This window comes from Pseudomonas sp. NPDC089408 (genome assembly GCF_044749445.1).
Classification (GTDB): domain Bacteria; phylum Pseudomonadota; class Gammaproteobacteria; order Pseudomonadales; family Pseudomonadaceae; genus Aquipseudomonas.
On record NZ_JBIVHY010000001.1, the window covers coordinates 392,083 to 505,649 of the forward strand.

Annotated in this window: 94 protein-coding genes, 1 other RNA gene and 4 pseudogenes (2 of these 99 only partly in view); 37 read left to right on the forward strand and 62 right to left on the reverse strand. The window is 63.3% G+C overall.

Annotation, left to right across the window (positions count from 1 at the left end):
* The 17 genes from ACIP02_RS01725 to ACIP02_RS01805 all read right to left on the reverse strand — a co-directional run.
* Nucleotides 1-79, reverse strand: partial view of a MotA/TolQ/ExbB proton channel family protein gene (locus ACIP02_RS01725; RefSeq protein ID WP_400612616.1) — the start only. It extends 641 nt beyond the left edge of the window; only the first 79 of its 720 coding nucleotides appear in the window; its start codon is at nucleotides 77-79; the stop codon falls past the left edge of the window.
* 30 nt (nucleotides 80-109) lie between these two features.
* On the reverse strand, nucleotides 110-907 hold the full coding sequence (locus tag ACIP02_RS01730) for an energy transducer TonB (RefSeq protein WP_400612618.1): 798 nt from the start codon (nucleotides 905-907) through the stop codon (nucleotides 110-112).
* Between the two features lie 398 nt (nucleotides 908-1,305).
* Nucleotides 1,306-2,295 carry a sulfate/molybdate ABC transporter ATP-binding protein gene (locus ACIP02_RS01735; RefSeq protein WP_019098644.1) on the reverse strand — a complete coding sequence of 330 codons (990 nt, stop codon included), beginning with the start codon at nucleotides 2,293-2,295 and terminating at the stop codon, nucleotides 1,306-1,308.
* 3 nt (nucleotides 2,296-2,298) lie between these two features.
* Entirely contained in the window at nucleotides 2,299-3,171 is an 873-nt protein-coding gene (gene cysW, locus ACIP02_RS01740; protein ID WP_400612621.1) for a sulfate ABC transporter permease subunit CysW, read from the reverse strand.
* Nucleotides 3,172-3,182: 11 nt separating this feature from the next.
* Nucleotides 3,183-4,001, reverse strand: a complete 819-nt coding sequence (gene cysT / locus ACIP02_RS01745) for a sulfate ABC transporter permease subunit CysT (RefSeq protein ID WP_400612624.1) — start codon at nucleotides 3,999-4,001, stop codon at nucleotides 3,183-3,185.
* A 185-nt stretch (nucleotides 4,002-4,186) separates the two neighbouring features.
* Nucleotides 4,187-5,194, reverse strand: a complete 1,008-nt coding sequence (locus tag ACIP02_RS01750) for a sulfate ABC transporter substrate-binding protein (RefSeq protein ID WP_400612626.1) — start codon at nucleotides 5,192-5,194, stop codon at nucleotides 4,187-4,189.
* 50 nt (nucleotides 5,195-5,244) lie between these two features.
* The gene (gene oscA, locus ACIP02_RS01755; protein ID WP_003248957.1) at nucleotides 5,245-5,427 is read right to left on the reverse strand and encodes a sulfur starvation response protein OscA; all 183 of its coding nucleotides are present in this window, start codon (nucleotides 5,425-5,427) and stop codon (nucleotides 5,245-5,247) included.
* 239 nt (nucleotides 5,428-5,666) lie between these two features.
* Nucleotides 5,667-8,720, reverse strand: coding sequence for an efflux RND transporter permease subunit (locus tag ACIP02_RS01760; RefSeq protein WP_400612630.1), 3,054 nt, complete (start codon nucleotides 8,718-8,720; stop codon nucleotides 5,667-5,669).
* Complete coding sequence (locus ACIP02_RS01765) at nucleotides 8,717-9,784, reverse strand: efflux RND transporter periplasmic adaptor subunit (protein ID WP_400612632.1); 1,068 nt, start codon at nucleotides 9,782-9,784, stop codon at nucleotides 8,717-8,719. Before ACIP02_RS01765 ends, ACIP02_RS01760 begins: the two co-directional genes overlap by 4 nt.
* On the reverse strand, nucleotides 9,781-10,869 hold the full coding sequence (locus tag ACIP02_RS01770; RefSeq protein ID WP_400612634.1) for an efflux RND transporter periplasmic adaptor subunit: 1,089 nt from the start codon (nucleotides 10,867-10,869) through the stop codon (nucleotides 9,781-9,783). The genes ACIP02_RS01765 and ACIP02_RS01770 overlap by 4 nt, the downstream gene beginning before the upstream one ends.
* Nucleotides 10,870-11,578: 709 nt before the next feature.
* The gene (locus ACIP02_RS01775) at nucleotides 11,579-12,472 is read right to left on the reverse strand and encodes an ABC transporter permease subunit (RefSeq protein WP_400612636.1); all 894 of its coding nucleotides are present in this window, start codon (nucleotides 12,470-12,472) and stop codon (nucleotides 11,579-11,581) included.
* Entirely contained in the window at nucleotides 12,469-13,389 is a 921-nt protein-coding gene (locus ACIP02_RS01780) for an ABC transporter permease subunit (protein ID WP_201201200.1), read from the reverse strand. The genes ACIP02_RS01775 and ACIP02_RS01780 overlap by 4 nt, the downstream gene beginning before the upstream one ends.
* Entirely contained in the window at nucleotides 13,386-14,528 is a 1,143-nt protein-coding gene (gene potA, locus ACIP02_RS01785) for a polyamine ABC transporter ATP-binding protein (RefSeq protein WP_400612638.1), read from the reverse strand. The genes ACIP02_RS01780 and potA overlap by 4 nt, the downstream gene beginning before the upstream one ends.
* Before the next feature lie 72 nt (nucleotides 14,529-14,600).
* Nucleotides 14,601-15,695 carry a polyamine ABC transporter substrate-binding protein gene (locus ACIP02_RS01790; protein ID WP_400612640.1) on the reverse strand — a complete coding sequence of 365 codons (1,095 nt, stop codon included), beginning with the start codon at nucleotides 15,693-15,695 and terminating at the stop codon, nucleotides 14,601-14,603.
* A 157-nt stretch (nucleotides 15,696-15,852) separates the two neighbouring features.
* On the reverse strand, nucleotides 15,853-16,950 hold the full coding sequence (locus ACIP02_RS01795) for a polyamine ABC transporter substrate-binding protein (protein WP_400612642.1): 1,098 nt from the start codon (nucleotides 16,948-16,950) through the stop codon (nucleotides 15,853-15,855).
* 168 nt (nucleotides 16,951-17,118) lie between these two features.
* Entirely contained in the window at nucleotides 17,119-18,480 is a 1,362-nt protein-coding gene (locus tag ACIP02_RS01800; protein ID WP_400612645.1) for an aspartate aminotransferase family protein, read from the reverse strand.
* A 48-nt stretch (nucleotides 18,481-18,528) separates the two neighbouring features.
* On the reverse strand, nucleotides 18,529-19,887 hold the full coding sequence (locus ACIP02_RS01805) for a glutamine synthetase family protein (RefSeq protein ID WP_201201186.1): 1,359 nt from the start codon (nucleotides 19,885-19,887) through the stop codon (nucleotides 18,529-18,531).
* 573 nt (nucleotides 19,888-20,460) lie between these two features.
* Between ACIP02_RS01805 and ACIP02_RS01810 the strand changes: the two genes are divergently transcribed.
* The gene (locus ACIP02_RS01810) at nucleotides 20,461-21,837 is read left to right on the forward strand and encodes a glutamine synthetase family protein (protein ID WP_400612647.1); all 1,377 of its coding nucleotides are present in this window, start codon (nucleotides 20,461-20,463) and stop codon (nucleotides 21,835-21,837) included.
* Nucleotides 21,838-22,035: 198 nt separating this feature from the next.
* Here ACIP02_RS01810 and argA read toward each other — a convergent pair whose 3' ends face one another.
* Both argA and argE read right to left on the reverse strand, forming a co-directional pair.
* Nucleotides 22,036-23,334, reverse strand: coding sequence for an amino-acid N-acetyltransferase (argA, locus tag ACIP02_RS01815; RefSeq protein ID WP_391130569.1), 1,299 nt, complete (start codon nucleotides 23,332-23,334; stop codon nucleotides 22,036-22,038).
* Between the two features lie 124 nt (nucleotides 23,335-23,458).
* On the reverse strand, nucleotides 23,459-24,601 hold the full coding sequence (gene argE / locus ACIP02_RS01820) for an acetylornithine deacetylase (protein ID WP_400612650.1): 1,143 nt from the start codon (nucleotides 24,599-24,601) through the stop codon (nucleotides 23,459-23,461).
* A 238-nt stretch (nucleotides 24,602-24,839) separates the two neighbouring features.
* Between argE and ACIP02_RS01825 the strand changes: the two genes are divergently transcribed.
* Nucleotides 24,840-26,207, forward strand: a complete 1,368-nt coding sequence (locus tag ACIP02_RS01825) for a CYTH domain-containing protein (RefSeq protein WP_400612652.1) — start codon at nucleotides 24,840-24,842, stop codon at nucleotides 26,205-26,207.
* 172 nt (nucleotides 26,208-26,379) lie between these two features.
* Here the strand turns inward: ACIP02_RS01825 and ACIP02_RS01830 are convergent, their stop codons facing one another.
* Entirely contained in the window at nucleotides 26,380-26,850 is a 471-nt protein-coding gene (locus ACIP02_RS01830) for an Lrp/AsnC family transcriptional regulator (protein WP_400612654.1), read from the reverse strand.
* Nucleotides 26,851-26,977: 127 nt separating this feature from the next.
* Between ACIP02_RS01830 and ACIP02_RS01835 the strand changes: the two genes are divergently transcribed.
* The 3 genes from ACIP02_RS01835 (at nucleotide 26,978) to ACIP02_RS01845 (ending at nucleotide 29,576) form a co-directional block, all read left to right on the forward strand.
* Nucleotides 26,978-27,283, forward strand: a complete 306-nt coding sequence (locus tag ACIP02_RS01835) for a hypothetical protein (RefSeq protein ID WP_400612657.1) — start codon at nucleotides 26,978-26,980, stop codon at nucleotides 27,281-27,283.
* Between the two features lie 217 nt (nucleotides 27,284-27,500).
* Nucleotides 27,501-29,174, forward strand: a complete 1,674-nt coding sequence (locus ACIP02_RS01840) for a GspE/PulE family protein (RefSeq protein ID WP_400612659.1) — start codon at nucleotides 27,501-27,503, stop codon at nucleotides 29,172-29,174.
* Nucleotides 29,175-29,261: 87 nt separating this feature from the next.
* Nucleotides 29,262-29,576, forward strand: coding sequence for a DUF2388 domain-containing protein (locus tag ACIP02_RS01845; protein ID WP_400612661.1), 315 nt, complete (start codon nucleotides 29,262-29,264; stop codon nucleotides 29,574-29,576).
* A gap of 114 nt (nucleotides 29,577-29,690) precedes the next feature.
* On the opposite strand, the gene gcvP is transcribed toward ACIP02_RS01845, so the two are convergent.
* From gcvP to ACIP02_RS01895, 10 genes are all read right to left on the reverse strand, one after another.
* A complete protein-coding gene (gene gcvP, locus ACIP02_RS01850; RefSeq protein WP_400612664.1) occupies nucleotides 29,691-32,564 on the reverse strand; it encodes an aminomethyl-transferring glycine dehydrogenase in 2,874 nt (957 codons plus the stop codon).
* A gap of 216 nt (nucleotides 32,565-32,780) precedes the next feature.
* The gene (gene gcvH / locus ACIP02_RS01855) at nucleotides 32,781-33,164 is read right to left on the reverse strand and encodes a glycine cleavage system protein GcvH (RefSeq protein WP_400612666.1); all 384 of its coding nucleotides are present in this window, start codon (nucleotides 33,162-33,164) and stop codon (nucleotides 32,781-32,783) included.
* Between the two features lie 51 nt (nucleotides 33,165-33,215).
* Nucleotides 33,216-34,298 (reverse strand): glycine cleavage system aminomethyltransferase GcvT, encoded by a 1,083-nt coding sequence (gcvT, locus tag ACIP02_RS01860; protein ID WP_400612668.1) that lies wholly within the window; start codon nucleotides 34,296-34,298, stop codon nucleotides 33,216-33,218.
* A gap of 124 nt (nucleotides 34,299-34,422) precedes the next feature.
* Nucleotides 34,423-36,045, reverse strand: a complete 1,623-nt coding sequence (locus tag ACIP02_RS01865; protein WP_400612671.1) for an ABC transporter permease — start codon at nucleotides 36,043-36,045, stop codon at nucleotides 34,423-34,425.
* A gap of 162 nt (nucleotides 36,046-36,207) precedes the next feature.
* Complete coding sequence (locus ACIP02_RS01870; protein WP_400612674.1) at nucleotides 36,208-37,209, reverse strand: extracellular solute-binding protein; 1,002 nt, start codon at nucleotides 37,207-37,209, stop codon at nucleotides 36,208-36,210.
* A 220-nt stretch (nucleotides 37,210-37,429) separates the two neighbouring features.
* Complete coding sequence (locus ACIP02_RS01875) at nucleotides 37,430-38,647, reverse strand: 2-octaprenyl-3-methyl-6-methoxy-1,4-benzoquinol hydroxylase (protein WP_400612677.1); 1,218 nt, start codon at nucleotides 38,645-38,647, stop codon at nucleotides 37,430-37,432.
* Between the two features lie 9 nt (nucleotides 38,648-38,656).
* Nucleotides 38,657-39,139: a DUF4442 domain-containing protein gene (locus ACIP02_RS01880; RefSeq protein ID WP_201201164.1), complete on the reverse strand. Its 483-nt coding sequence runs from the start codon at nucleotides 39,137-39,139 to the stop codon at nucleotides 38,657-38,659.
* Nucleotides 39,136-40,335, reverse strand: a complete 1,200-nt coding sequence (gene ubiH / locus ACIP02_RS01885) for a 2-octaprenyl-6-methoxyphenyl hydroxylase (RefSeq protein ID WP_400612680.1) — start codon at nucleotides 40,333-40,335, stop codon at nucleotides 39,136-39,138. The genes ACIP02_RS01880 and ubiH overlap by 4 nt, the downstream gene beginning before the upstream one ends.
* Nucleotides 40,332-41,666 (reverse strand): Xaa-Pro aminopeptidase, encoded by a 1,335-nt coding sequence (gene pepP / locus ACIP02_RS01890; protein ID WP_400612682.1) that lies wholly within the window; start codon nucleotides 41,664-41,666, stop codon nucleotides 40,332-40,334. The genes ubiH and pepP overlap by 4 nt, the downstream gene beginning before the upstream one ends.
* Before the next feature lie 21 nt (nucleotides 41,667-41,687).
* A complete protein-coding gene (locus tag ACIP02_RS01895) occupies nucleotides 41,688-42,242 on the reverse strand; it encodes a YecA family protein (protein WP_400612684.1) in 555 nt (184 codons plus the stop codon).
* Nucleotides 42,243-42,423: 181 nt separating this feature from the next.
* Here ACIP02_RS01895 and ACIP02_RS01900 point away from each other — a divergent pair, with 181 nt between their 5' ends.
* The 4 genes from ACIP02_RS01900 to ACIP02_RS01915 all read left to right on the forward strand — a co-directional run bounded on the left by ACIP02_RS01900 (nucleotide 42,424) and on the right by ACIP02_RS01915 (nucleotide 43,812).
* Nucleotides 42,424-42,606 carry a TIGR02449 family protein gene (locus ACIP02_RS01900; RefSeq protein ID WP_201201241.1) on the forward strand — a complete coding sequence of 61 codons (183 nt, stop codon included), beginning with the start codon at nucleotides 42,424-42,426 and terminating at the stop codon, nucleotides 42,604-42,606.
* Complete coding sequence (locus ACIP02_RS01905; RefSeq protein WP_201201159.1) at nucleotides 42,603-42,923, forward strand: cell division protein ZapA; 321 nt, start codon at nucleotides 42,603-42,605, stop codon at nucleotides 42,921-42,923. Before ACIP02_RS01900 ends, ACIP02_RS01905 begins: the two co-directional genes overlap by 4 nt.
* 17 nt (nucleotides 42,924-42,940) lie before the next feature.
* Nucleotides 42,941-43,120: non-coding RNA, 6S RNA (gene ssrS, locus ACIP02_RS01910), on the forward strand.
* 83 nt (nucleotides 43,121-43,203) lie between these two features.
* A complete protein-coding gene (locus tag ACIP02_RS01915) occupies nucleotides 43,204-43,812 on the forward strand; it encodes a 5-formyltetrahydrofolate cyclo-ligase (protein ID WP_400612687.1) in 609 nt (202 codons plus the stop codon).
* 19 nt (nucleotides 43,813-43,831) lie between these two features.
* On the opposite strand, the gene ACIP02_RS01920 is transcribed toward ACIP02_RS01915, so the two are convergent.
* Nucleotides 43,832-43,984, reverse strand: a complete 153-nt coding sequence (locus ACIP02_RS01920; RefSeq protein ID WP_400612690.1) for a hypothetical protein — start codon at nucleotides 43,982-43,984, stop codon at nucleotides 43,832-43,834.
* Nucleotides 43,985-44,163: 179 nt separating this feature from the next.
* On the opposite strand from ACIP02_RS01920, the gene ACIP02_RS01925 reads away from it, so the two are divergent.
* From ACIP02_RS01925 to ACIP02_RS01940, 4 genes are all read left to right on the forward strand, one after another.
* Complete coding sequence (locus ACIP02_RS01925) at nucleotides 44,164-44,613, forward strand: EVE domain-containing protein (protein ID WP_400612692.1); 450 nt, start codon at nucleotides 44,164-44,166, stop codon at nucleotides 44,611-44,613.
* 773 nt (nucleotides 44,614-45,386) lie between these two features.
* Entirely contained in the window at nucleotides 45,387-46,346 is a 960-nt protein-coding gene (locus ACIP02_RS01930) for an HlyD family secretion protein (RefSeq protein WP_400612694.1), read from the forward strand.
* Complete coding sequence (rbbA, locus tag ACIP02_RS01935; protein ID WP_400612696.1) at nucleotides 46,343-49,063, forward strand: ribosome-associated ATPase/putative transporter RbbA; 2,721 nt, start codon at nucleotides 46,343-46,345, stop codon at nucleotides 49,061-49,063. Before ACIP02_RS01930 ends, rbbA begins: the two co-directional genes overlap by 4 nt.
* Before the next feature lies 1 nt (nucleotide 49,064).
* Nucleotides 49,065-50,177 carry an ABC transporter permease gene (locus ACIP02_RS01940; RefSeq protein ID WP_400612698.1) on the forward strand — a complete coding sequence of 371 codons (1,113 nt, stop codon included), beginning with the start codon at nucleotides 49,065-49,067 and terminating at the stop codon, nucleotides 50,175-50,177.
* 60 nt (nucleotides 50,178-50,237) lie between these two features.
* On the opposite strand, the gene ACIP02_RS01945 is transcribed toward ACIP02_RS01940, so the two are convergent.
* Nucleotides 50,238-50,642 (reverse strand): flagellar basal body-associated protein FliL, encoded by a 405-nt coding sequence (locus ACIP02_RS01945; protein ID WP_016712618.1) that lies wholly within the window; start codon nucleotides 50,640-50,642, stop codon nucleotides 50,238-50,240.
* Between the two features lie 169 nt (nucleotides 50,643-50,811).
* On the opposite strand from ACIP02_RS01945, the gene ACIP02_RS01950 reads away from it, so the two are divergent.
* Nucleotides 50,812-51,789 carry an NADPH:quinone oxidoreductase family protein gene (locus tag ACIP02_RS01950; protein WP_400612701.1) on the forward strand — a complete coding sequence of 326 codons (978 nt, stop codon included), beginning with the start codon at nucleotides 50,812-50,814 and terminating at the stop codon, nucleotides 51,787-51,789.
* Between the two features lie 133 nt (nucleotides 51,790-51,922).
* On the opposite strand, the gene ACIP02_RS01955 is transcribed toward ACIP02_RS01950, so the two are convergent.
* The 5 genes from ACIP02_RS01955 to trxA all read right to left on the reverse strand — a co-directional run bounded on the left by ACIP02_RS01955 (nucleotide 51,923) and on the right by trxA (nucleotide 57,405).
* The gene (locus ACIP02_RS01955; protein WP_400612703.1) at nucleotides 51,923-52,573 is read right to left on the reverse strand and encodes a gamma-glutamylcyclotransferase; all 651 of its coding nucleotides are present in this window, start codon (nucleotides 52,571-52,573) and stop codon (nucleotides 51,923-51,925) included.
* Nucleotides 52,574-52,853: 280 nt separating this feature from the next.
* Nucleotides 52,854-53,822, reverse strand: coding sequence for a CDP-6-deoxy-delta-3,4-glucoseen reductase (locus ACIP02_RS01960; protein ID WP_400612705.1), 969 nt, complete (start codon nucleotides 53,820-53,822; stop codon nucleotides 52,854-52,856).
* Nucleotides 53,822-55,288: a 4-hydroxy-3-polyprenylbenzoate decarboxylase gene (gene ubiD / locus ACIP02_RS01965; protein ID WP_016489755.1), complete on the reverse strand. Its 1,467-nt coding sequence runs from the start codon at nucleotides 55,286-55,288 to the stop codon at nucleotides 53,822-53,824. Before ubiD ends, ACIP02_RS01960 begins: the two co-directional genes overlap by 1 nt.
* A 202-nt stretch (nucleotides 55,289-55,490) precedes the next feature.
* Nucleotides 55,491-56,750: a transcription termination factor Rho gene (rho, locus tag ACIP02_RS01970; protein ID WP_003253661.1), complete on the reverse strand. Its 1,260-nt coding sequence runs from the start codon at nucleotides 56,748-56,750 to the stop codon at nucleotides 55,491-55,493.
* Nucleotides 56,751-57,075: 325 nt separating this feature from the next.
* Entirely contained in the window at nucleotides 57,076-57,405 is a 330-nt protein-coding gene (gene trxA, locus ACIP02_RS01975) for a thioredoxin TrxA (protein ID WP_201201135.1), read from the reverse strand.
* Nucleotides 57,406-57,649: 244 nt separating this feature from the next.
* On the opposite strand from trxA, the gene ppx reads away from it, so the two are divergent.
* The gene (ppx, locus tag ACIP02_RS01980; protein WP_400612708.1) at nucleotides 57,650-59,152 is read left to right on the forward strand and encodes an exopolyphosphatase; all 1,503 of its coding nucleotides are present in this window, start codon (nucleotides 57,650-57,652) and stop codon (nucleotides 59,150-59,152) included.
* Here the strand turns inward: ppx and ppk1 are convergent.
* The gene (gene ppk1, locus ACIP02_RS01985; RefSeq protein WP_400612711.1) at nucleotides 59,139-61,388 is read right to left on the reverse strand and encodes a polyphosphate kinase 1; all 2,250 of its coding nucleotides are present in this window, start codon (nucleotides 61,386-61,388) and stop codon (nucleotides 59,139-59,141) included. The two genes, ppx and ppk1, sit on opposite strands and share 14 nt — an antisense overlap.
* Nucleotides 61,389-61,600: 212 nt before the next feature.
* On the opposite strand from ppk1, the gene ACIP02_RS01990 reads away from it, so the two are divergent.
* A complete protein-coding gene (locus ACIP02_RS01990; RefSeq protein ID WP_400612713.1) occupies nucleotides 61,601-62,245 on the forward strand; it encodes a DedA family protein in 645 nt (214 codons plus the stop codon).
* Nucleotides 62,246-62,492: 247 nt separating this feature from the next.
* The gene (elbB, locus tag ACIP02_RS01995) at nucleotides 62,493-63,152 is read left to right on the forward strand and encodes an isoprenoid biosynthesis glyoxalase ElbB (protein ID WP_400612715.1); all 660 of its coding nucleotides are present in this window, start codon (nucleotides 62,493-62,495) and stop codon (nucleotides 63,150-63,152) included.
* Nucleotides 63,153-63,295: 143 nt separating this feature from the next.
* Here the strand turns inward: elbB and ACIP02_RS02000 are convergent.
* The 3 genes and pseudogenes from ACIP02_RS02000 to ACIP02_RS02010 form a co-directional block, all read right to left on the reverse strand.
* Nucleotides 63,296-63,385 (reverse strand): annotated as a pseudogene (locus tag ACIP02_RS02000) (YaiI/YqxD family protein); the annotation flags it as partial.
* Between the two features lie 43 nt (nucleotides 63,386-63,428).
* Nucleotides 63,429-64,313 (reverse strand): RHS repeat-associated core domain-containing protein, encoded by an 885-nt coding sequence (locus ACIP02_RS02005; protein ID WP_400612717.1) that lies wholly within the window; start codon nucleotides 64,311-64,313, stop codon nucleotides 63,429-63,431.
* 107 nt (nucleotides 64,314-64,420) lie between these two features.
* Nucleotides 64,421-64,873, reverse strand: a complete 453-nt coding sequence (locus ACIP02_RS02010; protein WP_400612720.1) for a YaiI/YqxD family protein — start codon at nucleotides 64,871-64,873, stop codon at nucleotides 64,421-64,423.
* Nucleotides 64,874-65,043: 170 nt separating this feature from the next.
* On the opposite strand from ACIP02_RS02010, the gene ACIP02_RS02015 reads away from it, so the two are divergent.
* Entirely contained in the window at nucleotides 65,044-67,899 is a 2,856-nt protein-coding gene (locus tag ACIP02_RS02015) for a class I adenylate cyclase (protein ID WP_400612722.1), read from the forward strand.
* Nucleotides 67,900-68,028: 129 nt separating this feature from the next.
* On the opposite strand, the gene rnk is transcribed toward ACIP02_RS02015, so the two are convergent.
* From rnk to cyaY, 3 genes are all read right to left on the reverse strand, one after another.
* On the reverse strand, nucleotides 68,029-68,439 hold the full coding sequence (gene rnk / locus ACIP02_RS02020) for a nucleoside diphosphate kinase regulator (RefSeq protein ID WP_400612724.1): 411 nt from the start codon (nucleotides 68,437-68,439) through the stop codon (nucleotides 68,029-68,031).
* A 146-nt stretch (nucleotides 68,440-68,585) separates the two neighbouring features.
* Complete coding sequence (locus ACIP02_RS02025; protein ID WP_400612727.1) at nucleotides 68,586-68,810, reverse strand: DUF1289 domain-containing protein; 225 nt, start codon at nucleotides 68,808-68,810, stop codon at nucleotides 68,586-68,588.
* 1 nt (nucleotide 68,811) lies between these two features.
* Nucleotides 68,812-69,144: an iron donor protein CyaY gene (gene cyaY / locus ACIP02_RS02030; RefSeq protein ID WP_201207500.1), complete on the reverse strand. Its 333-nt coding sequence runs from the start codon at nucleotides 69,142-69,144 to the stop codon at nucleotides 68,812-68,814.
* A 251-nt stretch (nucleotides 69,145-69,395) separates the two neighbouring features.
* On the opposite strand from cyaY, the gene ACIP02_RS02035 reads away from it, so the two are divergent.
* Genes ACIP02_RS02035 through ACIP02_RS02060 form a run of 6 tightly spaced genes read left to right on the forward strand, consistent with a single transcriptional unit; the run spans nucleotide 69,396 to nucleotide 74,007 of the window.
* Nucleotides 69,396-69,608, forward strand: a complete 213-nt coding sequence (locus tag ACIP02_RS02035; RefSeq protein ID WP_201207499.1) for a lipoprotein — start codon at nucleotides 69,396-69,398, stop codon at nucleotides 69,606-69,608.
* A gap of 10 nt (nucleotides 69,609-69,618) precedes the next feature.
* Nucleotides 69,619-70,866, forward strand: a complete 1,248-nt coding sequence (gene lysA / locus ACIP02_RS02040) for a diaminopimelate decarboxylase (protein ID WP_400612730.1) — start codon at nucleotides 69,619-69,621, stop codon at nucleotides 70,864-70,866.
* A 4-nt stretch (nucleotides 70,867-70,870) separates the two neighbouring features.
* Nucleotides 70,871-71,701, forward strand: a complete 831-nt coding sequence (dapF, locus tag ACIP02_RS02045) for a diaminopimelate epimerase (RefSeq protein WP_400612733.1) — start codon at nucleotides 70,871-70,873, stop codon at nucleotides 71,699-71,701.
* A 13-nt stretch (nucleotides 71,702-71,714) separates the two neighbouring features.
* The gene (locus tag ACIP02_RS02050) at nucleotides 71,715-72,416 is read left to right on the forward strand and encodes a DUF484 family protein (RefSeq protein ID WP_400612736.1); all 702 of its coding nucleotides are present in this window, start codon (nucleotides 71,715-71,717) and stop codon (nucleotides 72,414-72,416) included.
* Nucleotides 72,416-73,315 (forward strand): tyrosine recombinase XerC, encoded by a 900-nt coding sequence (gene xerC / locus ACIP02_RS02055; RefSeq protein WP_400612738.1) that lies wholly within the window; start codon nucleotides 72,416-72,418, stop codon nucleotides 73,313-73,315. Before ACIP02_RS02050 ends, xerC begins: the two co-directional genes overlap by 1 nt.
* Entirely contained in the window at nucleotides 73,312-74,007 is a 696-nt protein-coding gene (locus ACIP02_RS02060; RefSeq protein WP_400612740.1) for an HAD family hydrolase, read from the forward strand. The genes xerC and ACIP02_RS02060 overlap by 4 nt, the downstream gene beginning before the upstream one ends.
* A gap of 323 nt (nucleotides 74,008-74,330) precedes the next feature.
* Here ACIP02_RS02060 and sutA read toward each other — a convergent pair whose 3' ends face one another.
* The 3 genes from sutA to glnK all read right to left on the reverse strand — a co-directional run bounded on the left by sutA (nucleotide 74,331) and on the right by glnK (nucleotide 76,808).
* Nucleotides 74,331-74,660 carry a transcriptional regulator SutA gene (sutA, locus tag ACIP02_RS02065; protein ID WP_400612742.1) on the reverse strand — a complete coding sequence of 110 codons (330 nt, stop codon included), beginning with the start codon at nucleotides 74,658-74,660 and terminating at the stop codon, nucleotides 74,331-74,333.
* 428 nt (nucleotides 74,661-75,088) lie between these two features.
* Nucleotides 75,089-76,423: an ammonium transporter gene (locus tag ACIP02_RS02070; protein WP_400612744.1), complete on the reverse strand. Its 1,335-nt coding sequence runs from the start codon at nucleotides 76,421-76,423 to the stop codon at nucleotides 75,089-75,091.
* Nucleotides 76,424-76,469: 46 nt separating this feature from the next.
* Nucleotides 76,470-76,808, reverse strand: coding sequence for a P-II family nitrogen regulator (glnK, locus tag ACIP02_RS02075; RefSeq protein ID WP_002555808.1), 339 nt, complete (start codon nucleotides 76,806-76,808; stop codon nucleotides 76,470-76,472).
* A 373-nt stretch (nucleotides 76,809-77,181) separates the two neighbouring features.
* Here glnK and ACIP02_RS02080 point away from each other — a divergent pair, with 373 nt between their 5' ends.
* Nucleotides 77,182-77,448, forward strand: a complete 267-nt coding sequence (locus tag ACIP02_RS02080; RefSeq protein ID WP_400612746.1) for an accessory factor UbiK family protein — start codon at nucleotides 77,182-77,184, stop codon at nucleotides 77,446-77,448.
* Nucleotides 77,449-77,473: 25 nt separating this feature from the next.
* Here ACIP02_RS02080 and ACIP02_RS02085 read toward each other — a convergent pair whose 3' ends face one another.
* Entirely contained in the window at nucleotides 77,474-79,486 is a 2,013-nt protein-coding gene (locus tag ACIP02_RS02085; RefSeq protein ID WP_400612748.1) for a DUF4034 domain-containing protein, read from the reverse strand.
* A 255-nt stretch (nucleotides 79,487-79,741) separates the two neighbouring features.
* Between ACIP02_RS02085 and ACIP02_RS02090 the strand changes: the two genes are divergently transcribed.
* Nucleotides 79,742-81,232: a YifB family Mg chelatase-like AAA ATPase gene (locus ACIP02_RS02090; protein WP_400612750.1), complete on the forward strand. Its 1,491-nt coding sequence runs from the start codon at nucleotides 79,742-79,744 to the stop codon at nucleotides 81,230-81,232.
* Nucleotides 81,233-81,362: 130 nt separating this feature from the next.
* Here the strand turns inward: ACIP02_RS02090 and ACIP02_RS02095 are convergent.
* The 3 genes and pseudogenes from ACIP02_RS02095 to ACIP02_RS02105 all read right to left on the reverse strand — a co-directional run.
* Nucleotides 81,363-81,776, reverse strand: a pseudogene (locus tag ACIP02_RS02095) (DoxX family protein); the annotation flags it as partial.
* Nucleotides 81,777-81,937: 161 nt separating this feature from the next.
* Nucleotides 81,938-82,306, reverse strand: coding sequence for a response regulator transcription factor (locus ACIP02_RS02100; RefSeq protein ID WP_400612753.1), 369 nt, complete (start codon nucleotides 82,304-82,306; stop codon nucleotides 81,938-81,940).
* A complete protein-coding gene (locus tag ACIP02_RS02105; protein ID WP_400612756.1) occupies nucleotides 82,303-83,295 on the reverse strand; it encodes a response regulator in 993 nt (330 codons plus the stop codon). Before ACIP02_RS02105 ends, ACIP02_RS02100 begins: the two co-directional genes overlap by 4 nt.
* Before the next feature lie 240 nt (nucleotides 83,296-83,535).
* Here ACIP02_RS02105 and ACIP02_RS02110 point away from each other — a divergent pair, with 240 nt between their 5' ends.
* A complete protein-coding gene (locus ACIP02_RS02110; protein WP_400612758.1) occupies nucleotides 83,536-88,584 on the forward strand; it encodes an AAA family ATPase in 5,049 nt (1,682 codons plus the stop codon).
* Between the two features lie 131 nt (nucleotides 88,585-88,715).
* On the opposite strand, the gene ycaC (ACIP02_RS02115) is transcribed toward ACIP02_RS02110, so the two are convergent.
* Both ycaC (ACIP02_RS02115) and ACIP02_RS02120 read right to left on the reverse strand, forming a co-directional pair.
* A complete protein-coding gene (gene ycaC / locus ACIP02_RS02115; protein ID WP_060498171.1) occupies nucleotides 88,716-89,342 on the reverse strand; it encodes an isochorismate family cysteine hydrolase YcaC in 627 nt (208 codons plus the stop codon).
* A 73-nt stretch (nucleotides 89,343-89,415) separates the two neighbouring features.
* Nucleotides 89,416-89,778, reverse strand: a complete 363-nt coding sequence (locus tag ACIP02_RS02120) for a helix-turn-helix domain-containing protein (RefSeq protein ID WP_400612762.1) — start codon at nucleotides 89,776-89,778, stop codon at nucleotides 89,416-89,418.
* Nucleotides 89,779-89,958: 180 nt separating this feature from the next.
* Between ACIP02_RS02120 and ACIP02_RS02125 the strand changes: the two genes are divergently transcribed.
* From ACIP02_RS02125 to ACIP02_RS02140, 4 genes are all read left to right on the forward strand, one after another.
* Nucleotides 89,959-90,933 carry a GlxA family transcriptional regulator gene (locus tag ACIP02_RS02125; protein WP_400612765.1) on the forward strand — a complete coding sequence of 325 codons (975 nt, stop codon included), beginning with the start codon at nucleotides 89,959-89,961 and terminating at the stop codon, nucleotides 90,931-90,933.
* Between the two features lie 197 nt (nucleotides 90,934-91,130).
* Nucleotides 91,131-92,918 (forward strand): monovalent cation:proton antiporter-2 (CPA2) family protein, encoded by a 1,788-nt coding sequence (locus tag ACIP02_RS02130; RefSeq protein WP_400612767.1) that lies wholly within the window; start codon nucleotides 91,131-91,133, stop codon nucleotides 92,916-92,918.
* 690 nt (nucleotides 92,919-93,608) lie between these two features.
* Nucleotides 93,609-93,902, forward strand: a complete 294-nt coding sequence (locus tag ACIP02_RS02135) for a hypothetical protein (RefSeq protein WP_400612770.1) — start codon at nucleotides 93,609-93,611, stop codon at nucleotides 93,900-93,902.
* Nucleotides 93,903-94,073: 171 nt separating this feature from the next.
* Nucleotides 94,074-94,652 (forward strand): PBECR2 nuclease fold domain-containing protein, encoded by a 579-nt coding sequence (locus ACIP02_RS02140; RefSeq protein ID WP_400612772.1) that lies wholly within the window; start codon nucleotides 94,074-94,076, stop codon nucleotides 94,650-94,652.
* 195 nt (nucleotides 94,653-94,847) lie between these two features.
* Here the strand turns inward: ACIP02_RS02140 and ycaC (ACIP02_RS02145) are convergent, their stop codons facing one another.
* Nucleotides 94,848-95,477, reverse strand: coding sequence for an isochorismate family cysteine hydrolase YcaC (gene ycaC / locus ACIP02_RS02145; RefSeq protein WP_400612774.1), 630 nt, complete (start codon nucleotides 95,475-95,477; stop codon nucleotides 94,848-94,850).
* 279 nt (nucleotides 95,478-95,756) lie between these two features.
* Here ycaC (ACIP02_RS02145) and ACIP02_RS02150 point away from each other — a divergent pair, with 279 nt between their 5' ends.
* The 3 genes from ACIP02_RS02150 (at nucleotide 95,757) to ACIP02_RS02160 (ending at nucleotide 99,737) form a co-directional block, all read left to right on the forward strand.
* Nucleotides 95,757-96,668 carry a LysR substrate-binding domain-containing protein gene (locus tag ACIP02_RS02150; protein WP_400612776.1) on the forward strand — a complete coding sequence of 304 codons (912 nt, stop codon included), beginning with the start codon at nucleotides 95,757-95,759 and terminating at the stop codon, nucleotides 96,666-96,668.
* Nucleotides 96,669-96,874: 206 nt separating this feature from the next.
* Nucleotides 96,875-98,137: an OprD family porin gene (locus tag ACIP02_RS02155; protein ID WP_400612778.1), complete on the forward strand. Its 1,263-nt coding sequence runs from the start codon at nucleotides 96,875-96,877 to the stop codon at nucleotides 98,135-98,137.
* 1 nt (nucleotide 98,138) lies between these two features.
* Nucleotides 98,139-99,737, forward strand: coding sequence for an MFS transporter (locus ACIP02_RS02160; protein ID WP_400612780.1), 1,599 nt, complete (start codon nucleotides 98,139-98,141; stop codon nucleotides 99,735-99,737).
* 148 nt (nucleotides 99,738-99,885) lie between these two features.
* Here the strand turns inward: ACIP02_RS02160 and ACIP02_RS02165 are convergent, their stop codons facing one another.
* The 4 genes and pseudogenes from ACIP02_RS02165 to ycaC (ACIP02_RS02180) form a co-directional block, all read right to left on the reverse strand.
* Nucleotides 99,886-101,727, reverse strand: coding sequence for an amidohydrolase (locus tag ACIP02_RS02165; RefSeq protein ID WP_400613251.1), 1,842 nt, complete (start codon nucleotides 101,725-101,727; stop codon nucleotides 99,886-99,888).
* A gap of 377 nt (nucleotides 101,728-102,104) precedes the next feature.
* Nucleotides 102,105-102,914, reverse strand: a pseudogene (locus tag ACIP02_RS02170) (alpha/beta fold hydrolase); the annotation flags it as partial.
* A gap of 39 nt (nucleotides 102,915-102,953) precedes the next feature.
* Nucleotides 102,954-103,520, reverse strand: a complete 567-nt coding sequence (locus ACIP02_RS02175) for an antibiotic biosynthesis monooxygenase (RefSeq protein ID WP_400612782.1) — start codon at nucleotides 103,518-103,520, stop codon at nucleotides 102,954-102,956.
* Between the two features lie 118 nt (nucleotides 103,521-103,638).
* Nucleotides 103,639-104,268 carry an isochorismate family cysteine hydrolase YcaC gene (gene ycaC, locus ACIP02_RS02180; RefSeq protein ID WP_110678615.1) on the reverse strand — a complete coding sequence of 210 codons (630 nt, stop codon included), beginning with the start codon at nucleotides 104,266-104,268 and terminating at the stop codon, nucleotides 103,639-103,641.
* 321 nt (nucleotides 104,269-104,589) lie between these two features.
* Between ycaC (ACIP02_RS02180) and ACIP02_RS02185 the strand changes: the two genes are divergently transcribed.
* Entirely contained in the window at nucleotides 104,590-106,017 is a 1,428-nt protein-coding gene (locus ACIP02_RS02185) for a mechanosensitive ion channel domain-containing protein (protein ID WP_400612785.1), read from the forward strand.
* 88 nt (nucleotides 106,018-106,105) lie between these two features.
* Here the strand turns inward: ACIP02_RS02185 and ACIP02_RS02190 are convergent, their stop codons facing one another.
* Complete coding sequence (locus ACIP02_RS02190; RefSeq protein ID WP_400612787.1) at nucleotides 106,106-107,392, reverse strand: NAD(P)/FAD-dependent oxidoreductase; 1,287 nt, start codon at nucleotides 107,390-107,392, stop codon at nucleotides 106,106-106,108.
* 158 nt (nucleotides 107,393-107,550) lie between these two features.
* Nucleotides 107,551-109,041, reverse strand: coding sequence for an aldehyde dehydrogenase family protein (locus tag ACIP02_RS02195; RefSeq protein ID WP_400612789.1), 1,491 nt, complete (start codon nucleotides 109,039-109,041; stop codon nucleotides 107,551-107,553).
* Nucleotides 109,042-109,177: 136 nt separating this feature from the next.
* Between ACIP02_RS02195 and ACIP02_RS02200 the strand changes: the two genes are divergently transcribed.
* A complete protein-coding gene (locus ACIP02_RS02200) occupies nucleotides 109,178-110,068 on the forward strand; it encodes a LysR family transcriptional regulator (RefSeq protein WP_400612791.1) in 891 nt (296 codons plus the stop codon).
* A gap of 203 nt (nucleotides 110,069-110,271) precedes the next feature.
* The gene (locus ACIP02_RS02205; RefSeq protein WP_400612793.1) at nucleotides 110,272-111,666 is read left to right on the forward strand and encodes a VOC family protein; all 1,395 of its coding nucleotides are present in this window, start codon (nucleotides 110,272-110,274) and stop codon (nucleotides 111,664-111,666) included.
* 40 nt (nucleotides 111,667-111,706) lie between these two features.
* On the opposite strand, the gene ACIP02_RS02210 is transcribed toward ACIP02_RS02205, so the two are convergent.
* Nucleotides 111,707-112,567, reverse strand: coding sequence for a methyl-accepting chemotaxis protein (locus ACIP02_RS02210; protein WP_400613253.1), 861 nt, complete (start codon nucleotides 112,565-112,567; stop codon nucleotides 111,707-111,709).
* Nucleotides 112,562-113,567, reverse strand: a pseudogene (locus ACIP02_RS02215) (Cache 3/Cache 2 fusion domain-containing protein); its annotated part runs 38 nt beyond the window's last position; the annotation flags it as partial. The pseudogene ACIP02_RS02215 and the gene ACIP02_RS02210, both read right to left, overlap by 6 nt.

Genomic DNA, 113,567 nt, shown 5'->3' on the forward strand with positions numbered 1-113,567 from the left:
AAGTGACGACAGAGAAACCAACCAGCAGCCAGATGACTGCGCTTTCAACGGATTCGAGGGGGGATGCCAGCAGGCTCATGATGATGTCTTCCTGTGTTCTGCGAAAAAGTTAGCGAAGCTTGAAATCGATCGGCACGCTGACCCAGCCGGTCTGGGCCACGTCGCCCTGCTTGGCTGGCACGAAGCTCCAGCGCTTGACCGCGGCCAGCGCGGCGGCATCCAGAGCATCACGGCCACTGCTCTTCTGGACCTGGATCTGCCCGGGCTTGCCGCTGGGCAGCACCTCCACGCGCAGCAACACGGTGCCTTCCCAACCGCGACGCTGGGCCATCTGCGGATATTCCGGCGCCGGGTTCTTCAGGTACGCGGCGTTGGCCGAGGCCGGGGTGATCGGGGCCGGCGCAGGGGGTGCTGGCGCAGGCGGTGCCGGGGCGGCCACCGGCGCTGGTGGCGGCGCTTCGACTGGCTTGGGCTGCGGTTTCGGCGCTTGCTTGACCACCGGCTTGGGCACGGGCTTGGGCTTGGGTTTGGGCTTGGCGGCCAGCTCATCGACCACCGGCGGCGGTGGCGGCTCGACCACGGGCGGTGCGGGGGCTGGCGGTGGTGGCTCAACCACGGGCGGTGCCGGCGCAGCAAACTCGATGGTCATGGGTGGCACCTGTGGCGGTACCACCGGCAATGCGGGGGTGGGTGCGTGGCTGACCCAGTACGCGGCAGCGCCATGCAGGGCCAGCACCAGCAGGCCCAGCACCAGCTTGTCGCGGCGCTTGAGCCCGCTGACCGGCGTGCGTTGCAGGCGCAGCTGGCCCAACGGCAGGCGAAGCGTGCGTCCAAGCTCGACCAGGTCACCCGGTGCCGGGCGCCATGGCTGGTCGTAGGCCCTGACGGCCGACTGGACATTACCCATTGATCAAACTCCTGGGGTCTCGATTCAGGTGTGTGGCTGAATCATCGGGGCCAGAGGCTTATCTCTTAAAGTAATGTTTGAAATTATAGTTATAACTTAAATGAATATAGGTTTTTGGCGATTCGCTCAAAGCCATGGATTTCGCGGCCTGTAGCTGGGCCGGTTCAGGGCGATGCCTTGCGAGCATGCAAAATATTCGTGCAAGGCATAGATTGCCGCGAGGGCTGCGCCCTCGATCGCGACGCAAGGCCGCTCCTACATGAACCGCGCACTCCCAGGCATACGCGATCCCCTGTAGGAGCGGCCTCGTGTCGCGATGGGCTGCACAGCAGCCCCGGCAATCTTCCAGGCATAAAAAAGCCCAGGACCAACCCGGGCTTTTCTTCATCAAAGGCGAATCAGATATCCGCCACCTTCTGCCAAACCTTCGGCCGGAAGAACAACGTTTCCCCCCGCGCCAACCCGGTCAGGCTGTCATGGTCCTTGACCACCTCGGCCTCGATCAGCTCGCTCTGCCCTTCCACCTTCAAGGTCACCCGCGTAGTCGCACCCAACGGCCGGATATCCCGCACCTCGGCCGCATGGTGACCTTCGGTCTCATGCCGCGACAGCGACACCTCATGCGGGCGGAACAGCACATGGTGCCCTTCGCTCAAGGCCAGGCGGTTGGAGTCGCCAAGGAAGTGGTAGACAAAATCGTTGGCCGGCTGCTCGTACACCTCGCCCGGCGAGCCGATCTGCTCGATCACACCCTTGTTCATCACCACGATGCGGTCGGCCACTTCCATGGCTTCTTCCTGGTCGTGGGTAACGAATACCGACGTCAGGTTGATGTCCTCGTGCAACCGCGCCAGCCAGCGGCGCAGCTCCTTACGCACCTTGGCATCCAGGGCGCCGAACGGCTCGTCCAGCAGCAGTACCTTGGGTTCCACCGCCAATGCACGGGCCAGGGCGATACGCTGGCGCTGGCCGCCAGACAGTTGCTCGGGGTAGCGGTCGGACAGCCAGTCCAGTTGCACCATGTTCAGTAGTTCATGCACCTTTTCGGCAATCTTGCTCTCGCTCGGGCGCTCGCCCTTGGGCTTCATGCGCAGGCCGAAGGCAACGTTGTCGAACACGCTCATATGGCGGAACAGCGCGTAGTGCTGGAACACGAAACCGACGTTGCGGTCGCGCACGTCATGGCCGGACACATCCTCGCCATGGAATACGATATTGCCCTGGTCCGGGGTTTCCAGGCCGGCAATGATGCGCAGCAGGGTCGTCTTGCCACAGCCGGACGGGCCGAGCAGGGCCACCAGCTCGCCGCTGTTGATGTCCAGGTTGATGTTGTCCAGGGCCTGGAAGCTGTTGAAGCGCTTGCTGACGTTACGAACTTCGATCGACATGAATCATTCCTCCGCGGCGCTGTGGCGCAGGCGGTTAATACGGTTCTCGCTCCACTGCTTGAGCAGCAGGATGAAGAGCGCCAGGATCAGCAACAGGCTGGCCACGCTGAAGGCCGCGACGTGGTTGTACTCGTTGTAGAGGATCTCCACGTGCAGCGGCAAGGTGTTGGTCACGCCACGGATGTGGCCGGACACCACCGACACCGCGCCAAACTCGCCCATGGCCCGCGCGGTACACAGCACCACGCCGTAGATCAGGCCCCACTTGATGTTCGGCAGGGTCACGTGCCAGAACATCTGCCAGCCGTTGGCGCCGAGCAGGCGTGCGGCCTCCTCCTCTTGCGTGCCCTGCTCCTGCATCAGCGGGATCAGCTCACGGGCCACGAACGGCACGGTGACGAAGATGGTCGCCAGGACAATGCCCGGCAGGGCGAAGACAATCTGGATGTCGTGGTCCTGCAGCCACGGCCCGAACAAGCCTTGCGCGCCAAACATCAGCACGTAGACCAGGCCGGCGATCACCGGCGACACCGAGAACGGCAAGTCGATCAGGGTGACCAGGATGCTCTTGCCACGGAAGGTGTACTTGCTCACGCACCACGCGGCGCTGACGCCGAACACCAGGTTCAGCGGCACCGAAATGACCACGGCGAACAAAGTCAGCTTCAGCGCCGACAGTGCATCGGGCTCGAAGATCGCCTCGAAGAAGGTACCAAAACCGTTCTTCAGCGCCTGCGACACCACGATCACCAGCGGCAGCAGCAGGAACAGCGCGAACACCAGCCAGCCAAGGCCGATCAGTATGCGCCGCGAAGTCGCACTGCCACGGCGGGCAGCGTTGGCGGCGGCGCTTGCACTCAGGGATGAACTGGACATGCCGGCCTCCTTCAAGGGGTTTCGATGCGGCGCTGCAGCAGGTTGATCAGCAGCAGCAGGATGAAGGAAACCACCAGCATCAGCACGCCGATGGCGGTCGCGCCGGTGTAGTCGTACTGGTCGAGCTTGACCATGATCAGCAGCGGCAGGATCTCGGTCTTCATCGGCATGTTGCCGGCGATGAAGATGACTGACCCATACTCGCCCACGCCACGGGCGAAGGCCAGGGCAAAACCGGTCAGCCAGGCCGGCAGCAGGGCCGGCGCCAGGATGTGGCGGAACACCTGCAAAGGTTTTGCACCCAGGCAGGCGGCGGCCTCTTCCACTTCACGCGGGATATCGGCCAGCACCGGCTGCACCGTCCGTACCACGAACGGCAGGGTGACGAAGGTCAGCGCCAGGGTGATGCCCAGCGGGGTATAGGCGATCTTGAAGCCCAGGTCGGTGGCGAACTGGCCGACCCAGCCCTGGGGCGCGTACAGCGCAGTCAGGGCAATACCGGCAACGGCAGTAGGCAGGGCGAACGGCAGGTCGATCATCGCGTCGATGATCTTGCGCCCAGGGAAGGTGTAGCGCACCAGCACCCAGGCCAGCAGGGTACCGATCACACCGTTGATGATGGCGGCAAACAGGGCGGTGCCGAAACTCAGCTTGAGCGCGGCGAGCACCCGCGGCGCGCTGATGATGTTCCAGAACTGCTCGAAGGTCAGCTGCGAGGCATGGATGAACATGGCCGCCAGCGGTATCAGCACGATCAGGCTGAGGTACACCAAGGTGTAGCCCAGCGTCAGCCCGAAGCCGGGTATGACGGGGGAAATGCGACGTGACATAAATATCCCTGGTTGAACGCACTTGGCCCGGGAACGATCCCGGGCCGGTGCAGGCTTCTGAATCTTGGGGCTGCTTTGCAGCCCATCGCGACGCAAGGCCGCTCCTACAAGTAGATCGCGTATCCCCTGTAGGAGCGGCCTTGTGTCGCGATGGGCCGCAAGGCGGCCCCGCTTTTCCGTGGCCCTTACTGTGCCTGATAGATCTGGTCGAACACACCGCCATCATTGAAGAATTTCGGTTGCGCAGTCTTCCAGCCACCAAAGTCTTTGTCGATAGTCACCAGCTCGAGTTTCGGGAACTGCTTGCCGAATTCGGCAGCCACTTTCTCGTCACGCGGGCGGTAGAAGTTCTCGGCGGCAATCTTCTGCCCGGCCGGGCTGTACAGGTGCTTGAGGTATTCGGTGGCAAGCTCGGTATTGCCTTTCTTCTCGGCGTTCTTGTCCACCACCGCCACCGGCGGCTCGGCGAGGATCGACAGCGACGGCACGACGATGTCGAACTTGTCGGCACCACCGTCTTCCTTCAGCGCCAGGAAGGCTTCGTTTTCCCAGGCCAGCAACACGTCGCCCTGGCCGTTGTTGACGAAGGTGATGGTCGAGCCACGGGCGCCGGTATCCAGCACCGGTACGTGCTTGAACAGCTCCTGCACGTAGGCCTTGGCCTTGTCTTCGCTACCACCGGTCTTCAGGCCGTAGGCCCAGGCGGCAAGGAAGTTCCAGCGCGCACCGCCGGAGGTTTTCGGGTTAGGGGTAATGACCGAGACGTCCTTCTTGATCAGGTCGCCCCAGTCCTTGATGCCTTTCGGGTTGCCCTTGCGTACCAGGAATACGATGGTCGAGGTGTACGGGGTGCTGGCGTCCGGCAGGCGGGTCTGCCAGTTGTCCGGCAGGGTCTTGCCGAGCTTGGCGACTTCGTCGATATCGCCGGCCAGGGCCAGGGTCACCACGTCGGCGCGCAGGCCGTCGATCACCGCCCGGGCTTGCTTGCCCGAGCCGCCGTGGGATTGCTGGATCTTCACCTTGTCGCCCGGGTGGGCCTGCTGCCAGTGCTTGATGAACTCGGCGTTGTACTGCTGATACAGCTCACGGGTCGGGTCGTAGGACACGTTCAGCAGTTCGTAGTCCTTGGCGATGGCGGAACCGGCAAAAACAGCACTGGCCAGGGCGGCAAGCGCATAACGGCGAATGGACATGGTGAAGCTCCCGATTGGCATTTTTCTAGTTTTGGATGTTGTGGCGCAGATCAGCCAGGCTTGTTGCCCGGCTGTTGCAGGCGGAACTTCTCCTTGCGCTCGATCTGCACGACCTGAGCGTTGTGCACAGTGATCTCCACCGCACCGAAACGCAGGTCGCGCAGGGCGCTCTGGATTTCCCGCAGAATGGTGGCTTCGTCCTGACCGTCGATGCTACGCAGAGATGCACTCATGCTCGTTCTCCTTGGAGTGAGATGCCGGGCAGGGATTTGAAGGGGATGTGTTGCCTGGCTTGAGGGCAATAGTAGTGAGGTGGGGTTATTCTTAAAAATACTGTTTAAGAATGTTTATATAACCATTTTAAAAATGGCGACACGGCCCGTTGTAGGAGCGGGTTTACCCGCGAATGCGATGGTGGACCTACCACCGCATTCGCGGGTAAACCCGCTCCTACAACGGGCCGTATTAGCCTTCAGGACTGTTTCTGAGGCTCGCGGATTTTGTACCAGGCCACATACAACGCTGGCAGGAACAGCAGCGTCAGCAGGGTGGCCACAATGATCCCGCCAATCATGGCGTAGGCCATCGGCCCCCAGAACACTTCGCGGGCAATCGGGATCATGCCCAGGCTGGCGGCTGCTGCCGTCAGCAGGATCGGCCGTCGGCGGTGGTTGGTAGCCTCTACCACCGCATCCCAAGGTGACAAACCCTGGGCTTCGAACTCGTCGATCTGGGTCACCAGGATCACCGAGTTACGAATGATGATGCCAGCCAGCGCGAGGATGCCAAGGATCGCCACGAAGCCCATCGGCGTACCCGTCGGTACCAGCGCCAACACCACGCCGATCAGCCCCAGCGGCGCCACGCTGACCACCAGGAACAGCTTCTGCACGCTGTGCAGCTGGATCATCAGGAAGGTCGCCATCAAGAACAGCATCAAAGGGATGACTGCCGCAATCGGGCCTTGGGCTTTGCTGCTTTCTTCCACCGTACCACCGGTCGCGACCTCGTAGCCCACCGGCAACTTACTGGCGAACTGGTCGATGTCAGGCTTGAGCTGGGCAACCAGGTCGGTAGGCTGGATCTCGCCGTTGACCGAGGCCTTGATGGTGATGGTCGGTTTGCGGTCGCGGCGCCACACCAGCGGCTGCTCCAGTTCATAGCGCACGGTGGCGAACGAGAGCAGCGGGATGGAGGTGCCGTTAGGGGTAAGGATCTGCAGGTTCTGCAAAGTGTCGGGCGAGCCGCGCTCGCTGTCCTCGGCGCGGGCGACCACATCCACCAGGTAGATATTGTCGTTCACCTCGGTAATCGGCACGCCGCTGACGATGCTGTTCATCACATTCGCCACGTCCTCGGAGGACAAGCCCAACTGCCGCGCCTTGTCCTGGGCGATCTCGATGCGCAGGACCTTGCCGGGCTCATTCCAGTCGTAGATCATTTCACCGATATTCGGGTTCTTGTCGAGCAAGGTGGCCAGTTCGATCGCATGCTTGCGCACCTGGTCGATATCCTTGCCGCTGACCCGGTATTGAATCGGTCGGCCTACCGGGGGGCCCATTTCCAGCGACTGGACGTTGGTGCCGATGCCGACGAAGTCTTCTTCAAGGCGCTTCTGCAGGCGAGCCATCAATTCACCACGCTCTTCCAGCCCCTTGCTCACGATCACGAACTGGGCGTAATAAGGGTTCTGTAGCTGCTGGTCGAGTGGCAGGTAGAAGCGGATCGCACCCTGCCCGATGTACGTGCTCCAGCTAACGATTTCGGGGTCGTCCTTGAACGTCGCTTCAAAACGGTCCACCACCTTTCGCGTTTCTTCGATGGAAGCGTTCTGCGGCAGGTTCAGGTCCACCAGGATTTCTGGCCGGTCGGACGATGGGAAAAACTGGTTCTGCACGAAACGCATGCAGAACACCGAGAGCACGAACAGCACGATGGTGCCGACGATGGTCAGCCAACGATGCCGCATGCACCACAGCAGCCCGCTTTCAAAGCCCCGGCCTACCCGGCCTGGCTCCTGTTCATGCGCCTTCATCTTCTTGCTGTCGAGAATATGCACGCCCAGCACCGGGGCGAAGAATACCGCGACCACCCAGGACACCAGCAGCGCGACCGCAATAACCGCAAACAGGGTGAAGGTGTATTCGCCTGCCGAACTGGCGTTCAGGCCGATCGGCACAAAGCCGGCCACAGTGACCAAGGTGCCGGTCAACATCGGAAACGCCGTGGAGGTATAGGCAAATGTGGCCGCTTGTTCTTTGCTTTCGCCCATCTCAAGGCGCGTGACCATGACCTCGACGGTGATCATGGCATCGTCCACCAGCAGCCCCAACGCGATGATCAGTGCGCCGAGGGAAATCCGCTGCATGGTGATGCCGCTGTATTCCATGAACACGAAGACCATGGCCAGCACCAGCGGAATCGAACAGGCCACCACCAGGCCGGCACGCACGCCCAGGCTGACAAAACTCACCGCCAGTACGATGATCACCGCCTCGAACAGCGCACTGGTGAAGCCGCCCACCGCCTTCTTCACCACCACTGCCTGGTCGGAGACGGTATGCACACCCACCCCGACCGGCAGCTCGTTGGTAACCTGGTCCATCTTTTCTTTGAGCGCTGCGCCAAACACCTGGATGTTGCCGCCGGCCTTCATGCCGATGGCCAGGCCGATAGCGGTCTGGCCGTTGTAGCGAAACATGGGTGCGGGCGGGTCGACATAACCCCGCTCGATATCGGCGATGTCGGCCAGGCGGAAGAACCGGTCGTTGATCCGCAGATTGACGCCCTGCAAGTCTTTCTCCGACGCGAACTGCCCGGTTGTACGCACCGAAATGCGTTCTGGCCCGGCCTCTATCACGCCCGCCGGGGTAACGGCGTTCTGCGCTTGCAGCGCCTGCATCACCTGGCGCTGGTCGATGCCCAGGGCGGCGAGCTTGCGTGTGGAAAAGTTCAGATAGAGCACTTCATCCTGCGTGCCAATCATCTCGATCTTGCCGATGTTGGGCACGTCCCGTACCTCGGCACGGGCCTGTTCGACATAGTCACGCAGCTGGCGCATGGTCAGGCCATCGGCGGTAAACGCATAGATCGAGCCGTATACGTCACCAAATTCGTCGTTGAACCCCGGCCCTTGAATGCCTGACGGAAATTCACCGCGGATGTCCTGGATCTTCTTGCGCACCTGGTACCAGATATCCGGGATGTCCTTGGCCTTGGTGGTGTCGCGCAGGTAGACGTATACCGTGGACTCCCCGGGGCGGGTGTAGCTCTTGGTGTAGTCGAGGGAGTCGAGTTCCTCGAGCTTCTTCTCGATGCGGTCGGTGACCTGGTACAGGGTCTCGTCCTGAGTCGCGCCGGGCCAGCGGGTCTGGATGACCATGGTCTTGATGGTGAACGACGGATCTTCTTCTCGGCCAAGGTTGAAGTACGAGAAAATCCCCATCAGCAAGCCTACGAACATCAGGTACCAGACGAACGATTGATGCTTGAGTGCCCATTCGGACAGGTTGAAGCTTCCTTTCATTGCGCATCCTCGTCGAAGATGACCTTCTGGCCAGGCTTGAGGCTGTTGACGCCGGCGGTGACCACACGCTCGCCGGGCTGCACGCCTGCGGTCAGCACGATGCTGTCGGCAGAGCGCTCGATCAAGGTCACGTCACGGGTGGCCACGGTTTGCTGCTGGGTGTCGATCACCCAGACTTGGGTCTTGCCATCGCGCTCGAGCAAGGCGCTGCGCGGCAGCTCACTGCGTGGCGTGACCTGCGAGCTCAGGGTCACACTGATCGCGGTTCCCAGGTGGAAGGCAGCCGGCGTGCTGGCCAAGGTCAGGCGGGCGCGCCGGGTACGCGTGGTGGCATCGGCTTGAGGCTCCAACTCGCGCAGGCTGGCGGTGGTGTTGATAGTGGGGTCGAGTTGCGAAGCGACGGTGAAGGTCAGGCCTTTATCCAACTGCTCGGCCAGGCCGATGGGCAGGTCGATGACCGCCTCCTTCACATCCGGACGCGCCAGGGTCACGACCGCCTGGCCGGCGGTGACAGTTTGCCCGGCTTCGGCCTGCCAGGCGGTGATTACCGCCGCGTGATCGCTGCGCAGCGTGCTGTAGTCGAGCTGGTCACGCGCCTGGCTGACCGACGAGCGCGCCTGCTCCAGGGCGGCGCTGGTGGTTTTCAGGTTGGTCTGGGCAATGTCCAGCTGGGCCTGGGCACCTACGCCGCGGTCGTACAGCTGTTGCTGACGGCGGGCGTCGGCCTGGGCATTGATCCACTGCGCCTGGACCCGTGCCAGGTCGCCCTCGGCGGCGCGCAGCTGGTTCTGCTGGTCGGTCGGGTCCAGCGTGGCCAGGGTGTCACCCGGCTTGACCTGGGCACCAACGTCCAGCCAGCGCCGGGCGATGCGCCCGGAAACCCGAAAACCCAGGGTGCTTTCGAAGCGCGCCTGGACAGTGCCAGCGAAGCGCCCCAGCTGTGACTGTACCTGCGGTTCCACCTTGACCGAGAGCACCGGCCGCACCGGTGGCGGGGCTTCTTCATCACTACTGCAGCCGGCCAATAGCACGCCGGCCGACACCATCAGCAGCAGGCGTTTCATAGCTCACCCCCTTTGGCCTTGGCATCGATCTTCTGCACCTGCATGCCGGGGTGCAGTAGCTGGCCGCCGTTGACCACCACGGTCTCACCACTCTTCAGGCCGCTGGCAACCACGATCTTGCCGGTCAGGTAACGGCTGACCTCGACCTTGCGCAGTTCCACCTTGTCGCCCTCGCCTACTACCCACACGGCGGGTTCATGCAGGGCCTTGGTCAACGCCGACCATGGCAGCTCGACGCTGGGCCGGCCCTGGGCGTTGGTGGTGGCGGTGACAGGTGCGCCCAGCTGCATGCCCGCTGGCACGTCCTTGAGGCCTACCTTGACCTGCACCGTGCCGCTTTGCGCCGACACGGTGGGGGTGATTTCACGCACGAAGCCACGGGCCTGGACCTTGGGATCGTCCAGCAGGCTGACGATGACGCCAGCATCGCTGGGCGGTGCAACCAACAGCGATTCGTAGACATTGAACACGGCATCACGGTCGCCATCGGTGGCCAGGCTGAAGATGGGCATGGTCGCCTGCACCACTTGGCCGACTTCGGCCTGGCGCTCGGTAATGACCCCCGCCGCCTCGGAAACCAATGCCGTGTAGCTGAGCTGTTCGTTGGCATTGGCCAGCTGCGCCTGGGCGGCCTTGAGTGCGCTCTGGTTGCTGCGCAATGCGGCTTCGGCGGCGTCGTATTCGCTCTGGCTGGTGTAGCCCTTGGGCAGCAGTTTCTGCTGACGCACGAAGGCGGCGCTGGTCTGGGTAACCCGCGCCTGCGCAGCGAAGACTTCGGCCTTGGCCGAGTCGACGTTGTTTTGCAGGTCTTTCGGGTCCAGGCGCGCCAGCACCTGGTTGGCCTTGACGTGGTCGCCGACATCGACGCTGCGCGAAATGATCTTGCCGCCGACGCGGAACGACAGGTCGGTCTGCACCCGCGCCTGCACGTCGCCGGTCAGGGTGACCCTGGCTGCGAAATCGGTGGATGCCACCTGCTGCACGCCTACGCGGGGCAGGGTTTCGGTGGTTTCTTCCTTGCTACAGCCTGACAAAAGAGGCACCAGCCCCAGGCAAATGACCAACAGTGGACGCATCAACGACATGCAGGCTCCTTGCTTGCGCGCAAATGATTCGTGGGATGCGACTGTTAGCGTAGATCAGGGTTCGATAAACATCACTGACGGGGGACAGTTCGGCATTTTCGGCGCGTGCGCGGGCCCTTTCGTGGGTGAACCCATCTGGTCGGTTAACGCGTTCAACTGTAGGAGCGGCCTTGTGTCGCGAAAGGGCTGCGAAGCAGCCCTGGCAATTTGTGCATCTGCGCTGAAACTCTGGGGCCCCTTCGCGGCCCTTTCGCGACACAAGGCCGCTCCTACAAAAAACGTGATCGCGTCATGGCTGCCAAGTGTTCGGCAGCACATTTGCAGCGCCTGCAGATGTTCGTCGAAGTATTTTTGGCGTCTGTGAGATCGAGCGCCGCCCGCGCGGCGCTTCGCGGCTAAAGCCGCTCCTACGTTTGTTTCGGGCCAGTATCGCCTGTGCTAGACGCGCGCGACCGCCTTGTTTGTACGACGCGATATCGAGGCATGCGCCAAGGCGTTCGCGCACAAATCCCACAGGAATAACTGGCCCGAAACAAACGTAGGAGCGGCCTTAGCCGCGAAGCGCCGCGCGGGCGGCGCTCGATCTCACAGGCGCTAAAGATGTTGTGGCAAGCACATATCAGCCCACACACAATCGCAAGACAAGCCCATTGGGCCTTGATGACCAGGCACCCCACAGGACCGAAGGCCCCGCAAGGTGCCAATAAGATCAGGCCGACGCAGCCACCTGCGCCGGGCGCTTGACCTGTGGCTGCGAGGCATTCGCCGCAGCCCCCTCTTCGATCGCCTGCTGAATCGCCTTGCGGCGAAGCTCTTCGGCACGGCGGCTGAAGAACCAGACGAAGAAGGTCACCAGCGACACCGACAGCAGGATCAAACTGGCCACGGCGTTGATCTCCGGTTTCACACCCAACCGTACCGCCGAGAACACTTCCATCGGCAAGGTGGTCGAGCCCGGGCCGGAGACGAAGCTGGCCAGTACCAGGTCATCCAGCGACAGGGCAAACGACATCATGCCGCCCGCCGCCAGCGATGGCGCGATCATCGGGATGGTGATCAGGAAGAACACCTTCCACGGCTTGGCACCCAGGTCCATCGCCGCTTCCTCGACCGACAGGTCCAGTTCACGCAGGCGGGCCGACACCACCACCGCCACATACGCAGCACAGAAGGTGGTGTGGGCGATCCAGATGGTGACGATGCCGCGTTCCTGCGGCCAGCCGATCATCTGCGCCATGGCCACGAACAGCAGCAACAGCGACAGACCGGTGATCACCTCGGGCATTACCAGCGGCGCGGTGACCAGGCCACCGAACAGCGTGCGGCCCTTGAAGCGGGTGACCCGGGTCAGCACGAAGGCCGCCAGGGTACCCAGCGCCACCGCTGCCACCGCCGTGTAACAGGCGATTTCCAGCGAGCGCATCACCGAACCCATCAGCTGGGTGTTGTCGAGCAGGCCGACGTACCATTTGATCGACCAGCCGCCCCACACCGTCACCAGCTTCGAGGCGTTGAACGAGTAGATCACCAGGATCAGCATCGGCAGGTAGATGAACAGCAAGCCGAGCACCAGCATCAGCTTGGAGAAACTGAAGCGTTTCATGCGCGGCCCTCCATCTCTTTGGCCTGGCTGCGGTTGAACAGCAGGATCGGCACGATCAGGATCGCCAGCATCACTACCGCCAGCGCAGATGCCACCGGCCAGTCACGGTTGTTGAAGAACTCTTGCCACAGCACTTTACCGATCATCAGGGTTTCCGGGCCGCCGAGCAGTTCCGGGATCACGAACTCGCCCACCACCGGGATGAACACCAGCATGCAGCCGGCGATGATGCCGTTTTTCGACAGCGGCACGGTAATCTTCCAGAAGCTGTTGAAGGTGCTCGAACCCAGGTCAGAAGCAGCCTCCAGCAACGCCGGGTCATGCTTCACCAGGTTGGCGAACAGCGGCAGGATCATAAACGGCAGGTACGAATAGACCACGCCGATGTACACCGCCAGGTTAGTGTTGAGGATCTGCAGCGGCTGGTCGATCAGCCCGGTCCACATCAGGAAACCATTGAGCAGGCCGTTATTGCTGAGGATGCCCATCCAGGCATAGACGCGGATCAGGATCGCGGTCCAGGTCGGCATCATGATCAACAGCAGCAGGACCGTCTGGGTTTCCTTCTTGGCGTTGGCGATGGCGTAGGCCATCGGGAAGCCGATCAGCAGGCACAGCAGGGTGCTGAAGAAGGCCATCTTCAACGAACCCAGGTAGGCCGAGAGGTACAACTCATCCTCGGTCAGCAGGCCGTAGTTGGCCAGGTTGAGTACCAGCTGGATCTTGTCTTCGACGTAGCTGTAGATCTCGGTATACGGCGGGATCGCCACGTCGGCTTCGGCAAAGCTGATCTTCAGCACGATGAAGAACGGCAGCATGAAGAACAGGAACAGCCAGATGAACGGCACGCCGATCACCACGTGCCGCCCCTGCGGGGTCAGGCGCTGGAAGGCTCGCTTGAGCTTGCGCAGTTTCATGACCGCAGTACCACGCCGCTGTCGTCTTCCCACCACACGTACACTTCATCGCCCCAGGTCGGACGGGTGCCCTGGCGTTCGGCGTTGGCCACGAACGACTGTACGATCTTGCCGCTCGGCAGCTCGACGTAGAACACCGAGTGGCCGCCCAGGTAGGCGATGTCGTGGACCTTGCCGCGCGACCAGTTGTGCTCGAAGTCCGGCTGCTGGGTGGTCACCAGCATCTTCTCGGGGCGCAGCGCGTAGGTGATGTGCTTGTCCTCGACCGAGGTAGAAACCCCGTGGCCGACGTAGATCTTGCGCTCCAGTTCAGGCGAGGCGATCAGTGCGTGGCCCTCGGCGTCATCGATGACCTCGGCGTCGAACAAATTGACGTTACCGATGAACTCGCACACCAGCCGGCTGGTAGGCGTCTCGTAGATATCCACCGGCGAACCGATCTGGGCGATCCAGCCCAGGTGCATGATGGCGATGCGCTGGGCCATGGTCATGGCCTCTTCCTGGTCGTGGGTCACCATCACGCAGGTCACACCCACGCGCTCGATGATCTCGACCAGTTCCAGCTGCATCTGCGAACGCAGTTTCTTGTCCAGCGCGCCCATCGGCTCGTCGAGCAGCAGCAGCTTGGGGCGCTTGGCCAACGAGCGGGCCAGGGCCACACGCTGACGCTGGCCACCGGACAGCTGGTGCGGCTTGCGCTTGGCGTACTGGGTCATGTGCACCAGCTTGAGCATTTCGGCCACGCGGGCGTCGATCTCGGCCTTGGGCATCTTGTCCTGCTGCAGGCCGAAGGCGATGTTCTGCGCCACGGTCATGTGCGGGAACAGCGCGTAGGACTGGAACATCATGTTGATCGGCCGCTCGTAGGGCGGCATGTCGGTGATGTCGACGCCATCGAGGAAGATCCGCCCTTCGGTCGGGCGCTCGAAGCCGGCCAGCATGCGCAGCAAGGTGGACTTGCCGGAGCCGGAACCACCCAGCAGGGCGAAAATTTCGCCCTTGCGGATTTCCAGGGACACATCGTCCACGGCTATGGTTTCGTCGAATTTTTTCGTGACCCGGTCGATCTTGACCAGCACCTGCTTGGGTTGCTGGCCACCCTCGAGGGCTTTTTTATAGGCGCCGGAGGCAACTGCCATGAGTGAAACTCCCAACAAGATTTTTGTGCCCGCGCGGCCTGGTCTGCAGGTGCCGCAGCGGGTCTGGATTTTTTACTTGCCCGACTTGACCTTGGTCCAGCTGCGGGTCATCAGCCGTTGCACCTTGGGTGGCAACTCTGAGTTCACGAACATCTTGTCCAGCACTTCCTGCGGTGGGTAAACCGCGGCGTCAGTCCTCACGGCCTGGTCCATCAGGTCGCCAGCCTTGGGGTTCGGGTTGGCGTAACCGACGTAATCACTGACCTGGGCGATAACCTCAGGTTTCAGCAAATAGTTGATGAAGGCATGCGCCTCTTTGACGTTCTTGGCGTCCTTGGGAATCGCCAGCACGTCGAACCAGAGGTTGCCGCCTTCCTTGGGAATGGCGTAGGCCAGGTTCACGCCCTTCTTCGCTTCTTCAGCGCGGGCCTTGGCCTGGAACACATCACCCGAGAAACCTGCCGCGACGCAGATGTCGCCGTTGGCCAGGTCGGTGATGTACTTGGACGAATGGAAATAGGTCACGTAAGGGCGCACGGCCAGCAGCTTCTGCTCGGCCTTGGCGTAATCCTTGGGGTTGGTGCTGTTGGGGTCGAGGCCCATGTAGTTGAGCACCGCCGGGAGCATTTCGTCCGCCGAGTCGAGGAAGGCCACACCACACGTGGAGAGCTTCTTCATGTTCTCGGGTTCGAACAGCACGGCCCACGAGTCGATGGTGTCCACGCCCAGCGCGGCTTTCACCTTGTCGACGTTGTAACCGATGCCGTTGGTGCCCCACAGGTAAGGCACCGCGTACTGGTTACCGGGGTCGTTCTTTTCCAGGCGCTTCATCAACGCCGGGTCGAGGTTGGAATAGTTGGGCAGCAGGTTCTTGTCGAGCTTCTGGAACGCGCCCGCCTTGATCTGCTTGCCGAGAAAATGGTTGGACGGCACTACCACGTCATAGCCGGTGTTACCGGCCAGCAGCTTGCCTTCCAGGGTTTCGTTGGAGTCGAACACGTCCTGCACGGGTTTGATGCCGGTGGCTTTCTCGAAGTCCGCGAGCGTGGTCGGGCCGATGTAATCGGACCAGTTATAGAAGTGCACCGTTGGCGCCGCTTGGACGCTGCATGCCAGCGTCAGGCCCGCGCCAGCCAGCAAGGCCTTGCGGAATACAGAAATAGACAAGTGGGTGGTCCTCACAATCAGTGCCTGGGTCGCGACAATGCTGCCGCACACGCAAAACCGGCGCGCAACTTACCTTCGCAGCTTCGATGCCGCAATCATCAATTGCCTTTCACTGGCTCTGGGCCGGAAATCCCGGCCCAGAGGTGCCGCATCGGGGTTATTTGCCCGACTTGATCTTGGTCCAGCTGCGGGTGATCACACGCTGTACCGAAGCATCAGGCGCAGCGATCGCGTACAGCTGCTTCTTCACGTCGGCAGGCGGGTAGATGCTCGGGTCGCTGGTGATGTCTTTGTCGACCAACGGGGTCGCGGCCTCGTTACCGTTCGGGAAGCGTACGGCGTTGGTGATTTCAGCCATGATTTCCGGCTGCATGAGGAAGTTCATGAACTGGTAGGCAGCGTCTTTATGCTCGGCATCCTTAGGGATGGCGACCATGTCGTAGAAGGTACCGGCACCCTCTTTCGGAATGACATAGTCCACTTTGACCTTGTCGCCGGCTTCGTGGGCACGAGCCTTGGACTGCTCCAGGTCACCCGAGTAACCGACGGCCACGCAGATGTTGCCGTTGGCCATGTCGCCGATGTACTTGGACGAGTGGAAGTAGGTGATCGAAGGGCGAATCTTGAGGAACAGGTCCTCGGCGGCCTTCAGGTCTTCTTTCTTGGTGCTGTTGCTTGGCAGGCCCAGGTAGTGCAGCGCAGCCGGCAGCATTTCGGTCGGGGCATCCAGGAAGCTCACGCCGCAGCTCTTGAGCTTGGCGATGTTCTCAGGCTTGAACACGGCGTCCCACGAGTCAATGTGGTCCACGCCCAGCGCGGCCTTGACCTTCTCCGGGTTGTAGCCGATGCCGATCGAGCCCCACATGTACGGGAAGGCGTGCTTGTTGCCGTTGTCGCTGGCATCGCCGACGGCCTTGAGCAGGTCCGGGTCGAGGTTTTTCCAGTTCGGCAGCTTGGAGCGGTCCAGTTCTTCGTACACGCCAGCCTTGATCTGCTTGGCCAGGAAGTTGTTGGACGGCACGACGATGTCGTAACCCGATTTGCCGGCCAGCAGCTTGGCTTCGAGGGTTTCGTTGCTGTCGAAGACGTCGTACTTGACCTTGATACCGGTCTGCTTCTCGAACTTGGCGATGGTGTCCGGAGCGATGTAGTCCGACCAGTTGTAGACGTTCAACACTTTGTCTTCAGCCTGAACAGCGGAGGCCATGGCACCCATCAGGGCGGCGGCCAGCAACGTCTTGCCCATTTTATTCATGCGTAATGCTCCAGAATTTTTATTTAGCAACTGTCCAGCAGCCAGGACCCACGGTGCAGAGCGCGCGGCGACTGAATCAGTCGCTAGTCTGGCAAGTTACAAGGCCCTGTATCAAGGAAAGCAGGGCCTTGTAACGACTTAATGTCACATCGCTAGCCTAGCAGGTGCTCAGTTGATCGCCTCAAGGGTCAAATCGAGGCATTTGCGCGCCTTTTCCACCAGCTCGTCGATCTCCGCATGGCTGATCACCAACGGCGGCGCGATGATCATGGTGTCCCCTACCGCGCGCATGATCAGGCCGTTTTCAAAGCAGAAGTTACGGCAGATCATGCCCACGCCTTTGCCTTCGTAACGGCTGCGGGAGGCCTTGTCCTTGACCAGCTCGATCGCGCCGAGCAGGCCCAGGCCGCGTACCTCGCCCACCAGCGGGTGGTCCTGCAGCTCACGCAAACGCTTTTGCAAATACGGTGCCGCTTCGGTGCGCGCCTTCTCGACAATTTTCTCGTCGCGAAGGATGCGCAGGTTTTCCAGGCCCACGGCGGCCGCCACCGGGTGCCCGGAGTAGGTGAAGCCGTGGTTGAAGTCGCCGCCTTCGCTGATCACCTTGGCCACGGTGTCACGCACGATCACACCGCCCATGGGGATGTAACCGGAGGTCAGGCCCTTGGCGATGGTCATCAGGTCAGGCTTGAGGCCGTAGTAGTCGGCACCGAACCACTCGCCGGTACGGCCGAAACCGCAGATCACTTCGTCGGCGACGAACAGGATGTCGTACTTGGCGAGGATCTCCTTCACCTTCGGCCAGTAGGTCTCCGGCGGGATGATCACGCCGCCGGCGCCCTGGATCGGCTCGGCGATGAAGGCGGCGACGTTGTCTTCGCCGACTTCGAGGATTTTCTTTTCCAACTGCTCGGCCGCCCAGACACCGAATTCATCCGGGGTCATGTCGCCGCCTTCGCCGAACCAGTACGGCTGCGGGATATGCACGATGCCCGGGATCGGCAGGCCGCCCTGCTCGTGCATGCCGCTCATGCCGCCCAGGCTGGCGCCGGCGACGGTGGAGCCGTGGTAGCCGTTGATACGGCCGATGATGGTCTGCTTCTGTGGTTTGCCTTTCAGCGCCCAGTAGTGGCGGACCATGCGCAGCACGGTGTCGTTGCCTTCAGAGCCGGAGCCGGTGAAGAACACATGGGTCATGCCTTCCGGCGCCACGTCGGTGATCGCCTTGGCCAGTTCCAGTGCAGGTGGGTGGGCGGTCTGGAAGAACAGGTTGTAGTACGGCAGCTCGCGCATCTGCTTCTCGGCCGCCTGCACCAGTTCCTCGCGGCCATAGCCGACCGCCACGCACCACAGGCCAGCCATGCCATCGAGAATCTTGTGCCCCTCGCTATCCCACAAATGCACACCCTGGGCCTTGGTGATGATGCGCGGCCCCTTCTCCTTCAGTTGCTTGTAGTCACTGAAAGGTGCGAGGTGATGCTCCCCGCTCAGGGTTTGCCATTCACGGGTTTGCGGGTTGTTGACGCTCATGTGCTTCTCCGTTTTTCGACCGCCGCGCTCCTGCGGCACCAGGGTTTATCAGACAGCGAACAGCAGGAACTCACGCTCCCAGGAACTGATGACGCGTTTGAAGTTTTCGTGCTCGGCGCGCTTGGTGGCGACATATCCGGTAATGAATTTTTTGCCCAGGTACTGCACCAGCGCACGGCTGTTTTCCATGCGTTCCAGGGCGTCCTCGATGGTCAGAGGCAGGCGCAGGTTGCGCCGTTCGTAACCACGCCCCTGCACCGGTGCACTGGCCTCGATGCCTTCTACCATGCCGATGTAGCCACACAGCAGGCTGGCGGCAATGGCCAGGTACGGGTTGGCGTCGGCACCCGGCAGGCGGTTCTCCACCCGGCGGCTTTGCGGGCCGGCATCGGGTACGCGCAGGCCGACGGTGCGGTTTTCTTCGCCCCACTCCACGTTCACCGGCGCCGAGGTATCCGGCAGGAAGCGGCGGAACGAGTTGACGTTGGGGGCAAACAGCGGCAGCGCCTCGGGGATGAACTTCTGCAGGCCACCGATGTGGTGCAGGAACAGCTCGCTCATGCTGCCGTCGGCATTGCTGAAGATGTTCTTGCCGGTGGCCACGTCGACCACGCTCTGGTGCAGGTGCATGGCACTGCCCGGCTCGCCGGTCATCGGCTTGGCCATGAAGGTGGCGGCTACGTTGTGCTTGAGCGCTGCTTCACGCATGGTGCGTTTGAACACCAGGATCTGGTCGGCCAGGTGCAGGGCATCACCGTGACGGAAGTTGATTTCCATCTGCGCCGTGCCGTCTTCATGGATCAGCGTGTCGAGGTCCAGCTGCTGCAGTTCGCACCAGTCATAGACATCTTCGAACAGCGGGTCGAATTCGTTGGCCGCTTCGATCGAGAACGACTGGCGGCCGGTTTCCGGGCGGCCGGAGCGGCCTACTGGCGGCTGCAGCGGGAAGTCCGGGTCTTCGCTGCGCTTGGTCAGGTAGAACTCCATCTCGGGCGCGACGATCGGCTGCCAACCCTTGTCGGCGTATAGCTGCAGCACTTTCTTCAGCACGTTGCGCGGCGACAGTTCGACCGGGTTGCCCTTCTTGTCATAGGTGTCGTGAATCACCTGGGCGGTCGGCTCGATGGCCCACGGCACCAGGAACACGGCGTTCTCGTCGGGGCGGCAGATCATGTCGATGTCTGCCGGGTCGAGCAGTTCGTAATAGATGTCGTCGTCGACGTAGTCGCCGGTCACGGTCTGCAGCAGCACGCTCTCGGGCAGGCGCATGCCTTTTTCGGCAATGAACTTGTTGGTGGGCGAAATCTTGCCGCGCGTGATGCCGGTCAGGTCGCTGATCATGCATTCGACTTCGGTGATCTTGTGCTCTTTCAACCAATCGGTGAGCTGGTCGAGGTTGTTACTCATAAATACCTCAGGAGGTAAGGTGGTCCGCGACTTGATTCTGGATGGAGTAGATTGCTAAAGCAAAAACCCACGCGCAGGCGGACACTGGATACACTGGAAACAAGCGTGTCCGTATGAGTTGGTAGGGCAGGAAGACGAAATCAAGGGCGGTATGCCGCTACGAGGACGGGTCCGGGAACGCCAAACGTCAATTATTGCGGCCAGGGCGGCCATGCCATTGACGAAGCTTGCAAAAACGACGGAGGTACCCGATGGCGCTGCGCAGGCAGTGCTTTCAGGTCGCGGCAAGCGGACCATGTGACCCTCGTATTATTGTGTTCTGGGTTGAGACCGAGCTTAGCCTTGTTCATTTTTTTACACAACACCCGCGTAAAAAATAAAACACGGCAAGCTTGAGATAGCCCTTTACGCGGTAAATAGCGGATAATGGCACGCCCCGATATGCAGCAAATCTGCCGTAGATGTGCCATTTCAGGGCATCATGGGGTTGGCTTGACATCAGTATGGCTTTTCGATTGACTGGTCCTGCAAGCCCCCCTTGATTGATATTTTTAACAACAAAGGTGTTGCATCATGTCGGTACCCCCGCGTGCCGTTCAGCTTAACGAAGCGAACGCGTTCCTTAAGGAACATCCTGAGGTTCTCTACGTTGACCTTCTGATTGCAGATATGAATGGTGTGGTGCGTGGCAAGCGCATTGAGCGCACCAGCCTCCACAAGGTTTACGAGAAAGGCATCAACCTGCCGGCCTCCCTCTTCGCCCTGGACATCAACGGTTCTACCGTCGAAAGCACCGGGCTGGGTCTGGACATCGGCGATGCTGACCGCATCTGCTATCCAATCCCCGACACGCTCTGTAACGAGCCGTGGCAAAAACGCCCTACCGCCCAGCTGCTGATGACCATGCACGAGCTGGAAGGCGAGCCGTTCTTCGCTGACCCGCGTGAAGTGCTGCGCCAGGTGGTGAGCAAGTTCACCGATATGGGCCTGACCATCTGCGCCGCGTTCGAGCTTGAGTTCTACCTGATTGACCAGGAGAACGTGAATGGCCGTCCGCAGCCACCACGCTCGCCTATTTCGGGCAAGCGCCCGCAGTCGACCCAGGTATACCTGATCGACGACCTCGACGAATATGCCGACTGCCTGCAGGACATCCTCGAAGGCGCGAAGGAACAAGGCATCCCGGCCGACGCCATCGTCAAGGAAAGCGCCCCGGCGCAGTTCGAAGTCAACCTGCACCACGTGCCCGACCCGCTCAAGGCCTGCGACTACGCGGTACTGCTCAAGCGGTTGATCAAGAACATCGCCTACGACCATGAAATGGACACCACCTTCATGGCCAAGCCCTACCCGGGCCAGGCAGGCAACGGCCTGCATGTACACATTTCCGTGCTGGACAAAGATGGCAACAACATCTTCACCAGCGAGGATCCCGAGCAGAACGCCGCGCTACGTCACGCTGTCGGCGGTGTGCTCGAGACCCTGCCCGCGTCCATGGCGTTCCTCTGCCCGAACGTCAACTCGTACCGCCGCTTTGGCGCGCAGTTCTACGTACCGAATGCGCCAAGCTGGGGCCTGGACAACCGTACCGTGGCTCTGCGCGTGCCGACCGGCTCGGCCGATGCCGTGCGCATCGAACACCGCGTAGCCGGTGCCGACGCCAACCCGTACCTGATGATGGCTGCCGTGCTGGCTGGCGTGCACCATGGCCTGACCAACAAGATCGAACCAGGTGCGCCGATCGAAGGCAACTCGTACGAGCAACTGGAGCAGAGCCTGCCGAACAACCTGCGCGATGCCCTGCGCGAGCTGGACGACAGCGAAATCCTGAACAAGTACATCGATCCGAAGTACATCGACATCTTTGTCGCGTGCAAGGAGAGCGAGCTGGAGGAGTTCGAGCATTCAATCTCCGACCTCGAGTACAACTGGTACCTGCATACCGTGTAAACAAAAACGCCGCCCCTAAGGGCGGCGTTTTTCATTGGTTTCCAGGCAACTCGGTCTCCTGTAGGAGCGGCCTTGTGTCGCGATGGGGTGCGAAGCGCCCCCAGGATTTGTGCATCAAGCTGATGGTGCCGGGGCCGCTTTGCGGCCCGATCACGACACAAGGCCGCTCCTACAGAGGCCGCGCAACAAGCTGGTCCCTTACAGAGACTTCTCGAAAATCTTCGAATTACGCTGGTAGTTGTACAGCGAAGCCCGCGCCGCCGGCAGCCGCTCAACACCACTCGGCGCAAAACCACGCTCACGGAACCAGTGTGCAGTTCGCGTAGTAAGCACAAACAAGGTGTTCAGCCCCATCTGCCGCGCCCGGCTCTCGATGCGCTCCAGCAGCTCATCGCCACGCCCGCCATGGCGGTATTCCGGGTTCACCGCCAGGCACGCCAGCTCGCCGGCCTCGGAATCGGCAATCGGGTACAGCGCCGCACAGGCGATTATCATGCCTTCACGCTCGACCACGCTGAACTGCTCGATTTCCCGCTCCAGCACCTCGCGCGAACGACGCACCAGGATGCCTTGCTCTTCCAGCGGGCTGATCAGCTCCAGCAAGCCACCGACGTCCTCGATGGTCGCCTCGCGCACCACCTCGAACTGCTCTTGCGAGACCAGCGTACCGCCACCACCCCGGGTGAACAGCTCGGTCAGCAGCGCGCCGTCTTCGGCATAACTGACGATATGGCTGCGCGCCACACCGCCTTTGCAGGCCTCGGCGGCGGCATCCAGCAGTTCGCCCTGGTAATCGCTGCCCAGGCGCTGCAGGTGCGGGGCCACCTGCTGTGGGCGCAGTTCGCGCACCAGTTTGCCGTCGGCGTCCAGCAGGCCCGGCTCGGCGCCGAACAGCAGCAGCTTGTCGGCCCCCAATTCGATGGCGGCGCGGGTAGCGACGTCTTCGCAGGCCAGGTTGAAAATTTCCCCGGTGGGCGAATAGCCCAACGGCGACAGCAACACGATCGAGCGCTCATCGAGCAGGCGGCTGATGCCCTTGCGGTCGACCCGGCGCACTTCGCCGGTGTGGTGGTAGTCCACCCCTTCGAGCACGCCGATCGGCCGTGCGGTGACCAGGTTGCCAGACGCCACGCGCAGCCGCGAGCCCTGCATCGGCGAAGCGGCGATGTCCATCGACAGGCGCGCCTCGATGGCCAGGCGCAGGGCGCCGACAGCGTCGATCACGCAGTCCAGGGTGGCCGCATCGGTGATGCGCAGGCCATGGTGGTAGTGCGGGGTCAGGCCGCGATCGGCCAAGCGGCTTTCGATTTGCGGGCGCGAGCCATGCACCAGCACCAGGCGCACGCCCAGGCTGTGCAACAGCACCAGGTCGTGAACGATATTGCCGAAATTAGGGTGTTCTACGCCATCGCCAGGGAGCATGACCACGAAGGTGCAGTCGCGATGGGCATTGATGTACGGGGAGGCATGACGCAGCCAGTTGACGTAGTCGGGCATGACAGGGCCTGTGGATAAGTGGACGGAGAACGGCGATTCACGGGGCGTTCAGGATCATCGTCGGAACAGGCTTACGGTCACGCGCGGTCTCCTCTAGGCAGGAACGAATCAACTGGGTTGACGTTTAGTGCAGGCAATAGTGCCGGATCAGGTCACGCAATAGACGCACGGTAGGCTCGATTCGTGACATTTCAAGGTATTCGCCAGGCTGGTGGGCGCAGGCGATGTCGCCAGGGCCCAGCACGATGGTCTGGCAGCCCAGCTGCTGAAGATAAGGCGCTTCGGTGCCGAACGCCACCGCTTCGGCGCGATGGCCGGTCAGGCGTTCTGCCACCAGCACCAGCTCGGCGTCGGCGGCCTGCTCAAACGGCGGTACCTCGGGGAACAGCGGCGCGTAGTCGATGCGCACTTCATGGCGCTCGGCCACCGGCACCAGCTTTTCACGAATGGCCGCGCGCAGTTGCTCCACATCCATGCCCGGCAGCGGCCGCAGGTCGAACTCCAGGGCGCACTGGCCACAGATACGGTTGGGGTTGTCGCCACCGTGAATGCAGCCAAAGTTCATGGTTGGCGTCGGCACGGTGAATTGCGGGTTGCTGTAGGTTTGCTGCCATTGCTGGCGCAGGCCCATCAGCTCGCCCATCACCGCGTGCATGGCCTCCATGGCGCTGCGGCCCAGGTTTGGGTCCGACGAATGGCCGCTGCGCCCGAGGATATCGATGCGGTCCATGAGGATGCCCTTGTGCATGCGGATCGGCCGCAGCCCGGTCGGCTCGCCGATCACCGCCGCACGGCCCAGCGGCTGGCCGGCCTCGGCCAGGGCGCGGGCGCCGGACATGGAGCTTTCTTCGTCACAGGTGGCGAGGATCAACAGCGGCTGCTTGAAGTCGTGCTCCAGCAGCGGGATAACCGCTTCGATGACCAGGGCGAAGAACCCTTTCATGTCGCAGCTGCCCAGGCCGACCCAGCGGCCATCGGCCTCGGTCAGTTTTAGCGGGTCGCTGTGCCACAGCTGTTCGTCGTAGGGTACGGTGTCGCTATGCCCGGCCAGCACCAGGCCGCCAGGGCCGGTGCCACGGCTGGCCAGCAGGTTGAACTTGCCGGGCGTAACCTGCTGGATATCGCACTTGAAACCCACATCGCCCAGCCAGCCGGCGAGCAGGTCGATGACCTGCCGGTTGGACTGGTCCAGCGCAGGCTGGGTGCAACTGACCGAAGGCGCGGCGATCAAGGCGGCAAACTGGTCTTTCAGCGTCGGCAACGGCATGCGCGTACTCCTCGGAAGCGTTGCCCATCATAGCAATGCTGTCCCTTCTTGCGGCAAGCGATGCCGAGGGCCGCTTTGCGGCCCAATCGCGACACAAGGCCGCTCCTACATGAGAACGCGATCCCTTGTAGGAGCGGCCTTGTGTCGCGAAAGGGGTGCGAAGCGCCCCCAAATCCAACAGTCCATTACTGACTGCTGTAGACTCTCCGCCAACCACGCCCCCTCCTTCGAGTCTGTGATGCACAAAGAAACCGAACTCAAGCTCCGCGCCAGCCGCGAGACCCTTGCCGCCCTGCGCGAGCACCCTCTGCTGAAAAAGCGCAACAAGTCCGGCTGGCAGACCCGCGAACTGACCAACCAGTACTTCGACACCCCCGAGCGTGAACTGTCCGCCGCGCGTGTCGCCCTGCGCCTACGCCGCGATGGCGATGTGGTCATCCAGACCCTCAAGTGCCGCGGCCAGAGTGTGGCGGGCCTGTCCGAGCGCAACGAGTACGAGTGGAGCCTGGACAAGGCCAAGCTCGACCTGAAAAAGCTCGACGCCACCTGCTGGCCCGAGCAACTGGCCGAGCTGGACAAAAAGACCATCAAGCCACTGTTCACCACCGACTTCACCCGTGAATTCGCTGAAATCGCCTGGGGCCGCGGCAAGAGCAAGGTCGTGATCGAGGCCGCGCTGGACCAGGGCTTTGTGGTTGCCGGCAAGCGCAAGGAAGAAATCTGCGAGCTGGAGCTGGAGCTGCGCGAAGGTGAGCCGCAGGCACTGCTGGAGCTGGCCGCCGAGCTGGCCGCCAGCCTGCCGCTGATGCCCTGCGACATCAGCAAGGCCGAGCGTGGCTACCGCCTGCTGGAGCCGGACAGCTACGAGCTGGGCCTGCCAGGCACCGAGCTGGACGCCGAGATGGCTGTGGACGATGCCTATGCCGCATTGGCCTGGCAACTGCTGGGCAGCAGCCAGCGTCTGGCCGAGCAATACCGCCACAACGGCCACTGGCGCCTGCTGCAGGACTGGGTCGAGTGCCTGAGCGAGCTGCGTGCCATCACCGCCAGCCTGGGCCAGGCCGCGCCGCGGGCAACCACCCGCGACCTGCGCAACAGCCTTGATGCCCTGCTGGAAGACTGGCGCCCGCTGGTGCAAGCCGGCAACGATGACGAAGACATCCGCCGCGCCGCGCCGGAGCAGTTCGCCGAAGAACTGGAAGACGTGCGCTGGGGCCAGTTCTCGCTGGAAACCTCGCGCTGGCTGCATGCCCGCGCCTGGACCGCAGAACGCAAAGGCCGTGGCGAGCGCCAGGGCAAGGCGCAGTTGGCCAGCTGGATGGCCCATTTGCTGGGCGAAGAAGGCCGCGCGCTGAAGCTGCCGCTGTACACCCAGCGCCCGGAAGACCTGGCCGAACAGCTGCCGCGTATCGAGCAACTGCTGGCCTGGCTGCACCATGCCCGCCAAGTGCTGGAAGCGCCGCAGATGGACCGCCTGTATGGCGACCTGAAGAAGCTGCATGAGCTGGCTGAGCTGCCCATCAGTGATGAAGTGCTGGAAGCGCGGATCGAACAGGCTCGGGCAGTGGATCAGAGCCGCGGCTGGAAGCACCTGCTCAAGGCTTGAGTCTTTCTGAAAGCTGACGCGGCCCCCTGTAGGAGCGGCCTTGCGTCGCGAAAGGGCCGCAAAGCGGCCCCAGCAATATCTGCTTGATGCACAAATCTGGGGGGCGCTTCGCCCCCTTTCGCGACACAAGGCCGCTCCTACAGGGGACCGCGTCAGCGGGTCCGAAGCGGCCTCACCGCGAAAGTGGCAGGCTAGTGGTGGACTTGATCTCCGACAGCGCCACAATCGAGTTCACTTCCTGAATCCCAGGCACGTTCGACAGTTTTTCGAAGAAGAACCGCTCATAAGCCTCGATATCCGAGGTGACGATGCGCAGCAAAAAGTCCACCGCCCCCATCAGCACATAACACTCCAGCACCTCCGGAAACCCGCGGATCGCCTCGGTGAACTCGGTAAAGTTGGAGCGCCCATGGGCGTTCAGTTTCACCTCGGCGAAAATCTGCGTATTCAGGCCGACCTTCTTGCGGTCGAGCAAGGTCACCTGCCCGCGAATCACCCCCTCCTCCTTCAAGCGCTGTATACGCCGCCAGCACGGCGATTGCGACAGCCCGACACGCTCGGCAATCTGTGCGCTGGACAGTGAAGCGTCCTCTTGCAGCAGTTCGAGAATGCGCCGATCGCAGGTGTCCAACTCGCTATGCATTATTAATTCTCCATGACTCTATATTTTGAATTGATCAAGTCGCTGCTTCAGCAAATCGATCAAATCATAGCGAAAAAATACCCCCGTCAACGTGCAAGAATTTCTCCCACATTTTGCGGAGACCAGCATGAACGCACAGCCCCGTACCGACGCCTGGGCCGCCCACAACGCCCACAGCACCGTGCACTATCGCCTGCAGGCCGAGGCCGAGCCCGACAGCCTGTGCCGGGTACTCAACCTGTTTGCCCTGCAGTTTTTGACCCCGCACAGCGTGCAGGTCAGCCAGCAGAATGACTGGCTGGATATCGAGGTGGGTATCGGCGGCTTGAGCTGGCACCGGGCCGAGGTGATTGCGCAGAAACTGCGTAACCTGGTGTGTGTGGGTGAGGTGAGCCTGAGCAATATGCAGCGGGTGGAGTTGGCGGTGGTCTGAGGCATTCCCTGGCCTGTACCGGCCACTTCGCGGGTAAACCCGCTCCTACAGGGATCACACACGCCGTGAGTGCTGTGCAGTACCTTTGTAGGAGCGGGTTCACCCGCGAAAGGGCCGGCACAGGCCCTGCAAAATCCAGAAACCCTTCACCGCCAACAACCTCTCCCCGCCCGTCTAGCCTTGATCAGCACTCCCCCCTCAGGCACGGACGCCCCTCATGCACACCCCCGACAACCCGGCACTCGACCTCAAGCGCGTGCTCCAGGCCCTGCTCGCCGACCAGCACCTGCACGCCAACGACACCCCAAAAATACTCGCCCACGCCGCCACCCACCCCACCTGCCACCCGCTGGAACAGATCGCCGCCTGCAGCCTGGAAAGCCGCCAGCACCCCGGACAGCCCCTGGACCTCGACCACCTCTGCCACTGGCTGGCCAGCAAGGTCGGCCAGCCGTACCTGCGCATCGACCCCCTGCAACTCGACCTGCCGCAGGTCAGCGGCCTGATTTCCCCGGCCTTCGCCCAGCGCCACGGCATCCTCATCGTCGCCGCCGACGCCACCAGCGTTACCGTCGCCAGCGCCCAGCCCTACCGGGATGACTGGCAGGCCGACCTGGCCCGCAGCCTGGGCCGGCCGATCCACCGCGTCCTGGCCAACCCGGCGCAGATCCGCCAGTCAGGCCAGTCGTTCCAGCGCCTGGCCCAGTCAGTGAAGGGCGCGCAATATCAGCAATCGGCAAGTCTGGGTGAGCTTGAGCAGTTGCTTGAGCTAGGCAAGCGCCAGGCCGAAGCCAGCGCTGACGATGCGCACATCGTGCACATCGTCGATTGGCTGCTGCAATACGCGATCGAACAACGCGCCAGCGACATTCACCTGGAGCCCCGTCGCGATCAAGGCCAGCTGCGCTACCGCATCGACGGCCTGCTGCACAGCGTTTACAGCTTCCCCGCCGGGGTGACCCTGGCGCTGGTCAGCCGTCTGAAGCACCTGGGGCGCATGGATGTCGCGGAAAAGCGTCGGCCGCAGGACGGCCGGCTGCAAAGCCGTCTGCCAGGTGGGCGTGAGGTCGAGCTGCGGCTGTCGACCCTGCCAACCCCGTTTGGCGAAAAGCTGGTGCTGCGCCTGTTCGACCCGCAGCAGCTGCAACAAAGCTTCGACCGCCTCGGCCTGCAAGGCCAGCAACTGGCCCAGTGGCAAGGCCTGCTGCGTCAGCGCCAGGGCATCATCCTGGTAACCGGCCCCACGGGCTCCGGCAAAACCAGCACGCTGTACGCCAGCCTCAAGCTGCTGGCCACGCCGCAGGTCAACCTGTGCACCATCGAAGACCCGATCGAGCGCCTGGAACCGGCCTTCAACCAACTGCAGGTACAGCCAGCGCTGGACCTGGGCTTTGCCGACGGCGTGCGAGCCATGCTGCGCCAGGACCCGGACATCATCATGGTCGGCGAAATCCGCGACCGCGAAACCGCCCTGGTGGCGGTGCAGGCAGCACTGACCGGGCATCTGGTGCTGTCCACCCTGCACACCAACGACGCCTGCGCGGCGATCACCCGCCTGCAAGAGCTGGGTGTGGCCGACTACCTGATCAAGGCGACGCTGGTGGGCGTGATGGCCCAGCGGCTGGTACGCACCCTGTGCACGGACTGCCAGGTGGCTGCATCAGCCCACTGTCGCACCTGCCGGGGCACTGGCTTTCATGGGCGCACAGGTTTGTTCGAACTGCTCGAGCCCAGCGACAACCTGCGCGCACTGATCAGCCCGAACGCCGACCTGACCCAATTGCGGCGCCAGGCACTGGCCGATGGCCTGGTGGACCTGCGCCGTTGTGGTGAGGCTAAAGTGGCCAGCGGGCAAACCCGTGCGGAAGAAGTGCTGCGCGTCTGCAGCTGACGAAAAGCCCCCTGTATTCAGGAACTTGCCTCATTTGAAAAGATCCAACGGCGCATCTTCAACCCTCACCCTTCGAGGTGTTTCAACATGCGTCTCAAAACCGCCATCGCTGCCGCTGCCCTGCTTTCGCTGCCTGTGGGCTCGGCCATGGCCGATACCTTCTGGCGTAACGTAATGACCTCCGGTGCTACCACAGCGTCGAGCTACCTGACCTCGCACGATCACAAGCTGGTGATGGCTGCGCAGGATGATGCTGGCAGCTTCGTGGCCAGCGAAGGCGCGATCCGCGGGCCGTTCCTGGAAGCGGCCATGCACCAGGCCCGGGCGGAGAACCCGGGGCTGCAGGCTTCGGACATGGAGCTGGCCAATGCCATTCTGGCCAAGAATGCGGTAGCCGATTAAATCCATGGGGGTGCTTTGCACCCCTATCGCGACACAAGGCCGCTCCTACAGGGGATCGCGTACCCTTGTAGGAGCGGCCTTGTGTCGCGATAGGGCCGCAAAGCGGCCCCGATTTCAGCGATAAGCTTCCATTGGCACACAAGCACAGAACAGGTTGCGGTCCCCATACACGTTGTCGACCCGGTTCACCGCCGGCCAGTACTTGTGCTGGCGCACATGCGCACTGGGCGCCACCGCCTGCTCCAGGCTATACGGCCTGTCCCACACCCCCAGCACATCGGCCAAGGTATGCGGCGCATGCTTGAGCGGGTTGTTCTCCGCCGGCCAGTTTCCCTCCTGCACCTGGGCAATCTCCGCACGAATCGCCAGCATCGCCTCGACAAAACGGTCCAGCTCGGCCTTCGACTCGCTCTCGGTCGGCTCCACCATCAGCGTGCCCGGCACCGGGAACGACATGGTCGGTGCATGGAAGCCATAGTCCATCAAACGCTTGGCCACATCTTCCTCGCTGATGCCGGTCAGCGCCTTCAGTGGCCGCAGGTCGAGGATGCACTCGTGCGCCACGCGCTGGTTACGCCCGCGGTAGAGCACCGGGAAAGCCCCGCCCAGCTGGCTGGCCAGGTAATTGGCCGAGAGGATCGCCACTTCACTTGCATCGGCCAGCTGCGGGCCCATCATGGCAATGTACATCCAGCTGATCGGCAAGATACTCGCGCTACCCCAGGGCGCGGCACTGACCGCACTGTTGTTCGGGTCCAGGCCGGGCACCGGCACCACCGGGTGGCTGGCGACGAACGGCTTGAGGTGCGCGCGGATGCCGATTGGCCCCATGCCGGGGCCGCCGCCGCCGTGGGGGATGCAGAAAGTCTTGTGCAGGTTCATGTGCGAAACGTCGGCGCCGATGTCGGCCGGTCGCGCCAGGCCCACCTGGGCATTAAGGTTGGCGCCATCCATGTACACCTGGCCGCCGTGCTGGTGCACCACTTCGCAGATTTCACGAATGCCCTCTTCGTATACGCCATGGGTCGAGGGGTAAGTGATCATCAGGCACGACAGGCGTTCTCCGGCCGCGCCGGCCTTGGCCTTGAGGTCGGCCAGGTCGACGTTGCCGTCGTTGTCGCAATCGACAATCACCACCTCCATGCCGGCCATCTGCGCCGACGCCGGGTTGGTGCCGTGGGCCGACGAGGGGATCAGGCACAACGTGCGCTGCGGTTGGTGGCGGCTGCGGTGGTAACGGGTAATCGCCATCAGGCCGGCGTATTCACCTTGGGCGCCGGAGTTGGGCTGCATGCAGATGGCATCGAAGCCGGTGATCGCGCACAGCCAGCTTTCCAGCTCGTCGATCATCGCCTTGTAGCCGGTGGCCTGCCCCGCCGGGGCAAACGGGTGCAACTGGGCGAAACCAGGCCAGGTGATCGGGATCATCTCGCTGGTTGCATTGAGCTTCATGGTGCATGAGCCCAGCGGGATCATTGACTGGTTCAGCGCCAGGTCCTTGTTCTCCAGCTGCTTGAGGTAGCGCAGCATCTCGGTTTCGCTGTGGTGCAGGTTGAACACCGGGTGGGCGAGGATCGGCGTACGCCGCACCAGGCTGGCGGGGATGCCTTCGGGCAGGGCCAGTTGATCAAGCGCAGCGATCTCCAGGCCGTGATCCACCCCCAGGAAGATATCCAGCAAGCGCAGCACCGTGTGCTCGTTGCAGGTTTCGTCCAGGCTCACGCCAAGGTGCCCGCGGCCGAGGATGCGCAGGTTGATCTGCGCGGCTTCGGCGCTTTCGATAATGGCCGCCTGGGCACCGCCGACATCCAGGGTAAGGGTGTCGAAGAAATGCTGATTGAGGCGTTTGATGCCCTTGGCCTCAAGCCCGGCAGCCAGGATGAAGGTCAGCCGGTGCACGTGCTGGGCGATGCGCTGCAGGCCCTCAGGGCCATGGTAGACGGCGTAGAAGCCAGCAATGTTGGCCAGCAGCACCTGCGCCGTGCAGATGTTGGAGTTGGCCTTCTCGCGGCGAATGTGCTGCTCGCGGGTTTGCAGGGCCATGCGCAACGCGGTGTTGCCACGGGCATCGCGTGATACGCCGATGATGCGCCCGGGCATGGCCCGCTTGTAGTCATCACGGCAGGCGAAGTAGGCGGCGTGTGGGCCGCCGTAGCCCATCGGCACGCCAAAACGCTGGGTCGAACCCAGCACCACATCCGCGCCCAGTTCCCCGGGCGGTGCGAGCACCACCAGGCTGAGCAGGTCGGCGGCCACGCAGGCCATGGCCTGCTGGCTGTGCAGCTGGTCGATCAGCGGGCGCAGATCGCGCACCTCGCCATGGGTATCGGGGTATTGCAGCAAAGCGCCGAATACCGCGTGTTTGCCAAGGTTATCCACAGCGTCGATGATCAGCTCGAAGCCGAAGCCCTCGGCGCGGGTCTTGAGTACCGACAAGGTCTGCGGGTGGCAGTGCTGGTCGGCAAAGAACGCATTGCTCTTGCTGCGCGCCACCCGTTTGGCCAGAGCCATGGCCTCAGCGGCGGCGGTGGCTTCATCGAGCAGCGAGGCATTGGCCAGCGCCAGCCCGGTAAGGTCGATGACCATCTGCTGGAAGTTCAGCAGCGCCTCCAGCCGGCCTTGGGCGATTTCAGGCTGGTAGGGCGTGTAGGCGGTGTACCAGCCAGGGTTTTCCAGCACGTTGCGCAGGATGACCGTGGGGGTGAGAGTGCCGTGGTAGCCCATGCCGATCAGGCTGGTCCAGACCTGGTTCTGCCCGGCGTAACCGGCCAGTTTGGCCAGGGCGGCCTGCTCGTCCAGGGCTGGTGGCAGGTCAAGGGCGCGATTGAGGCGGATGTCTGGCGGTACGGTCTGCTCGATCAGCTCAGTGCGGCTGGCAACGCCCAGCGCCTTGAGCATGGCCTGCTGCTCGCTGGCATCCGGGCCGAGGTGGCGACGCAGGAAAGGGTTGAGCTCTTGCAGTTGATGCAGGGACGGCGACTGGGACATGACGACGCTCTCTTCCTGGAACAGCTCTCATGGAGACTTACAAGTCTAGGAAGGGATTGCCGATTGTGCGGGGAAACTTGTTTGCACCTGGCGAAAGCCGGGGGCGCTTTGCGCCCCTATCGCGACACAAGGCCGCTCCTACAGGAGTATGCGATCTCCTGTAGGAGCGGCCTTGTGTCGCGATAGGGCTGCGAAGCAGCCCCAGGGATCTTTCAATTATTCGCCGATCGCGGCCTTGTAGGCAGCGGCATCCAGCAGCTTGTACAGCTCGGCCGGGTTGCTTGGCTTCAGCTTGAAGATCCACGATTCGTAAGGTTCTTCGTTAAGCAGCTCCGGGTTGTCAGCCAGCTCTTCGTTCACAGCGATCACTTCGCCACCCACCGGGGCGTAGATGTCCGAAGCGGCCTTGACCGACTCGACCACACCCGCAGCGTCGCCAGCGGCGAACACCTTGCCGACTTCGGCCAGCTCGACGAACACCACGTCACCCAGGGCTTGCTGGGCGTGGTCGCTGATGCCCACAGTCACCGTGCCATCGGCTTCCAGGCGCGCCCACTCGTGGCTTTCGGCAAAACGCAGTTCGGCGGGGATAGTGCTCATGTAATGAATTCCTCGATTGGCTCAGCGGTACGCCCGCCGGTTATAAATGGTTCAGATCAGGATCTTGCCGTGGCGCACGAAGGTCGGTTTGACCACCCGCACCGGGTACCACTTGCCGCGAATCTCCACCTCGGCCCGGTCACCGGTGGCCATGGGTACGCGCGCCAAGGCAATGGACTTGCTCAGCGTAGGAGAGAAACTACCACTGGTGATCTCCCCTTCGCCAATCCCGGCTACACGTACCACCTGGTGGGCGCGCAGCACACCGCGCTCTTCCAGCACCAGGCCGACCAGTTTTTCCTGCACACCGTGCTCGATTTCCGCCAGCAGGCCAGCGCGGCCGATAAAGTCGCGCTCGGCCGGCTCCCAGGCGATGCTCCATCCCAGGTTGGAGGTAAGTGGGGTGTGGGCTTCGTCGATGTCCTGGCCGTACAGGTTCATGCCGGCTTCAAGGCGCAAGGTATCGCGGGCGCCAAGGCCGCTGGGGGCGATGCCGGCGCCGACCAGGTCGTTGAAGAAGGCCACGGCCTGATCACCCGGGAAGATGATCTCCAGCCCGTCCTCACCGGTATAACCGGTGCGGGCAATGAACCAGTCGCCTTCGGCAACCCCTTCGAACGGGCGCAGTTCGCGGATAAGCGCGGCACGTGCAGGGCTGAGCAGGGCTGCGACTTTCTCGCGGGCATGCGGGCCCTGGATGGCAAGGATGGCCAGGTCCGGGCGGACCTGGAAGTCTACGGCGAAGCCGTCGCGCTGCAGTTGCAGCCAGTCGAGCACCTTTGCCCGGGTGGCGGCGTTGGTGACCAGCCGGTAGCCACCCTCGGTGCGATAGACGATCAGGTCGTCGATCACCCCGCCCTGCTCGTGCAGCAGCGGGCTGTAGAGTGCTTTGCCGGTGTCGTCGAGGCGGGCCACGTCGTTGGCCAGCAGGCGTTGTAGCCAAGCGGTGGCATCCGTGCCGTGGACATCGACAACGGTCATGTGGGAAACATCGAAGACGCCGCAGTCGCTGCGCACCTGATGGTGCTCCTCGACCTGCGAGCCATAATGCAGAGGCATGTCCCAGCCACCAAAATCGACCGTCTTGGCGCCTAGCGCCAGGTGCAGGTCATACAAAAGCGTACGCTGTCCCATGGGTTTCTCCTTCCGGGCGTGGCGAAGCGGCGGCGGTCGATGACGTGGGTCGTCAGCTCTTGTTGTTTAACACCCGCCGCGCGAATGCCGCGCATTGTAGCCGCAAGGTCGCAAGCTGGCATCCTTAGTAGCTGTGACCGGGTCGACGTGCCGAACGGCGGATCAGGCCGATGACCGGCAACAGGCCCACCAGTACCAGGGTCAATGCCGGCAGCGAGGCACGCGCCCACTCGCCTTCGCTGGTCATCTCGAACACGCGCACGGCAAGGGTGTCCCAGCCGAACGGGCGCATCAGCAAGGTGGCCGGCATTTCCTTGAGTACGTCAACGAACACCAGCAAAGCAGCACTCAGGGCACCGGGCACCAGCAACGGCAGATACACCTTGAAAAACAATCGCGCGCCACCGACGCCCAGGCTGCGCGAAGCCTCCGGCAAAGACGGGCGAATGCGTTCCAGGCTGCTCTCCAGTGGCCCGTAAGCCACCGCGATGAAGCGCACCAGGTAGGCCAGCAGCAACGCCGACAAGCTGCCTAGCAGCAACGGTTTGCCGGCCCCGCCCAGCCAACTGGACAACGGGATGACCAGGTTGTTGTCGAGGTAACTGAAGGCCAGCATGATCGACACCGCCAGCACCGAACCGGGCAAGGCATAGCCCAGGTTGGCCAGGCCGACGCCAGCGCGAATGCCACCGGTCGGCGCCTGGCGCCGGGCAAACGCCAGCAGCAGCGCCACGCACACCGTGACCAGCGCGGCCATGCCGCCCAGGTACAGGGTGTGCAGCACCAGGCCGACGTAGCGCTCGTCCAGGTCATGTCGGCCGCGCTGCCAGAACCACGCCAGCAGCTGAAGCAGCGGGATGACGAAAGCGCAGGCGAACACCAGCAGGCACCAGCCACTGGCCAGCAACGCCTTGACCCCACGCAGGTGGTACAGCGCCTGCGCGCGTGGCCGCTCGTTGCCGCTGCGGCTGGCCCCACGGGCGCGACGCTCGCCGTACAGCACCAGCATGACCGCCAGCAGCAGCAGGCTGGCCAGCTGGGCCGCGCTGGACAGGCTGAAGAAGCCGTACCAGGTCTTGTAGATGGCGGTGGTAAAGGTGTCGAAGTTGAATACCGCCACCGCACCGAAGTCGGCCAGGGTTTCCATCAGCGCCAGGGCAATACCCGCGCCGATCGCCGGCCGCGCCATGGGCAGGGCCACGCGCCAGAAAGCCTGCAAAGGCGACAGGCCCAGTACCCGCGCGGCTTCCATCAGGCCCTTGCCCTGAGCCAGAAACGCCGTGCGTGCCAGCAGGTAGACGTAGGGGTAGAACACCAGCACCAGCACAATGATCACCCCGCCGGTGGAGCGTACGCGCGGCAGGCGCATCGGCCCGAACGCCTCGCGCAGCGCGCTTTGCACCGGGCCGGCGAAGTCCAGCAGGCCGACGAAGACGAATGCCAGCACGTAGGCCGGGATGGCGAACGGCAGCATCAGCGCCCAGTCCAGCCAGCGCCGCCCGGGGAACTCGCAGAGGCTGGTAAGCCAGGCCAGGCTGACACCCAGCAGGGTGACACCGATGCCCACGCCGACCACCAGGGCCAGGGTATTGCCGAGCAGGCGGGTCATCTGGGTTTCCAGCAGGTGCGACCAGATCTGCAGGTCGATGGTTTGCCACGACAGCAGCAGGACGCTCAGGGGCAGGAGGACCAGGGCGGCGATCAGGGCGACCGGGAGGTACCAGCGGCGTTGGGGGGTGTGGGGCAAGTTGGATGTCTCTGTGGCTGATTTGCGACCGCTTTGCGGTCGTTCGCGGGTGAACCCGCTCCTACAGGGACCGCGCAACATTCAAACCTTGTGCGGTCGCTGTAGGAGCGGGTTTACCCGCGAAAGGGCCCTTGCAGGCCCAAAGAGGATAAAGCCTGGCGCTTAGTTGTAGCCAGCCCGATCCATCAAGCGAATGGCTTCAGCCTGGCGCTTGCCGGCAATTTCCACCGGAATGCTGTCAGCCTTGAAGCTGCCCCACGCGGCCACTTCTTCCGATGGCTTGACCTTCGGGTTGGCCGGGAATTCCTGGTTGATGTCGGCAAACAGCTTCTGTGCTTCTTCGCCGGTCATCCACTCCACCAGCTTTTTCGCCGCTTCCGGGTGCGGTGCATGTTTGGTCAGGCCAATGCCTGACAAGTTAACGTGCACGCCACGGTCACCCTGGTTGGGCCAGAAGATCTTCACCGGCAGGTTCGGGTTCTGCTTGTGCAGGCGGCCGTAGTAGTAGGTGTTGACCACGCCCACATCGCACTGCCCAGCCTCGATGGCCTGGATCACCGCGTTGTCGTCGGAGAACACGTCGGTGGACAGGTTGTTGACCCAGCCTTTGACGATCTGCTCGGTCTTGGCTTCGCCGTGGGTTTCGATCAGGGTGGCGGTCAGCGACTGGTTGTACACCTTCTTTGCCGTGCGCAGGCACAGGCGGCCTTCCCATTGTTTGTCGGCCAGGGCTTCGTAGGTGCTCAGCTCTGCCGGCTTGACCCTGTCGGTTGCGTAGATGATGGTGCGCGCGCGCAGGCTGAGGCCAGTCCAGTCATGGGACGAGGCGCGGTACTGCGGCGGGATGTTCTGGTCGATGATGTCGGACTTGATCGGCTGCAGGATGCCCATCTGCTCGGCCTGCCACAGGTTGCCGGCATCGACGGTCAGCAGCAGGTCGGCCACGCCGTTATCGCCCTCGGCCTTGATGCGCTGCATCAGCGGGGCTTCCTTGTCGGTGATGAACTTGACCTTGACCCCGGTCTTGGCGGTATAGGCGTCGAACACCGGCTTGATCAGCTCGTCGATGCGCGAGGAGTAAACCACCACTTCTTCCGCCGCCTGGGCGGTGCCGCCGAACAAAGTCAGGGCCAAGGCGGCCAGTAGGGGCTTGCGTGGCAACATGGAAAGCACTCCTCGGAACGTTTGAGAGGTGCAAATGGTAGTGAATCCCATTTTCTGGCTCACCCTTTGAGCCGTTACCGGATGTTGCAGGAGGGGGCCGCCTTGCGGCCCATCGCGACGCAAGGCCGCTCCTACAGGGACCGAGTGAGCTCTGGCCTTGTGATATCCCTGTAGGAGCGGCCTTGTGTCGCGATAGGGCCGCAAGGCGGCCCCAACAATCTCAAGCCTTGGCCAGATCCGGCAGATCGCCACTCAAACCCAACGCCTGCCGCACAAACAGCGCCTTAGCCTCCGGCATCTGCTCCACCAGCTTCAACCCGCTGTTACGCAACCAGCGCAACGGCAGCGGGTTGGCCTGGAACAACCGCTCAAACCCTTCCATGGCCGCCATCAGTGCCAAGTTGTGCGGCATGCGCCGCCGCTCGTAACGGCTCAGCACTTTCACATCCGCCAGCCGCTCACCACGCTCACAGGCATTGACCAGCACCTCGGCCAGCACTGCGGCATCGAGGAAGCCCAGGTTCACCCCCTGCCCGGCCAGCGGGTGAATGGTGTGCGCCGCATCTCCGATCAACGCCAAGCCTTCATCCACATAGCGCTTGGCGTGCCGCTGGCGCAGTGGCACGCACACCCGAGGGTCGGCCTGCAGCACATCGCCCAGGCGCCCCTCGAAGGCCCGTTCCAACGCCTGCAGGAAAGCCGCTTCGTCCAGTGCCATCAGCTGCTCGGCATGCTCCGGGGTGGTCGACCATACGATCGAGCACCAGTCCTGCTGCCCATCGCGGGTCAACGGCAGGAACGCCAATGGCCCTTCATCGGTGAAGCGCTGCCAGGCCGTGGCCTGGTGCCCGGCGCTGCAACGCACGCTGGTGACGATGGCATGGTGCAGGTAATCCCACTCGCGGGTTTCGCAACCGGCCAGGCGTCGCACTGCCGAGTTGGCGCCGTCAGCTGCAATCACCAGCGGCGCGCGCAGTTGCCGGCCATCGGCCAGGGTCAGCAGCCATTCATCACCAGAGCGGCGCAACTGCTCCAGCCGGGCATTGGCCAGCAGGCCGATATCGCTGTCGAGCAGGCGCTCGAGCAGGCCGTCCTGCACCACCCGGTTCTCGACGATATGGCCGAGTACCTGGGCATGCACGCTGGCGGCCGAGAAATGAATCTGCCCGGTGCCGCTGCCATCCCACACATGCATGTCGGAATAGGGCGTGGCGCGCCGCTGGGCAATGCCGTCCCAGGCGCCAAGGCGCTCGAGGATGCGCTGGCTGGCCGCCGACAGCGCGCTGACGCGCGGCTCGAACGGGGCCTGAGCATCGAACGGCTTGACCGTCAGTGGGCCGCCGTCGAGCAAGAGGATTTGCAGGCCGCTGTGGCGCAACGCCAGAGCCAGGGCGCTGCCGACCATACCGGCACCGACAATCAACAGATCTGCGCGCATTTCCATGCCTTACGCCAGCCTCGCTTGCGGCTTGAGCCGCACGTATAGGGTTTTATCGACCCGCGCCACCAGCTCGCCGGCACCATCGCGGATATCGACCTGCAAACGCGGCAGGCACTTCTTGCCGGTGGCGGTCTGCTGGCGAATGTCGTCCAGCAGCGCGTCATCGACGTGGAATTCGGCATACACCGGGCCTTTGCCCGGCGAGATGAAATCGATGCTGGCGGCCTTGTCCCAGACGATGTAGTCGCGCCCCAGCTGTTCGATCAGCAACAACATGTAGAACGGGTCGGTCATGGCATACAGGCTGCCACCGAACTGGGTACCGACGTAGTTGCGGTTCCAGCGCGTCAGCTTCATCGCCACCTTGACGCTGCGCAGGTCCGGGCTGATGTGCTGCACGCGAATCCCCGCGCCCAGGTAAGGTGGGTAGAGGTTCAGCAGCCAGCGCAGCATGCGCGCCCGGCGCGCCAGTTTACGTGGGTTGCTCATGCCTGGCCCCGCGGATCGGGGCGGGTGCCCAGGCCCATGGCCTGGCGGGCGAACCAGCTTTTTGCCGGTGGCAGCAGGTCGAGCCCGAGCAGGCCGAGGTTGCGCCCGGCAGCCAGCAGCGGCTGGTTGCTGCCAAACAGGCGGGTAACCTGGTCGGAAAAGCCGATAGTCATTGCCTGGTCCAGGCGCTGACGCTGGTGATAGGCCAACAGGGTGGCCAGGTCGCCAGGCTGCTGCGGGCCGGCCAGCAGCGCCTCGGCCAGCGCTTGCACGTCACGCAGCGACAAGTTGAAACCCTGGCCGGCGATGGGGTGCAGGCTGTGTGCAGCGTTGCCCAGTACCGCCAGGTGCGGGCGCACCTGCTCCTGGGCCTCGATCAGCGACAGCGGGTAGAGGTGCCGCGCGCCCACCTGGCGCAGCGCGCCGAGGCGGTAGCCGAACACGCCCTGCAACTCGCGCAGGAAGCTGCGCTCGTCGATGTCGGCCAGGCGCCGTGCGTCCATGCCCTGGCGGGTCCACACCAGTGCACAGCGGTTATCCGGCAATGGCAGCAGGGCCATCGGGCCCTCTTCGGTGAAACGCTCGAAAGCCTGGCCTGCGTGGGCTTCGCCCGGGGTGATGTTGGCGATCAACGCGCTCTGCTGGTAAGGCGTGTGACGCACGTGGATGCCCAGTTGCTCGCGCAGGCCGGAACGGCCACCGTCGGCCAGTACCGCCAGGTCGCACGCCAGCTGGGTGTCGTCGTTCAGGCGCAACTGGTAGCCGCCTTCGATGGCCTGCATCGAGGTGACTTCTGCCGGGCAGCGCCAGCTCACCACTTCGCTGTCCAGCCCTTGCCACAGGCATTGGCCAAGCCAGGCGTTTTCCACCACGTAGCCCAGCGCCGGCACACCCTCTTCCATGGCATCCAGGCGGGTGGCGCCAAAGCGACCACGGTCGGACACGTGAATCTGCCGGATCGGCTCGGCGCGGCGGCCAATGGCCTGCCAAAGGCCCAGGTGCTGGTAGATCTGCTGGGTGCCGAACGACAACGCCGAGGAGCGCGCATCGTAGCTGGGCTGGAAGCTGTCGCCGGGGGCGAACGGCTCGATCAGCAGGATCTTCCAGCCCCGCGCCTTGGCCCCGGCCTGCAGGGCCAAGGCCAGGCTTGCGCCTACCAGACCACCGCCAATGATCGCCAGGTTTACCCGGTTCATGCCGCGTCCTTGCGGGCGGCCTGCATTAGCGCCTCGATCTCGGCGACCGTGCGTGGCACGCCCGAAGTCAGGATTTCACAACCTTGCCTGGTCACTACCACGTCGTCCTCGATCCTTACCCCAATGCCGCGCCACTTTTTAGCCACGGCCTGATTGTCGGCGCCAATGTAGATACCCGGTTCGACGGTCAGCGCCATGCCGGGTTCCAGCACCCGCCACTCGCCGCCCACCTTGTAATCGCCCACATCATGCACATCCATGCCCAGCCAGTGGCCGGCACGGTGCATGTAGAAGGCGCGATAGGCCTCGCTGTCGATCAGCGCCCGCACATCGCCTTCCAGCAGGCCCAGCTCCACCAGGCCTGCGGTAATGACCCGCACGGTCGCTTCGTGGGCGTGGTTCCAGTGCTTGCCGGGGGCGATTTCGGCAAACGCCGCCGCCTGTGCCTTGAGCACCAGCTCGTAGATGGCCTTCTGCTCGGGCGAAAACCGCCCGCTGACCGGGAAGGTGCGGGTGATGTCGCTGGCGTAGCAATCGATTTCGCAGCCCGCGTCGATCAGCACCAGGTCGCCATCCTTGAGCGGCGCATCGTTCTGCTGGTAGTGCAGGATGCAGCCATTGCGCCCTGCCGCGACGATCGAGCCATAGGCCGGCATCTTTGCCCCGCCCTTGCGGAACGCGTAGTCCAGCTCGGCTTCCAGGCTGTACTCGTGCAGCCCGGCCCGGCAAGCCTGCATGGCCCGCACATGGGCACGCGCAGAAATGTCTGCGGCCGCGCGCATCACCTTCACTTCCGCTGCCGATTTATACAGGCGCATGTCGTGCAGCAGATGATCCAGCGCAACGAACTCGTTCGGCGGCTGGGCGCCCAGCCGGGCCTTGGAGCGGATCACGTTGATCCAGTCCATCAGCCGGCGATCGAACTCGGGGTTGCTGCCCATGGCGCTGTACACCCGCTCGCGGCCTTCGATCAGGCCCGGCAGAATCTCGTCGATGTCGGTGATGGGGAATGCATCATCGGCGCCAAAATCGCGCACCGCGCCTTCCTGCCCGGCGCGCAGGCCGTCCCACAGCTCGCGCTCGGGGTTGCGTTCACGGCAAAAAAGCACGTACTCGCCATGCTCGCGCCCGGGGATCAGCGCAATCACCGCCTCTGGCTCGGGGAAGCCGCTAAGGTACTGAAAGTCGCTGTCCTGGCGGTACACGTGCTCGACGTCGCGGTTGCGGATGGCAACTGCGGCGGCGGGCAGGATGGCGATGCTGTTAGGGACCATCTGCGCCATCAGCGCCTTGCGCCGCCGGGCATACTCGGCCTTGGGAATGTGGCTCATGGGCAGACTACCCCTGGTTGATCAGTGCAGCGATGGCTTGGGCGCGGGTGCGGCCGGCTTGGCCAGCTCGGAGAACAGCAGCAAGGGCGCCACGCGCAGGTATTCCATGACTTCCATGTAGTCGCTCTCGCCGTCTTCGGACTCTTCGAGGGCCTCCTGCACCTGGGAAATGGCTACCAGGTCCTGCAGCACTTCCTTGGCCTCGTCGGACAAGTCCTTGCCGCCGGCGTTCAAGCCGAAACCGGTAATGAAACCTTGGCACCACTGGCCCAGCGCGGTGGCGCGGTCGGTCAGTGCAGCGTCGTCGGAAGGCAGCAGCAGGACGATGGCCATATCGTCGCTGGTGAGCTCACCCTTGACCATTTCCTGCAGGCCGACCAAGGCGTTGCGCACGGTGTCACCGGGCTCGGTTTCCAGTAGCTGGGCGGCATCGGCCAGCCAGCTGTCGGCGTCAAAGCCGGCACCGGCGCAGCTGCGGCCGATCAGCAGGCCGTGCAGTTCGGCCGGGGTGACAGGATGGCCATTGCTCGAGAGCAGCATGGCGAAGGCGATGTAGGGCGATTGGGTATTGGGCATGGGCAGCTAGGCGCCAGACGGCGCAATGACTAGAATGGAGACCTTGTATCCTAGCACCGGCAGGCGCGCCAAGACCATCGGCACTGGCCGTCGCCGCCCAGGGAGAGGCATCATCGCCAGGTGACTGAACGACGGAGCGAATCGAGTGCAACCCACGCAAGAGAACGACCTGCAGGCACTGATGAGCCGTTTCGAGTTGCTGATCGACCGCGTCGAGCAACTAAAACGGCAAAATGCACTCCTAGTAGCTCAGGAAAAGTCCTGGCGCGAAGAGCGCGCCCACCTCATCGAAAAGAACGAGATCGCCAAGCGCAAGGTCGAGTCGATGATCATACGCCTCAAGGCTCTGGAGCAAGACTCATGAGTTCAAGCAATAGCGTCACCGTGCAGATTCTCGACAAGGAATACTCGATCATCTGCCCGCCGGAAGAGCGCAACAACCTGGTCAGCGCCGCGCGCTACCTGGACAGCAAGATGCGCGAGATCCGCAGCAGCGGCAAGGTGATCGGCGCCGACCGCATTGCAGTCATGGCCGCGTTGAACATTACCCACGAAATGCTCCATCGCCAGGAAGAACGCAGCGATGCGCCGGTCAGCAGCACCAACCGTGAACAGGTGCGCGACCTGCTGGATCGGGTAGACAAGGCTTTGTCCGACGACACGGATACCAAAATCGGCTGAGATTGGTATACTGGCGCCACTCCCTGGGGGATGCGCCAGTCGGTTATGTCCCTGAGCCGATACGCACAACCACGGGGGTTGCACGCTGGGGCCGGTGTGCATGTCCGCCCGACGGAAAGCCTTAACGCCCCCTGCAATCTCCACCTTGAACTTTCGGGTTCAAGGGCTACACCGATAGCGGTCTTATCGGGGAGCCTGAATTTCTTTGCCCGCCCCTGTGGCGGGCATTTTCGTTTTGGCCGCCCATCAATGCGGCCAGCACTTCCGGGATGCCCGTGCCATGACCGACACTGCACCGCTAACCCGCCCTCAGCTTCGCCGCTTGCTTCGCAATGCCCGCCGCGCCCTTACCCCGGCCCAGCAACGCCAGGCTACCCTTGGCCTGTACCGCCAGCTGGCGCAGCACCCGTTGTTCCGCCGCGCCCGGCACATTGCCCTGTACCTGCCCAATGACGGCGAAATCGACCCTTGCCTGTTGATGCGCGAAGCCCAGCGCCGCGGTAAGCGCACCTACCTGCCAGTGCTGCATGCCTGGCCGCGCACGCGCATGGTGTTCCAGCGTTTCGAGCAGGGTGAAAAGCTCAGGCCCAACCGCTTCCGCATTCCCGAGCCGGTGACCGAGCGCAAGCGCCAACGGCCGATCTGGGCGCTGGACCTGATCCTGCTACCGTTGGTCGGTTTTGACGAAGTAGGTGGTCGCCTGGGAATGGGCGGAGGCTTCTATGACCGCAGCCTGGCCTACCAGGCGCGTCGGCAAACCTGGAAAAAACCGTTGCTGCTGGGGCTGGCACATGAATGCCAGAAGGTCGAGCGGCTGGCCCAGGCCAGTTGGGATGTACCGCTGCAGGGCACGGTCTCGGACCGGGGCTGGTACCTGGCGCCGCGTTGAGCGGCGCCAGCGGGGGGCATCAACGTTGTGGCTGGCTGGCCTCGACCGACATCTGATAGGCGTTGTCCAGCTTGCGCTCCAAGAACCCTTGCGCATAACCGGTAGTGACCACACCCAGGCCAAAAATGAACACCAGGATCCACAGCAGATCCGGCTTTTTACGTTGATTCATCGAAGATTGCCCCCCAGGCAAACTGTTCAGTGCTCGGCGACTTTCTGGGTACCGCCGGAGCATCGCGCGTTAAACGGGGCGCATTTTCCGACAACCTGCGTCTGCAAGCAAACCTTGACGCCAACCGGCTGTCGGTTTCGTGCAACAGGTTATTTCAAACCTTTTCAGGAGCACGCTGCATGGCCTATTGGCTGATGAAATCCGAGCCCGACGAGCTCTCCATCGAAGCCCTCGGCCGCCTGGGCGAAGCGCGCTGGGACGGCGTGCGCAACTATCAGGCGCGCAATTTCCTGCGCGCCATGAGCGTGGGTGACGAGTTCTTCTTCTACCACTCCAGCTGCCCGCAGCCCGGTATTGCCGGCATTGCCCGGATCACCCGCGCGGCCTACCCCGACCCGACCGCGCTTGACCCGCAGAGCCACTATTACGATGCCAAAGCCACGCCTGAGAAGAACCCGTGGAGCGCAGTGGATGTGGCCCATGTGCAAACCCTGCCGCGGGTGCTGGAACTGGGCTGGCTGAAGCAGCAGGCCGGCCTGGCCGACCTGCCGCTGGTTCAGAAAGGCAGCCGCCTGTCGGTGATGCCGGTAACGCCCGAGCAATGGGCAGTGATTGTCGCACTGCGCTGAAACTGCGGCTAAGGTCTGAGTTTGCTTTTGGAACTTTGTCCCAATCCCTGTACCGCGTCGCCTGCTTCGCGGGTAAACCCGCTCCTACAAGGACCTCACAGTCTTCGGGCTGACGCGGTCCCCTGTAGGAGCGGCTTTAGCCGCGAACACCGGCAACGCCGGTGCCGTATACCGCGTCGTCTGCTTCGCGGGTAAACCCGCTCCTACAAGGACCTCACAGTCTTCGGGCTGACGCGGTCCCCTGTAGGAGCGGCTTTAGCCGCGAACACCGGCAACGCCGGTGCCGTATACCGCGTCGTCTGCTTCGCGGGTAAACCCGCTCCTACAAGGACCTCACAGCCTTCGGGCTCACGCGGTCCCCTGTAGGAGCGGCTTTAGCCGCGAACACCGGCAACGCCGGTGTCGAATAGCGCGTCGTCTGCTTCGCGGGTAAACCCGCTCCTACAAGGACCTCACAGTCTTCGGGCTCACGCGGTCCTCTGTAGGAGCGGCTTTAGCCGCGAACACCGGCAACGCCGGTGCCGTATACCGCGTCGTCTGCTTCGCGGTAAACCCGCTCCTACAAGGACCTCACAGTCTTCGGGCTCACGCGGTCCCCTGTAGGAGCGGCTTTAGCCGCGAACACCGGCAACGCCGGTGCCGTATACCGCGTCGCATTCTTCGCGGCTAAAGCCGCTCCTACAAGGAACGTGACAGCCCTTTGATTGATATCAACACGCCGCACATGGCCGTAAGCCATGATGCAGTGTGCATGACCGCAAGGATGCGAAACGATGAACCGATACGCCCCCAGAGTCTTCGCCACCGCTTTGCTTCTCCTGCTGGCTGCAGCCGGTGGGCTGGGGTACTGGAAGTCGCTCCACGACCAGCTGCCCGAAGGCCTGAGCATGGGCAACGGCCGGCTCGAAGCCACCGAAGTGCAGATTGCCAGCAAGATCCCCGGCCGCCTGGCCGAAGTGCTGGTCGATGAAGGCGATAACGTCATCCGCGGCCAGCTGCTGGCGCGCATCGACACCCGCACCATGGAAGCCCAGCGCAGCCAGGCCGAGGCCGAAGTACTGCGCGCCCAGCAGAACTACGCCGCCGCCCAGGCCAGCGTGCAGCTGCGCCAGAGCGAATTGCTGCTGGCCAGCCAGGAACTCAAGCGCATACGCGAAATCTTCCAGCGAAAATATGCCAGCCAACAGTTGCTCGACCAACAGCAGGCGCGCTTCGACACGGCCAACGCCGCCGTGGTCGCCGCCCGCGCCCAACTGGCAGCGATCAAGGCCGCCATCGGCGCTGCCGAGGCCCAGGTGGCCCAGCTCACCAGCGAAATCGACGACAGCAGCCTGCGAGCGCCGATCGACGGCATCATCCAGCTGCGCCTGGCCGAGCCCGGCGAAGTGCTGGGTGCCGGCGGGCGTGTGTTGATGCTGATCGACCCCAGCGACCAGTACATGAACCTGTACCTGCCCGCCTCCACCAGTGGCCGGCTGACCGTGGGCGACCAGGCGCGCATCGTGCTCGACGCCTTGCCCGACCGTGCCCTGCCGGCCAAGGTGGCGTTTGTCGCGGCCAAGGCCCAGTTCACCCCGAAACAGGTAGAAACCCGCGACGAACGACAGAAGCTGGTATTCCGGGTCAAACTGCGCCTGAGCGACCCCGGCGCCGTGCCGCAGGCCAAGCCGGGCATGCCCGGTGCCGGTTATGTGCGCACGGCTGAAGTGGACTGGCCGGCCAACCTGCAATGAACGCCTCGGCACTGCTGGCCGAGGGTATCAGCCACCGCTATGGCGACCTGACAGCACTGCACACGCTGGGCTTCAGCCTGCCGGCGGGCACCCGCTGCGCACTGATTGGCCCGGACGGTGCGGGCAAATCGACCCTGCTGGGGCTGATTGCCGGGGTAAAACGCCTGCAAAAAGGTGAACTGCAGGTACTGGGCGGCTCAATCCGCCAGCGCCGCCATCGCGCTGCGCTGTACCCGAAAGTGGCGTTCATGCCGCAAGGGCTGGGCAACAACCTGTACCCGGAACTGTCGATCAGCGAGAACATCCGCTTTTTCGCCACCCTGTTCGGCCTAGGCCGGCGCGAGTGCGAACAGCGCATGGCCAACCTGCTGCAGGCCACCGACCTGCAGCGCTTTGCCGAGCGCCCGGCCGGCAAGCTCTCGGGCGGCATGAAGCAGAAACTGGGCCTGTGCTGCGCGCTGATCCATGAGCCCGACTTGCTGATCCTCGATGAGCCCACCACGGGGGTCGACCCGCTGTCGCGGCGGCGCTTCTGGGAACTGGTCGAGCAAGTGCGCGCACAGCGCCCGCAGCTGACCCTGCTGGTGGCCACCGCCTACATGGAAGAAGCCGAACAGTTCGAGCATTGCCTGATGCTCGATGGCGGCCGCCTGCTGGCTGCAGGCCCCAGCCATGAGCTGGCGGCCGTCACCGCCAGTGGCAAGCTGGACGACGCCTTCACCCACTACCAGGGCGCGGGCAAGGCGCAACATCAACCCCTGACCATCCCGCCGCGCCCGGCCACAGGCGGCCCGGTTGCCATTGAGGCGCACGACCTGACCCTGCGCTTTGGCGACTTCACCGCGGTGAACAAGGTCAGTTTCGCCATCGGCCGAGGGGAGATCTTCGGTTTCCTCGGCTCCAACGGTTGCGGCAAGACCACCACCATGAAGGTGCTCACCGGCCTGATGCCGGCCAGCGAGGGCAGTGCCAGCCTGCTGGGGCGCCCGGTGGATGCCAGCGACCTGGCCACGCGCAAGCGGGTCGGCTTCATGTCGCAGAGCTTTTCGCTGTATGGCGAACTCAGTACCCGGCAGAACCTGGCCTTGCACGCCCGCCTGTTCGACCTACCCAAGGCCGAGAGCACCCAGCGCATCGACGAGCTGATCGAACGCTTCGACCTCGCCGCGATTGCCGACCAGCCCTCCGGCGCCCTGCCCCTTGGCTTACGGCAGCGGCTATCGCTGGCGGTAGCGGTACTGCACCGCCCGGAGGTGCTGATCCTCGACGAACCGACCTCGGGCGTCGACCCGGCTGCCCGTGACGACTTTTGGCGCCTTCTGGTGGAGCTTTCGCGCGAGCAAGGCGTGACCATTTTCCTTTCCACCCACTTCATGAACGAAGCCCAGCGCTGCGACCGTATCTCGCTGATGCACGCCGGGCGGGTACTGGCCTGCGATACACCGGATGCGCTGCAGCGCCAATACCAGGGCAACACCCTCGAAGACGCGTTCGTGCGCTGCCTTGAGCAAGCCCAGGAACTGGCGCCGCAAGCCACCGACACCCGCATGCTGGAACAGACAACCCGCTCCACGCCGCCGCTGCGCCAGGGCTTCAGCCTGCGCCGCCTGTTGGCGGTGGCTAGCCGCGAGGGCAAGGAACTGCTGCGTGACAAGGTGCGCCTGGCCTTCGCCCTGCTGGGGGCGCTGTTCATGATGGTAATTTTCGGCTACGGCATTTCGCTGGATGTAGAAAACCTCGCCTTCGCCGTGTACGACCAGGACCAGAGCCCGCAAAGCCGCACCTACCTCGAAGCGTTCCGCGGCTCCCGCTATTTCGCCGAACAGGCGCCAATCCGCGACAGCCGCGAGCTGCACCAGCGCCTGCAACGCTCGGAAATCAAACTGGCGCTGGAGATTCCACCCGGGTTTGGCCGCGACCTGTACGCCGGGCGCCAACCCGTGGTGGCTGCCTGGCTTGACGGCGGCATGCCGTTCCGCGCCGAAACCAGCCGTAACTATGTGGAGGCCGTGCACAAGGCCAACCTTGAGCAACTGGCCAAGGCCAGCCCGCAACCACAGGCGCGCCAGGCGCTGGTGCGCCTGGAAACACGCTTTCGCTACAACCAGGACGTGGTCAGCGTGAACGCCATCGGCCCGGGGGTAATGGCGCTGATCCTGGCCTTCATCCCGGCCATGCTCACGGCGCTGGGCATCGTTCGCGAGAAAGAGCTCGGCTCCATTACCAACTTCTACGCCACCCCCCTCACCCGCCTGGAATTCCTGCTCGGCAAGCAGATGCCCTACCTGGCCGTGAGCCTGGTCAACCTGGCGCTGCTGGTGGCGATGAACCGCTGGCTGTTCGCCGTGCCGCTAAAGGGCAGTGTGCTGGCCCTGGCCTGTGGCGGTGTGGCCTACCTGCTGGCGACCACCAGCCTGGGCCTGCTGATTTCGGCGTTCACCCGCACCCAGATCGCGGCCATTCTGGGTACCATGATCATCACCAGCCTGCCGACCATCCAGTTCTCCGGGCTGATCGTGCCCCGCTCGTCACTCGATGGCGCAGCAGCCGTGATGGGCCAGCTGTTCCCGGCGGGGTACTTCCTCGACATTGCGGTCGGCACCTTCACCAAGGCGCTGGGACTGCGCGAATTGTGGCCGCAGTGCCTGATCCTGCTGGGCTTCTTTGCTGCATTCACCGGCCTGAGCCTGGCCATGCTGAAAAAGCAGGAGCCCTGACATGTCGCGCCTGAACCACACCCTGCGCCTGGGCCTGAAAGAGCTGACCAGCCTGCGCCATGACAGCGTGCTGCTGCTGTTTTTGCTGTACGCCTTCAGCGTGGCCATCTACATGCCGGCCGCAGGCTCGGTGATCGGCGTGCACAACGCCAGCGTCGCGGTGGTGGACGAAGACCACAGCCTGCTCTCGCGCAAGCTCGGCGAAGCCCTGCAACCACCCGAGTTCCAGCCTGCAGTGCCGCTGGGGCCAGAGCAGCTGGACCAGGCCATGGACAGCGGCCAGTACACCTTCGTCATCAACGTACCGGTGAATTTCCAGAGCGACCTGCTGGTCGGCCGCTCGCCAGAGCTGCAGATCAATGTCGACGCCACGGCCATGAGCCAGGCGTTCATGGGCGCCGGCTACATCGGGCGCATCTTCGAACGCGAGCTGCTCGACTACAGCCAGCGCGGCGACGCGCAAAGCCCGGTGCTGCTCAACCCCAAGGCGCTGTTCAACCCCAACCTGGAGGGTGGCTGGTTCCTGGCGGTGATCCAGATCGTCAACAACATCACCATCCTGGCGATCATCCTCACCGGCACCGCGCTGCTGCGCGAGCGCGAGCACGGCACCCTCGACCACCTGCTGGTACTGCCGCTGACCGCGCTGGAAATCATGCTGGCGAAGATCGGCAGCAACGCCCTGGTGGTGGTGATCTGTACCTGGATTTCGCTGGTGGTGGTGGTCAAGGGCGCGCTGGGCGTGCCGCTGTCCGGCTCGATGGAGCTGTTCCTGGCGGTGACTGCGCTGTACCTGTTCGCCAGTACTGCGCTGGGCATCTTCCTCGCCACCTTGGCACGCTCGACGCCACAATTTGGCCTGCTGGCGATCCCGGTGATCATCCCGATGCTGTTGCTATCAGGTGGCAGCACGCCGCTGGACAGCATGCCGCAGTGGCTGCAGTGGGTGATGCAGGGGTCACCGTCGACGCACTTCGTCAGCCTGGGGGCAGCGATCCTGTTCCGCGATGCCGGTTGGACAGTGGTGTGGCAGGATATCCTGGCGCTGGCGGCGATCGGGCTGGTGTTCTTCACTGTGGCGCTGGCGCGATTTCGACGTAGCCTGGCGTCCTGAACAAAAGCCTGAGCTTGCGCTCCCACAGGTATCGACCGGCCCATTGGATAAAGGGGCGCGTCACTGCACGATCAGGTTGTTGAACAGCAAGTCTTCAACGATCGGCTTGCCCTCTTCCGCTTCCAGCACCTGCTGCACCTGCTTCAGGGCCTCTTGGCGCAGATGCTCCTTGGCCTCGACGTTGCTCATGCTGTCCACCGTCTGCTGGGTGAACAGTGCCACCAGCTGGTTGCGGATCAGCGGTTCGTGGTGCTGCACCGCCTTGGCCGCTTCGTCGCCGGTCACGCGCAGGGCCACGTCGGCCTTGTACACGCGCAGCCGCGGGCCGCCGTCGAGGGCGTAGTTGCCGACAAAGGGCGGGCTCAGGCTGATATAGGCAACCTTGGGCGCCCCTTCCTTGGCTTCCTCGGCCATGGCCGCAGCCGGTAGCAGCAGCGCCAGTACCATCAAGATCCACGCTTTCACGAATTTGCTCCTCAATACAGTTGGCGCCAGCTTACCCAGCATGCCATTCAAACCCAAGCCCGGCCTTGTGCTGCCACTTATGCCTGCACATCAGGGCGGGCCATGCTCGTTGACCCGCCAATCGGCCCTCCTACACTTATCGGCCACTACCCGCAAAGGAATAGCCCCGATGAAAGCTGTGTTGTGCAAAACCCTGGGCCCGGCGCGCAACCTGGTGCTGGAAGACGTGGCCAGCCCGGTGCCGAAGAAAAACGAGATCCTGCTGGACGTGCAGGCCGCCGGGGTCAATTTCCCCGACACCCTGATCATTGAAGGCAAGTACCAGTTCCAGCCACCGCTGCCGTTCTCTCCCGGTAGCGAAGCGGCCGGCGTGGTGGCTGCGGTGGGCGAAAAGGCCGGCGCCTTCAAGGTAGGCGACCGGGTCATGGCGCTCACCGGCTGGGGCGCCTTTGCCGAGCAGGTGGCAGTGCCGTTCTACAACGTGCTGCCCATTCCGGCGAGCATGGACTTCACCACCGCTGCAGCGTTCGGCATGACTTACGGCACCTCGATGCATGCCCTACGCCAGCGTGGCCAGCTGCAAGCCGGCGAAACGCTGCTGGTATTGGGCGCGTCCGGCGGGGTCGGCCTGGCGGCAGTGGAAATCGGCAAGGCCATGGGCGCGCGGGTGATTGCCGCCGCCAGCAGTGCCGAGAAACTGGCCGTGGCCAAGGCGGCTGGGGCGGATGAGCTGATCGACTACAGCCAGGCCAGCCTGCGCGAAGAGATCAAACGCCTGACCGGTGGCCAGGGTGTGGACGTGATCTACGACCCGGTCGGTGGCGAGCTGTTCGAGCAAGCTGTGCGCGGGCTGGCCTGGAACGGCCGATTGCTGGTGGTGGGGTTTGCCAGTGGCAGCATTCCACAGCTGGCAGCCAACCTGGTGTTGCTCAAGGGCGCTGCGGTGCTGGGGGTGTTCTGGGGGGCATTTGCCCAGCGTCAACCGGAGGACAATGCGGCCAACTTCAGGCAGCTGTTCGCCTGGCATGCCGAGGGCCAGTTGAAGCCGCTGGTGTCGCAGACTTATCCACTGGGCGAGGCTGGGGCTGCCATCGAGAAGCTTGGGCAGCGGCGGGCTGTGGGTAAGTTGGTGGTGCTGGCCAGGTAAGGCTTCAGATCTTTATAGGCAGTTCTGGCCCCTTCGCGGGTAAACCCGCTCCTACAAGGATCGCATCGCCCACAAGGGTGTGCTGTACCTGTGTAGGAGCGGGTTCACCCGCGAAGAGGCCGGTGCAGGTTGGTCAGACTTCGCGCAGGTTATGGCAACGCCTGAACCGCGCCTCAAGGTTGCGATCGGGCATTTGGTGGCTACGCAGGGCATTCAAGGTCTGCTCGACATAATCGCGCGTGCTCCCATAGCGCCCTTTGGCACTGGCCAGAATCTGGCTGAGCAAGGTGTCCGGCAGGTTGCCGGCATAACACGGTAAATGCCGCTCCAGCACAAAGCCCAGGGCCTGCACCCTGCTGCCATCGACCAACCGGCAATTGAGCCAGTGCGGCCGGTATGCCGGGTACGGCATCTCGCGTTGCCACAGGGCCATCAGCGAGTCGTCCAGGTTGCTTTCGTCCAGCCGGTAGGCAAAACCGCTGCAGGAGCCACCGCGGTCCAGGCCAAACACCAGGCCGGGGGTTTCCGGAGTGCCGCGATGTTCGTGCGACCACAAGTACAAACCACGGTGATAACCATGTACCCGCGCGCGCTGGCGTTCTACGGAATTACATTCCGGGCGCCAGATCAACGAACCATAGGCAAACAGCCACACCGGGCCACCCTGATGCTGTGACATGGTCATTTGCATGGAGTTGTACAGTTGCTCGCGGGTCAGTTGCTGACCGAAGTCGAGCGAAGGGGGATAAGTAACTTTCCAGGACGAACTTTCAAGTGTCGACATAAGCTGCCGCCATAATTCCCTGTGAACTACACACGTAGCGCAAATATTTCAAGGCAGACGCAATGGGCTGCCTGTATAGGCCCTTTCGCGGGCAAGCCCGCTCCTACAAAGGGGGGCATAACAGGTAAATTAAGGCAGACCGGTGCGTTAGCTCAAGTATATGTCGAAATTTTCATCGGGCATTCCGACGATTGGGAATTATTATTTCGCAGCGCATGAAAGTTATTGGCCAAGGCGGTAACCATTACCGCCTTATACCCACACTTGCAAACTTCGGTTATTAGCCGCGTGGTGCGTAGGCAAACACATCGGCACGCATGCGGTGCGCATCCATGCCGGCTTCGACCAGGGCGTCGAGGGTGGCGTAGACCATGTTTGGCGAGCCACTGGCATACACATGCACGGTGTTGAGGTCGGCAATATCTTCGCAAACGGCTTCATGCAGCATGCCGCAGCGGCCTTCCCAACCACACAGGTCACTGACCACCTGGTGCAGGAACAGGTTGGGCAGGCGCTGCCATTCGTCCCAGTGCTCGATCTGGTAGAAGTCCTCGGGCCGGCGCACGCCCCAGTACAGGTGTACCGGGTGCTTGAAGCCCTTGGCCCGGCAATGCTCGACCAGGCTGTGCATCTGGCCCATGCCGGTGCCGGCGGCAATCAATACCAGCGGCCCATCGGGCAGCTCGGCCAGGTGAGTGTCGCCAAACGGCATTTCGATGCGCGCCAGGCCGTCGCGCTTGAGCTGGTCTATCAGCTGCGCAGCACTGGGCTCACGCGCCAGTACATGCAACTCCAGCTCGCGCCCGGCATGCGGCGCGGAGGCCAGCGAAAAGGCCGCCTGCTTGCCGCCTTCACGCTCGATCATCAGGTATTGCCCGGCGTGGTAACGCAGCGGCTTGCCGGCTGGCGCGCGCAAACGTACCCGCCACACGTCGCCACCGACGTCGACGCACTCACTGACACTGCACGCCAGCTTGCGCACTGGCAGCTCGCCCAGGGCGAGCACACCGTCCCAGAGCAACACGCAGTCCTCCAGCGGTTCGGCAATGCAGGTAAACAACTCGCCATGGTCGCGGACTTCGCCGTCCTGGCGTACCCGGCCTTCGACCAACAACGCGGCGCAGACATGGCAATTGCCATTGCGGCAGCTGTTCGGGCAGTCATAGCCCAGCCGCCGCGCTCCATCCAGGATCCGTTCCCCGGGTTCGAGCGCCAGCACCGCCCCGGACGGCTGCAACGTTACCTGCATCAATCTATTCCCAACTGATCCCACAGCTCATCGATACGGCGGGTGACGGCCTCGTCCTTGACGATGACCCGCCCCCATTCGCGTGTTGTCTCGCCCGGCCACTTGTGCGTGGCATCCAGGCCCATCTTCGACCCCAGCCCCGATACCGGCGACGCGAAGTCGAGGTAGTCGATCGGGGTGTTGTCGATCATCACCGTATCACGCTTGGGGTCCATGCGCGTGGTAATGGCCCAGATCACATCGTTCCAGTCACGGGCGTTGATATCGTCATCGGTGACAATAACGAATTTGGTGTACATGAATTGTCGCAGGAACGACCACACACCCAGCATCACGCGCTTGGCATGGCCCGGGTACTGCTTCTTCATGGTCACCACCGCCATGCGGTACGAACAGCCTTCCGGCGGCAGGTAGAAATCGGTGATTTCCGGGAACTGCTTCTGCAGGATCGGCACGAACACTTCGTTCAGCGCCACCCCGAGAATAGCCGGCTCATCTGGCGGGCGGCCGGTGTAGGTGCTGTGGTAGATCGGTTTTTGCCGGTGGGTGATGCGCTCGACGGTGAACACCGGGAAGCTGTCCACCTCGTTGTAATAGCCGGTGTGGTCGCCATACGGGCCTTCCGGGGCCATTTCGCCCGGGTGGATCACACCTTCCAGAATGATTTCGGCCGTGGCCGGCACCTGCAGGTTGCTGCCACGGCACTTGACCAGCTCGGTGCGGTTGCCACGCAGCAAGCCGGCAAAGGCGTATTCGGAGAGGGTGTCCGGTACCGGGGTCACCGCACCGAGGATGGTCGCCGGGTCGGCGCCCAGGGCCACGGCGACCGGGAACGGCTGGCCGGGGTTCTTTTCGCACCACTCGCGATAGTCGAGGGCGCCGCCACGGTGGCTGAGCCAGCGCATGATGACCTTGTTGCGGCCGATCACCTGCTGTCGGTAGATGCCCAGGTTCTGGCGGTCCTTGTTCGGGCCGCGGGTCACGGTCAGTCCCCAGGTGATCAGTGGTGCCACGTCGCCGGGCCAGCAATGCTGGATCGGCAGCGCGCCGAGGTCGACATCGTCACCCTCCACTACCACTTCCTGGCACACCGCATCCTTGACCACCTTAGGCGCCATCGACACGACCTTCTTGAAGATCGGCAGCTTTGACCAGGCATCCTTCAGGCCCTTCGGCGGCTCGGGCTCCTTGAGAAACGCCAGCAGCTTGCCGATTTCGCGCAATTCATCGACCGACTCGGCGCCCATGCCCATGGCCACGCGCTCCGGGGTGCCGAACAGGTTGCCTAGCACCGGGATGTCGAAGCCGGTGGGCTTTTCGAACAGCAACGCCGGGCCCTTGGCACGCAGGGTGCGGTCGCACACCTCGGTCATTTCCAGGACGGGGGAAATCGGAACCTGGATGCGCTTGAGCTCGCCGCGCTGTTCCAGGCCACGGATGAAGTCGCGCAAGTCGCGATACTGCATGCAGGAGCCTCGTGTTGGCCGTATCGGTCGGGGGTGCAGAGTGTAGCGCCGTTCGGTGTCCAATGGCCAAAAATGACTTGGGGCCGCTTCGCGCCCCATCGCGACACAAGGCCGCTCCTACAGGGAATGCGTAATCCTGTAGGAGCGGCCTTGCGTCGCGATGGGCTGCGAAGCAGCCCCAATCGATTCCGGCTTGAAACGCTTACTTGCGCTTCATCGACAGGAAGAACTCGTCGTTGGTCTTGGTCTGCTTGAGCTTGTCGACCAGGAACTCGATGGCGGCGATTTCGTCCATCGGGTGCAGCAGCTTGCGCAGGATCCACATGCGCTGCAGTTCGTCGTCGGCGGTCAGCAGTTCTTCGCGGCGGGTGCCGGAGCGGTTGATGTTGATGGCCGGGAACACGCGCTTTTCAGCGATGCGGCGGTCCAGCGGCAGCTCCATGTTGCCGGTACCCTTGAACTCTTCGTAGATCACCTCGTCCATCTTCGAGCCGGTTTCGACCAGCGCGGTGGCGATGATGGTCAGCGAACCGCCTTCCTCGATGTTACGCGCAGCACCGAAGAAGCGCTTCGGCTTCTCCAGGGCGTGGGCGTCGACACCACCGGTCAGCACCTTGCCGGAGCTCGGGATCACGGTGTTGTAGGCACGCGCCAGACGGGTGATGGAGTCCAGCAGGATAACCACGTCCTTCTTGTGCTCGACCAGGCGCTTGGCCTTCTCGATCACCATTTCAGCAACCTGCACGTGGCGGGTTGGCGGCTCGTCGAAGGTCGAGGCAACCACTTCGCCGCGCACGGTGCGCTGCATTTCGGTTACTTCTTCCGGGCGCTCGTCGATCAGCAGGACGATCAGGTGGCACTCGGGGTTGTTACGGGTGATGTTCGCCGCGATGTTCTGCAGCATGATCGTCTTACCGGCTTTCGGCGGGGCAACGATCAGGCCACGCTGGCCTTTGCCGATCGGGGCGCACAGGTCGATGACGCGACCGGTCAAGTCCTCGGTGGAGCCGTTACCGGCTTCCATCTTCAGGCGCTTGTTCGGGAACAGCGGCGTCAGGTTTTCGAACAGGATCTTGTTCTTCGCGTTTTCCGGGCGGTCGAAGTTGATGGTGTCGACCTTCAGCAGCGCGAAGTAACGCTCCCCTTCCTTCGGTGGGCGGATCTTGCCGACGATGGTGTCGCCGGTGCGCAGGTTGAAACGGCGGATCTGGCTGGGCGAGACGTAGATATCGTCAGGGCCGGCCAGGTAGGACGCATCAGCGGAACGCAGGAAACCGAAACCATCCTGGAGAATCTCCAGCACGCCGTCACCGGAGATCTCTTCGCCGCTTTTCGCGTGCTTTTTCAGCAGGGCGAAAATGACGTCCTGTTTGCGCGAACGGGCCATGTTTTCGATGCCCATCTGTTCGGCCATTTCCAAAAGATCGGTAATCGGCTTTTGCTTGAGTTCAGTCAGGTTCATAAGGGGAGTGACGTAATCATGTAAGAAGGGAGAATTAAGCTTTGGCTTAATGAAGCCGCGCCGCTAGATGGCGACAGGATCGCGTACTGATTCGAATTAGGGATGCTTCGGCGACGGCATGTAGAGGGCACTGGAAAAGCAGTGCGAGGCCGAATGTAACACTTGCTTTTTTCGACGTCTAGTGGTTTTGACCGGGTAAATTGTGCCATGTGGGAGCGGGTTTACCCGCGTAGGCGGCAGCAGGTTCGGCATCGAATTCGCGGGTAAACCCGCTCCCACAGGCCCTTCGGGCAAAAAAAAGCCCCGCATTTGCGGGGCTTTCGCATTACAGGTGGGCGTCGAGGAACGCGGCCAGCTGCGATTTCGACAGTGCGCCAACCTTGGTGGCTTCGACGTTGCCGTTCTTGAACAGCATCAGGGTCGGGATGCCACGCACGCCGTGCTTGGCCGGGGTTTCCTGGTTTTCGTCGATGTTCAGCTTGGCGACGGTCAGTTTGCCCTCGTAGGTAGAAGCGATGTCGTCCAGAACTGGCGCGATCATCTTGCATGGACCGCACCATTCAGCCCAGTAGTCGACCAGTACCGCGCCTTCGGCCTTCAGGACTTCGGCTTCGAAGGTAGCGTCGGTGACGTGTTTGATCAGATCGCTGCTCATGGAAATCTCCAGGGTCGTAAGCAAAAAAACGTGGCCCATGATAGCCGCACCCACGCCCGACAGGAAGCCGCGGACGATTGAGTGTAACTATAGTTGTGCAAGACGCCGCGAATCGAAACTGTCACACAAGTGTCATAGCATCGAATGGCACATTGCCTTGCATCAACGCCTGGTGTGTCACGCGTTGGCGACAGCCTGCTATCGTGGCACGATTGCCGGGTTAACGACCGAGAACAACCAGATCATGCCGCATACCATCGCGAAGAACCTGTCCCTGATCGCAGCCATCGACCTTGGCTCCAACAGTTTTCACATGGTCGTGGCCAAGGCCCACCATACCGAAATCCGCATCCTCGAGCGGCTCGGCGAGAAGGTTCAGCTAGCCGCCGGCATCGACGAAGACCGCAAACTCAGTGAAGAGGCGATGGAACGGGGCCTGGATTGCCTCAAGCGCTTTTCCCAACTGATCAACGGCATGCCATCAGGCGCCGTGCGTATCGTCGGTACCAACGCCCTGCGCGAAGCGCGCAACCGCAACGCATTCATCCAGCGCGCCGAGGCCATTCTCGGCCACCCGGTGGAGGTCATCTCCGGCCGTGAAGAGGCGCGCCTGATCTACCTGGGCGTATCCCACACCCTGGCCGACACCCCTGGCAAACGCCTGGTCGCCGACATCGGCGGGGGCAGTACCGAATTCATAATTGGCCAGCGCTTCGAGCCGCTGCTGCGTGAGAGCCTGCAAATGGGCTGCGTCAGCTTCACCCAGCGCTATTTCCGCGACGGCAAGATCACCCCGGCACGCTATGCCCAGGCCTACACCGCCGCGCGCCTGGAATTGATGAGCATCGAGAATGCCCTGCACCGCCTGACCTGGGACGAGGCCATTGGCTCGTCCGGCACCATTCGCGCCATCGGCGCTGCGATCAAGGCAGGCGGCCTGGGCAATGGCGAGGTCAACGCCGAAGGCCTGGCCTGGGTCAAACGCAAGATGTTCAAGCTGGGCGAGGTCGACAAGATCGACTTCGACGGGGTCAAGCCAGACCGCCGCACCATCTTCCCGGCCGGCATGGCGATTCTCGAAGCCATCTTCGATGCCCTGGAACTGCAGCGCATGGACCACTGCGACGGCGCCCTGCGAGAAGGCGTGCTGTTCGACCTGCTCGGCCGCCATCACCACGAAGACGTGCGCGAACGCACCCTGAACTCGCTGATGGAGCGCTACCACGTCGACCATGGCCAGGCAGCGCGTGTCGAGCGCAAGGCCCTGCATGCCTTCGACCAAGTCGCCGACGCCTGGCAGCTCAATAGCGGGAACTGGCGCGATCTGCTGGGCTGGGCGGCGAAAGTGCACGAAATCGGCCTGGATATCGCCCATTACCACTACCACAAGCACGGTGCCTACCTGATCGAGCACTCCGACCTGTCGGGCTTCTCTCGCGAGGACCAGCAGATGATGGCCCTGCTGGTACGCGGCCACCGTCGCAACATCCCCAAGGACAAGTTCGCAGAACTGGGTGAAGAAGGCGTGAAGCTGCTGCGCCTGTGCGTACTGCTGCGCTTCGCCATCCTGTTCCACCACATCCGTGGCAATCAGCAGATGCCGAAGGTGGCGCTCAAGGCCGCCGATGACAGCCTTGATGTAGCCTTCCCTGAAGGTTGGCTGGAGCAGAACCAGCTGACCCAGGCCGACTTCGCCAACGAGGCAGAGTGGCTGGCCCGGGTCGGCTTCGTCCTCAGCGTACGTTGAGGACCGGGTTGCTCAGGCGCTCCAGCAGGGTCGCCTGGGCACTGCGCGGGTTCTGGTTGCCGGTTGGGGTGCTGCGCACGTAGCGCCCGTCTGGCTGCAAGGTCCAGGCGTGGGTGTTGTCGGTCAGGTAGCCTTCCAGCTCCTTCTTCACCCGCAGCAACAGCTTTTTGCCTTCCACCGGGAAGCAGGTCTCGACACGCTTGTCGAGGTTGCGCTCCATCCAGTCGGCACTGGACAGGTAGATCTGCTCTTCGCCGCCATTGAGGAAGTAGAACACCCGCGTGTGCTCAAGGAAGCGGCCGATGATCGAGCGCACCTGGATGTTGTGCGAAACCCCCGGAATGCCTGGGCGCAGGCAGCACATGCCGCGCACCACCAGGTCGATCTTCACGCCCGACTGGCTGGCCTTGTACAACGCCTTGATAACCTTGGCATCGGTCAGTGAGTTGAACTTGGCAATGATGTGCGCTGGCTTGCCTTCAAGGGCAAACTGGGTTTCCCGCGCGATCATGTCGAGCATGCCCTTCTTCAGGGTAAACGGCGCGTGCAGCAGCTTCTTCATGCGCAGGGTCTTGCCCATGCCGATCAGCTGGCTGAACAGCTTGCCGACGTCCTCGGTGAGGGCATCGTCAGAGGTCAGCAGGCTGTAGTCGGTGTAGAGGCGGGCGTTGCCGGCGTGGTAGTTGCCGGTACCCAAGTGCGCATAACGCACGATTTCGCCCTGCTCGCGGCGCAGGATCAGCATCATCTTGGCGTGGGTCTTGAAACCGACCACGCCGTAGATCACCACCGCACCGGCCGCTTGCAGGCGGCTGGCCATCTGCAGGTTGGATTCTTCGTCGAAGCGCGCTCGCAGCTCGATCACCGCGGTGACCTCCTTGCCGTTACGCGCCGCGTCCACCAGGGCGTCGACGATTTCCGAGTTGGCCCCGGAACGGTACAGGGTCTGGCGCACGGCGAGCACATGCGGGTCCTTGGCGGCCTGGCGTAGCAAGTCTACAACCGGGGTGAAGGACTCGAACGGGTGCATCAGCAGGATGTCCTGCTTGCTGATCACGCTGAAGATGTTGTCGGCGTTTACCAAAAGCTTGGGGATGGCCGGGGTGAACGGCGTGTACTGCAGCTCGGGGTGGCTGTCCAGGCTGGTGATGCTGAACAGACGGGTGAGGTTGACCGGGCCATTGACCTGGTAAAGCTCGCTTTCGCTGAGGCTGAACTGCTTGAGCAGGTAGTCCGACAGGTGTTTGGGGCAGGTGTCGGCGACTTCCAGGCGCACGGCATCGCCGTAGCGGCGCGAGAACAGCTCGCCACGCAGGGCGCGGGCAAGGTCGTCGACCTCTTCGGAGTCCAGCGCCAGGTCGGCGTTACGGGTCAGCCGGAACTGGTAGCAGCCCTTGACCTTCATGCCCTGGAACAGGTCGTCGGCGTGCGCGTGGATCATCGACGACAGGAACACGTAATTGGCGCCCGGGCCACCCACCTCTTCCGGCACGCGGATCACCCGCGGCAGCAGGCGCGGGGCCGGGATGATCGCCAGGCCCGAATCACGCCCGAAGGCGTCGACACCTTCAAGCTCGACGATGAAGTTCAGGCTCTTGTTCACCAGCAACGGGAACGGGTGAGTCGGGTCGAGGCCGATCGGGGTGATAATCGGGGCGATTTCGTCGCGGAAGTAACGGCGTACCCAGGTTTTGAGCTTGGGCGTCCAGTAACGGCGGCGAATAAAGCGGATCTGGTGCTTTTCCAGTTCTGGCAGCAAGACGTCGTTGAGGATCGCGTACTGGCGCTCTACCTCGAAGTGCACCAGCTCGCTGATGCGCGCCAGCGCCTGGTGCGGCTGCAGGCCATCGGCACCGGCCTGTTCGCGTGCAAAATTGATCTGCTTCTTCAGGCCCGCGACACGGATTTCAAAGAACTCGTCGAGGTTGCTGGAGAAGATCAGCAGGAACTTGAGGCGTTCCAGCAAGGGGTAGCTCTCGTCCAGTGCCTGTTCCAGCACACGGATGTTGAACTGCAACTGCGAAAGTTCGCGATGAATGTACAGGCTGCTGTCGTCCAGGCCAGGGACGGCTATTGCCGGGGCCGGTGCCGCTGCTGGCGCCGGGACCGCAGGCTCGGCCACCTGCTCCGCTTCTGGCTCGGGAGCCGGCGGCAGGTCTGGCGGCGTCTGCACCATCTCTTCTGGAAGCTCCTGAGCATCCTTGATCGCGACAGGGCTAAGCACTTCATTATTCATCTGGCGTTCCTGAGGACGTTAACGCCCTATCATCAATTGAGCGGCAAGATAAGCGCCCATTATGACGCCTGTGTTACACACCAGGGCAAGCCATGGCGCGAGGGCTCTGGCATTGTCGACGCAGAATTGTTCACGTCGAGACACATTTGGACACTTTCACGAACGCGCGTGAAGGGGTAGGCTGCGCGTTCATTTCGCCAGCACCTCAGAAAATGCTTCAACAATTCCTGCAGGATTTCGGCTACTTCGCCCTTTTTCTAGGCACCTTCTTTGAAGGCGAGACCATTCTGGTGCTTGCGGGGTTTCTTGCATTCCGCGGTTACATGGATATCAAGCTGGTGTGCCTGGTGGCGTTCTTCGGCAGTTATGCCGGCGACCAGCTGTGGTACTTCATGGGCCGTCGCCATGGGCGCAGGATTCTGGCGCGCAAACCGCGCTGGCAGGCAATGGGTGACCGGGCGCTGGACCACATCCGCCGCCACCCCGACATCTGGGTGCTGAGTTTCCGCTTTGTCTATGGCCTGCGTACGGTCATGCCGGTGGCGATTGGCCTGTCGGGCTACCCGCCACGCCGTTACCTGCTGCTGAACGGCATTGGTGCAGCGATATGGGCCATTGCCCTGGGTGCGGCGGCCTATCACTTCGGCGCCATCCTCGAAGGCCTGCTGGGCAACGTGAAGCGCTACGAGCTTTGGGTGCTCGGCGGCCTGTTGGCGCTGGGCGCCCTACTGTGGCTGCGCCGGCGCTTTCGCACCCTGCGTGCGGAGCGCAAGGCGGCAAACCAGGCCCAGGCCGATGAGGCCGAGCGGGCTGTAAGCCACAAGCAGGAACCACCCCAGCGGCGGGACCACCGCTAGGCCCTGTGTGCCCGGCTTGGGGTTGAGGTGGTGCTTAGATCGAGCGCCGCCCGCGCGGCGCTTCGCGGCGCAAGGCCGCTCCCACATCTGTTTCGGGCCAGTCACTTCTGTAAGCCCGGCGCTGTCCGTCTTGTTTGTTCCATTCGATACCGAGGGGCACACCATCAGGGCATAACTGCGGGAACCCCTATCGTCGACATCTGCCAAACTAAAGAACATTTAGCGCCTCTACACGGGAGTAACGAGCATGACAAAAAAAGTAGCGGTGATTCTTTCCGGCTGTGGCGTGTATGACGGCGCCGAAATCCACGAAAGCGTGATCACCCTGCTGCGCCTCGACCAGCGCGGTGCGCAGGTGCAGTGCTTCGCGCCAGACATTGCGCAGATGCATGTGATCAACCACCTGACTGGCGACGAAATGCCAGAATCGCGCAATGTGCTGGTGGAGTCGGCGCGCATTGCCCGCGGCGAGGTCAAGGACATTAGCGAGGCCAAGGCCGAAGACTTCGATGCGCTGATCGTGCCGGGTGGCTTCGGGGCGGCGAAGAACCTGTCCAACTTTGCCGTGGAAGGCGCCAACTGCAGCGTCAACCCAGACGTGCTGGCCCTGGCCGAAGCCTTTGCCGATGCCTGCAAGCCGGTTGGCCTGATCTGCATTTCGCCGGCACTGGCAGCGAAGATCTACGGGCCGGGGGTGGTCTGCACTATTGGTAGCGACGCGGACACTGCGGCGGCGGTGGTAAAAATGGGCGGCACCCATGAAGAATGCGACGTGCACGACATTGTCGAAGATACCCAGCGCAAGCTGGTGACCACCCCGGCGTACATGGAGGCCAAGTCGATCAGCGAGGCGGCAGGCGGTATCTACAAGCTGGTGGACCGGGTGCTGGAGCTGACTCACGAGTAAGCCCTGCAAGCGCGCCCTGTGTAGGAGCGGCCTTGTGTCGCGATCGGGCCGCGAAGCGGCCCCGGCAATTTATGCGGCGAAGCTGAAATCCTGGGGCCGCGCTGCGGCCCGATCGCGACACAAGGCCGCTCCTACAGGATCCCTCAAGGCTTCGAGAGTCGCGAAATGATCCGGTCCAGCGCATTGGCAAATGCCTGCTTGTCGCGCTCCCCATAAGACGCCTGCCCGCCCCCACCGGTACAGTGCAAGGTTCAAGGCCCCAGGCTTCACGCCGGATCAAGCCCCTCGCAAGGCATGCCCCCCTACGCTGCGCATTTTCACTACGGTTTCTTCCAGAGTGAAAATGGCGCGCTCGGTATTGCTGAGCCTCAGTACATGTCGATGCGGGCTATGGTTTTTGTAAATACTGTACGCCATGCCTCCAACCTGCTCAGCCGCAGCTTTAGGGTGCATGCCCTCGTCCCTTATCAATGTTGCGAAGCTTTCATATCTGGCTTTTGCAGAACTGGTAATGCGGTCGTTGATATCCGCGCTTTCTTCAGACAACGTCCACTGTTGCTTTACGGCACCTGCAGGCCTGGAGCCCGCCTCAGGTTGAGCCAGCTGATTTTTACTGGTGTTACCCTTGTTTTGGGGGGCTTTGGCAGGCTTTTTTGCTTCAGGTTTATTTTTCGTCCGCGGGTACCTCACCTTTTGGGGCATATGTGCCGACGGGTCGAATAAATTCACTGGGTCGCCGAGTGTATAAACGTAGGCATTAATACCCCCAGCACCGAATGGACTCATGCTGTCAGCACTCTGAAACCGCATCAAGCGTGTATTGAACGTACGGTAGCCAGCACCCAAGCTGTAACCGGGCAGTAGCCTATCTGGGAGTGCTCCTCGGTATGCCGGCAAGTCTGGCAGGTCAGGTTGCTGGTTGTGGAAGCCGTATGGCAAGTAGGCAAACTCTGCGCGCCGATCGGTCAACGAGACACCGAGCACGCTCCGCCCCTCTTCGCATGCCAACAAGACAGATTTCGTCACATCTGCTGTGCAGCGCAACTGTGCAAGCAAGTGCTGGTCGCCACCCAGCAAAGACAATGCCTGCCCTCCCAGCAAGGTCGTCAGGTGGTCTATTTGATAAAAGTGCCTGAGTGCATTGTCGCCAGTCGTCGCCATAAGCCCATCCTCAGCAAGGTATGCAATCGATACTGCGCGTCACCGCATGATGACACCACTGGCAGAAATTACAGGTGCCTTGCCACACCTCGCCGGGTATCTGAGGGCTAGGCTTTCATCAGCCGGCTTACTATCCGGTCCAGCGCATTGGCAAATGCCTGCTTGTCGCGCTCCCCATAAGACGCCTGCCCGCCCCCCACCTGGCCCTGCTCGCGCAGTTCGGTGAACAGGTTGCGCGCCGCCAGCCTGTCGCCCATGTTGCGCTCGTCGAACTCGCGCCCGCGCGGGTCCAACGCCGCCACGCCCTTCTTCACCAGGCGGTCAGCCAGTGGCACGTCACTGCAGATCACCAGCTCGCCCGGCACGGCATGCTCGACCAGGTAATCGTCGGCCGCATCCATGCCGCTGGGCACCACGATCAGCCGCACGATGGCGAACGCCGGCTTGGCCACGGCCTGCCCTGCCACCATCACCACCTCGAACTTGCGCTTGAGGGCGAACTTGACGATCAGATCCTTGGCCGCCTTGGGGCAGGCGTCGGCATCGATCCATACACGCATCGGGAAATCTCTACATGAACTCAATGCGCCCATCATGCCTCAAGTGCAGCAAAAGCTGGAGCAGGCGCGCTGACGCTGGGAAAATGGCGCCAATATTTCAATTGGCGCTTATCCGCCCCCGTCACTCAGGCTAAACTCGCCACAGCTCCGCTGGCCTGCCCGAGTGCGCAATGAACCACCCCCACGAAATCCGCCCAGACCTGGACGAAGGTATCGACCGCAAAGTCCTGGCGACATTGCGTGCGCGCTTCCTGCATCTGAACCAGGGCCGGCTGCAACGGGCGATGGAAGGCCTGTCGACACGCCAGCAACAGGTACTGACGCTGCTGCCGCTGCTGTTCCATGTGAACCACCCGCTGTTACCGGGTTATGTTTCCGGCAGCACGCCCGCAGGTGTATCGGGCTACGAGCCAGATGCCGAACGGGTGGCAGAGGCCCAACGCCTGGCCCGTTCGTTCACTTACAAGGCCCAGCGTGGCAACCCGCCTCGCCCGATCCACGGCTTGTTCCTGATGGGCAGCCTGGGTTCGCTGGCCCAAGCCGAGCACAGCGACATGGACGTATGGGTATGCCATGCGCCAGGCTTGCCCGAGCCGCAGCTGGATGAACTGCGCCGCAAGTGCCAGCTGCTAGAAGCCTGGGCAGCCAGCCTGGGCGCCGAGGCGCACTTCTTTCTCATCGACACGCAAGGCTTTGCCCAAGGCCAGCGCGACGGCCAGCTGGGCTCCGACGATTGCGGCACCACCCAGCATTACCTGCTGCTCGACGAGTTCTACCGCACCACCCTGTGGCTGGCCGGTCGCACGCCGCTATGGTGGCTGGTGCCGGTCTACGAAGAACACAATTACCACACCTATACCCAAACCCTGCTGGCCAAGCGTTTTATCCGTAGCCAGGACGCACTCGACCTCGGCAACCTGGCGCATATTCCGCCCGGCGAGTTCGTCGGCGCAGGCCTGTGGCAACTGTTCAAAGGCATCGACTCACCCTATAAGTCACTGCTCAAACTGCTACTGACCGAGACTTACGCCAGCGAACACCCCGCGGTACGCTGCCTGAGCCTGGACTACAAGAAGGCGGTGTTTGCCAACCAGCTCGACCTCGACGAGCTGGACCCGTATGTGATGGTCTACCGGCGCATCGAGCATTACCTGTTGCAACGTGGCGAGACCGTGCGCCTGGAGCGGGTACGGCGCAGCCTGTACTTGAAGGTGAACAAGAAGCTCAGCGACCAAGGCCGCAGCAATGGCTGGCAACGCCGGCTACTGCAGCGCCTGGCAGACGAATGGGGCTGGGACGAACGCCAGCTGGCCGTGCTGGACAGCCGCAGCCAATGGAAAGTGCAGCAAGTTGCCGTCGAACGCCGCGAGCTGGTGGCCGAACTGAACCACAGCTATCGCTTTCTCAGCCAGTTCGCCCGCACCCAGAACGCCAGCAGCCGCGCCGACCAACGCGACCTCAATGTGCTGGGCCGGCGCCTGTATGCGGCCTTCGAGCGCCGCGCCGGCAAGGTCGAAGTGATCAACCCTGGCATCGCCCCGGACCTCGCCGAGGGCACCCTGACCCTGGCCCAGGTCCCCAACCGTAAGGAGCCGGGCAGCCACCACTGGGAGCTGTACAGCGGCAACCTGAGTACGCACGAGGTCGAGCACTTCGGCCCGATAAAACGCTGCCGCGAGCTGCTCGAGCTGCTGGCCTGGGCCCACCGCAACGGGGTGATCGACAGCAGCACGCGCCTGGCGCTGCACCCGGGTGTCAGTGACCTTGGCGAGTTCGAGCTGTTCAACCTGCTGGGCTGCCTGCAGCAATGCATCCCCCTGCCCTTGCCGACGGTCAGCGAAGTACGCCTGCTGCAGCCCAGCGTTGCCGATGAGGTACTGCTGCTGGTCAACGTCGCCATCGACCCGCTGCGCCACCATCGCGGCCTGAACATCCTGATGACGACCGAGCGCACCGACTCGCTGAGTTACGCCGGCGTGCGCGAGAACCTGGTGCTGACCCTGGACCAAGTGACCCTCAACAGCTGGAACGAGGTGCTGGTCCAGCGCTATGACGGCGAACACGCGCTGGTGCGCTGCCTGCGCGACTTCCTCAACAGCCCGGTGTTGCATGGCCACCGGCCGCGGGTGCGGGTACGCTGCTTCTGCCAGAGCCGCGCCCAGGCCATCGGCCAACGCGTGGAAGAGATCTTCGACACCGTGCAGCTGCTGCTGGACCAAGGCCTGCACCACCGCTACCTGCTACAGGTGGCCGAGCACACCCATGTGCTGGAACTGTTGCCCGAGCACGTCAGCCTGACCACCCTGGCCGAACATGGGGCACTGTTGAGCTACCTGGGTGAGGAACGCAGCGCCTACAGCCCGTTGTATCTGGATACCCACGCCCTGCACGACCATGACCTGCGCCTGGTGCTGGAGCAAGGCAGGCCGGCCTGCATCCAGGTGTTCTACCGTTTGCAGGGCGGCTGGGCCGAGCTGTACGTGCTGGATGAACACAACGCCTTGTGGCAGCAACGCCTGCCGCTGCATGACGAAGCGCACCTGCTGCTGCCGCTGCAGCGCTTTTTACGCTCGGTGGTGATGCGCCGCGATGCCCGCCTGCCGCTGGAGAACCTTGGGCAGGCGTTTCTGGATATCCAGTACGCACAGCTACTGCCTAGCGGCCCGGGCAAAGCGCGCAGTATCGAGCCGCGCCTGGCGCCGCTGGAGGGCAGTGACCAGCCTTACTATGAAGTGCAGGCCATTATCCAGGCCGGTGTGGCCGGTGCCGCGCATGTGACGCTGTACTGCGACCAGCAGGAGTTTTCCGAGCTGGAGCATGGGGCGCAGCTGTATGCGGTGGTGGCCCGGCAGATTATCGCGCAGCGCCGTGGGGCCGGGCATTACCGGTGCTACATCACCGACCTGGACTTGTCCGAATTGCTGGATGACCGGCTGGGGGCAACGCAGGTTTACCTGAGCTACAAGCGGTTGCTGGAGCAGGCGCTGAATGAGGGGTTGGAGCAGGTATTGGCGGAGGGATCCTGAATTGCCGGGGGTGCTTTGCACCCCTTTCGCGACACAAGGCCGCTCCTACAGGGGTACGCGATCCCCTGTAGGAGCGGCCTTGCCGGGGCGCCGGACCGGTCGGATGGGCCGCAAAGCGGCCCCAAAATCTCAGAGGTCGAAATCGCCCGCCGCTTCCGGCTGGTACTCGACTTCCAGCAGCTTCAGCTTGAGGGTCTTGCCCCCGGGTGCCGGCCAGTCGATCTGTTCACCCACCGACAACCCCAGCAAGGCGCAGCCAATCGGCGCCAGGATCGAGACCTTGCCCTCTGCCCCGGCATCCTTCGGGTACACCAGGGTCAGGTGGTAGTCCTTGCCGCCGGCTTCCTCACGGCAGTGCACACGCGAGTTCATGGTCACCACGCCCGCGGGCACTTCCTCATGACCGACCACCTGCTCGGCGCGGTCCAGCTCGTCCTGCAGGGCGAGCACACCCGGCGTACTCTCGTCGAGGCTGTCGATAAGACGCTCCAGACGCTGTACGTCCAATCGGGTGAGGATGAGGGAAGGCTTGGTGCTCATGATCCAGTCAGACTCCTTTGAACAGGCAATTTTCAGTGCGCAGATAAAGCAAAACCCCGCCCAAGGGCGGGGTTTGAGATGGCTTTGGCGTCACCGACGCAGAACCCGACACTACCACAGCCGGGTAAATACTCAAGCCCCTGCGCTCAGGGTGCCTTAGCCTGCTCGCGCAAAACCTGGGCCTCGCGGCAGATCTGCCGGCGCCGTTCATCATCGGCCGAACGCCATTCACGGATGTGCTCGACATGCCGGTGGCAACCGGTGCATACACGCTGCTCGTCAAGCCGGCAGATGCTGATGCACGGCGACGGCACGGCGGGGCTGACATTGCTGTACAGCGGCTTGGGCGGCCGGGGCTGGGCGTCGCTCATGTCAGATCTCGTCGAAATCCAGCTTCTCGCCGGCCCGTTCCCAGACGATGCGTTCGAGCATTTCGCCCAGCAGCTCTTCGCTCTTTTCGCAGACCCACTTTTTGCTTTCTTCGTCGTAGTCGAAGTGGAAACCACCGGACTTGTCAGCCAGCCACAGTTGGCGCAGCGGCTCCTGACGGCTGAAGATCAGCTGGGCGCCGCCTTCGAACTTGACGGTGAGCACACCTGCGGAATTCTCCATGTCCAGGTCCAGGCCGCTCTCGTCGAACAGGTCTTCCAGGGCCTGTTGGGTCGCGTCGACCAGATCATGGAAACGCGCTTCACTCAAACTCATTGCAGGAACCTCAAAATTGGCTGCGTTACAGGCAAGCCCGGCAAGATACGGGCGCAAAGCGCCAGCCGCAAGCTGCTAGCTACAAGCCGCAAGAAAAAGCCCAGCCTACACCCGATAGCTTTTTCTTGCCGCTTGAAGCTTGAAGCTTGCCGCTTCTGCTGCCCCGCCCGACGGACCGGCCCTTGCATAGGCAAGCCGCCGGTCGCTCGGTATACTCGGGCGCAATACTGCATTTTCTAAGGATTTCACCCATGAAGCGCCTGATTTCCTCCTTCGCGGCGCTGGTCGCTGTTGCCTGCCTCGTTTCGGCCTGCGGCCAGAAAGGCCCGCTGTATCTGCCTGAAGACGGCGATAACGGCAAAGCGCACAAGGCGCACCAGCACCAGCCAAAAGCCAAGCCGGCCCCGGTACAAGAGCAGCAGCCAGAGCCGCAGGCCGAGCCTGAGCAGTCGCCAGCGCAGTAAAGGAAACCAGATGAACGCTTTCAACTACCGCGACGGTGAGCTGTTCGCGGAAGGCGTGGCCCTGTCGGCCATCGCCGAACGCCACGGCACCCCGACCTACGTGTATTCGCGCGCCCACATCGAGGCCCAGTACCGCAGCTATACCGACGCCCTGCAAGGCGCCGAACACCTGGTGTGCTTCGCGGTCAAGGCCAACTCCAACCTTGGCGTGCTGAACGTACTGGCACGCCTGGGTGCCGGTTTCGACATCGTCTCCGGTGGCGAGCTGGAACGCGTGCTGGCCGCCGGTGGCCGCGCCGACCGCGTGGTGTTTTCCGGTGTGGGTAAAACCCGTGAAGACATGCGCCGCGCCCTGGAAGTGGGTGTGCACTGCTTCAACGTCGAATCCACCGACGAACTGGAGCGCCTGCAAGTGGTGGCCGCCGAGATGGGCAAGGTTGCCCCGGTGTCGCTGCGGGTCAACCCGGACGTAGACGCCGGTACCCACCCGTACATCTCCACCGGCCTTAAAGAGAACAAGTTCGGCATCGCCATTGCCGACGCCGAGGCCATCTACGTGCGCGCCGCGCAGCTGCCGAACCTTGAAGTGGTCGGTGTCGACTGCCATATCGGCTCACAGCTGACCACCATCGATCCGTTCCTCGACGCCCTCGACCGCCTGCTGGTGCTGGTCGACCGCCTGGCCGAATGCGGCATCCACCTGCGCCACCTGGACCTGGGTGGCGGTGTCGGCGTGCGCTACCGTGACGAACAGCCGCCGCGGGTGGCCGACTACATCAAGGCCATTCGCGAGCGCGTCGGCGACCGCGACCTGGCCCTGGTATTCGAGCCTGGCCGCTACATCGTGGCCAACGCTGGGGTGCTGCTGGCCCGCGTGGAATACCTCAAGCACACCGAACACAAGGACTTCGCCATCATCGATGCGGCGATGAACGACCTGATCCGCCCGGCCCTGTACCAGGCCTGGATGGGTGTCAGTGCAGTCAAGCCACGTGCAGGCGAAGGCCGTGCCTATGACCTGGTCGGCCCGATCTGCGAGACCGGCGACTTCCTCGGCAAGGACCGCGTACTCAACCTGGCCGAAGGCGACCTGCTGGCCGTAGAGTCTGCGGGCGCCTATGGTTTTGTCATGAGCTCCAACTACAACACCCGTGGCCGTTGCGCTGAAATCCTGGTCGACGGCGACCAGGCGTTCGAAGTACGCCGCCGCGAGACCGTCGCCGAACTGTTCGCTGGCGAAAGCCTGCTGCCGGAGTAAGCCCATGCTGCTGCGTTTTACCAAGATGCATGGGCTGGGCAACGATTTCATGGTCCTCGACCTGGTCAGCCAGCACGCGCACATCCAGCCCAAGCACGCCAAGCAATGGGGTGACCGCCACACCGGCATCGGCTTCGACCAGTTGCTGATCGTCGAGGCGCCGAACAACCCGGAAGTGGACTTCCGCTACCGCATCTTCAACGCCGACGGCTCCGAAGTGGAGCAGTGTGGCAATGGTGCGCGCTGCTTCGCCCGCTTCGTGCTGGACAAACGCCTGACCGCGAAAAAGCGCATCCGCGTGGAAACCAAGAGCGGCATCATCGTGCTGGACGTGCAGAACGACGGCCAGGTGAGTGTCGATATGGGCCCGCCGCGCTTCATCCCAGCCGAAATCCCCTTCGTCGCCGACGCGCAGGCGCTGAACTACCCACTGGAAGTCGACGGCCAGCTGCATTCGATTGCCGCCGTGTCCATGGGTAACCCGCATGCCGTGCTGCGTGTCGACGACGTGCATACTGCCCCCGTGCATGAGCTGGGCCCGAAGATCGAAAACCACCCACGCTTCCCGCAGCGGGTGAATGCCGGCTTCCTCCAGGTCATCGACCGCCACCGCGCCAACCTGCGCGTGTGGGAGCGCGGCGCGGGTGAAACCCAGGCCTGCGGCACCGGCGCCTGCGCCGCTGCGGTGGCGGCGATCAGCCAGGGCTGGATGGACTCCCCGGTGTCCCTCGACCTGCCAGGTGGCCGCCTGCACATCGAATGGGCCGGCCCCGGCAAGCCCGTGGTGATGACTGGCCCGGCCGTACGCGTCTACGAAGGACAGGTTCGTCTCTAAGCGAGTTACCGTCATGACCGATCAGCCCAAGGTTGTACCCCAGCAGCTCGATGCCGAGGCGGTGGTCGCCTACCTGCGCGACCACCCCACCTTCTTCGCCGAGCACGACGAGTTGCTGATCGAACAGCGCATTCCGCACCAGCGTGGCGACAGCGTGTCGCTGGTAGAGCGCCAGCTCAAGCTGCTGCGCGACCGCAACATCGAAATGCGCCATCGCCTGTCACAGCTGATGGACGTAGCCCGCGACAACGACCGGCTGTTCGACAAGACCCGCCGGCTGATCCTCGACCTGCTCGATGCCGGCAGCCTGGAAGAAGTGGTCATGGCGGTCGAAGACAGCCTGCGCCAGGAGTTCCAGGTGCCCTTCGTCAGCCTGATCCTGTTCGGCGACAACGTCGCGCCGGTCGGGCGCTGGGTCAGCAACGCCGAGGCGCAACAAGCCATTGGTGCCCTGCTGGGCGGCGGCAAGACAGTCAGCGGCAACCTGCGCGAGCACGAACTGGCATTCCTGTTCGGTGAAGAGCAGCGTCGCGAAGTGGGTTCCAGCGCGGTTGCCGCGCTTGAGTACCAAGGGCTGCACGGCGTGCTGGCAATCGGCAGCCGCGACCCGCAGCACTACAAGAGCAGCGTCGGCACCCTGTTCCTCGGCTACATCGCCGAAGTACTCGGCCGCGTTGTGCCGCGCGTTACCCAAACCCTGCGTTCGGTACGCTGATGGAACGCCAGCTGGAGGCTTATTGCGCACACCTGCGCAATGAGCGCCAGGTGTCGGAGCACACCTTGCTGGGCTACCGTCGCGACCTGGCCAAGGTCATCGCCTACTGCAAGGAACACGGCATTGCCGACTGGCAGGCGCTGCAGATCCAGCAACTGCGCCAGTTGATCGCACGCCTGCATCACCATGGCCAGTCCTCGCGCAGCCTGGCCCGGCTGCTGTCGGCTGTACGCGGCCTGTACCGCTACCTCAACCGCGAAGGCCTGTGCCAGCACGACCCGGCCACCGGCTTGAGCGCCCCCAAGGGTGAACGCCGGCTACCCAAGGTGCTGGATACCGACCGTGCCCTGCAGCTGCTCGATGGCGGCGTCGATGATGATTTCATTGCCCGCCGCGACCAGGCCATGCTCGAACTGTTCTATTCGTCTGGCCTGCGCCTGTCCGAACTGACCAACCTCGACCTCGATCACCTCGACCTCACCGCCGGCCTGGTGCAGGTGCTGGGCAAGGGCGGCAAGGCCCGCGTGCTGCCCGTTGGCCGCAAGGCCCGCGAGGCGCTGCAGGAATGGTACCGCCTGCGCGGCATCGGCAACCCGCGCGACCGCGCCGTGTTCATCACCCGCCAGGGCAACCGCATCAGCCCGCGGGCCGTGCAACAACGGGTGAAAGCGGTCGGCGAGCGCGAGTTGGGCCAGCACCTGCACCCGCACATGCTTCGCCATTCCTTCGCCAGCCATGTGCTCGAATCTTCCCAGGACCTGCGCGCGGTGCAGGAAATGCTCGGCCATGCCGACATCAGCACCACGCAAATCTACACCCACCTGGATTTCCAGCATCTGGCAGCGGTGTACGACAGCGCCCACCCCCGGGCCAAACGCAGCAAAGGCACAGACTCATGAGCATCAAGCTGATCACCTTCGACCTCGACGACACCCTGTGGGACACCGCGCCGGTCATCGCCAGCGCAGAAGTCGTGCTGCGCGACTGGCTCGAAGCCAACGCCCCGATCCTTGGCGGCGTGCCGGTGGAACACCTGTTCGCCATCCGGGAGCGCCTGGTGCAGGCCGAGCCTGGCCTGAAGCACCGCATCAGCGCCCTGCGCCGGCGTGTGCTGTTCCATGCTCTGGAAGAAGTTGGCTACAGCGAGAAACACGCGCAGGACTTGGCCAACGAAGGCTTCGAGGTGTTTCTGCATGCCCGCCACCAGGTGGAGATCTTCCCCGAGGTACAGCCGGTGCTGGAGATTCTGCGCCACCGCTACACCCTGGGCGTGGTCACCAACGGCAATGCCGACGTAAGCCGGCTGGGGCTGGCGGATTACTTCCGCTTTGCCCTGTGCGCCGAAGACCTGGGCATTGGCAAGCCGGACCCGGCGCCGTTCCTGGAGGCTTTGCGTCGTGGTGAGGTGGACGCCGGTGCGGCGGTGCACATTGGTGATCACCCGGGTGATGACATTGCCGGCGCCCAGCGCGCCGGACTGCGGGCGGTGTGGTTCAACCCACAGGGCAAGGCCTGGGCTGGCGAGCAGGCGCCGGATGCCGAGATCCAGCGGCTGTCGCAGTTGCCCGACGTGCTCGCGCGCTGGCGCTGACAAGAGGCTGGCTTAATATTCTTGGTGGTGCGTAGATCGAGCGCCGCCCGCGCGGCGCATCGCGGCTAAAGCCGCTCCTACATTTGTTGCAACGTGGCCATGCCTGTGAGGCCATGGTTGTCAGCCTGTATGCACGGCTCAAGTCATGCGCCAAGGCTGGCAACCATGGCGTTACAGGTTCGGCACGTTGCAACAAATGTAGGAGCGAATTTTATTCGCGATGCGCCGCGCGGGCGGCGCTCGATCTCACTGGCAATGAAAATCTCTCGCCGAACAGCCACAAAAAAGCCCGCAGCGACGGCGGGCTTTTTACGATCAGCCACTCAGATAGGGCGGCTGCCGTACTTGTTGTCCGGCTTCTTGGGCGGGTCGGCGACCACGTTGGCCTCGACTTCCTGCACCTTGCCACCGCGCGAAAGGAATTCTTCCATCGCCTTGGCCAGGGCATCACGCTCTTTCTGCTTGGCTTCCATGCTTGGCAGCTCGTCTACCGAGACTGCCGCCTTGGATTTGCCCTTGGCAGTGGGTGCCGGGCTGCTGTCATCATCGCCAGCATCTTCGGCGACATCGTCAGCAGCCGCTTCGAGGCCTTCATCAGCCTCGTCTTCGTCGCCTACTTCGAGGTCATCATTTTCCAGATCGTCGTCGCTCATGTTCTACCTCATGACTTGCGAAAAGCAGGTTAGTTATAGACCAGTGCAGCCGTAGACCGGCAGCCACCAGTGAAAATTCAACTGGCCGTGGGTTAGGCCACTGCCCTTGGGTCGGCGCTCCTGATGGGAGGCGGCACCCAGCAGGCCCTGCTCCTGGCAGGACCTGACAAATCCATTAACCCCTGCTGGCCACACGCTATTGGCAAGCCTAGCAAAGGCTGGTGAAGTGTGCGGACTACTCGTAAACACCCTTCGGCGCGCATTCTAGCGCGCCCGTAGAAAAAGCAAAGCTCCATAAATGCCTTACGACTTGTAAGTTTTCTACCTACGTCGCGAACGTGCCGGATAAACCGTTTGCCGAGCGGGAAATGTTAAAAATCTGGCAAAAAAATGCCCGGCAAGCCGGGCAAGTTTTTACCGCGTCGCAGTTACAGGTTGTAGCCGCGTTCGTTGTGTTGAGCCAGGTCGAGGCCGACCGACTCTTCTTCTTCGTTGACCCGCAGGCCCATCACCAGATCCAGCACCTTGAGGATCACGTAGGTGACGATGGCGGTGTAGACCACGGTGAATATCACGCCCTTGGCCTGGATCCAGACCTGCATGCCGATGTCGGTGACGGCGCCGAAGCCGCCCAGCGCCGGGGCTGCAAACACACCGGTGAGGATGGCGCCGACGATACCGCCGATGCCGTGCACACCGAAGGCATCCAGCGAGTCGTCATAGCCCAGCTTGCGCTTGAGGCTGGTGGCGCAGAAGTAGCAGATCACGCCCGAGGACAGGCCGATCACCAGTGCGCCCATCGGGCCTACGGTGCCAGCAGCCGGGGTAATGGCGACCAGGCCGGCCACCACGCCCGAGGCAATGCCCAAGGCACTTGGTTTGCCGTGACCGATCCACTCGGCGAACATCCAGCCCAGCGCCGCGGCAGCGGTGGCGATCTGGGTGACCAGCATGGCCATGCCGGCGGTGCCATTGGCGGCTGCGGCAGACCCTGCGTTGAAGCCGAACCAGCCGATCCACAGCATGGCTGCGCCCATCAGCGTGTAACCAAGGTTGTGCGGGGCCATTGGCGTGGTCGGGTAGCCCTTGCGCTTGCCCAGCACCAGGCAGCAGACCAGGCCGGCGATACCGGCATTGATGTGCACCACGGTGCCGCCAGCGAAGTCCAGCACACCCCAGTCCCACATCAGGGCACCGTCACCGCTCCACACCATGTGCGCGATCGGCGCATACACCAGGGTGAACCAGATGCCCATGAACACCAGCATCGCAGAGAACTTCATGCGCTCGGCAAAGGCACCGACGATCAGCGCCGGGGTGATGATGGCGAAAGTCATCTGGAAGGTGATGAATACCGCTTCAGGGAACAGCGCGGTGGCCGAGGTCAGGCTTTCAGGGGTGACGCCGCTGAGGAAGGCCTTGGAGAAGCCGCCCACGAAGGAATTGAAGTTGAGCACGCCCTTTTCCATACCGGTGGTATCGAAGGCCATGCTGTAGCCGTAGACGACCCAGAGAATGCTCATCAGGCCAGTGATTGCAAAGCACTGCATCATCACCGACAGCACGTTCTTGGAACGCACCATGCCGCCATAGAACAGGGCCAGGCCCGGAATGGTCATGAACAGCACCAGCGCCGTTGCGGTCAGCATCCAGGCGGTGTCGCCGGAGTTCAGCGCTGGGGCAGCTGCTTCCTCTGCCAGGGCGAGCCCGGGCATTACGAGGGACAATAGGGCTCCTAGCCCTGCGATCTTACGCAGAGTCATGTTGTTTTCTCCTGGGGCGTTGGGTTTGGTGAGGCGTTGTTGCTGCTTAGATCGCGTCGGTATCGGTTTCGCCGGTACGGATGCGGATCGCCTGCTCCAGATTCACCACGAAAATCTTGCCGTCACCGATCTTGCCGGTGTTGGCTGCCTTGGTGATGGCTTCGATTACCCGATCAAGGTCCTTGTCATCGATGGCGACATCGATCTTCACCTTGGGCAGGAAATCGACCACATATTCAGCACCGCGATACAGCTCGGTGTGGCCCTTCTGGCGACCGAAACCTTTGACTTCGGTAACGGTGATGCCCTGCACGCCGATTTCCGACAGCGACTCGCGCACGTCGTCCAGCTTGAACGGCTTGATGATGGCTGTGACTAGCTTCATGAAACTCTCTCCCGATTTGGTGGACTTGCCCCAGGAAAACAAACCCGTCTCAAGTCTAAGCGCAGCGGTTGGCTTTGTAACGCGTCGTCGGCATCCGGCTCCGCGTGCGCACTGCCTGGTCACAAGGAACTGCATCAGTGCATGGCTCGTACAGGTCTTTGCAGAAACCTTGCCAGTTCCGGGAAAGCACCGGAAAACAGTGAGTTATGTGTTTTAGTCGGGATTGGCCAGTCGCCAGCACGGAAAACATGCACAATTTCGGTGCGTAGCGGCAGGGCGCATTGCGCGAAAAATGTGCAATCGCCCGAACCCTGAGTGGCTGAATTGCCCGTGCTACACTGCCGGCCATTTCTTCGTTTCAGTGGACAGCCCCATGCTCGCGCCCAAAGCCCTTCTCGATGCCCTGAGCGACCAGGCCTCGCGCCTGTTCAGCAGCGATACCGCCCAGCCCCGCGCAGAACTGGAAAGCCAGTTCAAGGTGCTGATGCAAGGGGCGTTCAGTAAGCTGGACCTGGTCAGCCGCGACGAATTCGACAGCCAGATGGTCGTGCTGGCACGCACCCGTGCGCGCCTTGAGGCACTTGAACAGCAGGTGGCCGAGCTGGAAGCTCGACTGAACCCGTCCCCGCAGAACGAGTAAAGCGGCCTTGCGCGGGGCATTTAGCCTAAGACTGCAGGCGGCCTGTTTCGAACGCTGCCGGCTTCGGCGGTAGCTCACTGGCATGCAAGGTGCCGCGGAACAGCGCTGCACCACACTGGGTGAACAAGGTTTTCACCCGGTTATGCGAATTGAGGATCTCGGCCTGTATGTCCTCGATAGCCGAGTCCCCCGGTTGCAGGTTCGCCGCACGGTTAACCCATTCGATGGCAGCAAAGCGGCTTTGCTTGCGGGTACCACGACCCTGCATCCAGGCTAACCCCAGCTCGGCGCTGGCACGCGCGGCAATACCCGGGTCCGGGTGCTCGACCAGGCTCAACAGGTAGGCCACCGCCTCGGCCCGCTCCTGCGGCTCGCCAAACTGGCGCAGCAGCATGCCCAGGTGCAAACGCGCGCGGGCATTGGTCTGCGCATTGTCCAACGCATCAACCAGCAGGCGCCTGACAGCCAGCATGGCACTGCGCTCGCTCAGGTCTTCGTCGCCCTTCATGCGCAGGCAGGCCAGGTTGTATTTGGCCCGGCGGCTGCCCGCCTCTACCGCGCGCATCAGCCAATATTCGGCTACTTCTTCGTCCAGGTAATGCTCTGGGGTATTGCCCAGGCCGCCGTGGTGCAATTCGTACAAGCCAAGGGCTGCGCCGGGCAGGTTCAATTCGGCACAGCGCTCATACAGGTAACACGCCACCTCATGCCGGTTGGCAACCCACAGCAGGCGCGCCACTGCCAACACCTCGAAGCCCGGCGCCTGGCCCGCTTGCTGGCGCTTGACTGCACGCTGCGACCATACCCGGGCCTGCTCGGCCGAGCGCGGCAGCCCCCACAGGCCAAAGCGGTGCCCGGCGGCACGCAATGCACAGGCGCCCGCATGCGAACGGCCATCGCACAGGCGCTCGATGGCACGGCGCAACAACTGTTGTTCATCCACCTGGCCATCACGCAGTATCAGCGTGGCCAGGCAGTGAAAGGGCTCGCCCATGGCCTGGATCGCACCGTGATCGGCATTGCACGCCAGGCTCGCCGCAAAGTCGCGCATGGCGCCGGCCTGATCATGCAATGCACTGCTGTGCAGCGCGCCTCGCCAGGCCAGCAGCAACGCACGTTCCCTGGGCCTCAGCTGGCGTTGCGACCAGGCATCGAACAATTGCTGCCAGTCGGCGACAGCCTGCAACTGGTCGGCATGGGGCAGCACCAGCCGCTCTTCAACACCCATCCAGCGCAATGCGTTACGCAGGCTTTCGTCCCAGGTTGCGCACAACGGGCCATTGGCCAACAGCTCGAGCGCATCAGCGCTAGCGCCCCAACGGGGCAACAGGTAAGCGGCAAGGGCCTGGATCGCCTCGAAGCAATCAGGTCGCGCGACCAATGCATGGCGAAGCCAGTAGTAACGGGGGTCCTGGTTTTCGTGCTCGGCCCGACTACCCAGGCAAGCCGGCAACGCCTGTGGCAGCTCGGCCAAGGGCATCACTCCATGCTTCACCAACATCGGCGCTGCCGCTTCCTGTATTTCCACATCGGCATGGGCGCTAGGCCTGGAGCGCGCAGGCTGCCCCTGGAACAGTTCGACCAACCAGCCAGGCTCGCGTAATTGCGCACTGATGCGCAGCATGCCAATGGCCGCGGCCACCGGTTGCGCAGAACGGTCCATGGCACGCAACAAATGCGCAGCCGCGGTTTCACATATTTGCTCGACGGCCAGCGCCCGTGCGGCGTTGCGCGGGCCATTACCCTGTACCTGGCAAGCCCGGTGGAAACAGTGCATACCCATTACCACTTGCGGGTGGTAAGCCTTGGGGCAGGCATCGATCCAGGCTTTGAGCACCAAGCTCAGGGCTTTGTCGCCGTGGTTGTCCACGTCGGCCAACAGGTGCCCTTCGATGGCCGCCAGATAGGCGGGAAACTCGCCAGGCGGGGCCTGATGCCATTGCGCCTGGAGGCTGTCGAAAAAGCGGTTGAGTTCAACGAATGCACTGGCCTGCACCAATTCGCGGATCACCTGGCGCGTGCGGGTAAGCGTTTGCACGGAGCAATACCCCAAATCCATTTGAAAGAAGACGCGGTGCCATTCCATGGCAACTGCAGTTGCCTGATAACACTAAGCCATACCCGGTACCTGCGCAAAGGCTATTGGATCCATTTTTGCCGGGCAACCTGAAAACACAGGGAAAACCCTGCCCTGAAAAACCACGACGCACACTTGTTGCGCCTGCCGTCGCCACCCTGGCTATTCTGTGCACAGCCGCAGGAAGCGGCCCCTGTCAGCGACAACGGAGCGTCCATGTCCCTAGCCCTCGTCCACAGCCGCGCCCAGGTAGGCGTACAGGCACCCGCCGTCAGCGTCGAAACTCACCTGGCCAATGGCCTGCCCCATCTCACCCTGGTCGGCCTGCCAGAAACCACGGTCAAGGAAAGCAAGGACCGGGTGCGCAGCGCCATCGTCAACTCCGGTTTGAAGTACCCGCAACGGCGCATCACCCAGAACCTGGCCCCCGCCGACCTGCCCAAGGATGGCGGGCGTTACGACCTGGCCATTGCCCTGGGCATCCTCGCCGCCGACGGCCAGGTGCCAAGCGCCACACTGGCAGACGTCGAGTGCCTGGGCGAACTGGCACTGTCTGGCAAGCTGCGCCCGGTGCAAGGCGTGCTGCCGGCGGCACTGGCAGCACGCGAAGCAGGCCGGGCGCTGGTGGTGCCACGGGAAAATGCCGAAGAGGCCAGCCTGGCCGGCGGCCTGGTGGTGTATGCGGTGGGCCACTTGCTAGAGCTGGTCGCCCACCTGAACGGCCAGGTGCCACTGCCGCCCTACGCGGCCAACGGCTTGATCCTGCAGCAAAGGCCCTACCCGGACCTGAGCGAGGTGCAGGGCCAGCTGGCGGCCAAGCGTGCTTTGTTGCTGGCGGCGGCGGGGGCGCACAACCTGCTGTTCACCGGGCCACCCGGCACCGGCAAGACCCTGCTCGCCAGCCGCCTGCCTGGGCTGCTGCCACCGCTGGACGAACAGGAGGCGCTGGAAGTGGCGGCGATCCAGTCGGTCAGCGGGCATACGCCGCTGAACAGCTGGCCACAACGACCATTTCGCCACCCCCACCACTCCGCCTCCGGCCCGGCGCTGGTCGGTGGCAGCAGCCGGCCGCAACCCGGTGAGATCACCCTCGCCCACCATGGCGTGCTGTTTCTCGATGAATTGCCAGAGTTCGAGCGGCGTGTGCTGGAAGTGCTGCGCGAACCGCTGGAGTCAGGCGAGATCGTGATTGCCCGGGCCCGCGACAAGGTGCGCTTCCCAGCCCGCTTCCAGCTGGTGGCTGCGATGAACCCCTGCCCTTGCGGCTACCTGGGCGACCCCACGGGCCGCTGCCGCTGCAGCACCGAGCAGATCGCGCGCTATCGCAACAAGCTGTCCGGCCCACTGCTGGACCGCATCGACCTGCACCTGACCGTGGCTCGCGAAAGCACTACGTTGAACAACCAGCCTTGCGGTGAAACCAGTGCCCATGTCGCCGTCAGGGTGGCTGCGGCGCGGGAGCTGCAGCACAAACGGCAAGGGTGTGCGAATGCGTTTTTGAACCTGGAGGGGTTGCGTCGACATTGCCGATTGGAGGCAGCGGACCAAGTCTGGCTGGAGGGGGCCTGTGAACGGCTCACCTTGTCGTTGCGGGCAGCGCATCGATTGCTGAAGGTGGCGCGGACGTTGGCGGATCTGGAAGGATGCGAGGCAATTGGCCGGGCGCATCTGGCCGAGGCCCTGCAGTATCGGCCGGGGAGCAGTTAGATTGCCGGGGCTGCTTTGCAGCCCATCGCGACGCAAGGCCGCTCCTACAGGCGATCGCGTTCCTTGTAGGAGCGGCCTTGTGTCGCGATGGGCCGCAAAAGCGGCCCCAGGCTTGATCAGATAATGCGACTCCGACGACATACCCGGAAACCGAATACTCCCCCGGCCCGGTCAAGGCCAACCCACCATAAAGCGCCACCAGCAACCAGGCAAACTGCCCCTGTTCCAGCTTCCAGTCCGGGTGCACCACCACCAGCGCCACCAGCAATACCGCCAGCACCGGCAGGCAAGCCAGGCGGGCGGCGATCCCTAGCAGCAGCAACAGCGGGCAAACCACTTCGGCAAAAATCGCCAGCCCCAAGGTCAGCGGGGCGCCCAGGCCGAAGGGGTCTTCAATGCGCTGCAACTCACCGCTCCAGCCCAGCAGCTTGGGCAGGCCGTGGATGAAGAGCAGCAGCAAGGCGGCCGTTACCCGCATGAACAGCAGGCCGATGGCGGTCAGGGTTGGGGATTGAGGGTCGAGAAACAGTTTCAGGCGTGGCATGGCAAGGGGCTCGCTAATCGGTCAACCTTGGAGCATGGTCCATTAATCCAGGTGGTTGATTGCGCAGGTGTGCTGAATTGGATGTAGAAGCGACCGGCCTCTTCGCGGGTAAATCGGATCGCCGCACCGCCGCTCCCACAGGGACCCGCATAGGCAATACTTCACTGAACGCCAGCCAAAGCCTCTTCAACTACCTTCAACAACACCTCTTCAGAAAAGGGCTTGGCCAGGCACGCCAGTGCCCCCTGCCCCATCGCCGCCTGCACCGCACCCTCATCCCAATGCGCCGACATGCAGATCACCGGTACCGACCACTGCAGCTGTGCCAGCTCACGCTGCACCGCCAACCCGTTCATCCCCGACATCTTCAGGTCGAGCAGTACACAACCGGCCTGGCGGGCCAGGTCGGAGGCCAGGAACACATCGCCGGCAACGAACGACAAGGTCTGGTACCCGGCCGAACGCAGCAGGTTGGCCAGGCTTTTGCGCACCGAAGCATCGTCGTCGACGATGCACACCCATCTGCTCATGCGCCAGCCAGGCCCTCGGGCGGTGCACCGAGCACGTTGTGCATGGCCACCAACTCCACCAGCGAGCGAGACTGCATCTTGTTCATGATGTTCTTTTTGTGCACCTTGGTGGTCACCTCGCTGGTGCCAATTTGCCTGGCGATCTGCTTGTGCGACAGGCCATCGACCACCAGCGAGAACACCTGGCGCTCACGCGGGGTCAGGCGCTGGTACTTTTCTTCAACCTGCCGCGCGTGGCGCCATTTGCGCCCATCGACCACTGCCCGCTGGCGCACCACCTGCAGCAGCGCCAGCAACTGGTCCTCGTCAAAGGGCTTGGTCAGGAACTCCACGGCACCGGCACGCATGGCCTGCACGGTCATCGGGATGGTACCGAAGCCGGTCATGAACACGATTGGCCAGGGCAACGCCAGCCGGCGCAGCGCGTCCTGCACTTCCAGGCCGGTGGTATCAGGCAGGTGCATGTCCAGCAGCAGGCAGGCATAGGGGGTTTCCAGGCGGGCTTCGAACAACGCCTCGGCACTGGCAAACAGATGATGCGCAATATCCTGCGAGCGCAGCAGGCGGCCCAGCGCCATGCGTACCGACGGGTCGTCGTCCACCACCAGTACCGGGACGTCCGCGCTGTCACCCGACGGCTCGAGGTTGTCGGCCTCCACGCGCAACGGCAAGTGTCCCAGCGCCCGGCAAGGGGCATCGAAGCTGATCTCGGCGGCCAGGCGGTAGCCACGTCGTGGCACGGTCTGGATCAGCCCACGGTCGGCAAAAGCCTTGCGCAGCAACGACACCTGCACCTGCAGGTTGTTGTCCTCAACCACCGTGCCGGCCCACACCTGGCTGAACAACTCGTCCTTGCCGACCACCCGGCCCTTGGCCTTGATCAGCGTGGCCAGCACCTCGAACGCACGGCCGCCCAACAGGATCGGCTTGCCGTCGAGAAACACTTCTCGCCGCTCCAGCGACACCTGGGCATTGCCTACTCGGATCATGGCTTCCTCACACGGGCATGGGCGTTTGCGCAGCCCCGGAGCAGCCTAGGCCTGCGTACGCGTTCAGACAATTATCCCGAGGGATAGGTGGCCCAAGGACTATACAAGCCCCCGGCAAAGGCCAGGGTACGATAACGGACAACAGCGTGCCCGTTTCTGCCAAGCCGGCTGCAACCCGCACCCGCACTGGGCCCGCTGCGTATACTCGCGCCTCTGGATGTCGCTAGCAGGGGGTGCTTTATGCTCGATGAACGCCTTGCCCAGAGGCCCATCGATTACGATCAGTCGGTCGACGAGGGCTGGCTGAACCGCTGCGAAATCACTGCATTGGGGCAGGAAGGCGAGCTCAGCTACTTTCGCCTGCGCGACCCCGTTACCCAGCACGCCTGGGTCGCCGTGCGCGCGCCGCTTGAAGCCCCCGCCGCCTGCCAGCGCCTGGAACGCGACTACCGGCTGGCGCTGGACCCGCAGTGGGCGGTAATCCCCTCGGCGTTCGTGCGTTCTGCTGAAGGCCCGCTGCTGGTGTATCCGGCTGGCCACTCCATCGCCGACCTGCTTGACGACGGCCCGCTGGCCCTGGAGCCGTTTCTCGATATTGCACTGAACGCCGCGACTGCCCTGGCCCAGGCCCACCAACGCAATGTACTGCACGGCGCCTTGCAGCCAGCCCATGTGTACCTGCAGGGAAACCAGCGAGCAAGACTGGGTTGCTTTCGCGCCACCCCCGCGCAACTGATCAGCGAACAAGGCACGCCCCTCGGCAACTGGGCCTACCTGGCGCCCGAGCAAGTCTGCCCGCACGGCAGCAACAGCGACCAGCGAAGCGACATCTATGCCCTGGGCGCGATCCTCTACCAACTGCTGCTCGGCGAGCTGCCGCTGGTCGGGCGCGATACCCAGCACTGGCGGCAGCTGCATGCCGGCGTGCAGCCAAGGGCGGCCTGCGAAGTGGATAGCAACGTGCCGCAGCCACTGAGCAAGGTATTGAGCAAGGCGCTGGCCAAAGAGCCGGACGCCCGCTACCAGAGTGCCCACGCGCTGGCGGTGGACCTGGGCCACTGCCAGCGGCAATGGGCCGCCAGCAAGCACTTGGTCGCCTTCGAGCCAGGCTGCGCCGACCCGGTCGCGGCCAATAGCACCCGCTTGTATGGCCGCAGCGCTGAGCAGAAAGCCATCGCCCTGTTGCTCAAGGGCTTGCGCCGCAACAGCAAGCCACAAATGCTGCATATCAACGGCGCCGCCGGCATGGGCAAGTCGAGCCTGGTCGAGGCGACACTGAAGGCCAACGCCGAGGGTTACTGGGCCATAGGCAAGTGCAACAGCCTGGCCCAGTCGTCGCCCTACGCCCCCTGGGTCGAGATCCTCGGCGCGCTGACCAACCAGTTGCTGGCCAAGAACAGCCAGGACCTCGACACCTTGCGCCGTGAAATCCTGCGCCGCATCAAAGGCCACGGCCGCCTGCTCGGCAAGCTGGCGCCTGACCTGCAACTGGTCCTCGGCCCCCTGCCTGAGCTGCCAGCCAAACCTACGCGTCTGGCACTGCAGAAAGAGCTGCTGGCGGTCGTCGAGTTTCTTCAGGTGTTCAGCCGCCCAGGCCTCCCCCTGGTGCTGTTCCTCGACGACACGCAGTGGGTCGATGACGCCTCCCGGCAGCTACTGGCACAACTGCTGGCGAACACGCCCGGCAACCTGCTGCTGATCGTAGCGCGGCGCAATGACGCCCACGCCAGCCATGCGCCACTTGCCGTACCCACAACGGTGCACAGCACCACCCTGAACTTGCGCCCGCTGGCCGTGGGTGCAGTGGCCGAGCTGATCGGCGAACGCTACCACGTCGACCCCGGCGCGGCGTTGCAACTGGCCGGGCAGGTACACGAGAAGACGGCTGGCAACCCGTTCTTCATCAACCAGATTCTCAGGGCCATGGTCGAGGACCAGCTGTTCAATTTCGACACCCAGGCCATGTGCTGGTCATGGTGCCCGCAGGCTGTAGCCCGTCATCGCTACTCCGACAATGTTGCCGACTTGATGATCCACCGCCTGGCGCGCCTGCCCGCGCCACAGCGCGATGTGCTGCGCATTGCCAGTGCGGCGGGCAACCGATGTGATGAAGCCGTACTGCGCCTGGCCCTTGGGCATGCACCGGGTGATCCGTTGCAGGCCTTGATTGGCGCGGGTTTTCTGCTTTCAGGCCAGAACGGCCTGGGCTTTGTTCATGACCGGGTGCTGGAGGCGGCTTACGAGCTGACGCCGGTGCAACAGCGCGAATCGCTGCATGCGCACATTGCCCTGGCCATGCTTCGAGCCTGGCCAGAGCGTTTGCATGAGCTGCTGTTCGAAATCACCCATCAGTTGCAACGCGCCAGCCCATGCGGGTTTGCCGCGGATGACTGCGCAGTGTTCCTGCAGCTTTTACACGAAGCGGCATTGCGCGCGCGTGACAGCGGCGCCTATGAACAGGCCGCCGGCTACCTGCGCACGGCCGAACAATTGCTAAACCACGGCAGCGCGCTGGAAAGCCGCGCCACGCTTGGCTTTGCCATTTGCAGCATGGCAGCGGAGTGCGATTTGCAGCTGGCGCGCGTGGCCGCCGCCGAGGTCCAGCTCGGCGAGTGCCGCCAGCGCGCACGCTCGCCCCTGGACCGGGCCAGGGTGTGCCAGCTGCAGGCCCACCTTGCTACCTTGCAGGGCGACTATCAGGCAGCCATTGGCAGCGCGCTGTCCGGCCTGGAGAAGCTGGGCATCCACCTGGCACAGGGCCTTGACCCGCAACAGGTGGAAGCCAGCCATGCCCGCGTGCAGGCCTTGATCGAACAGCAAGGCCGCCACTGCCTGGAATCGCTACCGCGCACCGATTCGGAACATGTGGCCCTGGCAATCGGCTTGCTGGCCACCCTGTCGTCATCATTTCTGGTGCAGGACGACCTGTGCTTCCTGCACCTGGCCAAGCTCATGGAGTTGTCGCTGTTGCATGGCGTGGCCCCTGGCAGCACCTACGGCCTGGCCTGGTACGGGGTGATGCGCGCCGAGCGCTTCGGCGCTTATCACGATGGCCACGCCTACTGCCTGGCCGCGCTCAAGCTGATCGAGCGCCACGGCTTCGAGGCGGACCTGAGCAGCGCGCTATTGGCCCTGGACCAGGTCAGCGCCTGGACCTCGCCCATGGAATTCGCCCGTCGCACAGCGCTAGAGGCCGTTGATTCGGCGCACCTGAGCGGTGACCTGGCGATGAGCTGCCATGCCTGCAACCATCTGGTTTCCGACTCGCTGATCATGGGCCGCTACCTGCCGGAGGTGGCCGAGGAAATAGCACAAGGCCTGGCCACTGTGCGCCGCCATGGCTACCGCGATGTCGAACAGATCCTGCTGGCCCAGCAAGCGTTCGTCGCCCACCTCAGCGGCACGCCCTGCCCGGCTTCGGTCGGCCCCTCGCACTCGCCGACCACGCGGTTCTTCCAGCATCTGTTCGACGGCATGTGCGCCTTCTACCTGGGCAACCACCCGAAGGCCATGCTCACCCTGGCCCTGGCCGGTGACCATGCCTGGGCCGCGCCGGTGCACATCAACCTGGCCGACTATCATCTGTTCCGTGGCCTGGCCCTGGGCAGCCCAGAGGTCCCCGGCAGCCTTGCCGACAAGCTGGGTGAGTTGCAGGCCCTGCGTGAGCGCTTCGGCCACTGGGCCAGCTTCAACCCCGCCACCTTCCGCAACAAACTGCTGCTGATCGAAGGGGTGATCGCCAAGCTGGAGGGCGACGGGCTGGCCGCTATCCGCTGCTTCGACCAGGCGCAGATCGCCGCCACCGCCGCCGGGTTCATCCACGAGCAGGCACTGGCCCACGAACAACTGGCAGAGGTGTGCATCCCCAGCGGCCTGATCTCCGGTGCCAACCTGCACCTGCGCATCGCCCGTGACTGCTTCCATATCTGGGGTGCCACCGGCAAGGTGCACCAGCTGGAGACGCTGCACCCGTTCTTGCGTACCCAACCGATCCAGGAAACCCAACGCGCCACCCACCAGGCCAGGCTGGACCTTGAGGCCGGTATCGAAGCCGCGCGGGCGTTGTCGGAAGAAGTGCTGCTCGAAGGCCTGATCGAAACCCTGATGGGCCACCTGACCCAGCACTCCGGTGCCGACCACGGTGCACTGCTGATCGTCAGTGGCGCCGAATTCCAGATGGCGGCTCTTGCCTACATCGACGATGCCGGGCTGCACGTGAGCATGGACAACTGCCAGAAGTTCATGACCCAGGCGCCGCTGTCGGTCATCAACACCACCCTGCGCACGCGCAAGCCGCTGGTACTCAACGATGCCCAAAGTGATTGCCCCGAGGCATTGCGCCAGGAGCTCAAGGCACGCAACGCCCGCTCGGTGCTGTGCCTGCCGCTGGTGCTCCAGGGCGTGCTGATCGGCCTGGTGTACCTGGAAAACCGCCTGGTGCCCAACCTGTTCGGCAGCCAGCGCCTGGCCATGCTGGAAATCCTTGCTTCGCAGGCCGCCGTGTCACTGCAGACGGCCAAGTTCTATACACGCCTGGCGGAAGACAATCAGAGCCGCGCGCAGATTGAGGCAGAACTGCGCCATTCACGCGCAGAGCTTGCGCGCAGTGCGCACCTGCAAGTAATGAACGAACTGTCGGCGTCCATCGCTCACGAGATCAGCCAGCCGCTGCTCGGCATCAGCTCCAACGCCGCCGCCAGCCTGCGCTGGCTGAAGCGCGCCAAACCCGACCTGGAGGAAGCGATTGCCGGCCTGGAGGACATCCGCAACGACAGTGAGCGTGCCGCCAACATCGTGCGGGCGCTGCGCTCATTGGCCAAACAGTCGCCGGTGCAACTCAAGGCGGTGAAGCTGGACGAGCTGATCCGCGAGGTGGTGCGCCTGACCTCGGCCGATGCGGCCAAGGGCCTGGTGGATGTGCAGACGCGGTTGCAGGCGGGGGTGAGCGTGATGGGCGACCCGGTGCAGCTGCAACAGCTGGTGTTCAACCTGATCACCAATGGCCTGGAGGCGCTGGCGGGGTATCGCAGCGATGGCACGCTGCGGATTGCCTCGGCAGTGATTGGGGAGCAGGTGGAGATTTGCGTGGACGACAACGGGCCGGGCATTGCGCCTGAGGAACGGGAGCGGGTATTCGGGGCGTTCTATACCACCAAGGGCAGTGGCATGGGCATGGGCCTGGCGATCTGCAACTCGGTGGTGCTGGCCCATGGGGGGCGGTTGCAAGCGCTGGTGTCGGAGCTGGGTGGGTGCCGGATTCGTTTTAGTCTGCCTGTGAGTTCTGCTTAGCCTGTACCGGCCTCTTCGCGGCTAAAGCCGCTTCTACAGGGATAGTGCACAACCCGAGGGCCGCGCTGCCTTTGTAGGAGCGGGTTCATCGGGGCGCCGAACCGCCGCGAACAGGCCGGTACAGGTTTACATCAACGCGAGGTCAACGCCGCATAGCTGTTCATCAGGTTGCGGTAGTTAGGAATGCGCTGCGACAGCAGGTTGCCCAACCCTTCGATGTCGTTGCGCCAATCGCGGTGCAGCTCACAGGCCACCGAGAACCAGTTCATCATCTGCGCGCCCGCCTGGGTCATGCGCACCCACGCCGCCTGCTGCACGGTTTCGTTGAAGGTGCCGGAGGCATCGGTGACCACGAACACTTCAAAACCTTCCGCCAGCGCCGACAAGGTCGGGAACGCCACGCACACGTCGGTGACCACACCAGCGATGATCAGCTGCTTGCGGCCGGTGGCCTTGATCGCCTTGACGAAGTCTTCGTTGTCCCAGGCGTTGATCTGCCCTGGGCGGGCGATGTAGGGCGCGTCCGGGAACATTTCTTTCAGTTCCGGTACCAGCGGGCCGTTCGGGCCTTGTTCGAAGCTGGTTGTGAGGATGGTCGGCAGGCCAAAGAACTTGGCCAGGTCACCCAAGGCCAGCACGTTGTTCTTGAACTCGTTGGGCGAGAAGTCCTGCACCAGCGAGATCAGGCCGGTCTGGTGGTCGACCAGCAGCACCACGGCGTCGTCTTTGTTCAGGCGCTTGTAATCGGGTTGGCTCATCGGGGTGACTCCTTGGGTTGGGAAAGCGGCCCGGCACTGCCCGCAAGTGGCTATACCGGTGGATAGCGTCGGCTTAAGAAATGGCTTGCGCCTGGCGCCAGGCATTCGGCGGCTGGCCGACCAGGCGGCTGAAGGCGCGGGTGAAATGGGCCTGGTCGCAAAAGCCGCACTCCAGGCTCACATGGGTAATCGGCGCCTCGGTGGCGAGCAGGCGCTTGGCCTTTTCCATGCGCGCCAGCAAGCGCCAGGCCTGGGGCGAGAGGCCGGTGTTGACCTTGAAGGCACGGGAAAAATGGCTGCGGGTGAGGTTGCACACGCCAGCGATCTCGATGATAGACAGCGAGCTGCGCAGCATCAGTTCCTTGGCCTGGCGCAAGCGCGCCGGCGTCAGGGAGCCAGGGGCTTGCAGCGGCGTGTGGGGCGTCCCAGGGTGCATGGCGACTCTCCTGTTCAGTGGGGAAAGTTTCGCCGCTGGCACATGACAAAGTCCTGAGCCAAAGCTGAATTGTTCTTAATTGTGCACTGCTGGCCCTGGCCGTTTTGCCGTTACCATAAGATGCGTTTCGTATTTAGCCCAAGGCCGCCATCGGCGGCCGGCATTCAAGGCAAAAGAGCCATGCAGGAAAAACCCGCCCACCGCACCGTAGCCATGGTGCTTTTCAACGATGTGCTGTTGCTGGATGTGACCGGGCCCATGGATGCGTTCGCCATTGCCAACCGCTTCCTGCCGGCCGAGCGCCGCTACCGGCTGCTGACCCTGGCCGAGGGCCAGGCAGCGGTGCGCGGCTCGTGCGGGTTGAAGGTAGTGGCCGACCTGCGCCTGGAAGATCTGCCAGAAGCTGTCGACCTGTTGCTGGTACCTGGCGGCCCGGGCGCCTACGACGTCGCACTGCCGGCGATCGAGCGCTGGCTACCGCAGGCCGTGCGGGGTGCCAAGCGCTTCGGCGCCATTTGCACCGGGGTGTTCCTGCTGGGCCGGGCCGGCCTGCTGGGTGGCTATCGTTGCACCACCCACTGGAACTACGTCGAGCGGCTGGCGCGGGCGTTTCCCGAGGCCAAGGTGGAAACCGAGCAGATCTACGTGATCGACCGCTGCCTGATTACCTCGGGCGGTATTACGGCGGGCATCGACCTGGCTTTGGCGGTAGTGGCTGAAGACCACGGCAAGGCGTTGGCACTGGAAGTGGCCAAGGTGCTGCTGGTGGCCCGCCACCGGCAGGGCGGGCAGACCCCGTACGGCCCGCTGCTGGCGGCGGTGCCACGGGATGATTCGCCGGTTGCCCGGGTGCAGGCGTATATCGTCGACCATATCGAGCAGGCATTCACCGTGCAGAAGATGGCCGACCTGGTGGCCATGAGCGCGCGCAACTTTGCCCGGACGTTTCAGCGTGAAGTGGGGATTACGCCGCTGCAGTATTTGCAGAATGCCCGCATCGACCGGGCGCGCAAGCTGCTTGAATGCGGTGACCTGCCGCTGAAGGTGGTGGCGGCGCAGTGCGGGTTTGGCAGTGACCGGCATATGCGCAAGGTGTTCTGTGAGCGGATTGGCATGACGCCGGCGCAGTATCGGGCGCAGTTTGGCGAGGCCTGAGTCAGTGTTTTTCCTGTGCTGGCCTCTTCGCGGCCCCTGTGGGAGCGGGTTTACCCGCGAAGAGGCCCGCACAGACTGTCTCCTTTTTCAGGACAATCTTACTCCCCTACAGCAGATTGTCTAACACCACTCCAACCCCCAGAATTGTCCGCCAAACTGTTCAAATGCTGCCCCGGCAGCTCATGGAGTACGAGCCAATGCCACACGAAGGCAGCCTTCTGCAAACCGCGGTGATCTTCCTGCTCGCCGCCGTCCTCGCCGTCCCCCTGGCCAAACGCCTGCAACTGGGGGCCGTGCTCGGCTACCTGCTGGCCGGCGTGGTCATTGGCCCGCAGGCGCTGGGCCTGATCCGCGACACTGAAAGCGTGGCGCACATTTCCGAGCTGGGCGTGGTCCTGCTGCTGTTCATCATCGGCCTGGAATTGTCGCCCAAACGCCTGTGGCTGATGCGCAAATCGGTGTTCGGTGTCGGCACCGCACAGGTGCTGCTGACTGGCGCGCTGATTGGCGCCATCGCCCTGTTCGGCTTCAGCCAGTCGCTACCGGCCGCCATCGTGCTCGGCCTGGGCCTGGCACTGTCGTCCACCGCCCTCGGCCTGCAAAGCCTGGCCGAGAGCAAGCAGCTGAACGCCCCCCACGGTCGCCTGGCCTTTGCCATCCTGCTGTTCCAGGACATCGCCGCGATCCCGCTGATTGCCCTGGTCCCGCTGCTGGCCGCAAGTGGCCCGGACACCAGCCACGGCGACAGCCTGCAACACGGCCTGAAGGTATTCGCCAGCATTGCCGTGGTCATCATCGGCGGCCGCTACCTGCTGCGCCCAGTGTTCCGCACCGTGGCCCGCACCGGCCTGCCGGAGGTGTCCACCGCCACCGCGTTGCTGGTGGTGATCGGCACCGCCTGGCTGATGGAAGAAGCCGGCATTTCCATGGCCCTGGGCGCCTTCCTCGCCGGCCTGTTGCTGGCCGACTCGGAGTACCGCCACGAGCTGGAATCGCAGATCGAACCGTTCAAGGGCCTGCTGCTGGGGTTGTTCTTCATCAGCGTCGGCATGGGCGCCAACTTGCGCCTGCTGCTGGAAATGCCGCTGGTGGTGCTGGGCCTGACCCTGCTGTTGGTAGCAGTGAAACTGGTACTGCTGGTCGGCGTCGGCCGCCTGGCCGGTGGCCTGAGCGGCGCCAGCGCGCTGCGCCTGGGCATGGTGCTGGCAGCCGGTGGCGAGTTCGCCTTCGTGGTGTTCAAGCTGGGCAAGGACCAGGGCCTGTTCGACACCCAGACCTACGACCTGCTGCTGATGACCATTACCCTGTCGATGGCCATTACCCCGTTGCTGATGATTGCCTGCGCCCGCGCCCTCAAACGCCCGCAAGCGGTGCGTGAAGTGCCCGAAAAATACAAACAGATCCAGACGGATACGCCACGGGTAGTGATCGTTGGCATGGGCCGCATGGGCCAGATTGTCGCGCGCATCCTGCGGGCGCAGAAGATCCCGTTCATTGCCTTGGAAACCTCGGTCGACACCATCGAGATGACCCGCATGTTCGAACAGGTGCCGGTGTTCTACGGCGACCCGCTGCGCCCGGAGGTGCTGCATGCGGCCAAAGTGGGCGAGGCGGAGTACTTCATCATCACCATCGACGACCCGGAAGCGGCCATTCATACCGCGGAACGGGTGAAGCGCCTGTACCCGCACCTGAAAGTGCTGGCCCGCGCACGTAACCGCCAGCATGTGCACAAGCTGGCGGATGTGGGTGCCGAGCCGATTCGCGAGACGTTCTATTCCAGCCTGGAAATGACCCGCCGAGCGCTGGTCGGGTTGGGCTTGAGTGATGAGCAAGCGGCGGACCGGATTGCACGGTTTACCCAGCATGACGAAGAGGTGCTGGTGGCCCAGGGGCAGGTGCGCGATGACCGGGCTAAAGTGATGCAGACGGCCAAGGAGGCGCGGGTGGAGTTGGAGCGGTTGTTTGATTCGGATGCGGATTGAGGCGTTTGAGTGCATGGCTTGAGGGTTGCAGCGCCTACAAGATCGAGCGCCGCCCGCGCGGCGCTTCGCGGCTAAAGCCGCTCCTACATTTGTTTCGGGCCAATTATGCCTGTGGCATTTGCGCGCGAACGCCTTGGCGTACACCTCGAAATCGCGTCGTACAGACAAGGCGGTCGCGCGCGCCTGGCACAGGAAGGACTGGCCCGAAACAAACGTAGGAGCGGCTTTAGCCGCGAAGCGCCGCGCGGGCGGCGCTCGATTTCATAGGCGCCAAAAACCTATCGCCTGGCACCTGGCGGCCATCGTGCAATCTCCTGACGATCACCTCGCTGCCATTACGCGAACACAGAAAAAACCATCAAAAAATCGCCCGACTCTCAGCCAGGTCCTACTTCCCCGCGAACCATTTCCTACGTTCACGCCAATTCCAAGGATTTATCCTACGCATCGTGTCGACGCCCGTCTGATTGTCCGGGGAAAGCCAGCTCTCTAGGCTGACCGGGTCGCTGTCGGTTCAGCGATCGGGTGTGGAAACCCGGATGTGATGAAGGGCTGCCGTAATGGCAGTTGTGCGCGTGTGGCCGTTTGGCCAACCGGCTTGCCTTCTCACCGGTTTTCCACCCCGCGTACAACTGCCGCCTTCTGCGTGGAAACGGGTGGTTGCAGTTCAGCCCGAGAGAAGGTATTGCAATGAAAAAGATTGTCCCCAATCCACCCCTCCCCGACACCAAAGAACGCGCCTTCAGCCGCTGCGATGCCGGCCACCCACCCCTGTTCACAGTAAACCCCGGCGTTTCCGCCCATGACGCTCTGGTGCACGTCGCCCAATACCTGCGCGGTGCCTATGACTGTGGCTACAAAGCCCTGGAGCATCTGGATGACACCGGCAAGAGCCTGTTCTGGAGCAACCTGAATGCCGTTGAAATGGCAGAAGGGTTGGTTGAAGCATTGTTGGAGGGGATTGAGTCGCAGCCTGTAAGTTAAAGCGCTTCGCATCTGACCTGAGCAGGCTGTGGTAACTGACCTGCTCAGCCTCATATAGGAAACATCCTACAAAGCGCGACCCCCCACGTCTGATTGTTCAAAGAAACCCATCTCTCTAGGCTCACTTGGCCGCCACCGCATCAGCGACACCCATCGCAGCCAGGTATATCATTGAGCCCCAACCACCCAACCGCGAAAGTCGCCGAGAGCAAAGGCCAGAACAATTGGGTGGACGAAAAACTGCCCGACCTCAAGACGCTTGCGCGTGAACTGCGCGCCAAGGCTATCGAAGAACTAGCTGCTGCCGACTCACATGACGCCGCAATCGAACTCGCCGCGCAGCACCTGGGCTTGAACACAGAAAATGCCAGCCGGGTAATCGTCAAAAGCCCAATGGGCGACATCCTAATTCTGCGTAGCTGTATCCATCACATCGTCGAGAAGCGACAGGACGCCCGGGAACGCTATGTAAAAGTCGCTCTGGACACACTGATCGGACCATTTGAAGTTTGGCAGGTGGCCTACACCAATGACACCAACAGGCTGGCTTTCATAGGCGTCTACGAGACCAAGCGGCAGATGCTGGTGGTCGTAACCCTCGACAAAGGCAGCATGCTGTGGAATTTCATGCAGTGCGATGCAAAAGCTCTGAACAAGCATCGCCACGGGAAGCTGCTCTACAAGCGCTACACATTCCTACCGAGCAAAGAAAAGGGCCACTGTCACCAGTGGCCCTGTAAGCATGCTTGATATTCATATACACACCCTCAAGCCGGGGTGTGGAGGTCTCACCCGACGCTGATGATTCAGCCATCGACGGGGTTCCTACGCCAACTGTTGCCGCTGAATGGCAGCTGGTTTCGCGCTCAACTGAAACGCTAACAACACTCTTTCATCAAGTCAACGATGACTCTCAGTGGAATCCACCTATCAGGTTACTTGGTGTTACTTACCCGCAGACAACGCGTTATAGCTGGTCATCAGGTTCCGATAATCCGGAATGTGGTTGGAGCACAGCGCCGCCAGCCCTTCCACATCATTACGCCAGTCGCGGTGCAGCTCACAGGCCACGCCAAACCAGGTCATCATCTGCGCCCCTGCCTGGCTCATGCGGTCATGCGCCGCATCACGGGTCATTTCATTGAAGGTGCCAGAAGCATCAGTCACCACAAACACCTCAAACTCTTCCTCCAAAGCCGACAGCGCCGGGAACGCCACGCAAACTTCAGTCACCACACCGGCAATAATCAGCTGCTTCTTGCCAGTCGCCTTCACTGCCTTGACGAAGTCTTCGTTGTCCCAGGCGTTGATCTGGCCAGGGCGGGCGATGTATGGGGCGTCCGGAAACAGCGCTTTCAGCTCTGGCACCAGCGGGCCGTTCGGGCCTTGCTCGAAGCTGGTGGTGAGGATGGTCGGCAGGTTGAAAAACTTGGCCAGGTCCGCCAGGGCCAGCACGTTGTTCTTGAACTTGTCCGGCTCGATATCACGCACCAACGACAGCAGGCCAGCCTGGTGGTCGACCAGCAGTACGGCGGCGTCGTCTTTGTTCAGGCGGTTGTAGGTGAATTTGCTCATGGTCTGTGCTCCTAAGGGTTATGAATTTTTCAGCAATTCGGGGTGTTTCGCGTTGATGGGCACAGATTAAAATCATCACCTTTGCGGCGGTAGTTAGCAGAATCTGGCTTTAGCGTTCCGTTTTGTGAACGATGGATTTGTAGGGGCTGTGCTGGCCTCTTCGCGGCTAAAGCCGCTCCTACAGAATCACCGAAGGCCCAGGGCCTGCGCGGTCCATGTAGGAGCGGCTTTAGCCGCGAAGAGGCCAGCACAGGCAACCCACCACTCGGAGACCGATCATTGGAAGACCTGAACTCCCTCTACTACTTCACCCAGGTAGTCGAGCACGGCGGCTTCGCCCCGGCCGGGCGGGCGCTGGACATGCCCAAGTCGAAGCTCAGCCGGCGCATTGCCGACCTGGAGGACCGCCTGGGCGTGCGCCTGCTGCACCGCACCAGCCGCCACTGCTCACTGACCGAGATCGGCCAGGCCTACTACAACCGTTGCCTGGCCATGCGCGTGGAAGCCGAGGGCGCGGCGGAGATCATCGAGCGCAACCGCAGCGAGCCGCGCGGGCTGGTGCGCATCAGTTGCCCGACCACCCTGCTCAACTCCTGGGTCGGGCCGATGCTGACCCGCTACATGCTCAAGTACCCGCAGGTGGAGCTGTTCATCGAAAGTACCAACCGCCGGGTCGACCTGCTGCACGAGGGCTTCGACATCGCCTTGCGGGTGCGCTTTCCGCCGCTGGAGAACACCGACATGGTGATGAAGGTGCTGAGCAACAGTACCCAGTGTCTGGTTGGCCAGCCGCAGTACCTGGAGCAGTTGCCCGAGGGCTTTGATCCACAGTTGCTCAGCACATTGCCGAGCCTGCACTGGGGCAGTGCCCAGCGCGAGTACCAGTGGGAGCTGTTTCAAGGCGAGGACACCCGCCGCAGCATCGTCATCCCGCATACACCGCGCATGGTGACCGACGACCTGTTTGCCTTGCGCCATTTCGTGGTGGCCGGGGTGGGGATTGCGCATTTGCCGCGGGTGGCGGTGCGTGAGGACCTGGCGGCGGGGCGGCTGGTGGAGCTCATTCCGGACTGGCACCCACGGTGTGGCATCGTGCATGCGATTTTCCCGTCGCGGCGGGGGTTGCTGCCTTCGGTGCGGGCGTTGATTGATCATTTGGCTGAGGAGTTTGCGATCAGCGATATGGCTTGATTTGGTTTCAGCCTGCTAGGGCCCTTTCGCGGGTAAACCCGCTCCTACAACGGGTGATGCAGGCCCTGGAACCTGCGCCCCCTGTTGTAGGAGCGGGTTTACCCGCGAAGAGGCCAGCCAAGGTAAACCAGATCCCCCAGCACACCCTTACAAGACCCTTGGCCTATCCTTCACCCACACTCCCGGATCATCCCCCGGAGCCCCCCATGATCCGCGCCACTCACGGACCAGGCCGCGCCCTGCTCGCCACCCTCGCCCTGTGCCCGGCTCTCAGCCAGGCCGACGAACCGGGCTGGTCGCTGCTCAGCCGCAACTACTTCCTGCACAGCGACTTCCGTTCCCCTTCCGGCAGTGGCCAGAACTACCGCCAGGAATGGGCCCAGGGCTTTATCGGCGAGGTCCGCTCGGGCTTCACCGAGGGCACGGTCGGGGTCGGCATCGACGCCCATGGCTTTCTCGGCCTCAAGCTCGACGGCGGCCGCGGTCACGCGGGTACCGGCCTGCTGCCACGCGACAGCGATGGCCGTGCCGAGTCCGACTACTCCAGCGCCGGCGCCGCGCTCAAGCTGCGCCTGGGCAACACCCAGCTGCGCTACGGCGAGATGATGGTGGAAACCCCGGTGTTCGACACCGGCGACAAACGCCTGCACCCCGAATACGCCACCGGCTGGTTGCTGGAGAACACCGACCTGCCCGACTGGCGCCTGCAGGCCGGGCGCTTCACCGCCTTCAACAACCAGGACAACAGCTCGACCCACGACGAGTTCAGCGGCTACGGCGCCACCACCCACAACCGCGCCATCAGCCTGGCCGGCGCCACGTTCGCGCCCGCTGGGCCGTTCGGCGGCGCTCTGTACGCCGGGCAACTGCAAGACACCTGGCGCCAGGCCTACCTGAACCTGAACCTGGCCGAAGGCAACTGGCGCCTGGACGGCAACCTGTACAGCACCCGCGACACCGGCAACGCCAGCGCCGGGGCAATCGACACCCTCGCCTACAGCCTGCTGGCCAAATACAGCTTCGGCGCCCAGGCGCTGAGCCTGGCCTACCAGAAGGTCGAGGGCGACACCCCGTTCGACTTCGTGGGTGGCGATTCCATCTACCTGGCCAACTCGATCAAGTACGCCGACTTCAACGGCCCTGGCGAGCATTCGTGGCAACTGCGCTACGACCTCAACTTCGCCACCCTCGGCGTGCCCGGCCTGAGCCTGATGGGCCGTTATGTCACTGGCCGCGGCATCGATGGCAGCCATGCCCCGGCAGGCGGCGCCTATGTGAACCAGTACGGCAACGGCGGCAAGCACTGGGAGCGCGACATCGACCTGAAATACGTGGTGCAGTCCGGTGCCGCCAAGGACCTGAGCCTGTCGTTCTCCCACGTCAGCCACCGCGCCAACCAGGCCCAAGCCGGCGATGACATCGACCGCCTCTACCTGATCATCGAATACCCACTCAAAGGCAGCTTCTGACATGAGCACATCCCCTTCAGGCGCCTGGAGCCCATTGCGCAACACCACCTTCCGCATGCTGTGGATCGCCACCATCGCCTCGAATATCGGTACCTGGATGCACGAGGTGGGCGCCGGCTGGCTGATGACCACGCTGTCGGCCAGCCCGCTGCATGTGGCGCTGATCCAGGTGGCCGGTTCGTTGCCGATGTTCTTCCTGGCCCTGCCGGCAGGTGCGGCGGCGGATATCGTCGACAAGCGCCGCTACCTGTTGCTGGTGCAACTGTGGATGTCGACAGTGGCCGTGGTGCTGGCGGCGCTGACCCTGCTCGGGTTGATGAACGTGACCCTGCTGCTGGTGCTGACCCTGGCGCTGGGCATTGGCACCGCACTGATGATGCCGGCCTGGAGCGCGCTGACGCCGGAGTTGGTAGGCAAGCAAGACCTGGCAAATGCGGTGGCGATTTCCAGCGTCGGCATCAACGTGTCGCGCGCCATCGGCCCGGCGTTGGCCGGCGTGGTGGTGAGCCTGGTCGGCCCGTGGCTGACCTTTGCGTTGAACGCCGTCTCGTTCGCCGGGGTGATCCTGGTGCTGTTCCTGTGGAAGCGCGAGGTGAAGGAGCCGCTGCTGCCAGCGGAACGCTTCGTTGGCGCCATGCGCACCGGGCTGCGCTTTGCGCGCAGTGCCAAACCCTTGCAGGCTGTGCTGTTGCGGGCCTTGGCGTTCTTCTTCTGCGCCAGCGCCGGCACCTCGCTGCTGCCGTTGATCGTGCGCGGCGAGATGCACGGCACCGCCGCTGATTTCGGCCTGTTGCTGGCGGCGATCGGCATCGGCGCGGTGGCAGGCGCGACCTTGCTGCCGCGCCTGCGCGAACGCATCAGCCGCGATCGGTTGGTGATGGTAGCGAGCCTGCTGTATGCACTGTTCCTGCTGGCCCTGGCGCTGGTGCGCAACTTCTATGTGCTGCTGCCGGCGATGCTGCTCAGCGGGGCGGCGTGGATTGCCGTGCTGTCCAATTTGCAGGTGGCCGCACAAACCTCGGTACCGGCTTGGGTAAGGGCGCGGGCCTTGTCGGTGTACATCCTGGTCTTCTTCGGTGCCATGGCCTGTGGCGGCTTGCTGTGGGGGACGGTTGCCAGCCATGTCTCGATTACCGTCAGCCTGCTGTTTGCTGCAGGCGGGCTGGCGCTGGGTACCTTGCTGACCTGCAAGGTGACGCTACCGGAAACCGAGGCGGACGAGCTGACGCCGTCGCTGCATTGGCCGGTGCCGGTGCTGAGCGATGACATGGACAAGGAAAGCGGGCCGGTGATGGTGACCGTGGAGTACCACATCGACCCGGCCAAGGCCGAGGCATTCCAGCGGGCGGCGCGGGAGCTGGAGGCCATGCGCAAGCGCAATGGCGCGTTGTCGTGGGGGTTGATGCGCGACAGTGCGGACCCGGCGGTGTGGTTGGAGTTCTTCTTTGAAGAGTCGTGGCTGGAACATTTGCGGCATCACCATCGGGTGACCCGCGGAGAGCTGAAGATCGAGGCTCGGGTGCGGATGCTGCAGACCGATGGGGTCGTGGTGAGGATCCGGCATCTGTTGGCTGGTGGGGAGCATAAGGCTCACCATTGATTCCGCCTGTGCTGGCCTCTTCGCGGGTAAACCCGCTCCTACATGAGAACACGATACATGTAGGAGCGGGTTTACCCGCGAAGAGGCCAGCACTAAAAGCCTAAAAAAAAAGGGCCTAAAATTGGCCCCTTCTGCATTTCAGCTCAGCTTAGAACGCAAAGCACGAGCAACCCAGCGCCCCCCAGAAGCCCTGGAAGTCATTGACTGGCACACTCGATTTACGCGCTTTGTCATGGCTGTGCGCATGCACCCCGCACGGCCCCGAGCACTGGTGCACGGCTGCTGCCAGCGACGGCGTGCCCACGCGCCAGTGACCTGGCACCTTGGCCACAGGCGACCATTCCGGCAGCACGGGCACCTGCGGTGGGCCGAGGCGATCGAACTCGCCGGCACCGTACACAACCTTGCCATCGACAATGGTCAGCACCGACTCGATACCCTTGATCGCCTCTTCTTCGACGCTGAAGAAGTCCAGCGACAGTGCCGCCAGGTCGGCCAGCTGGCCTACCTTGATCTGGCCCTTCTTGCCCTGCTCGCTGGAGAACCAGGCGCTGCCCTGGGTGAACAGCTGCAGCGCGGTCTCGCGGTCCAGGCCTTCCTTGTACAGCTCCATGCCGCCCACGGTCTTGCCGCTGACCAGCCAGTACAGCGAAGTCCACGGGTTGTAGCTGGATACGCGGGTAGCGTCGGTACCGGCACCGACCGGCACGCCCATGTCGAGCATGCGCTTGATCGGCGGGGTCTGTTCGGCAGCCTTGGCGCCGTAGCGGTCGACGAAGTACTCACCCTGGAAGGCCATGCGGTCCTGGATGGCGATACCGCCGCCCAGCGCGCGCACGCGCTCGATGTTCGCTGGGGTGATGGTTTCTGCGTGGTCGAAGAACCACGGCAGGCCGTTGAACGGGATGTCGCGGTTGACCTTCTCGAACACGTCGAGCATGCGCGTGATCGATTCGTTGTAGGTGGCGTGCAGGCGGAACGGCCAGCGTTGCTCGACCAGGTGGCGCACCACTGGCTCCAGCTCTTCTTCCATGGTCTGCGGCAGGTCGGGGCGCGGCTCGAGGAAGTCCTCGAAGTCGGCGGCGGAGAACACCAGCATTTCGCCGGCGCCGTTGTGGCGCAGGAAATCGGTGCCACTGTGCAGCTTGACGCTGGAAGTCCACTTGCGGAAGTCGTCCAGCTCTTCCTTGGGCTTTTGAGTGAACAGGTTGTAGGCAATGCGCACGGTCAGCTGGTTGTTGTCGGCCAGCGTCTGGATCACCGAGTAGTCATCGGGGAAGTTCTGGTAACCGCCGCCGGCATCGATGGCGCTGGTCAGGCCCAGGCGGTTCAGTTCGCGCATGAACTGGCGGGTGGAGTTGACCTGGTATTCCAGCGGCAGCTTCGGCCCCTTGGCCAGGGTGGCGTAGAGAATCATCGCGTTGGGGCGAGCGATCAGCATGCCGGTCGGGTTACCGAACTTGTCACGCTGGATCTCGCCACCCGGCGGGTTCGGCGTGCTCTTGTCGTAGCCAACAGCCTTGAGCGCTGCGCGGTTGAGCAGCGCGCGGTCGTAGAGGTGCAGCAGGAATACCGGGGTGTCGGGCGCGGCCTGGTTGATTTCTTCCAAGGTGGGCATGCGTTTTTCAGCGAACTGGAATTCGTTCCAGCCACCGACCACGCGCACCCACTGCGGGGTTGGCGTGCGGGCGGCCTGGTCCTTGAGCATGCGCAGGGCATCGGCCACCGACGGCACGCCTTCCCAGCGCAGTTCCAGGTTGTAGTTCAGGCCACCGCGGATCAGGTGCAGGTGCGAGTCGTTCAGGCCCGGGATTACCGTGCGCTGCTTGAGGTCGACGATTTGCGTGGTGGCGCCCTTGAGGGCCATGGCCTCGGCGTCGCTGCCCACGGCAAGGAAGCGGCCGTCCTTGATGGCGACGGCGGTCGCGGTGGGCTTTTCGCGGTCAACGGTGTGCAGCTTGCCGTTGAACAGAATCAGATCGGCGGTCATGGAACCTCCTTGGGTGGATGCGTGAGCGGAACCGGCCTGGCCGGTGAAAGGCAATGCGGACCAGAGCGCGCCGGCGGCACCGAGGACGGTGCTGGTGGCGAGGAACTGGCGACGGGTCTTGTCGTTGCGGTCCTGGGACATGGGGGTTCTCCGTCTCTGGGTGCGGCGGCGGCAGGCGCGACTGCGGAGCATGCCGGTTGGTGCAGGGCCAAGGCTTGGATGGATGTGCGGTGGGTTGTTGAAGGTTAGCCCTGATCGGGTTTTGTGTTGCCTGGGCTGGCCTCTTCGCGGCGGTTCGACGCCTCGATGAACCCGCTCCTACAAGGTTTGTGTGTAGGAGCGGGTTTACCCGCGAATGCCCCAGCACAATTACTGCTGAGGAACGCCAGCAAGTCCTCATTCAGCTGCTGCGCATGAGTCACCGCAAACCCGTGCGGCGCCCCGGCATACACCTTCAGCTCAGCCCCGCGAATCAGCTCAGCCGCCTGCTTGCCGGTGGTCTCGAACGGCACGATCTGGTCGTCATCACCATGAATCACCAACGTCGGTACATCGATCTTGGCCATGTCCGGGCGGAAGTCGGTTTCGGAGAACGCCGTCACGCAATCCAGGGTGCCCTTGATCGACGCCATCAGCGCAATGTTCAAGGTCTGCGTCTGCACGCCCTGGGACACCTGCTGCCCATGGTTGATGCCATAGAACGGCGCGGCGAAATCGGCGATGAACTGCGCACGGTCGGCACGCAAGCCTTCGCGGATACCTTCGAACACCGACAGGTCGACACCCTCGGGGTTGTCGTCACGCTTGCCGAACACCGGTGTTACCGCGCCCAGCAGCACCAGCGCGGCTACCCGCTCGCTGCCGTGGCGGGCGATGTAGCGGCTGACATCGCCGCCACCCATCGAGAAGCCCACCAGGGTCACGTCGCGCAGGTCGAGGTGCTCGATCAGCTGGGCGATGTCATCGGCGAAGGTGTCGTAGTCGTAGCCGCTCCACGGCTGGCTCGACCGACCGAAGCCACGCCGGTCGAAGGCGATGGCACGGTAGCCGCGGCTGGCCAGGAACTCCATCTGCGAATCCCACATGTCGGCATCCAGCGGCCAGCCGTGGCTGAACAACACGGGCTTGCCGCTGCCCCAGTCCTTGAAGTAGATCGAAGTGCCATCGCGGGTAACGAACGTGCTCATAACAGTATCTCCTTGAAAGTGTCGAGGTGAAGGCGTGGCTCAGCCGCGCAGCCAGTTGGCGCAGCGGCGGGTTACCCAAGGCATGATGTAGAACACCACGGGCAGGATGACGAACAGGTTGACGATCAGGTTGCCGGTGATCGGGCCGCCCAGCTGCGGGAAACGTGCGAACAGCGGCGCAAGCAGTTGTGGAATGACCATGGTCATCGGGCAAATCACCAGGTAGGTCAGCAGCGCCTGCTTCCAGCGCGGTGGTTGCGTTGCGCGGGTGCTTGGCGGGGTGAACCAGAACTCCGGGTCGTCGTGCACCTGGGTGTGGTCACCGCCTTCCAGTAGCGGCAGTACTTCATTGACCAGCGCCTGGCGTTCGGCCGAATTGACCCAGGCCTGCAGCAGGCTGGCATCGGCAAAGCGCACCACTGTGGTGAAATGCAGCCCGCCGTCGTCGGGGCGGATGACGTTGACGTCCAGGTGCCCCGGCTGGCGGCGCGCGGTGCTGACCGTGCGTTTGAGCCACGCTTCGTACGCAGCCAGCGAGGCGGCGCGAACCTTGTGCTGAATGACCAGGGTCACCACGTTGCGGTTGTCTTGGCGTGCGGTGTTCATCGGCGTTCCTTGGGATGAGCTTGCCCGCATCCACTGTGCAACGGCGAACGGGCGGAGGATTGAATAGGTGTGCTGCCCAGGGCGGGCACCGACTGGCGGTGCCCGCGCCGGGTTGGGCTTACTTGTTGGCGTTGAAGGCGTTGTAGCTGGTCATCAGGTTGCGGTAGTCCGGGATGTGGTTGGAGCACAGCGCGGCCAGGCCTTCGATGTCGTTGCGCCAGTCGCGGTGCAGCTCGCAGGCCACGCCGAACCAGGTCATCAGCTGGGCGCCGGCACGGCTCATGCGGTCATGGGCAGCGTCGCGGGTCATGGCGTTGAAAGTGCCGGAGGCATCGGTGACCACGAACACGTCGAACTCTTCTTCCAGGGCGGCCAGCGCCGGGAAGGCTACGCACACTTCGGTGACCACGCCGGCGATGATCAGCTGCTTCTTGCCGGTGGCCTTCACGGCCTTGACGAAGTCTTCGTTGTCCCAGGCGTTGATCTGGCCTGGGCGGGCGATGTAGGGGGCGTCCGGGAACAGGGCTTTCAGTTCCGGTACCAGCGGGCCGTTGGGGCCTTGCTCGAAGCTGGTGGTGAGGATGGTTGGCAGGTTGAAGAACTTGGCCAGGTCGGCCAGGGCCAGCACGTTGTTCTTGAACGCGTCCGGCTCAATGTCGCGGACCAGCGACAGCAGGCCAGCCTGGTGGTCGACCAGCAGTACGGCGGCGTCGTCTTTGTTCAGGCGGTTGTATTTGAAATGGGTCATGGGGGTAGCTCCTAAGGGTTTTGATTTTCAGTAATTTGGGTGTTTCGCGTTGATGGGAGAAGATTAAAACCATCACCTTTTGAGCGGTAGATAGTGGTTTTTGGCTGTAGCGTTCTGTTTTAGGAACGATGGATTGGCGCTGGATGTGCTGGCCCTATCGCCGGCAAGCCAGCTCCCACAGGATCTCCACAGATCTTGCGGGCTGCGTAGTACCTGTGGGAGCTGGCTTGCCGGCGATAGGGCCGGTACAGACCCCCATTGCCTGCAACTGCAACCTGCTCTATTACTACGCACAGCCCTCCCCTCAAACCCGAGACCACCATGCTGGCGTTCATCCAGTCATACCCGTTGTTGCTCGGCACCGCCCTGATCCTGCTCGACCTCGTGCTCTGGCAAGTCATCCCCATCCAGCGCCGGGCCTGGCGTATTGGCACGCGCCTGGTGATCTTCCTGCTGTTCAGCTCGGTGCTGGTGGCCGCCGGCATGAGCCCACTGCAACCGCCGCCGTGGCCCGACGATGTCTCACGCAACCTGATGGCCACGGTGCTGGCCATCGGCTGGTGGCTGTTCGGCGCGCGCACCGTGACGGTGGTGTTCGGCCTGTTGCTGGTGGCCCGGGGCAGCCATGGCGGGCGTTTGCTGCAGGATGTGCTGGGGGCGCTGATATTCCTGGCCGCCGTGGTCGCTGCCGCAGGCTATGTGCTGCAGTTGCCGGTGAAGGGGCTGCTGGCGACGTCGGGGGTGATGGCCATCGTCATCGGTCTGGCGTTGCAGAGCACGCTGGCCGATGTGTTCAGCGGCATCATCCTGAACACCACGCGGCCCTACCAGATTGGCGATTCGATCTCGATCGACGGCACCGAAGGCAAGGTGTTGGAAATCGACTGGCGCGCCACTCGCCTGCTGACGGGTACGGGTAGCCTGGCGGTGATCCCCAACTCGGTGGCGGCCAAGGCGCGGCTGCTCAACCACAGCCGCCCGGCCGATGTGCACGGGGTATCGATCAGCGTAGTGGTGCCGGCCAAGGTGCGGCCCAAGCGGGTGTTCGATGCACTGGAAAAGGCCCTGCAAGGTACCAGCGCGATCCTTGCCTCACCGGCGCCCAAGGTTTCGGTAAAGGCCTCGACGCTGGAGTCGGTGGAGTATGAGGCCAGCGGCTTCATTGCCGACATGGGCGGCAAGACTGCGGCGCGCAACCAGTTGTTCGACCTGGCGCACCGGCACCTGGAGGCCAGCGGGGTAATGTGGAACATCGACCTGGCCATGCCACCACGCAGCCGCCAGCGCGAGGTGCTGGACGAAGTGCGGGTGTTCCGCTCGTTGAGCGCCGAGGAACGCGATGCGCTCAGCCAGCGCATGACCACCGTGGAGTACCTGGCGGATCAGGTGATTCTGGAGGTGGGCGAGCATTCCGACCATTTGCTGGTGATTGGCAGCGGTGTGGTGTCGGCGTCGGTACGCGAGGGCGACAAGCTGCTGGAAGCCGGGCGCATGGGGCCGGGCGAGGTGCTGGGGATCGAGGGGATCATCGACGAAGATGACTCGTTTGCCGAGTTCCGCACCTTGACCAGTTGCGTGTTGTATCGAATCGACAAGGAGCAGGTGAAAAGTTGCCTGGTGCAGCGTGGCGATGTGCAGACGGCGCTGAGCAAGTTGCAGCGGTTCCGGCGCCAGAGCCGGGAATCGTTATTGCTGCAGAAGCCGGCCCTGATCAAGAAGGGTGGCTTCCTCAGCTGGTTGCACAAGTAAGCCTGTGCTGGCCTCTTCGCGGGTAAACCCGCTCCTACAAGGACCGCGATCGTTGTAGGAGCGGGTTCACCCGCGAAGAGGCCAGTTGCTACAACACAACCCTCAAGCATTGCCCCGCGTGGTAAAGCGAGAACCCGGACTCGTAGAACGCGGTGCGCAACGAAGGCGCACTCACGCCACTCATCGGCGAGAACGGTATCGGCAGGCTATCGGCCTCACCCTTCAACAGGAACTCGGCAAACGCCCGGCCAATCACGGTACCGGTGGTATTACCCCGCCCGTTATACCCGGTCACCGCCACCAGCCCCGGCGCCGGCTCGAACAGGCGCATCAGGTGGTCAGGGGTGAAATCGATGCAGCCGGTCCAGTGCATCTCCCACTCGACCTTGCCCAGCTCAGGGTAATAATGGCTCTGGATACGGTCGGCCCAGCTGCGCACGAACCACGCGGGCTTGTTGTCGACCCGGCCCAGGCTGCCAAGTAGCAGACGGCCCTGGTCGTCGCGACGGATGCTGCTGAGCACGGTGCGGGTGTCCCACGAGCCTTGGCCATGTGGCAGCACCTTGTCGGCCGCTGCGCCCTGCAGAGGCTTGGACGCCACCTGGTAGTAATACCCACGGAAGAACTGCTTCTGCAGGTTGCTCCAGTCGCCTTCGGTGTAGGCGCCGGTGGAAATCACCACCTTGTCGGCGCGCACCGAGCCACGGGCAGTCTTCACCCGCCAGGCATCGCCTTCACGCTCCAGGCCTTCGACCGAGGACTGCTGGAACAGCTTGCCACCCAGGCGTACCACGGCAGCTGCCAGGCCTTGGGTATAACCCATCGGGTTGATGGTGCCGGCGCGGCGGTCGAGCAGCGCGGCGGAAATCTTGTGGGTACCGCAGTATTCCTGGCACTGCGCGCCGGTCAGCAGCTCGACGTCGGCACCGCGGCGGCGCCATTGTTCGTGGCGGGCTTCGAGGTCGGCGATGCCGGTGGCGTTGTGCGCCATGTGCAGCGTGCCTTTGTGCTGGGCCTGGCAGTCGATGCCCAGGCGCTCGATCATGGCGAACACTTCGCCCGGGGCTTCGCCGAGCACCTTGTTCAGGCGGCTGCCCTGCTTCTGGCCGAGGGTGGCCTCGACATCGTCGGGGCGGATCCAGGTGCCGGCGTTGACCAGGCCGACGTTGCGCCCGGAGCCACCGTGGCCGATCTTCCAGGCCTCCAGCAGAATCACCGACTTGCCCTGTTCGAGCAGGTGGATGGCCGCCGACAGGCCGGTAATGCCGCCACCGATCACGCAGACATCGGCCTTGTGCTCACCGGCCAGGGCCTGGGCGGCCACGCTCGGTTTGCTGACGAATTCCCACAAGCATTCTTGACGCAGTTCGGACATGGCCCGGCTCCAGCAATTTGTTCTTGTTGGGGCTGCTTTGCAGCCCATTCGCGGGTGAACCCGCTCCTACAGGGATCGCGCAAGCGATGAAGATCCCTGTAGGAGCGGGTTCACCCGCGAACCGGGGGCAAAGCCCCCGGCCATGCAGCATGAACCGATCAGTCGAACACAATACCCTGCGCCAGCGGCAGCTCACGCGAGTAGTTCACGGTGTTGGTCTGGCGACGCATGTAGCCTTTCCAGGCATCCGAGCCGGACTCACGGCCACCGCCAGTCTCTTTCTCGCCACCAAACGCACCGCCGATTTCAGCGCCGCTGGTGCCGATGTTGACGTTGGCGATGCCGCAGTCGCTGCCCGAGGCGCTCTGGAAGCGCTCGGCTTCGCGGATGTCGGTGGTGAAGATGCACGACGACAGGCCTTGTGGCACTTCGTTGTTCAGGCGCAGGGCCTCTTCGAAGTCATCGTAGGCCAGCACGTACAGGATCGGGGCGAAGGTTTCGTGGCGTACCACGTCGCTTTGCGCCGGCATTTCGGCAATGGCTGGCGACACGTAGTAGGCGTTCGGGTACTGGTCGGCCAGCTGACGCTCGCCGCCAAACACCTGGCCACCTTCGTCGCGGGCCTTGGCCAGCGCGCCCTGCATGGCATCGAACGACTGCTTGTCGATCAGCGGGCCAACCAGATTGTCCTTGCGTGGGTCGCCGATGCGCACTTTGCCGTACGCGGCTTTCACACGGGCAACCACTTCGTCCTTGATCGAACGGTGCACGATCAGGCGGCGCAGGGTGGTGCAACGCTGGCCGGCGGTACCGACAGCGGAGAACAGGATGCCGCGCACGGCCAGGTCGAGGTCGGCGCTCGGGGCCAGGATCATGGCGTTGTTGCCGCCCAGCTCGAGGATGCTGCGGCCGAAGCGGGCAGCCACACGTGGGCCGACTTCGCGACCCATGCGGGTGCTGCCGGTGGCGCTGACCAGCGGTACGCGCGGGTCGTCGACCATGGCTTCGCCGGCTTCACGGCCGCCGATGACCAGTTGTGCCAGGCCAGCTGGGGCATCGCCGAAGGCTTTCAGGGCTTTTTCGAACAGCGCCTGGCAAGCCAGGGCGGTCAGCGGGGTTTTCTCGGAAGGCTTCCACACCACCGAGTTACCGGCCACCAGGGCCAGGGCGGTGTTCCAGGCCCACACCGCAACCGGGAAGTTGAAGGCGCTGATCACGCCGACCACGCCAAGCGGGTGCCAGGTTTCACGCATGTGGTGGCCAGGGCGCTCGGAGGCGATGGTCAGGCCATACAGCTGGCGCGACAGGCCGACGGCGAAGTCGCAGATGTCGATCATTTCCTGCACTTCGCCCAGGCCTTCCTGGGTGATCTTGCCGGCTTCGATCGAGACCAGCTCGCCGAGGTCGGCCTTGTGCTCACGCAGCACTTCGCCGAACAGGCGCACCAACTCGCCACGGCGTGGGGCCGGCACGGTCCGCCAAGCTTCGAAGGCACTTTGGGCCTGATCGATGCGGGCGATGGTCTCGGCTTTGCCGAGCAGTTTCACCGAGGCGATCTGGCTGCCGTCGATCGGCGTGTGAACAGGGTAGTCGCCCTGGGTGTAAGCCTCGGCGGCAACGCCAAGGCGCTCGAGCAATCCAGCAACCATTTGTGCATCTCCTACATCGGGTGATGGGGTGGAAAAATGATGTGGATCAGTATTAATCCGATCACATAGGTACAACAAACGACCTTTATTCCGCATATCATTCCGTCAGGTAATGATTCGAGCCGCAGAGACCGCTATGTCCAAACGCCTGGTGCCTTCCATGACCGCCCTGCAGTGTTTTGAAGCTGCAGCCCGCCATTTGAGCTTTACCCGTGCCGCCGAAGAACTGCACCTGACACAGAGCGCGGTCAGCAAGCAGGTGGCGCAGCTGGAAGACATGCTGCGCCACCACCTGTTCCTGCGCATTCGCCGCCGCTTGCAGCTGACGCCGGCTGGCAGCCTGTACCTGGCCGAGGTGAACAAGATCCTCACCCAGGTGGACATGTCCAGCCGCTACGTACTCACCTACGGCGAGCAGACCGAGATTTTGAAGGTAGCCACTCAACCGAGTTTTGGCGTGCGCTGGTTGATTCCGCACCTCAAGGGTTTTGGCAAACGGCACAGCAATATCCACCTGGATATCCGCAACGAGATGGAGCCGTTCGCCCTGCTGCAAGGTTCGGCGGATGTGGTGTTCTTTTATGGCCAGGGCACATGGCCGGGGGCCAGCTGCGTAGAGCTGTTCCGCGAAGAGGTGGTGCCGGTGTGCGCGCCGGAGCTGCTGGCCGGGCGTGAGCTGGGCGGGGCCGAGGAGCTGGCCGAACTTGTGCTGTTGCAGAGTACGTCGCGGCCAGAGGCCTGGCATGAGTGGTTCCTGGAGCAGGGCCTGCAGAGCGTCAGCGCCTACCATGGGCCGCGCTTCGATACGTTCTATATGGCGTTGAGCGCGGCGCAGGCCGGGTGTGGGGTGGCGTTGGTGCCGCGTTACCTGGCGGCCAAAGAGCTGGCTGACGGTAGCCTGGTGGTGCCGTGGAACCATGCGATGCGCAGTGCCGGGGCGCATTACCTGGCGTATGCCGAGCATGCGGCGGAGGTGCCCAAGGTAAGGGCATTGGTGGGATGGATTCGTGAGCAGTTATCGGCTTGAGGGCCTATTCGCGGCTAAAGCCGCTCCTACAGGGCCCGCGCAAGGTTTAAGGCAGGTGCAATACCTTGTAGGAGCGGCTTTAGCCGCGAAAGGGCCCTTGAGGTCGATCAAAAAAGGAATGACACACTCACTTTTTTTCGCTTGTGAGCCAAGTGCATTCCCAGCTTTCATGTAAGCGTCCGAACCTAACCAGGAAGCTAGCGATGCCCGCCCATGATTTCGTCAGCCCAGACAGCATCCGCGCGCAGTTCTCTGCCGCCATGTCGCTCATGTACAAACAGGAAGTGCCGCTGTACGGCACGCTGCTGGAGCTGGTGAGCGAAATCAACCAGCAGGTCATGACCCAGCAACCTGCCGTAGCCGAGGCCCTGCGCTGGACCGGCGAAATCGAGCGCCTGGACCACGAGCGCCACGGCGCCATCCGTGTCGGTACCGCCGAAGAGCTGGCCACCATCGCCCGCCTGTTCGCGGTGATGGGCATGCAGCCGGTCGGCTACTACGACCTCAGCTCTGCAGGGGTGCCGGTACACTCCACCGCTTTCCGCGCCGTGCACGAGCAATCGTTGCACGTTAGCCCGTTCCGCGTGTTCACTTCGCTGCTGCGCCTGGAACTGATCGACAACCTGCAACTGCGCGAGCTGGCCCAAGGCATTCTGGCCAAGCGCCAGATCTTCACTGCCCGCGCCCTCGAACTGATCGCCCAATGCGAACGCGATGGTGGCCTGAATGCCGCCGATGCCGAGGCGTTCGTGCAGGAAGCGCTGCATACCTTCCGCTGGCACCATGACGCTACCGTCACCGCTGAGCAGTACCAGCAGTTGCACGACCAGCACCGCCTGATTGCCGATGTGGTGGCCTTCAAGGGCCCGCACATCAACCACCTGACGCCGCGCACCCTGGACATCGATGCAATCCAGGTCGGCATGCCGGCCAAGGGCATACCGCCAAAGGCCGTGGTCGAAGGGCCGCCTACTCGTCGCCACCCGATTCTGCTGCGCCAGACCAGCTTCAAGGCCCTACAGGAGAAGGTTGCTTTCAGCGACCAGCAAGGCAGCGAAGGCAGCCACACCGCCCGCTTTGGCGAGATTGAACAGCGGGGTGCGGCGCTGACGCCGAAAGGCCGCCAGCTGTACGACAAACTGCTCGATGCCACCCGTGCTGCCTTGGGCGGTGCTCCGGCTGAGGCCAACGCCGAACGCTACATGGGGCTGTTGAAGGACAGCTTTACCGAATTCCCGGACGACCTCGCGCAGATGCGTGAGCAGGGTCTGGCATATTTCCGCTACTTCGCCACCGAGAAGGGCCTGGCTGCGCGTGATCAGGAGGATCGCCCAACTACGCTGGAAGGCCTGATCGAGGCGGGCCATGTGCACTTCGAGGCGCTGGTTTACGAGGATTTCTTGCCAGTGAGTGCGGCGGGGATTTTCCAGTCCAACCTGGGGGACGATGCGCAGGCCGAATACGGCAGCAATAACAACCGCGATGCCTTTGAAGCGGCATTGGGGCTGCAGGTGCAGGATGAACTGGCGCTGTATGCGCAAAGCGAGCGGCGGTCGTTGCAGGCTTGTGCGCAGGCGTTGAACCTGGGTTCGATGTAAGCCGGCAGATCGCCGGGGGCGCGTTGCGCCCCCTGCGGTATCAGCGGAAGCGGTCGACTTCCTGCCGTAGCTGCGCCGCCAACCCTTCCAGCTCCCGCGCGGTAAAGGCCAGTTCATTGGCCACCTCGCGCTGCTCGCCGTTGGCCTGGGCAATGCTCTGCAAGTTGCGGCTCAGCACTGTCGCGGTGCTGCTCTGCTCCTGGGTCGCCGTACTGATCACGGCAAACTGCTCGCCCGCCGCACGGCTTTGCTCGTCGATACACGCCAGCGCCTGTGCCACTTTGTCGTTACGTTCCAGGCCTTCCTGCATCAGCTGGTTACCCTGCTCCAGGGTGGTAATGGCATGCCCGGTCTGCTGCTGGATGCTGGTAATCATCCCGGAAATTTCATCGGTGGCCTGACGGGTACGCGCGGCCAACCCCCGCACCTCATCCGCCACCACCGCAAAGCCCCGCCCCTGTTCACCGGCACGCGCCGCCTCGATGGCCGCATTCAATGCCAGCAGGTTGGTCTGCTCGGCGATCGCGGTGATCACGCTGATGATGCCGCCGATTTCTTGCGAGCGGGCACCCAGGCTGTCCATCACCGTGGCAGTGCCGCCGAGGGCATCGGCAATCTGCTTCAGCGAGCGAGATGCCTCATCCATGGCGTTGCGGCCAATGCGGGTCTGCTGGGCGTTGTCACGGGCCATGCGCTCGGTGCCCGCCATGTTGTCGGCGATGTTCATCGAGGTGGCGCTGAACTCCTCCACCGCGCCGGCCATGCTGGTGATCTCGCCGGACTGCTGGTCCATGCCTTCGCAGGCGCCAGCAGACAGGCCGGACAACGAACGGGCACGGGTGCTGACCTGCTCGGAGGCGCTGCGGATGTGCTCGACCATGGTCGACAGTGCCTCGCCCATCTTGTTGAAGCTGCGCGCCAGTTGCCCGATTTCATCATCGCTGGTTACGCTCAACCGCGCATTCAGGTCGCCTGCCCCAAGCGCTTCGGCCTGACGCACCAGGTCGTCCAGCGGGCGCAGCTTGCGCCGCAGCAACCACAGCGTGGCCGCCACGGCCAACAGCATGGCCAGCGCGCTGCCGATGGCCAGGCGCAGGCCAACGCTCCAGGTCACCTCGCGGATTTCTGCCATCGGCATGCTCGCCACCACCGTCCAGGGGCCTTCGGCAAAGGGTGCGGTGGCACTGTACAGCTGCTGCTCGGCATTGGCCGGCGGCACCAGCCATTGGCCCTTCTCGTCTTGCAGGGCCAGCGAACCGGTCTGGCCAATGCGGAAGCGCTTGAGGTTGGCGAACTGGGCGTTCTGCGCATCGGTGTAGTCGAAGCCGACGAACAGCACGGCGATCACCCGGCCATTGCTGTCGCTCACCGGCACATAGCGGGTCATGTAGTTGCGCTCGAACAGCACGGCGCGGCCAACGTACATCTGCCCGGCCAGCAGCTTGAGGTAGGCCGGGTGCTGGCGATCGAGCTGGGTACCGATGGCGCGGCTGCCGTCCTGTTTCTTCAGGTTGGTGCTGATGCGCACGAAGTCGTCGCCGCTGCGCACGAACAACGTGGCGATGCCGGCGGTCATCTGCTGGAATTCGTCAACCAGCTGGAAGTCGTTGTTGAGCACGTGCTCGCCGAGGTACAAGGCCGGCGTGGCCTGGCCGGCGACCTGCACGGTTTCACCGGCATGCAGTGACAGACCCGAGGCGAAGCGGCGCTCGAACAGGCCGCTGAGGCGCTGGGTATTGTCCTTGAGCGAACCGTGGAAGGTGTCGAGCTGGTCGGCCAGCAAGCGCGCCTCACTGGCCAGGTGGGCCTGGCGTGTGGCGAGGTTGGCATCGTCCAGCGAACGCAGGGCGAACAAGGTACTGCCAGAGATGACCAACGCCAGCACGATGGCGAGGGCGACA

What these genes read in the sequence shown, in the direction of transcription:
- ACIP02_RS01730 (WP_400612618.1), bottom strand. Translation starts at nt 907, where the DNA reads ATGGGTAATGTCCAGTCGGCCGTCAGGGCCTACGACCAGCCATGGCGC.
- ACIP02_RS01735 (WP_019098644.1), bottom strand. Translation starts at nt 2,295, where the DNA reads ATGTCGATCGAAGTTCGTAACGTCAGCAAGCGCTTCAACAGCTTCCAG.
- cysW (WP_400612621.1), bottom strand. Translation starts at nt 3,171, where the DNA reads ATGTCCAGTTCATCCCTGAGTGCAAGCGCCGCCGCCAACGCTGCCCGC.
- cysT (WP_400612624.1), bottom strand. Translation starts at nt 4,001, where the DNA reads ATGTCACGTCGCATTTCCCCCGTCATACCCGGCTTCGGGCTGACGCTG.
- ACIP02_RS01750 (WP_400612626.1), bottom strand. Translation starts at nt 5,194, where the DNA reads ATGTCCATTCGCCGTTATGCGCTTGCCGCCCTGGCCAGTGCTGTTTTT.
- oscA (WP_003248957.1), bottom strand. Translation starts at nt 5,427, where the DNA reads ATGAGTGCATCTCTGCGTAGCATCGACGGTCAGGACGAAGCCACCATT.
- ACIP02_RS01760 (WP_400612630.1), bottom strand. Translation starts at nt 8,720, where the DNA reads ATGAAAGGAAGCTTCAACCTGTCCGAATGGGCACTCAAGCATCAATCG.
- ACIP02_RS01765 (WP_400612632.1), bottom strand. Translation starts at nt 9,784, where the DNA reads ATGAAACGCCTGCTGCTGATGGTGTCGGCCGGCGTGCTATTGGCCGGC.
- ACIP02_RS01770 (WP_400612634.1), bottom strand. Translation starts at nt 10,869, where the DNA reads ATGTCGTTGATGCGTCCACTGTTGGTCATTTGCCTGGGGCTGGTGCCT.
- ACIP02_RS01775 (WP_400612636.1), bottom strand. Translation starts at nt 12,472, where the DNA reads ATGAAACGCTTCAGTTTCTCCAAGCTGATGCTGGTGCTCGGCTTGCTG.
- ACIP02_RS01780 (WP_201201200.1), bottom strand. Translation starts at nt 13,389, where the DNA reads ATGAAACTGCGCAAGCTCAAGCGAGCCTTCCAGCGCCTGACCCCGCAG.
- potA (WP_400612638.1), bottom strand. Translation starts at nt 14,528, where the DNA reads ATGGCAGTTGCCTCCGGCGCCTATAAAAAAGCCCTCGAGGGTGGCCAG.
- ACIP02_RS01795 (WP_400612642.1), bottom strand. Translation starts at nt 16,950, where the DNA reads ATGAATAAAATGGGCAAGACGTTGCTGGCCGCCGCCCTGATGGGTGCC.
- ACIP02_RS01800 (WP_400612645.1), bottom strand. Translation starts at nt 18,480, where the DNA reads ATGAGCGTCAACAACCCGCAAACCCGTGAATGGCAAACCCTGAGCGGG.
- ACIP02_RS01805 (WP_201201186.1), bottom strand. Translation starts at nt 19,887, where the DNA reads ATGAGTAACAACCTCGACCAGCTCACCGATTGGTTGAAAGAGCACAAG.
- ACIP02_RS01810 (WP_400612647.1), top strand. Translation starts at nt 20,461, where the DNA reads ATGTCGGTACCCCCGCGTGCCGTTCAGCTTAACGAAGCGAACGCGTTC.
- argA (WP_391130569.1), bottom strand. Translation starts at nt 23,334, where the DNA reads ATGCCCGACTACGTCAACTGGCTGCGTCATGCCTCCCCGTACATCAAT.
- argE (WP_400612650.1), bottom strand. Translation starts at nt 24,601, where the DNA reads ATGCCGTTGCCGACGCTGAAAGACCAGTTTGCCGCCTTGATCGCCGCG.
- ACIP02_RS01825 (WP_400612652.1), top strand. Translation starts at nt 24,840, where the DNA reads ATGCACAAAGAAACCGAACTCAAGCTCCGCGCCAGCCGCGAGACCCTT.
- ACIP02_RS01830 (WP_400612654.1), bottom strand. Translation starts at nt 26,850, where the DNA reads ATGCATAGCGAGTTGGACACCTGCGATCGGCGCATTCTCGAACTGCTG.
- ACIP02_RS01835 (WP_400612657.1), top strand. Translation starts at nt 26,978, where the DNA reads ATGAACGCACAGCCCCGTACCGACGCCTGGGCCGCCCACAACGCCCAC.
- ACIP02_RS01840 (WP_400612659.1), top strand. Translation starts at nt 27,501, where the DNA reads ATGCACACCCCCGACAACCCGGCACTCGACCTCAAGCGCGTGCTCCAG.
- ACIP02_RS01845 (WP_400612661.1), top strand. Translation starts at nt 29,262, where the DNA reads ATGCGTCTCAAAACCGCCATCGCTGCCGCTGCCCTGCTTTCGCTGCCT.
- gcvP (WP_400612664.1), bottom strand. Translation starts at nt 32,564, where the DNA reads ATGTCCCAGTCGCCGTCCCTGCATCAACTGCAAGAGCTCAACCCTTTC.
- gcvH (WP_400612666.1), bottom strand. Translation starts at nt 33,164, where the DNA reads ATGAGCACTATCCCCGCCGAACTGCGTTTTGCCGAAAGCCACGAGTGG.
- gcvT (WP_400612668.1), bottom strand. Translation starts at nt 34,298, where the DNA reads ATGGGACAGCGTACGCTTTTGTATGACCTGCACCTGGCGCTAGGCGCC.
- ACIP02_RS01870 (WP_400612674.1), bottom strand. Translation starts at nt 37,209, where the DNA reads ATGTTGCCACGCAAGCCCCTACTGGCCGCCTTGGCCCTGACTTTGTTC.
- ACIP02_RS01875 (WP_400612677.1), bottom strand. Translation starts at nt 38,647, where the DNA reads ATGCGCGCAGATCTGTTGATTGTCGGTGCCGGTATGGTCGGCAGCGCC.
- ACIP02_RS01880 (WP_201201164.1), bottom strand. Translation starts at nt 39,139, where the DNA reads ATGAGCAACCCACGTAAACTGGCGCGCCGGGCGCGCATGCTGCGCTGG.
- ubiH (WP_400612680.1), bottom strand. Translation starts at nt 40,335, where the DNA reads ATGAACCGGGTAAACCTGGCGATCATTGGCGGTGGTCTGGTAGGCGCA.
- pepP (WP_400612682.1), bottom strand. Translation starts at nt 41,666, where the DNA reads ATGAGCCACATTCCCAAGGCCGAGTATGCCCGGCGGCGCAAGGCGCTG.
- ACIP02_RS01895 (WP_400612684.1), bottom strand. Translation starts at nt 42,242, where the DNA reads ATGCCCAATACCCAATCGCCCTACATCGCCTTCGCCATGCTGCTCTCG.
- ACIP02_RS01900 (WP_201201241.1), top strand. Translation starts at nt 42,424, where the DNA reads ATGAGCCGTTTCGAGTTGCTGATCGACCGCGTCGAGCAACTAAAACGG.
- ACIP02_RS01905 (WP_201201159.1), top strand. Translation starts at nt 42,603, where the DNA reads ATGAGTTCAAGCAATAGCGTCACCGTGCAGATTCTCGACAAGGAATAC.
- ACIP02_RS01915 (WP_400612687.1), top strand. Translation starts at nt 43,204, where the DNA reads ATGACCGACACTGCACCGCTAACCCGCCCTCAGCTTCGCCGCTTGCTT.
- ACIP02_RS01920 (WP_400612690.1), bottom strand. Translation starts at nt 43,984, where the DNA reads ATGAATCAACGTAAAAAGCCGGATCTGCTGTGGATCCTGGTGTTCATT.
- ACIP02_RS01925 (WP_400612692.1), top strand. Translation starts at nt 44,164, where the DNA reads ATGGCCTATTGGCTGATGAAATCCGAGCCCGACGAGCTCTCCATCGAA.
- ACIP02_RS01930 (WP_400612694.1), top strand. Translation starts at nt 45,387, where the DNA reads ATGAACCGATACGCCCCCAGAGTCTTCGCCACCGCTTTGCTTCTCCTG.
- rbbA (WP_400612696.1), top strand. Translation starts at nt 46,343, where the DNA reads ATGAACGCCTCGGCACTGCTGGCCGAGGGTATCAGCCACCGCTATGGC.
- ACIP02_RS01940 (WP_400612698.1), top strand. Translation starts at nt 49,065, where the DNA reads ATGTCGCGCCTGAACCACACCCTGCGCCTGGGCCTGAAAGAGCTGACC.
- ACIP02_RS01950 (WP_400612701.1), top strand. Translation starts at nt 50,812, where the DNA reads ATGAAAGCTGTGTTGTGCAAAACCCTGGGCCCGGCGCGCAACCTGGTG.
- ACIP02_RS01955 (WP_400612703.1), bottom strand. Translation starts at nt 52,573, where the DNA reads ATGTCGACACTTGAAAGTTCGTCCTGGAAAGTTACTTATCCCCCTTCG.
- ACIP02_RS01960 (WP_400612705.1), bottom strand. Translation starts at nt 53,822, where the DNA reads ATGCAGGTAACGTTGCAGCCGTCCGGGGCGGTGCTGGCGCTCGAACCC.
- ubiD (WP_016489755.1), bottom strand. Translation starts at nt 55,288, where the DNA reads ATGCAGTATCGCGACTTGCGCGACTTCATCCGTGGCCTGGAACAGCGC.
- rho (WP_003253661.1), bottom strand. Translation starts at nt 56,750, where the DNA reads ATGAACCTGACTGAACTCAAGCAAAAGCCGATTACCGATCTTTTGGAA.
- trxA (WP_201201135.1), bottom strand. Translation starts at nt 57,405, where the DNA reads ATGAGCAGCGATCTGATCAAACACGTCACCGACGCTACCTTCGAAGCC.
- ppx (WP_400612708.1), top strand. Translation starts at nt 57,650, where the DNA reads ATGCCGCATACCATCGCGAAGAACCTGTCCCTGATCGCAGCCATCGAC.
- ppk1 (WP_400612711.1), bottom strand. Translation starts at nt 61,388, where the DNA reads ATGAATAATGAAGTGCTTAGCCCTGTCGCGATCAAGGATGCTCAGGAG.
- ACIP02_RS01990 (WP_400612713.1), top strand. Translation starts at nt 61,601, where the DNA reads ATGCTTCAACAATTCCTGCAGGATTTCGGCTACTTCGCCCTTTTTCTA.
- elbB (WP_400612715.1), top strand. Translation starts at nt 62,493, where the DNA reads ATGACAAAAAAAGTAGCGGTGATTCTTTCCGGCTGTGGCGTGTATGAC.
- ACIP02_RS02005 (WP_400612717.1), bottom strand. Translation starts at nt 64,313, where the DNA reads ATGGCGACGACTGGCGACAATGCACTCAGGCACTTTTATCAAATAGAC.
- ACIP02_RS02010 (WP_400612720.1), bottom strand. Translation starts at nt 64,873, where the DNA reads ATGCGTGTATGGATCGATGCCGACGCCTGCCCCAAGGCGGCCAAGGAT.
- ACIP02_RS02015 (WP_400612722.1), top strand. Translation starts at nt 65,044, where the DNA reads ATGAACCACCCCCACGAAATCCGCCCAGACCTGGACGAAGGTATCGAC.
- rnk (WP_400612724.1), bottom strand. Translation starts at nt 68,439, where the DNA reads ATGAGCACCAAGCCTTCCCTCATCCTCACCCGATTGGACGTACAGCGT.
- ACIP02_RS02025 (WP_400612727.1), bottom strand. Translation starts at nt 68,810, where the DNA reads ATGAGCGACGCCCAGCCCCGGCCGCCCAAGCCGCTGTACAGCAATGTC.
- cyaY (WP_201207500.1), bottom strand. Translation starts at nt 69,144, where the DNA reads ATGAGTTTGAGTGAAGCGCGTTTCCATGATCTGGTCGACGCGACCCAA.
- ACIP02_RS02035 (WP_201207499.1), top strand. Translation starts at nt 69,396, where the DNA reads ATGAAGCGCCTGATTTCCTCCTTCGCGGCGCTGGTCGCTGTTGCCTGC.
- lysA (WP_400612730.1), top strand. Translation starts at nt 69,619, where the DNA reads ATGAACGCTTTCAACTACCGCGACGGTGAGCTGTTCGCGGAAGGCGTG.
- dapF (WP_400612733.1), top strand. Translation starts at nt 70,871, where the DNA reads ATGCTGCTGCGTTTTACCAAGATGCATGGGCTGGGCAACGATTTCATG.
- ACIP02_RS02050 (WP_400612736.1), top strand. Translation starts at nt 71,715, where the DNA reads ATGACCGATCAGCCCAAGGTTGTACCCCAGCAGCTCGATGCCGAGGCG.
- xerC (WP_400612738.1), top strand. Translation starts at nt 72,416, where the DNA reads ATGGAACGCCAGCTGGAGGCTTATTGCGCACACCTGCGCAATGAGCGC.
- ACIP02_RS02060 (WP_400612740.1), top strand. Translation starts at nt 73,312, where the DNA reads ATGAGCATCAAGCTGATCACCTTCGACCTCGACGACACCCTGTGGGAC.
- sutA (WP_400612742.1), bottom strand. Translation starts at nt 74,660, where the DNA reads ATGAGCGACGACGATCTGGAAAATGATGACCTCGAAGTAGGCGACGAA.
- ACIP02_RS02070 (WP_400612744.1), bottom strand. Translation starts at nt 76,423, where the DNA reads ATGACTCTGCGTAAGATCGCAGGGCTAGGAGCCCTATTGTCCCTCGTA.
- glnK (WP_002555808.1), bottom strand. Translation starts at nt 76,808, where the DNA reads ATGAAGCTAGTCACAGCCATCATCAAGCCGTTCAAGCTGGACGACGTG.
- ACIP02_RS02080 (WP_400612746.1), top strand. Translation starts at nt 77,182, where the DNA reads ATGCTCGCGCCCAAAGCCCTTCTCGATGCCCTGAGCGACCAGGCCTCG.
- ACIP02_RS02090 (WP_400612750.1), top strand. Translation starts at nt 79,742, where the DNA reads ATGTCCCTAGCCCTCGTCCACAGCCGCGCCCAGGTAGGCGTACAGGCA.
- ACIP02_RS02100 (WP_400612753.1), bottom strand. Translation starts at nt 82,306, where the DNA reads ATGAGCAGATGGGTGTGCATCGTCGACGACGATGCTTCGGTGCGCAAA.
- ACIP02_RS02105 (WP_400612756.1), bottom strand. Translation starts at nt 83,295, where the DNA reads ATGATCCGAGTAGGCAATGCCCAGGTGTCGCTGGAGCGGCGAGAAGTG.
- ACIP02_RS02110 (WP_400612758.1), top strand. Translation starts at nt 83,536, where the DNA reads ATGCTCGATGAACGCCTTGCCCAGAGGCCCATCGATTACGATCAGTCG.
- ycaC (WP_060498171.1), bottom strand. Translation starts at nt 89,342, where the DNA reads ATGAGCCAACCCGATTACAAGCGCCTGAACAAAGACGACGCCGTGGTG.
- ACIP02_RS02120 (WP_400612762.1), bottom strand. Translation starts at nt 89,778, where the DNA reads ATGCACCCTGGGACGCCCCACACGCCGCTGCAAGCCCCTGGCTCCCTG.
- ACIP02_RS02125 (WP_400612765.1), top strand. Translation starts at nt 89,959, where the DNA reads ATGCAGGAAAAACCCGCCCACCGCACCGTAGCCATGGTGCTTTTCAAC.
- ACIP02_RS02130 (WP_400612767.1), top strand. Translation starts at nt 91,131, where the DNA reads ATGCCACACGAAGGCAGCCTTCTGCAAACCGCGGTGATCTTCCTGCTC.
- ACIP02_RS02135 (WP_400612770.1), top strand. Translation starts at nt 93,609, where the DNA reads ATGAAAAAGATTGTCCCCAATCCACCCCTCCCCGACACCAAAGAACGC.
- ycaC (WP_400612774.1), bottom strand. Translation starts at nt 95,477, where the DNA reads ATGAGCAAATTCACCTACAACCGCCTGAACAAAGACGACGCCGCCGTA.
- ACIP02_RS02155 (WP_400612778.1), top strand. Translation starts at nt 96,875, where the DNA reads ATGATCCGCGCCACTCACGGACCAGGCCGCGCCCTGCTCGCCACCCTC.
- ACIP02_RS02160 (WP_400612780.1), top strand. Translation starts at nt 98,139, where the DNA reads ATGAGCACATCCCCTTCAGGCGCCTGGAGCCCATTGCGCAACACCACC.
- ACIP02_RS02165 (WP_400613251.1), bottom strand. Translation starts at nt 101,727, where the DNA reads ATGACCGCCGATCTGATTCTGTTCAACGGCAAGCTGCACACCGTTGAC.
- ACIP02_RS02175 (WP_400612782.1), bottom strand. Translation starts at nt 103,520, where the DNA reads ATGAACACCGCACGCCAAGACAACCGCAACGTGGTGACCCTGGTCATT.
- ycaC (WP_110678615.1), bottom strand. Translation starts at nt 104,268, where the DNA reads ATGACCCATTTCAAATACAACCGCCTGAACAAAGACGACGCCGCCGTA.
- ACIP02_RS02185 (WP_400612785.1), top strand. Translation starts at nt 104,590, where the DNA reads ATGCTGGCGTTCATCCAGTCATACCCGTTGTTGCTCGGCACCGCCCTG.
- ACIP02_RS02190 (WP_400612787.1), bottom strand. Translation starts at nt 107,392, where the DNA reads ATGTCCGAACTGCGTCAAGAATGCTTGTGGGAATTCGTCAGCAAACCG.
- ACIP02_RS02195 (WP_400612789.1), bottom strand. Translation starts at nt 109,041, where the DNA reads ATGGTTGCTGGATTGCTCGAGCGCCTTGGCGTTGCCGCCGAGGCTTAC.
- ACIP02_RS02200 (WP_400612791.1), top strand. Translation starts at nt 109,178, where the DNA reads ATGTCCAAACGCCTGGTGCCTTCCATGACCGCCCTGCAGTGTTTTGAA.
- ACIP02_RS02205 (WP_400612793.1), top strand. Translation starts at nt 110,272, where the DNA reads ATGCCCGCCCATGATTTCGTCAGCCCAGACAGCATCCGCGCGCAGTTC.
- ACIP02_RS02210 (WP_400613253.1), bottom strand. Translation starts at nt 112,567, where the DNA reads ATGGGCGAGGCACTGTCGACCATGGTCGAGCACATCCGCAGCGCCTCC.